Source organism: Vibrio tritonius, from assembly GCF_001547935.1.
GTDB classification, from domain to species: Bacteria; Pseudomonadota; Gammaproteobacteria; order Enterobacterales; family Vibrionaceae; genus Vibrio; species Vibrio tritonius.
In genome coordinates, this window is sequence record NZ_AP014635.1 from 1,095,761 (window position 1) to 1,211,103 (window position 115,343).

Consider the following 115,343-nt stretch of genomic DNA (forward strand, 5'->3'; position numbering starts at 1 on the left):
TTTGTCGATGAGATTGATAGCGCTGAGGCGATTACGTCGTTATCGTCCGGCGAATTGGATCTGGCGTTTGTGAGAGTGGAAGGTGATATTGGCATGGGATTAAGTTCTCTTCCCTTAACCGAAGATAAGCTCGGTGTTGCGTTACCAGCCAATCATGCCTTAGGAGAAGTCAGCTCTATTTCTCTTCGTGAATTAAAAAACGACGCCTTTGTTATGTCGTCACGTCGGGTCAATCCCACCTATTTTGACTTGTTGACTTCCGCATGTCGAAATCACGGTTTCAACCCTCGCATTCTTTATGAAGTGCGCTCTATCACCGCTCAAATTGCCTATGTGAGTTGTGGTCAAGGCGTAGCTTTAGTTCCTATGAGCATGGTTAATGTAATACCGAATAATGTCAAAATCGTACCCCTTGAAGAGGCCATATCTATTGTAACGGCGGCGTTGGTATGGGATTCTGAGCGCACTCATCCATTGGTTGAGTATGGTGTTAAGTGGTTGAAAGAGCATGTCGCTGATAATAAAACCGTATCAATCTGTTAGTTAAATAGTATTTTTTTCCAATTTCAGAACGATTGACAATAGAGCCTACTTCTTTTTTCTATTGAGCGTCATTTTGGAAACCTATTTCAGCTTTGCTGCTATCGCATTAGCAGTGGTGTACATGCCAGGCCCTGGCACCTTAAAATCGATCACAAATGCCATTAATTTTGGTTTAAGAGGGTCAATCGTTGGTATATCCGGTTTAACATTGGGCGTATGTGCCGTGGCGGTTTTTTCCGCTACCAGTTTAGGTATTTTGCTAGTATCTTCTCCAAAGGCTTTTAACATTGTCTCTTACTGTGGTGCAGCGTATTTATTGTATTTAGGGATAAAATTGTGGTTTACACGCCGTCAAGATCAGGCAATATCGGTTGAATTGACATTCAAAAAGCGGCGAGTATTTGGCGAAGGTATCTTGCTGCAATTTAGCAATCCCAATGCCATTTTATTTTTCTTTTCTATTTTCCCTCATTTTATTAAACCAGAAGAAAACTATGTTATGCAGTTTTCAGTCTTGGTTGGCATTTTTAGTTTGGCGTTTATTTGTGCCCATTCGACTTATGCGTTCTTGGCCTATAAGGCAAAAAATCTCTTTTTGGGTCATCACCGCCATTGGTTGGATAAGATCAATGCCATCTTGTTTGTCCTTTTGGCGATTTACTTAGCTTGGAGTACGTCTGTATAAGTAACTTGGGCGTTTCACTTTGCAATTTTTATCGGCGATTCATGTCATTTGTAAGTTTGTCTACTGGGATTAAGAAATAAAATAGATAAGTGCTTGCGGAAATTGCTAGCTAATCAACGAGAATGAATCTGGTTATAGTGATGTCAATTTAACCACCTTTGCTAGCGAATAGTGAGGTGGATGTTTGCGAATTGACCAAGGATTTATTATGACCAGTATCAAGTTGAACAATGGTGTCGATATGCCAATGTTAGGTTTCGGCGTTTATCAGGTAACAGACCCACAAGAGTGTGAGCGTGTTGTCGCCGATGCGATTGACGTTGGTTACCGTCATATTGATACCGCGGCTTCTTATCAAAATGAAACTCAGGTGGGTAACGCCATTAAACATGTTGGGATCAAGCGTGAAGATCTGTTTGTAACTACGAAACTGTGGCTACAGGATACAAATTATGCCGGCGCAAAAGCGCAATTTGAACGTTCCTTAAATCGCTTACAAATGGACTACGTGGATCTGTATTTAATTCACCAACCTTATGGTGATGTTCACGGTGCATGGCGTGCTATGGAAGAGTTGTACGAAGCTGGTAAAATTCGTGCAATTGGCGTGAGTAATTTTACTCCCGATCGCCTTGCTGATCTCATCGCATTCAACACGATTATTCCTGCCGTAAACCAAGTCGAAGTAAACCCGTTTAATCAACAGCTTCATGCTGTACCTTGGATGAAAACCAAAGGGATTCAGCCAGAGGCTTGGGCGCCCTTTGCCGAAGGGCGAAATAATCTATTTTCTCACCCGGTATTGGCTCAAATTGGTGCCAAATATGGCAAGTCGATTGGTCAGGTTGTTCTGCGTTGGATTCTGCACAGAGACATCGTTGTGTTAGCGAAAACAGTGAGCAAAGAACGCATGCGAGAAAACCTCGCTGTCATGGATTTTGAACTAAGCAGTGATGACATCGACCTAATTGCTGCCCTTGATACCAATACCAGTGCATTCTTCTCACATCGAGATCCTACCATGGTTGAGTGGTTAACCGGCCGTAAACTCAACGTTTGATTTTTCTTAGCCGAGGCACGCTCTAAGTGCCTCGGTTTTTTTATCTATTCGGGGTTTATCGAGTATGTAAGATTATAAATTTTATGACGAAAGCGTAAGAGCTAGGTAAACGTTAAAAACATTTATTAGGGAAAGCAAACATGAGTAGGAAACGTAATGGTGAGGCAGGAGACAATAGTGCGACATCTATGGGGCGCCGTAAATTTATTGTTGCGGGGGCAAGTGTAGCAGCTACCTCAATGTTGTCTTTCGCTACGGCAACACAAGCTATTGCTGGGCAGAGCTCCTCTGGTTATGCAGATTCAAAAAAGTTACAGCCCTCTTTGGGTATTGGAAAGCGCAAATTAGGCTCTCTTGAAGTATCTGGCGTAGGTATAGGTGTTCAAAACATGCACCGTAAATACGACACAACAGTACCGTATCGACCAGAAATGATTAAGATCCTGCATGAGGCGTACGACCGTGGTATCACCTTCTTTGATACAGCTGAGGCGTATGGCCCTTTCGAGAATGAGCGAATCCTGGGTGAAGCGATCAGTTCTTTTCGTGACAACATTAAGATCACCTCAAAATTTGGTTGGAATATAGACCTTAAAACGGGCAAGCGTGGTCCTGGGTTAAATAGCCGACCAGAGCATATTAAGCGAGCAGTTGAAGGCTCTCTTAAACGTCTAGGTACTGACCATATCGACCTTCTTTATCAGCACCGTGTTGACCCTCAAGTACCGATTGAAGATGTCGCTGGAGCTGTAAAAGATCTTGTGGACCAAGGAAAAGTTTTGCATTGGGGACTGTCGGAGCCCGGTATTCAGACGATTCGTCGGGCGCACGCTGAATTACCGTTGACCGCTATTCAAAATGAATATTCGATGGCTACCCGTGATCCTGAAAAGGAAGTGATACCACTTTGTGAAGAGCTGGGAATAGGTTTTGTGTCCTGGTGGCCTTTAAATTGTCAGCTACTGACAGGGTGTATTGATAGTGGAACCACTTTTGCTTCTGGAGATTTTCGTTCTATTACTCCCCGTTTTTCACCAGAGAATCTTGCTCATAATATGTTGTTAATTGACCTTATTAAGCGTTGGGCTGAGCGTAAGAATACAACTCCTGCTCAGATTCCTCTAGCTTGGCTTATGGCGCAAAAGCCTTGGATAGTACCTATCCCTGGAACAACCGTCATGGCACATATGATCGAAAACATTGGTGCAGCTGAGGTTCAATTTACACCGAGTGAGATAGCAGAACTGAATACTGAATTAAAAGCCATTGAAGTACGTGGGCAACGTCTTCCAGATGGGGTTTTGGCTTTCTCTGGGGTAGAGGCTATTCGCAAAAGCTAATCCTATAGTGTGGATATGTGATCATCGAGAGGGGCACTTAATAAGTGCCCCATTTAAATTATTGTAAAGGTTTTCCGTTGAGGGTTGCCTGGCCTTCGGTGAGTTTAAATGTCCCTGTATATTTATCTTCAGGGCTTAGGTCAAAGTAGCGTTCTACTACTGGTGAAATTTTAGGCATGCTTTCGACAAGCGATTTTTCTAAATCAAAATCGACCTGTGCAGATAGGTTTGAGATGAGTTGAGTTCGTTTCTGATATGGTTGCATCTCAGAATAATTTGCAGGAGCAAGAGCTATGAAGCCTTTAGCTGAAGAGTTGTTGATTCTCAGAGTAATACTATTGCCATTAATTCCATTGTTAAGAAGTTCATTAAGGATTTTTTTGACGCGTTCCTGAGCTATGTTGCCATGATGGATACTATCGGCAGCCTCTTGGAGTCGTGAAGCGGGGATTCCCGGTACATTTATATTAAGAGTGATATCGAAATTATCTTTAGGTGCATTATCAAGATTGAAATTCAGTTTATTTACTTCAATGTCTGTCGTTAAAGTTGCGGAAGGTTCATTAGTAAGTGCGGTATTCCACTTCAGTCCAGCAACTTGAATGCTTTGATTGAAACGCTTTTCTAGAACATTTATTTTACCTGTTGTTATATCAAAAGTGTTCTTGGGTAAGTTATCACCGCCAACTGATTTCATGGTGATATCAGTTAAGGAGAACTGTTCGTTTCGTTTGTTATATACAAAGCTTGGTAGATGCATTGTAGAGGTAATTTGATTTGAGGAACCAATAGTACTAAATGTCAATTTCCCAAGCTCTAACGAGCTAAGGCCATCTTGAATTTTTCCAATCTGAATTTCACCATTTAAATCTAATTTCTCATTAGCAGTCGAAAAGGAATAGTGAATATTGTCATTAATCGTAGCTACATTTTCAATAAATGTTTTTGCTAAACCTTTGTCTTTAACAATAGTGACATGACCACTGACTGATGATGCAAATAGACCAATGTTGGCTGTATGGTTTATGAAAATAGGGGCCTTATCGACACGTTTTCCGTTGAAAACGGGATAAATGACATATTGCTCGTCAATCTTGGAACCGTTAACGTTGGATGTTAACCTTTGAACCTGAATTGCATTGCTATCAAGCTTTTGTAAAGCGCGAAGGATCTGTTGGGGAACTTCTTGACTTGCTTTGTTAATCATTATGTTATTTGCAGCAAAACCTGATCCTACTGCCACTAAAAATATACCACTAGCAACTAACTTTTTTTTCATTATTAGTGTTTCCTAAAATCAATTAAATAGACATAAACGGTCTTATCTCATTCTAAAAGTACCTAAGTGACTTAGTATTGAGATGAGTAAGATGTGATATTACCATCAAAATAACTATCCGTATAAAAATACCCAATAAAATTCCCGCTGAAACAGAATCTTAAGATTACTTTGGGTATATCATCGTTCAATTCTTTGAAGGTTGTTTTTGACGAATACAGACAAAAAAATAGCCCATCACAGGTAAATGGGCTAAAAGGTATTCCAATCACAACTTAGGAGTTTGCCATCAGGCAGTTGGTCTATTCTCTTTAACTATAGAACAGATTTTTAAGATTGGCCTATATAAATTGTTCCTTTATTTTGTAACGCAGCAGGGTACTTTGACATTATCTATTAATGCCAATAGCCCACTTTGTCATAAATGGCAAAGTGGGCCGAACTGACTGGGCAATGCGAGCCTACGTTAAGTATTTACCTAAACATCGAATGTTTAGGTACAGTTATTGAGTTGCACCGTGACGGTAAAACAGCGGTCACTGCTTTGTGCGAAACTCAGCGTATAGTGACACTGCTGACAGAGGTTACTCACAATAGATAAACCAAGCCCAAAGCGTTGGTTACTGGTTCGAGAACTATCCACCTGATAAAGCGGTTGAGTAATATTGCCTAACTGCTCGTCGGTTAACTTATTCACATATGAGTTGCTGATAGTCAAAAAGGTTTGTTGGTTTTCTTGATACCAAAGCACATCTACAACACTGTCTTCTGGACTGTAGAACAGGGCATTATCCAGTAAATTAGTAAGGATGGTCTCCATGACAAAGGTATCGGCCACGATGCGTTCGATAGTTTGATAGCGAACCTTTACCCGCTGTGGTAACTGTGGGTATTTAAATTCTAGCGCTGACTGAACACGGTTGGTTAGAGTAGCAAGCGTAATCTTCTCTTGTGAGACGATGAGAGAAGGCGATGAGGCGCGTTGCAACAACATTAAGTTCTCAACAATGGCTTTCATTCGTTGTGCTATATGCAAAATATCATCGGGATATGTTTTGCTGATTCGTTCATCATCTGGGTAACGTAGGTGAATTTCACTCAGTGCCAGAATCTCTGCAATGGGCGTTTTGAGTTCGTGGGCAATGTCGCTGGTAATGCGTTTTTCATTGGCAACTAACTGACTATTGGCATCAATGAACGCGTTTAATTCGTTACGAATCGGTTCTATCTCTTTCACCGGATTCGTTGGTTTTACAAAATGAGAGACCCGCTCACCACGTTGTTTGAGGTCACTAAACTGCTTGAGTTCATCGTTCAATTTTACCAGCGGAGCAAGTCCCTTCAATATCAGCAGGTTGGTAATATATCGCACCAATGTCATGGCAAGTAAGAAGCTTGTGATCAAGAGAATGTCTACAATCCACAATACATCGAGTGAATGGGCCGATTCATAGACCGTGAGATGCAGTGGCTCAGTCCCGGCTGGCGCATTTTTAGGGATAAAGGTGGAAATAAGCGCTCGACCTTCTTCGCCATTGGGCATCATAAGCGGAAAAATACGATCTTTGCCAACGGGCAGAGTGGAGCGAATAAGGTTGCTGTGGGGAAAGTGATCTAGGCTAGCAGAACGAGCAAGCGAAGTGTCATTTTGCCACAGTTGGAAAAATTGCGGATGTTTCTCTTTTTGATATTGCGGCATGACCTGCTTATCAAAGCTCATCACTAACGCACCATTCTCAATACTGACTTGAGATTTTAGGTAGTTAGCGCGGTTTATCATGGCTGCATCAAATTGCTCTTCTACCCAGTGGTCCATTCCGGTATCAACAGAAAGAAAAACCACGAGTAAAATTGCCCCAAATATCAAAGAAACTGAGTTCACCAAGTTACTTTGGATAGAGGCCATAGAATGTTGGTAGCGTTTACCAATAAAAGGTAAGTAGCTGATGAATCGTCGCACAATGGCTCCCCTAAGCTGGTGGTTTGGGTTTATTGAGAAATGGTATAACCGAATCCGCGTTTATTTTTTATTGGTAATTGGCCATTTGCAGCACGCACTTTACGTCTAATGGCACTAATGTGAACCTCAATGGCGTTTTTCGACAAGTAATCATAGTGGCCTACGACCGCCTCGCTGATTTTTTCTAAACTGACCACACGATTCGGTTTGCTAAACAAACATTCTAATATTTTGAACTCATTTGGAGTAAGTTCTATCGAGCGGTCAAGATAGGTAAAGGTTCGTGACGCTAGGTTAAGACGAAAATCGCCGACGGTTAGGCTGTTATCACTGTGTTCCAATCCACCGCGGCGCATTAGGGTAAGAATGCGAGCATGCAGTTCGTCAAATGAAAAAGGTTTGGTGAGATAGTCGTCTGCTCCCTTTAAAAGGCCGTCGACCCGGTCTTGCGTTTGGTTTTTGGCGGAAAGAATCAACACTCGCGCAGGGCTATTTTTGTTGCGCAGAGTTTGCAATAGGGCCATTCCGTCTAAATTAGGCAACATGAGATCGAGTATGATCACATCGTAGGTGTTTTGCAGCGCCATTTTTAAGCCAATTGCGCCATCGCCGGTTTCATCTGTTGCGCAACCGAGGTGATTTAACCCCACCACCAAACTACGGCGTAATATTTCTGAATCTTCAATGATTAATATCTTCATGATTTAATTATTTGGTTTCGAAGTTATAAACGCTGTTTACCATTTTAGTCATTGCAGAGCATGCAATAAAGTGTCGCTTAAATAATGGTTATTCAGACAAGAGGCTCCCTTAGCGAACATTGGTTGCTAAGGGAGCGTAATGGATTATGTGTCACTGAAAGTCAGCAGACGACCTAACCGTGATATTAAGAAGCTTGTTTACAGCCATGAGTGATGTCCAATTTTGTATCATCCACCTGAGTTGAAATTCCGTATAAACCCAGCAGGCTATGGAACAAGTTGTCATGAGACAGTGATGCCTGTTTTGCCACATTCTGTAAGCATTGAATGTTTAGGTGCTTTTGTTCTGCGTACTGTTTTGGCATCCACAATAACCAAGGAACATGGGTTTGTTCTTTAGGCGCAATTGAGTATGGCGTTCCGTGCAAATACAGCCCGTTTTCTCCCAACGATTCACCATGATCTGAGATGTAGGTCATCATGACGTTGTATTGTGAAGAAAGCCCTTTTAGCTCTTGAATCACTTGGGATAACACAAAGTCGGTGTAGACCAAGGTGTTGTCATAGACATTTTTGATTTCTTGGTCGCTGCAATTTTCAATATCGCTACGGTTACACGCCGGCTGGAACGGTGCATAAGCGGTGGGGTAACGTTGGAAGTAGGTTGGCCCATGACTACCGATAGTGTGCAGTACGAGAACTTTATTTTGCTTATCTTGATGGATGAATGTTTGCGCTTTTTTCAGCATGATTTCATCGAAACAAGTGCTGCCATTACAGTCTTGGTCTTTCAACGAGGTATCGATGGATTGATTCGGTAGGTTGTTAGCAACCCCTTTTGACCCACCATCGTTATCTATCCAAAGTACTTTTACACCAGCATGTTGCATGACATTGAGCACGTTATCTTGTGTCATTGCTCGCTCTTTGTTGTAGTCGGTGCGATTCATGTTGGAGAACATACATGGCACGGAAAGCGCGGTGTAAGTGCCACATGAGGAAACATGCTCAAACGAAATTAAGCCCAGTGATTGTGTATAGGGTTGGGTATTACGACCGTAACCATTATCAATAAAGTTCATAGCACGAGCGGTTTCACCAAGGACAATGACCATTAGCGTGGGTTTGCCATTTTGCGTGGCTTCTAGGGTCGCATCTGTGCCTTGGGACTTATATGGCAGGGTGGTAGTGAAGTAGAGCTTATTCAAATAACGAACGCCGCTATAGATGTGCCCTGGAATGATCATGCGATTAAGGTACTTATTGTTACGACCCACCGAGGCGTAGTTTTTATATTGAGTCGCCGCAACAGCCGATACACCACATGCCCCAATAACCACAATGCACAAGCGAGAGGCCAATGCTATTTTCCATGAACGCTGTGGTTTAATTTTAACCATCATAAGTAATAGAGATGGAATCAGGCCAAACCCCAGTAGGTAAAGGGTAGAGGTCATGTTGGTGTAGAAAGAAATTTCAGAGCTGTTGGTCTCAAAAACACTTTCCATCATGGTCATATCAAAGAGCGTATGAAAATTCACTTCCGCATAGAGCGCAGCTGCGGAAGTGAGCAAGACAAACACCATGAAGGGTTTGAATACATAACGCCATGCGAACAACGAAAAAATAATCAGGAACGCACTTATCAGCAGCAGTGGTGCTGAGTAAAAAAACAGTAAGTCTTGAACGTTTTGGCTCAAGCCAAACAATGCTTTCAGTACAGGGTAATTCATCACTGTACCGAAATAGACAGCAGACACTAGGATTAGCGTCGGCATAGTTAGAGAGATTCGGGGTAAATTCAGTTTCATATGTGTCAAAGCCCTACAACGAATATGCACACATAATGAAGTGAAATACTTAAGGTTTACTTAGGATGAAAATAAGAAATAGCGAGCAGAGTTCTCAGCACAAATATGAGAAGGCCACATAAAATGTGGCCTTTTTAGTGGTGCTAAATGTTATCGCTCGATGATGAGTTGATTACAGAGCAAGGTGGGCATCTTCTACCGATGGAGAGTTATCGCGGCTGACTGTTTTAGCGCGCTTGATACGTTCTAGACGTAATGTTCCCCTTTGCGAAGATGGACCGTTGGCGAGCAACGTTTGCCATATCTGCTTTGCATTGAAGTTATTTGGGTTGGTAATGTACTGAACATTGTCACCTAACATGCCATACACGGTAGGGTCGGTGTGGGTGAATAGGCCAATACATGGCGTATTGACTGCATCAGCCAAATGCAACGGCCCTGTATCACAGCTAATAAAACCATCGAAATGACGTAATAACCCAGCCAGTTCTCTTAAATCGGAACAGTGACAACTTAAATGGTTTGGGTCAAACCCTTGCTTTGCATCTGGCCCTAATATTTCAATCCAAACGACAGGTTTAGGACTCGTTTCGCTCAGCGCTTGTAGTGCTTGATGCCACATATCATCACTTAGCTGTTTTGCGCCACGAGCTTCACGAAAGTAGGCCATAACTAGGGTTTGTTCATCAGCAAGTGCTTGTCGAGCTGCTTTACCTTGGGTAAGTTCCTGCTCAGAAAGACGCAGCTGGTGGCAGGTTTTTGCTAAAGAGATAGGGGTAATTTGTGGGATGAGCGTTAAACTGCGTAGCGCCGCATGACGATAAAATGAGGTGTTATTTAACGCATGAGTAAGCGCTTTGTGGTAGCGTTCATGGTCGAAACCGATTTTGTTGCGTGCATTTAACGCACTGCAAATGAGAGCATCTTGCGCGGAGCCACAAGGCATAAAACAGATATCAAAAGACGTTTTACGTAACCTTATGATAGTGAGCAATAATTTCAGTAGGCTTCGAAAACCAAAGTGGCTAACCACAAAGTGATTAATCCCTAGCCCTTGTAACAGCGACCCTTGCCATTTTGCACTGCCGACCAATGTGATCTCAGCATGGGGATAGGCTTGTTTTACTTGATTAAGGAAAGGAATTAAAAATAGCGTATTGCCTACTCTTGCATTGTTCCGCACAATCACAATACGCTGGATTTCTTCAGGTTTGACTAACGTTTTTTCCGTACGAGAAAAGTGGTTAAGCACTGCCAAAGGCAACCCTAACCAGCGGGACATAACTTTTTTGCGTTGCTTATCAAATTGGCGCAAGCGATTTTTCAACCTTAGATGAGTCTCTTTAGACATCCACATTATCGACAACCTCAAACATCTTCTGTGATTCTGGCGTTGAGACTACAAGCCAAAATTGAGGATTTACTTAAGGTGGTATACTGAGTCAAAAGAGTTTAGTCAGTCCTATGGACTGTCCTATGAAAATTATTTGCTCTTCTTTTGTTCTGAGCTTATCTCGATACCCCATTCCAAATGCTAAAACAGCATCTAGAACTTACTTGGACACAATAATAAATATCACTTATTTGTCATATTATCAATATGTTGAGATTGGATAGATGTATTTGTAAGTTGATGAGTCCCCAAAGGGGGAGTTGTATTCGCGCCTATGCAGCGTTACCGATTTGCTACGTAGTATGACTAGGTATTCAAATCGGTGTTTTGCCTATGAGCGAATACATTCTCGCTAAAACAGCATCTTGCGGTGACTTAGGTCTATGGGTCAATGGACTTCAGCAGTGGTGAGGTCGACAACTTTTGCTGTTGAAGCATTATCTTTAATTAAGTTGATACGGTTTTCTACTGCCTGTTTGGTTGGGTACATCACGCTACGTGCAAAAACATCGCCATTTTTGGATACAATGACGAAGTAATACAAAGGCTCTGTAGGGCTTGGCTCCACTCGAATTTCAAATCGTTGCATGATAATCATTCCTCTTTTTAGGGCCGAGATAAGACAGATAATTAATATTCAAACCATAGCATATGTGGCAATGATTGCTGTTAAATGAGCAAAATTTATTGTTAGGATGCGATCCTAAGGAAACGCTCTTGCAGCTCCGTTGTGTATACCCAAATGACCTCAAGATGCGGAATCGTTAAAAAGATCTTAAGTATCTGAGTAAAGTGCCGATAATTTTAAATAGTGGCAGCAGTTAAATGCAGTTGATGGCGAGGTGTTAAGATGAAATTGTGGACCAAAGTACTATTGAGTGTAGGGATAGTCTATAGCGGTGCCGGAGTGGCGGCGAGTGCATCTAACGGTATGTCTTTGGCCGATATGATCAATCAGCTACCAAGTAAAACATTAGGTTCCGTTTGCGGAGCAGGACAAGATGCTAGTGCGGTCAGCGACTTGTGTTCGGCACAGCTTGAAGCCGTGCGGGATCAAGCTCTAAAACAGCATCCAGAATTAAATGTGGAAAATATCCACAATCAAGCGCAAACCGTGTTTGAAAATACCTTGCAACCACTTATCAATGCGCTTAATACCGGTAATCAGTAAGCTCTACAGATCCTTTGTAATGTAAACGATCGAATTGTGCATTCGTTAAATAAACCTGTGATAGGTATATATCATCAAGGGCCATTAAGGCCCTTGATCTGTTTTTAACGATGAGTGATTCTGTCGAGTTTTGTTGCCGACTGGATTCTATCCAACGTGTTTCTTCTGCCGAGGTTCACTCATTAGTCCTTTAATGAGAGAAACAGTTGCTACTAATAGCACGATAGTGAATGGGAATCCTGTCGCTACCGCCATTGCTTGCGCCGCCGCCAAGCCTCCGCCCAACATTAAGGCAATAGCAACCAAGCCCTCAAAGGTGCACCAGAACACGCGTTGTGGTGTCGGAGCATCCACTTTGCCGCCTGCAGCTATGGTATCGATGACCAGTGAGCCTGAATCGGACGAGGTAATAAAAAATACCACCACCAAGACAATACCCACGAAAGAGGTAATAGCATGCCATGGCATCACTTCAAGCATGGCAAATAACTTGAGTGAGAGTTCAGCGTTCATGACTGCTTGATAACCGTCATTAACGTATTGGTCTACTGCAGTGCCACCGAAGGCTGTCATCCAAAACACGCAAACAGTCGATGGTATTAGCAATACACAGACGATGAATTCTCTTACGGTGCGTCCCCGAGATACACGTGCGATAAACATGCCGACAAATGGGGACCATGATATCCACCATGCCCAGTAAAACGCCGTCCAACCCTGTGAAAAGTTAACGTCTTCACGGTCAAATGGCATTGAAAGCGCTGGTAAGTATTCCACATAATTTTTGATGTTACTAAAAAAGCCGCTGAGAATGGCAATGGTTGGGCCGGTAATTACGATAAATAGTAATAAGATGGCTGCGAGTATCATGTTAATTTCAGATAATCGTTTGACGCCGCTGTCTAAACCAGCCAATACCGACATCAGTGCCATGGCTGAAATGATAAGTATCAGAACGACTTTCGTCATGTCGGTCAATGGAATGCCGAACAGAAAGTTAAGCCCAGTTGCGGCTTGAGAGGCGCCATATCCTAGTGATGTCGCCAGTCCAAATACGGTGGCTACGACCGCTAAAATATCAATGATGTGTCCTATCCATCCCCAAACACGTTCGCCGAAAAGGGGATAAAACACCGAGCGCATAGTTAATGGCAGGCCTTTATTGAAAGAGAATATCGCCAAACCTAAAGCAAGTAAGGCGTAAATTGCCCATGGGTGCAGTGCCCAGTGATAAATGGTTGCCGCCATACCCAGAGCTTCAGCTGCTTTAGTGTCTCCTATGGCACCACCCAGAGGAGCCCAATCGGTTCGTACGCCATTTTCAATGGTGGTTCCCGCTAGGGATGAACTGAAGTGCGACATTGGCTCAGACACCCCAAAGAAAACCAATCCAATACCCATACCTGCAGCAAACAGCATTGCCAACCAACCTGCATAAGAGTAATCAGGCGTCGCTTCTGTGCCGCCAATTCGTACTCGTCCGAGTGGGGAGAATATGAGTCCAAGGCAGACGATGACAAATAGATCACCAGAAAGGAGGAAAAACCAGTCCAAATTCGTGACTAACCATGATTTTAATGTTGTGAAAACGGGTTCCACATGCTCTCGAAACAGTAATGTGGCAAAAACGAAAGCCACGATCGCTAGGCCAGATATTGCAAAAACACGGTTGTGAATATCGAGGCCAAAAGGACCAAGAGAGACCACAACATTGTCTTGGCCTACGGTGTAGTCAGTATCTATGGGAGTTGCTTTTCCGCTCGGTGTTGGAATACCGCCATTGTCGAGCTCTTTGTCGTCTTGACTCATCTGTTTCTCTCTTAATTTAGAAATGACGCTGCAATTAAGAGTAGAATAGAAAACCAAATAGTGGGATAAGAGACGATACAAAATTAGTAGATTGAGTAGGTTAGTGTGGCAGGTATTCATATACTCAAGTGATCTCAAGCTCTAAATTTTGCATCTTGAAGTCATTTGGGTATACAAAAGTGCATTAACAATTAGTTCGCCTATACTAACTTTGTTTTGTGCGGCTTTTTATGTTGAGCTCCTAGGAACCTATGTTGCAAAAATCCCAGTATGAGTATTCTCGTTATTTTAGAGCTCGACTCTACTCCTTTTTTGTCTATTTATTCATCCTAATTAGCGGTGGATTGATGGCATACCATACGATCACTCAAGATGTTGAACGTCAAGCTCGGCAGAGCATTAGTAATATCATCGAACATATGGACGAGATATTCTTCGAAGTGGATGAGACGGCAATATTTATAAAACACTATGTTCATTTACCGTGTGATGCATTGCGTAGAATAATGACGGTTCGTGCACTCACGATCCCTAGTGGGCTTTCTATGGAGCTTGAACTGCCAACGGGTTATTGCAGTTCCATCGATGGTTTTTCTCTCACTCCCATTCACCCCACGTCTGACGCAAGTCTGTTTTTAGCCAAGGGTTATATTCAATTAAATGCCTTGATGTACGTAACAAATGGCATTAGTACGGAATTAAGTAAAAAGTACTTTCTCGATCAAATTGATATTCGTCCTTACTCTTTTCGTTTCCAAATGCATGTCGGGCAGCTAGCGATTTCTATGCCAATCGAACATACCAATTTAATTCCCGGTATGGTGGTACATTCGGACAATTACCCTTATTCAATCTCGGTCGATTACGACCTTAATCTAATGGTCGACGATTTGCATGACGAGTTGCTAATTACACTGCTGTTTTTACTCTTTTTCCCCGCTGTGCTCAGCTATCAATGTTATAAATTTTTAACGTTACCCCGCTTTTTAGCCCGAGAAATTCGTAAGGGCATCCGAGCTGGGCAATTTCGAGCTTATGTTCAGCCAATTTTAACTAAAGATGGCTCCATGGCGGGTGGAGAAGTACTAGTACGTTGGCATCATCCAAAAAAAGGCATCATTTCCCCTTACGAATTTATTGATTTGGTAGAAAAAGGCCAGTTGGCTGCTCGTCTTTCTACAACGTTATTTTCTCAGGTAGCGAAGCAACTAAAGCCCCACGCTCATAACATCTCTACTAAGATGCATTTGTCGTTTAATTTAAGTGCGCAACAGTTATTGGATCGCACCATCGTTTATGATTGTGTGCGGTTTATCTCGGTTATGAATAACGAAAAAATCAAGTTGGTTTTAGAGCTAACAGAGCGCGAACAAGTCACGAAAGAGGAACGTATTTTTGAAATGTACAACGAGCTGTATGCTGCAGGTGTACGTTTTTCTATTGATGATTTTGGTACAGGGCATTCGAGTTTAATCTATCTGCAGATGTTTGAAGTGGATTACATCAAAATCGACAAGCAATTTATTGATCTTATTGGACAGGATGCAATATCCAATAATATCGTTAATAACTTACTGGACTTATCGCAGCGTCTTGAAATACCAACAGTAGCTGAAGGAATAGAGCAGGTGGCTCAAATGAACTATTTGCAAAGTCATGGTGTTGATTACTTTCAAGGTTATTTGTTTAGTAAGCCCATACCGTTAGAACAATTCATCACTGAGTGGCTTCTAAATACAACCCGCCCTTTAGAGGCTCATCAATAACCCCATGTCAGCGCCCATAAATATGGGTACTGAACCCATAGCAGGGAAAGCAAAAGCCTCAGATAACATCAATAACTTAGCCATGTTTTTTCTTTACCGTCTACACTGAAAGTTACTAAGCTTTTTTTAAAGGTCGCTTGGGAGTGATATGGATATTTCATCAGCTGACTTTCGCACCACGAAAACTACTTTCTTTAGCACACATCGGTATGCTGTTGCGCTGTTTTTAATTGGAATGTTGGTCACTATCGGTATTCGTTTCATCACACTCAACACGAATGCTGAGCGAATTGACGGGGCCATCAATGAAAAATTCAATCAACTGTATGAAAAGGTAAATGAACGATTTTCACTCTATCAATATGGCATTCGGGAAGCGCGCACTGCGATATTGTCGGGTGGTGGAGAAAATGTAACCCGGCAAGAAATGAACCAGTTTGGTTCCACTCTTGACCTTAAACAGTATTTTCCCGGTGCCAGAGGCTTTGGTTTTGTGCGATGGGTAAAACGCGAAGCAATAGACGCTTTTCTTAAGCAAGCTAAAGCTGATGGTGCCCCTAATTTTTCCGTTAGCCAATATTCTCCCAATTTCGGTGACTATTATATTGTTCAATATATCGAACCTGAATTCTATTTAATGAATGAAAAGGCGATAGGGTTTGACATTGCGTCAGAGCCTCGACGGCGAAAAACCGCCGATGCGGCGATGCGCAGTGGAAAAGCCCAGATGACGCCTCCAATACAGTTAGTGACCAATGATGGTGGTTTAAGTGATTCATTACTCGTTCTTTTGCCGCTATATCGAGGTGGCAGTGTCCCTGATACAGAAGAAAAACGTTTAAAAGCGGGCTTTGGTTGGATTAATGCCCCACTAAGCCTGTCTGATGTTCTTAAGGATATTGTTTCTGAACCTGATAAGCTCATTTTAACCATCACGGATATCACCGATAACAGTCAAGCTAGCCCCTTCTATACCAACAGCCTTGAGCGGGGACTCTATCCTCATGAACGACCTTTTAATTTGCTGGGTCGAGAGTGGAAGTTTTCACTGACGGTTACACCAAAATTTTTGTCAACGCTACATTTACATTCAGCCTTTGAGGTGTTTTCTACAGGGGTTTCCGTGAGTTTGTTGCTCTCTCTTTTGGTCGGTATGTTCAATGTGCAGCGTAGAAATCGATTCCGTCTGATTCATGAGCAGACAAAATTGCATGCTATCGTTGAAAGTTCAGTGGATGGCATCATCGGTAAAAATCTGGATGGCGTTGTTATTAGTTGGAACACTGGTGCCGAAACGATATTTGGTTATACCCGAGAAGAAGCAATTGGAAAGCCATTGAAAGAGTTGTTGATTCCGGAGCGCTTATGGTACGAGGAGAGTGATATTCTAGCCAAAATAGCACGGGGAGAAACCATCTCTGGGTTTGAAACGATTCGCCATCGTAAAGATGGTACTGAATTTCCTGTATCCGCTACGGTGTCGCCAATATTGTCTTCTTCTGGTGAAGTTCTAGGGGCGGCAAAAACGGTGCGAGATATTTCGGCTCAAAAAGCGGCAGAAGCAAAAATCCATGAGCTTAATGCTAATTTGGAACAACAAGTTGAGCTGCGCACTGAGCAATTAAATGACTTGAATATTTTGTTTTCCAATGTGCTTAGTGCTGCGTCCGAGGTGGCTATTATTGCTGTGGAGCCTAATGGATTAATTAAGGTGTTTAACACGGGGGCCGAAAATATGCTTGGTTACCGAAGTGACGAGATGGTCGATAAGCAACTGCCAACGGTTTTTCACGACGAAGAGGAGATTAAGGAACGCAGTTTAGAGCTGTCAAAAGAGTATGGACAGGCGGTAAATGGTATGGATGTTTTTACTCTAAAAGCTCGATTAAATATGTATGAATCACTGGAATGGACTTACATCCGTAAGAATGGTTCACGAATCCCAGTGAACTTAGTGGTCACGGTGATCCGAGGTAATCACGACGAAATTACAGGATATTTGGGGATTGCTCGTGATATTTCGGAACAGAAGAGTGCTGAAAAAGAGTTACGTGATGCTAAGGTAGCTGCCGATGAAGCAAACGCGGCTAAATCGATGTTCTTGGCAAATATGAGTCATGAAATTAGAACTCCGATGAATGCTGTATTGGGTATGTTGCAACTATTGTTGAAAACGACGTTAAATCAGAAGCAGCACGAATTTGCGTCTAAGGCCCGTATCGCCGCCACGTCGTTACTTACGTTGCTTAATGATATTTTGGACTACTCCAAAATTGAGTCTGGAAAGTTAGATATTGACCCGCATCCTTTTGATCTGGAAGGGATGATGGAGCACTTGGCGGTGGTGATGTCAGGGAATATACAGGACAAAAATATCGAACTGTTGTTTGATTTGGATGAGCAGGTCCCGAGTTTTCTGATTGGTGATGAATTACGTATCCAACAAGTGCTGTTAAACCTTATTAGTAATGCAATTAAATTTACTGAAGAAGGTGAAGTGGTCGTTCGATCACGGCTTCTTTCCCTTCGTGATAACCAAGTTCGTATCGTGATTCAGGTCGTTGATACCGGTATTGGTATTAGTCCTGAGCAGCAAAAGCGTATTTTTGATGGTTTTACCCAAGCAGAGGCGTCGATTACACGTCGATATGGTGGTACGGGGTTAGGCTTAGTGATTTCGCGTCATTTGATCGAGTTAATGGGCGGGGAGCTTTTAGTAGAGAGTGAGTTGGAGAAAGGCAGTAGCTTCTTCTTCGAATTGACTTTCCCAATCGATACTTCTCAGCCATGGCAACCGCAGTACTTTGAGAATCAGCCTCGTATTCTCGTTGTGGATGATAATGATGTTGCACTTACGATGGTAGAGGATAATTTAACTCGATTGCATGCACGAGTAACCACTGCGATGTCAGGAGTTGAGGCCATTCGAAGTATCGAACAGGCAGACCAAGAAGGTGATCCTTATGAGTGTTTAGTTCTTGATTGGTTAATGCCGCATATGGATGGCGTTGAACTGGCTTATCATATTCGAGATAAATTGGAGTTGACGAAGCAACCGAAGATCGTGCTAATTAGTGCAGCAAATCACGGTGATATTCCTATCGTAGATGAAAGTTCTCCTTTTGAGGTTACGTTGTCTAAGCCGGTGACCTCAATTCAACTGTTCACTGCGGTTAATAATGCAATGCGCAATCGACGCAGTAACAATACGGATCTCATTGCTCCACAACAAGATGCAGCCTCTCCACTTAGAGGTGTGAATGTGTTATTGGTGGAAGATAATATATTCAACCAAGACGTCGCTCTTGAGTTACTTAATAGTGTCGGGGCTAATGTGACTCTGGCTCAAGATGGTTTACAAGGTGTTAATGCAGTATTGATGTCAGAAAGCGATTTCGACGTAGTGTTGATGGATATGCAAATGCCTAACATGGATGGATTAACCGCCACTCGCAAAATACGTGAACATGATAAGTTCGCAGAACTGCCGATTATCGCTATGACTGCTAATGTCAGTGATGAAGATAAAGCGGCGTGTTTACAAGCAGGTATGAACGCCCATTTAGGAAAACCTCTTGATTTTCAATTAGTAGTAGAAACTATTTTAACTTGGATAGGGCATCAGCCTCGCATGACCACACAGGTCGAAAATACGCCATCACCTCAAGGTAAATTGCAGCGAGTTTTACAACGTTTTGGCGGCAATGAGCTGTTATATCGCAAGTTGTTACATTCGTTTCTGCCTTCTTTCTCGGAATTGAATAAAGGTCTCAGTGAGGCGATAAACAGCCATCAATGGTCGGAAGTTATCGCTATACTTCATACAATGAAAGGTTCAGCAGGAACGGCTGGTTTAGACGAACTCTATCATTGGTTGAAAGATAAAGAGGCTGAGTTGAAAAATAGCGATTCTGCTCGCCAAGGTTCTGAAATCATGAAGAACTGTGTTGAGACCATCGCGCTGAAAATGAACACAGAGTACCAAGCTATGCTTGAAAGCCTTGGAAGTAGTGACCAAGAGGATATACAAGCAGTTGCTTCATCCGATATTAATGAAAAAGAAGTGTGGTTCGAGCTTGAAAATTGCTTAGCTACAGGGAACATGAAAGCATTAGAGCTCGCGGAATCTTTACAAGCTAACCATCCGAATAGCCAATCACATCAAGCTTTATTGCAGGCGGTCGAAAATCTTGAGTTTGAATCTGCACGTCAGTGGTTAACACAAATAAGGGAAGAACATGTTACGTGATCATTTGTTACAGCAGTTCATTCAAGAAGGGCGCAAGCCAGTATTGTTGGTTGTTGATGACCAGCCAATCAATATTCGGGCGATCAATGAAGTGTTTAAAGATGAATGTGATGTTTTGATGGCAACGAATGGACGTAGTGCCTTGCAAATAGCCAGAGAGCAGCGTCCCGACCTTATTTTACTTGATATTATTATGCCTGAGATGGATGGGTATCAAGTGTGTCAACAATTGTCTTTGGATTCGATCACTGCTGACATTCCAGTTATTTTTGTTACCGCGGAAACTGAAGTTAACGTGGAAGCCAGAGGGTTTGAAGTGGGCGCTGTCGATTTTATTACAAAGCCCTTTAATCCTTTGATTGTCAGAGCTCGTGTTATGAACCATCTCATTTTGAAGATACAAATGGATATCATGAAAGACATGGCGCTGATTGATGGTTTGACAGGGTTACCGAATCGTCGACGGTTTGATCAGGCTCTTTTGGGAGACTGGAACTTATGTCAAAGGGAGCAAAAAAATGTTGCACTATTGATGATCGATGTGGACTATTTTAAACGCTACAATGACAGCTATGGTCATTTAGCCGGTGACGAATGCTTAAAAAGTATTGCTCGAGCGCTGCAAGCTTCTGTGCGCCGAACCTCGGATAGCAGTTGTCGTTATGGTGGTGAAGAGTTTGCTTGTTTACTGCCGTTTACCGATCAAGAGGGCGCGGTTTTATGTGCTGAAAATATTATTAATGAAGTGAAGAACCTGAATATTGAGCACAAAACGTCAGATGTTAGCTCGTTTGTGACCGTTAGCATTGGTATCGCTGTAAGAACTCCAACCCTCGATGTTCAGGTAGAACAACTGGTGAAAGAAGCTGATGAAGCGCTTTATACGAGTAAACAAACTGGCCGAAATAAATTTACAGTGTATGCGTTATAACGCCATATGACACATTAGGTTTAGCCTCCGTTATCGTCCTACAATGACTCATAGACCTATAATCATTGGGCGATAGGGATGAGTTTGCTTTCCTCTGTCATAATCTTAAACGTAATTTTTCCTAAACTTTCTTTAAAGCTTTACCATATTGACTACATTTATGTGAGTACCATTTCATAGGACATTGTGGTGAAAGTTTTAATCCTCATCGCCAGTATGCTATTGGCCTTTACGGCGCGCGCATCTGACGTCCCCATAGAAGAGCTGCGGTTTCCCGACCAGCAACTGCAAAAATGTGTGTTGGCGATGGCGCAACAACAACACATTCATTCTTCACGCGACATGGAATATTTGCAGTGTGCGTTTGAAGGAAATGTGTCATTGGCAGGTATTAAACAGTTACCAGAACTGAAGTCGCTTGTGTTGAGTGGCGGTGAAATAAATGACCTGCCAGCTCTTAATCATATTCCAGCCTTACGTGACATATTACTTAGCCGTGTTAATTTAAATAAAGTAGATAAGTTGAATAAGCCGGATTTGGATGTGGTGTTTAGTCGCGTTACGTTGAATGATTGGAGAGATTTAGCGAAAGTGCATGTCAGTACCATAGCGATAAAAAGTCCTGGTTCATGCTCTCAATATCGTCCATTAATGAGGGACAAACGTGTTGCCTTAGTGATTAAAGGCGCTAGCGATAAACAAATTTCACAAGGAATGCTGCAAGTTTATAACGGAGATAAGAACGTTTTTGTATCTCTTGATTGTGAGAGAGCAGATATATTGACACCTCTTTAATAGATACAGATGGAAGATGAGGTAACACCATGGATAAAAAGGTATTACTGGCAGGGGCCACCGGGTATTTGGGCAGTTTTGTTGCTACGGAATTGTTGAAGCGAGATTACACAGTACGCACTATAGTACGAGATTCCGAAAAATTATACGAGAAGGGGATTGTTCCGCACGAGTTACTTGAAGCAGAAGTGACAGAGTCACATACCCTTAGTGGGTGTTGCGATGGTATTGATACGGTGATCTCTACGGTCGGTATCACTCGTCAAAAAGACGGTTTGAGCTATATGGATGTAGACTATCAAGCCAACCTCAATCTTCTGGAACAAGCGAAAGCCAGTGGTGTACGTAAATTTATTTATGTCTCTATTTTGGATGGAGAGAAGTTACGTAAGGTGTCTCTCTGCGCCGCCAAGGAGCGATTTGTTGAAGCGCTCAAAACCTCAGGTCTAGAGTATACCGTGGTTCGACCTAATGGTTTTTTTTCCGACATGGATGAGTTTTACCACATGGCGGAAACGGGGCGTATTTTTCTGTTTGCTGGTGGGCAGTATAAGTCGAACCCAATCCATGGAGCCGATCTCGCTAGTTTGGTTGTTGATGCGATAGATATACCTAAACGTGAGGTCGCAGCCGGAGGCCCTGACGTCTTAACCCACAAGCAAATTGCAGAAATGGCGTTTAAGTGTGCTGGTAAGAAACCAGCCATTATTTATATCCCAAGTTGGGCGCGTGTATTGGCTATGGGGGCAAGCCGTTTTTTTACTAGTCGCCACCAATATGGCCCTATCGAATTCTTCATTACAGTGATGTCTCGAGATATGCTAGCTCCCCCCAAAGGGCATTTGCATTTAGAGGAGCATTACCGTGAGTTACATGGTCACTCGGCCAGTAAATAAAGCCTCAATAAGCCAGACAGAATTTGCTCATATTCCTGCCTTAGCTGAGGCAGGAATTCATTTGTCTGTTACATCACTATTGATGTCGATGATAAACCCACTCTAGTACTTTGTGATTCTTCGCTGCCGGAGCCATTTTTGCGTCTGGATACCAAGAAAAATGTTCCGTTGGAATAGAGAAAGTAATGATAGTTTTATCGTTATGGCACGCAGGTCTGATATTTCGCAAAACCATATGCAACCAGATAACAGTTTTCATAAAATTGACATGTTTTTAGTAGTAGAATTTATGCTACTTAATATCATTTTTAATGATAATTTACGTTAATAGATGGAAGAAGTGTCAATAAAATGGTGTTCGATATTAACAACTTGCATAAATACTGTGCAAATTTTAAAAAAGGCTTATGTAAAACTAGCGTTCTATCACAGAGTTGCTCATTGCAATTTGTCTTGATGTCTGCGCAGTCTATTCTATTAACAAAGTAGTCCTGATAATTGAGTGGATATTTTATGGTAATGAGCATTCTTTTAGCGTTAGGGAACAAGCGTTGGTTTGCGAGCAAACCATGCACTGCGGGCATTTTTGCGGTTGAATCTCTACGTAATAAAGTTCAGAGCAGTTTAACATCGGGGCACTTTGATTGTTTGGAAAATCGTCTTACTCTGCAAGAGATGCAGTCGATTGAAGAACATTATAGATTTAAAGATTATAAAGCGATTCAAGAGCTATTCGAACAATACGTGGTATTGATGCGCTTGGTTAAGCAAGAAAAAAATAGTGCTAAGGTCAATTGTTTGACTGGAGAGCTTGGGGTGGTGTTAAGCCATCTTGAAAAGCGACTTTAAGTCCATTTGATTAACAACGCAAAGTCGGAATTATGGGAAAGGGAACTGGTTTTCAGTTCCCTTTTTCTATTCTAACGGAGTGGTTCTGCCTTAGGCTGGCTTAAACAAATCCTTTAATCCGTGAGGTTGGCACCGCAAATATTGGGGTGATACCGCCATTGTGTCACCTAGCTCAGCAGCGGCATGCCATGGCCAACGGGGGTTATACAAGATGCCACGAGCTAAGCCTATCGCATCGGCTTGCTGTTTCTGTAAAATATCTTCCGCTTGATGCGGATCGGTAATCAAACCCACAGCAATAACAGGCATGTCCACTTGGCCTTTTATTTGCTCTGCAAATGGTACTTGATAGTTAGGTTCGACTTTTAGTTGCTGTTTTGCCGTTAAACCACCGCTCGATACGTGAATGTAGTGACAACCTTTCTTGTCTAATATTCTTGCCAACTCAATACTTTGTTGTTCATCCCAGCCGCCTTCAGCCCAATCGGTAGCGCTGATTCTTATTCCGACAATGAATGATGCTGGCATAGCCGCCTTTATGGCGTCAAATACCTGCACTACTAACCGCATGCGATTTTCTAAACTACCTCCAAATTCATCTTGGCGCTGATTACTGATTGGTGATAAAAATTGGTGGAGTAAATAACCATGCGCTGCGTGGATTTCCACGCCCTGGAAGCCGGCTGCATGGGCCCGTTTAGCTCCTGCTACAAATGCATTTATAATGCGTTGAATACCCTCATCATTTAAAGCCTCTGGCGTAGGATCGCTTTCTGAAAACGTTGTTGGACTTGGTGCGACTGTTTGCCATCCATTAGGTTGGTCGGCTGCTATTGGTTGTCCCCCTTCCCAGGGTTTGCTGGTTGAGGCTTTACGACCTGCGTGACCTAATTGCATAACCATTGGGGTTTTGCTGTAACGGGTAACGCGCTGGACAACTTGTTGCCAAGCATCTTGGCATTCTTGGTCCCAAATTCCTGCGTCGGCGTAGCTAATTCTTCCTTCTGGCGCAATAGCGCTTGCTTCAACAATCAGTAAACCAGCACCGGATTGAGCTAAGGTTGCATAGTGCTGTTCATGCCAAGGTTGTACCACTCCGTTTTCTGCTGAATACATACACATTGGCGCGACAATAATGCGATTACTCAGTGTGGTTTGACCGAGAGTCATGGGAGTAAATAGGGCTGACACACGCTTCTCCTTAGGTATAACTTGTTTTTGAGAAAGGGTATTGTTACCCCAGACAATCGGAGAAGACAAGAACCTTGATACGGTGAATTTTTACCGAAGTCATTGATTGATTCACTCTATAGAAGAGCATCGTCGGAGAAGGCTAGGTAACATAAAAAACCTCCCATGGAGGGAGGTTTGGATGGTTAATTCAGTGATTCATATTGCTTTTCAGTATTGGCTTGTGGCACCGCTTGTGGTTCTTCAATCCAATCATCTAGATGGTGTTCTAAGCCAAGGACTTTACTTGTTTCAAGCAACACTTTTTGGTTAAGTGTTGGCTGTTCGTGCAGTGATTGACCGTAAGATGGTACCATGGCTTTGATTTTCTCTTGCCACTCTTTGGTGGTCATCTTTTCTGCAAAACAGTTGCTTAATAGTTCAAGCATAATGGCTGCAGAGGTTGATGCACCTGGCGAGGCTCCTAATAGCGCTGTGAGGCTTTTATCTGCTGAGTTCACCAACTCAGTTCCAAGCTGCAATTGGCCGCCTTTCCCTGGAACATTCTTGATGATTTGTACTCGTTGACCAGCCTGCCATAAACGCCAATCTTCTTTTTTCGCATTCGGGAAAAAGGTTTGTAGAGCGGCAAAGCGATCATCGTCCGTTTGACGTAATTGATTTATTAAATAGGTAACGAGGTTAAAATTCGTCACTCCAACTTTTGCCATCGGTAATACATTGGCTGGCGTCAAAGAACTGAAGAGATCCCACAGAGACCCCTCTTTTAGAAATTTGCTCGAGAAGCTCGCAAACGGTCCAAACAACAGGAGACGTTTACCATCAATAACTCGGGTATCTAGGTGAGGTACAGACATAGGTGGCGCACCAACGGAAGCTTTACCATACACTTTAGCGAGGTGTTCAGTGACGAGATCCTGATTCTCGGTTACTAGGAACTGACCTCCAACAGGGAACCCTGCATAGGCTCGTGCTTCAGGAATGCCAGATTTTTGTAGCAAGCGAAGAGAGGCCCCTCCCGCACCAATGAAGACATATTTAGCGTGAACATGACGAACTGGAGTATTGGCTTGAGTATCTTGTACTGATACGTTCCAACCACCGTCTGGATGACGTGTTAGATGCGTGACTTGATGATTGAGATGCAGTGAAAAATGATCGCTAGACTTAAGTTGTTCAACCAACTGCTGAGTGAGAGCGCCGAAGTTAACATCGGTACCGAGACGGGTACGAGTTGCCGCGATAGGTTGATTTTCATCGCGACCTTTCATGATCAAAGGTATCCAAGATTTGATCTGTTCAGCGTCTTCAGAGTAAGCCATACCATCAAAAAGGGGACTGCGCTGCATCGACTGAAAACGTTTGCGCAGATAGGCAACATTATCCTCTCCCCAGACAAAACTCATATGAGGGACACTGTTAATAAAGGTGCTTGGATCTTTGATTAGCCCCTGTTGTACAAGGTAGGCCCAGAATTGACGAGACAACTGAAATTGCTCATAAATCTTAATGGCTTTAGTGATATCAATTTGACCATCACTTTTTTGTGGAGTGTAGTTCATTTCAGCTAATGCTGAATGTCCTGTGCCAGCATTATTCCAACCATAAGAGCTTTCTTGAGCAACATCGCCCAAGCGTTCAAACATCTCAATGGTCCAGTTAGGCTCTAACTGTTGTAAGAAAGTTCCTAAAGTGGCACTCATTACACCACCACCAATTAGAACCACGTCCACCAGCTGTTTCGTTGTATCAGAATGATGCTGGTGCAATCCATTATGACCAGTTACTTTTTTCATTGGGCGTTACATCTCTTTTCACTTGCTAACAATTACGATCACATCTGTCCGCCATGGTTTTTATGATTTAAATCCACAAAAGACGCGATACTTTATCACTGTCGCACGACAATTGATCAACAAAATTGGGATTTTTATGCAGCGGCAAGGTTTCTTTTTGTGTGTACAGCCTTCAACTTAAGTATTAGGAACCTTGGGTGAATATACCATCATTGAGGTGTGTAACAAGTGGTTAGCAATTGATTAATGCTGTTTACATAAACTTATGTCGTAAATATGTCATTTGTCACATTTTGTTACCACTATGAAAAAAGGCACGCTCGGTGCCTTTTTATGCATAAGAAGTTTTGTTGAGTTACCGCACAGGCTCAAGTGTTGCGGGCTTATACCAACGCCATCGGAGTACATCGACAGCGATAAATGCGACCAAACTGACCCCCATTACAGGCAATGACCACCCTAAAACAGTTGCGACAATAAATACCACTATTTGTCCCAGTTTGGATAATTTGAGCCATGCGCCAGTGAGGGGTTCCATCATGTCACCCGCTTTAGGGCGACGTATCCACCACATGCGATAGCCCCAAACGATCATGATGCACAATGCCAGCCCAAACAGCGCCAAGACTATCTGGTTGGGTAAACCAAACAGCACCCCCATATGGGCATCAATGCCCCAGCGAATTAACTTTGCAACGAGTGGATAATCGGCAAAATAGACATGACTAACCACTTTATTGCTGATGGGATCGATAGAGACGGCATCAACTTGAGTTGGCCAAGCTCGATCAATTTCATGCACCATCCAAGCTTTACCTGCTTGGTAGGCCGGTACTATTTCAATTTTACCAGCGCTCAATCCGAAGGTGCGCGCAGAGGCAAGCACGCCATCAAATTGTTTATCTTGATAGAGATAATGCGGATTGTTAGAGGGCAAGTGACGAGATACAGATGGAGTTACCCACCCAATCGTTTGGCGCCACTGTGCAATGTTGCTCCCTGCCCATTTCGACCAAGTTAAGCCTGTTGCAGAGAAAAACAAGAGGCCGACTGCAATCCATACGCCCACTTGACTGTGACGTGAGCGATGATATGCCCATGATCCTTTTTTGCTCTCTCGACGCATGGCACGGCGTTGATTCCACCATAAATAAAGACCGCCTAATGCCGCCACCCACATCCAAGAAGCGGCGAGTTCACTGTAGTTACGTCCGACAGGGCCTAGCAGTAAATCGGTATGCATAAAGTCGATGGCGATACGCAGTGGCAAAATACCGCTGGTGCCATAACTGGCAAGATCGCCGTGAATGGCTAACGTGACTGGATCAACAAATAGTGTGCGCACTTGGTAGTGATGAAGCGTGGGATCGCGAAACAGTACGCGCGTGGTTTGTCCCGGCGTTGGAGCAGGGCGTACGGATTTAATCACTAATGGCTTGGTGAGCGCTTGACGCGCCGCTGCGATTTGTAAACTTAATGGCTGCGGTTGCCCTTGGTTCGTGGTGGTCAGTTCATCGTGATACACCCACTGTTCTAGTTGTGGTGTCATCACATAAAGGGTGCCCGTTAAAGCGGCCATAAAAATGAAGGGGCCGACAAACAGGCCAATATAAAAGTGTAACCGGCGTACAAAACTGGTAACACCTTGGTTTAAATGTGAATTTTTCTTCATTGTCGCAGGTTGAGTTGATGATGCTTCTTCAGAAGGCATGATTCTTCTCTTATCAATAGATGTGAAAGAGCGGCCACACCTAAGTCAGTAATGCTTTATGTGGGCGGCATGTGTTTCATTTTATTTTGTAAATAGACAAGGACAAAAAAGAGGCGGAGCTCGTGGGTGATAGCGTGAAAAGAGAAGTGAAATATGGAATTGATAATGTGCCGAGGTCACTCGGTATATTAGTAAAAAGGTACCTGTAAAGAGAGACAGTATAAGGCTAAATACACCATGTAACGTTGGCAAAAGGTCACAATAAGCACACCAACTCATGTGCGTGGTCGTGTGTTGATGTTTCGTTGTGGCTACATGCTGATGTTGTGTTACAGACATCGTTGGCATGTCGTTGCCTAAGGGCATCGATATGCTCATAGAAATCAGTGGCGCTATGTACAGCACAAGCATGGTAAACAGCGAGAGCCATGCAGGGCTGCGCTTTACTGGTGTGAGTAACATATGCTTGTTTTACAATCGTTTCATCTATGGGTAACAAGTAGGGCGGTAATATAACATGCCCATTACATTAAAAGATAGAATGAGGGGAAAGTACCATAAAAAAATCCCTACCCGGGCGAGTAGGGATAATAGGGGGAAGAGCGTGAACAGCTTCCCTGTTAAAGGACTCTCTTAAAGAGTTAAAGCCTTAACTACTGACGTGTTAATGTGAACATTTGGTTTTCTGAGCCGGCAGTACACTTGTACTGAACGATGTTGGCGCCATCCGCTGTTGAGCCGTCTACAACGTTTAGGCACAGCTCGCTATTGCGGTTGATGATACGCCATTTATCTTTACCAGCGGATTGAAAACGGAACTGTTGGTTAGTTGCATCGCGATAGTCGTATAGCATGATGTTGGTACCACTGGTGCGGTAACCGTTATACACATCGAAGGCTTTATCTGATGCCACAACCGGTGAGATACGGTGCCAAATGCCATCAACATTTGAAATGACGAATTTTTGGCAATCGTTATCCAGCCAGCTCCATTGCTGAACATTCGCACCGTTTTCTGAATCGCAATTAGCGATATCAATCGCTTTTGAGCTGTGCAGCGGTGTAATGCGGTAAGTACCATTTACGGTGCCGTTAGTGGTACCTGAATCATCTGAGCTATCACCACCAGAGCTGCTGCCGCAGCTGCCATCAGATACAGCAAGTCCGGTATTGGCACCAGCACTGGCTTTAATGATGTTCGGAACACAACTTGCGTCATCTAAAGAGTAGCTATAAGGAATACTGATTGATGTGGTAGAGGTTGGATTCGGCCCTGCTGGGTAGTTTTTATTCTCTTCATCGGTCCAAGTTACATTATCCCAAATATTGCCACTCACATCCCAATAACCCATATCATTGGTGTAGAAAGTGCCCAATGGATTTTGCGAATCTTTTACGTAGTTATTTTCTACTTTGATTTTACCGCCAATTCTAGGGTTCATACCTGATTTATTGAGGTTTTCATAGTAGTTGTTATAGGAGTGTGCTGTTGCGTGACGTAACAGTGGAGTACGGGAGTCGATGTTTTGATAATAGTTGTGGTGGTAGGTTACCGGACCATTTTCAGAGTCGCTATCACTGGAACCGACCAGACCGCCGCGTCCAGAATTGCGCAAAATACTGTAGGAAAGAGTGATGTATTTAGAGTTGTTCTTAATATCAAATAGGGCGTCGTAACCATCGCTTTCACCGCCGCTGGCTTCTAATGTTACGTGGTCGACCCAAACGTTACGTACGTCTTTCTCAATCCCAATCGCATCACCACCGTTTGACGTTGGCGATCCTGATTTCTTCACGTTTTTCACGTGAACATTCTGAATAATGATGTTGGATGAATCTCGAATGTGAATACCCAACTGATCAAAGGTTGCACCGCTACCGACACCCACAATAGTAACGTTACTGATCTGTTTTAACTCAATTTTATCCGCTGCGGTATTGCAGCTATCACCGCTAACTTTCGTTGTGTTGCCGTGGTTTATGGTTCCTTCAACTTGAATGATGATAGGGGTATCGCTGCTTGCGCGTTCACATAGTGCTTTGTGAATGGCTGTACCTGTAGTCGCTTTTACAACAGAACCACCCGCACCGCCAGTAGTTCCGCCATTTTGTGTGGCGTAACCTGAAGCAGCAAAAGCTGAAGCGGAACTAACAGCGAGGGCAAGAACTGAGCATTTTAGGGCTGTGGTTAATGGAGCACGTCGTTTTTTCATGGTGGCTTCCTATTAAAATATAATACGTCGTAGTTGTGGAGGTAAGGGTTATTTAGGAGAAGTATTTCTCTTTACGTTGCATCTTTTTTGGTAAAATATAACGTAATAAATAAACCTCGGTTTCATTTTTAAATTTGACATTTATTGACGATGTTAAATAGGTGTTCCTTGTCTCTTTACGCTAACGATCACATAAATTAGTGTAATTGCTCAATATCAATAATTCTCATTTTAATAACTGATATATCAAAACAGTTTGTTGATATTAAATCATTATTAACTATTAATTATTTTCTGATAATTAAGACAAATAAAATATCAACGACGATGAATAGCACTCATTTGTCTGAAAAACAGACAGGCGTTAGATTCGGTGGGGTTGGTTTCTTTACGTATTTTGACATTAATAAGAATGATATTCTGTATATTTTTTATTCTGTTTTTTTACCTTTGTCTCAATTTTTTAGCGCGCGAATTTTGTGCGCAGATGTACCTCAAGTATACAGTATCTTATGCTGAAGATACCTCAGTTTGGGTAGGCTCACTCCCTTGCTAAACCATGATGTAACGCTACTTTTATAGATACGTAGGGAATTATTGCAGTCAGAGGATTTGTGATTGGTTAAGTGGCATTTTCAAACCATCAGTCCAGACAATTTTGTCCCGATTGACTGGCATTATAATCAACCGTTACTCATTTTATCGGTGGTGCTTGCTTTTGTTGCTGCTTTTGGGTGTTTAACGATATTAGAAGGGGCTAAGTTTTCCATTTCTGGCCATCTAGTTAAGCGCTGGCAGTTTATGGCCAGTGTTCTTTTTGGCGCAGGAGCGTGGTCGACCTTTTATACCGGGGTACTATCACTGGATTTGCCCTTTGCGTTGAAAGTGAACCCGTGGGAATCCTTACTCTCGATGCTGGCTATTATAACGGGAGCTTGGCTGGCCTTTTCTTTGTTGCAAAGAGAAAACTTTACCAGAGGAAAGATGGCACTTAGTGCTATTTGTTTTACCGCTGGAATGCTTTTTATGGTCATCATCGGTACGAAAGCCATCGATATTCCTGGGTATTTGGTCTATGAGCCTAGTTTTATGGCGATCGGAATTACACTTTCACTCTTTCTCAGCTGTTTAGCGTTGTTTTTTATTAAGCTGCATTTGAGAAAAAATGATAAATCTGTCATTCACCAGCTTGGGATAGCCTTGGTTCTTGGGTTAGCCATGTTCATCCTGCACGCCTCTGTTACTTACTCCTCCACGCTATTTGCAGAATTACACAGAGTAGAAATGTCGCGCTCAAATGTTCATTCGGGTGTGCTCGCGATGCAGGGGATTGTATTCTGTCTGTTTATTCTGGTGAGTTTGTTTAGCTCTACGGCACTAAACCAACTACGTGAGGCGAAAGAGGATGTGCGTCAGTCAAAAACACGTGAGCAGGACATCGTCGACAGTTTAACGGACGGTTTAGTGATTGTGGATAGCCAAGCTCGGGTACTCAGTATGAATCCTGTGGGGTTAAACTTATTTGATTATACACAAGATGAACTGGAGAAATTGAGTGTTTCTAAGTTGTTACCCTCGGTCGATTTTCTAACTATTCTTGACGTACAGCAAGCTGGGCTAAGCGATTTAAGCCATATTCGAGCTCAAGCAACACGTAAAGACGGGTCAGCTTTTCCCTGTGATTTTACGCTGTCGCGGATGTCTGGCGTTCATAACGAGCGTGCTCTCTATACGCTTCTCGTGCGTGATATATCGCAAATATTGATGTTGGAGCAGGAAGCGCGTCAAGCAAACCGGATGGAATCAATAGGCCAATTGGCTTCTGGCATTGCTCATGAAATTAATACTCCGGCGCAATATTTAACCAACAATCTCACTTTTCTGCGGGATGGTTATGAGCGTTTGATGGAGATGTGTCGTCAGCTCAAACCAAAAGAAGGGGATGAGGTAGAGGACAGTCGCCTTTATCAAGCGAGAGCGACTGCTCTGTTTGCTGATCCCGAGTTAGAATTTGTTCGAGATGAAATCCCTCTAGCGATTGATCAATCCCTCGAAGGAATTGAGCAAATTAGCCACATTGTGAAAGCGATGAAATCTTTTACTAACGTTAGCGAGCACAAACGCCAATATATAGATTTAAATGAAGCAATTCAGGTGACAGTGACCATTGCAGCCAATCAATGGGGGAAAATTGCCCATTTTGAAGGACGGTATGATGATCATATGGGGCCAATTCCATGTATACGAGATCCATTTAACCAAGTGATGCTAAGTCTGTTAGTCAATGCAGTGCAGGCCATAGAGGAGAAAAAACAGCATGAGCGAGACCACGTGGGACAAATCTGTGTGGCGACGTTTGCTGAGCATGACCACGCGGTTATACGTATTACTGATAATGGGGTTGGTATTGATGAGAGCATTATCGAACGGATTTTTGATCCTTTCTTTACCACGAAAGATGTGGGAAAAGGGTCTGGGCAAGGTTTGAGTCATGCTTATAGTGTCATTGTTGACCAGCACAATGGTGAATTGTCAGTTGAGTCCTCTTTGGGTGAAGGAGCGACTTTTGTGATTAAATTACCCAATAAAATAGAAAATGACAGCCGGATAATGGAAGAGGCAGATGAGAATCTTATTAGTGGATGATGACCAACTGGTACTTAATGGGCTGCGTAGAGCGCTGTTTAGCAGTGATAACCAAGTCATTATTGCTACCGGCGGGCAACAGGCCTTGGATATTCTTTCACATGAAGAGTGTGATTTGATCATATCTGACATGATGATGCCCAACATGAATGGGTCGGAATTATTGGAAATTGTGAGCAAAAAATACCCGTGGATTATCCGTGCCTCTCTTTCTGGACATGCTGACCCTATGATTACGGTAAAAGGGGGATTTTATGCTCATCAAGCCTTTATGAAACCTTGTGATACCGCTGTGCTCAAAGCTGAAATTGGACGTATTAGCGATATGCTTAACCAGTTTCCCGACCGCTTGATTCAAAATGCAATCGGCACGATTACCTCTTTGCCTGTCGCTCCAAAAGTGTATTTTAGAATCAAAGAGATGATCCAGAGTAATACTGCCTCTTTATCTGATATTGCTAGTATTATTGAGCAAGACCCTGCCATCAGCGCTAAGATGATTCAAATGGCCAATAATGCAATTTTTCGCGGTAAAAGTGCTGTGAAAAGTGTTGATGCAGCGGTATCGCGTTTGGGATTACAAATATTGGTTAATGTAGTCGCCATGCTCGAGCTTTATGTGTGTCAGCAAGATAAGCCAAGTAATGCGTTAGATAGTTTATGGAAACAGAGCCTGGACGTTGCTTTAGTGATGGGGAAGTTGGCTCCTGAGAAACAGCGTTTGGAGGCCATGTCAATCGGCATTTTGCATCAAATTGGCGAGTTCGTCCGCACAATGATTTTGCCGGATTTAATGAAAGCCTATTTGCGTGATAAAGAGCAGGATGGTGACAAAAAGTATCTAGAAAAACACCTATTTCACACTAAATCTGAGCAGTTAGGTGCTTATTTGCTGCATTTGTGGGGTTTCCCTCTACAAGTTATTGAAAGTATTCTTAACCAAAATGACTACGATAAAATCATGCTGCAGCCTTATTCGTTAATGACGATGCTATTTGTGGCGAAAAAAGTTGTCAGTAGTGAAGAGATCCCACAAGAAATGGTAGAACAGTTTAATCTTGGGCCACAGTTGGCAGCGATTGCCTAATTGATTTTGCGCGTGAAGCTTGCCTGTGCTCGTTGATGAAGTACTGAATTCTGCATCTAAAGGTTATTTGGGTATAATGACTCCGCGCTAATGGTCGGCGCTGCATTATCTAGCCAAGGAAAAGATGAAATCACAACACTCTGTCCGCGAGCAATTTCCTTTGCCTCAGGATTTAAATGTTCTCATTACGGTGGTACGCCAAGAGAGTTTTGTTTTGGCCGCCGAAGAGTTGGGGGTCTCGCCAGCTTATATCAGTAAACGAATTCAGATACTTGAAAAGACGGTTAATACTCGTTTGTTACATCGTACAACCCGTCGCGTGGTTTTAACCGAAGATGGTTTGCGGGTGTTTAATCAAGCGATTCGCATTTTGGACAGCATGGACGAAATGCTTGACGATCTATCGCAAGCAAAATATGAACCGCGAGGTCAACTCTCGATCTGCACCAGTTTTGGTTTTGGTCGTGCCAAAGTGGCGCCGATCGTTTCTCAATTAGCTACATCTTACCCTCAATTGGATATTCGCCTCGATGTAAGCGATAAAAACATCGATTTGGTGAAATCGGGTTACGATTTGGAAATCCGGGTCGGAGGGGTTTTACCGGAACATCACATCTGCAAATTGCTGGCAAAAAACCGTCGAGTGTTGTGTGCTAGCCCTACTTACTTAGCCAAGCATGGTACGCCTCATACACTCGAGGAACTGAAAAAACACTCTTGTTTGGTGCTCAAAGAGAAGATCAGTACGACGGGTATTTGGAATTTGGCGAATGTGAAGGGAGAGGAGGTTGCACTTAGGATCAACAGTGCTCTTTCGTCTAATGATGGCGGCATTGTGAAACAGTGGGCGATTCACGATCAAGGTATTATTTTACGTTCATTTTGGGATATTGAGGACGATCTCAAGCAAGGTCGCCTTATCCAATTGTTACCAGACTATTTTCAAACAGCAGATATCTGGGCCATCTATCCAACGCGTATGACGGAGTCGGCAAAACTTCGTGTTTGTATTGAGTTCCTGCAAAAGAGTTTTCAAGAACTTAGCTATGATGAGCGCGCTTTTTTTAGAGATTAATCCTGTTATTAAATACGTATTGTTGTTTTTAATTTGTTAAATTAAGTTGTTAAACACACTTCGTGTATATTGGTAACACGGAACGGATTTTGTTTCAGCTACATAGTTATCTAATATGAAGCCAGTTCTCCTTGTTGGGCTTCATATCGGGACGTATAGCCGGAGCATTTGAATGGCATTATCAAACGGTCAGTCAGTAACGGTGCAGCAATGCACTCGACCATATCACCAGATCTTACCTTGGCTAAAACTAGCGAAGGACACGAACCGTCCTCGTAGCGATTCGGTTGTACGTTGTTGCTTCAGAGGAGAGCTGCCCTACGGTACGTCGTGGCAGGATCTGGTGATGGTCACCATCTCTCGTATTTCCGCGAAGGCACTACATCATTCTGTATTAGCCTTTGAAGGGGACACTCTGCAGTCGTTCTCAACGGATACGCAATTAGCTATGTGCCGAATGGCGGTTGAAAATGGTGCGTTGGGAGCGATGTGTCACAGTGGAGACGTTGCGTTTCATTGCAAAGCTGACCTTCGTCGTCCGAGTCATATTTCCATCTCACAATACGGCGCAAGCCAATGGCGTAAACGGTATGCCGCTCAATGGATCCATGCCCAGGAGTTGCCATTAGATGCTCGTACTGTCATGCCAGTGATTTGTTCCCCAGTAAGCCAACGACTGCTTCACCCTGTTCATAGTGTCAATTATGCCATTATTGGAACGGCAATGTTTGCGCCGTTAGAGGAGTTACGTAAACTGGTCACACTTTGTGAAGGTCGAAGCATTGCACATGGTGTTGCGGGTATTATTGTTTTTCAGTCCCGTTTGCTCATGGAACAAGCTCAAAATGAAGGATTGATAAAACGGTTTGAACTCGCTGGATTTCAATGGTGTATGCGTGATGAGTTACCGCTCTACTTTTATCAAGATTTGGCGTTTGGCTTTTGTGCGGCAAGTTTTGATATGGCAAGTGATGCGCTCTACACTGAGCAGACTTTCCTAATGAGTTCCACTCAAGTGATGCTTACAGCACTTAACGGAGATTTGTAAGCGTCTATCTCTATTGGATTATTTATAGGCCAGCCATACTCGCGCCCACAATCCAAGGGGGGACAAAATTCCAGACGATGCAAAGCGAATTTTATTTTTATAGACAATTAAGATACTTGGTGGCGAGGTAACTCGCCATTTATGGCTAATCTCATTGTTTTTATCGTTCACAATCCAATAGTGGAAAGGATGCTCGTCAAGGTAGCGACGCATCTCCTCATCATTGCCTGACATCATCGCAATACCGATAGTTGGGTAACTGTGGCTTAACCACTCAACCGATGGCGTTAGTAGCTTGCAGCTGTTACACCACGAGCCCCAAAAATAGAGAATCACCGGCTTTTGTTGGCTCAGCGCCGCGATATCTATGGTGGTTCCTTCCATATTTTTCATCACAATCGCATCGTTGTAATCGACTGGAATGGTTTTGTCATGCCATGTATCACAAAGCATAGTGATCAACATGATGCAGCACACGACGAGAAACCACTTACAGATTTTTTTCAAGAAGGAGTGGTGCTGAAGAAGTAGTCCTTTGATGATAAATATAATGAGTAGCAGGCAGATAGCGATGGCAGAAACCAACAGGCTGTTATGGTGAATGGTACTCAAAAAGGACATGGGGTTCTCTACTTCTTTTGGGGGCTGCATTGTACAAACTTGTGCGGCCAATGATCAATTCATTTGTCAGGCCATCTTTTTCGAGCTGAGTTAGATTGAAACATGTGAAAAAAATATGCGGTACGCTGACTGCACTATGACATGCATTGTTTTAGTGGCAGCTAGGCTAACCTTTTAAGTATAAAAAGAGGTCGTAACGCATGAAAGTAACGGTTTTGACATCCGCTCTCGGATTGTTACTTGTCGCTAGCCAAACCATAGCAGCAGAGACAAAAGATAAGGATGAATCAAAAAATGACCTAACAGGAAGTGCAAAGCTTGGTTTTATCTATTCCAAAACCACCTCTTCAAGTACGTCGCTCAATTCCGGAATAGGTCTCAAATACAATACCAAGCCCTATACTCACGAATTTAAAGGCAACACCTATTACACCAACGCCAAAGACGACGATGATGGTGTGAACAAATACTCATTAAACTACAAGTTTTCTTATGCCTTAGAGGGGAGTTATCAAGCCTATATTGATAACGAGTATAAACATGACCAGTATGAAACATATCGGCATGTTTATGACGTGACTGTCGGTATTGAGAAGGCGTTAATCGACACTAAAACCAGTGAGTTGAACATTGGTGGCGGTCCGGGTTATCGATACACCAAGCGTCAAGGTAGTGACGAAGACCACCCAAACAAAGTTGAAGAAGATGTAATTGTCAACGCGTTTATTAATGGTAAAACGACGCTATCGGAAAGCCTTTCTGTTGGAGGTAGCGCTGATGTTGATTATGGTGAATCGAATACAACCTATACTTTAGGCGGTAACTTAACTAATAAGTTGATTGATAACGTCGCACTCGTGTTAGATAGCCAATATATATACAACACTGAGGTGGCTGCGAGTAAGTCTCATGATGAAATCTATAGTACTGTGAGTATTACTTACGATTTTTAACTTTCTGCCAACATCGGCACTCGTTTTTAAGGTCGATTAATCACCACGTGATGCTCAGATGCTGAACAACTAATCCCTTTGCATCGGGTTATCAGCATCTTCACAACACTTGCCGCGACAGTTTGTTTAAGTGTTTCATGATTTATCTTGTCATCTTGCCACTCCAATTGGGCTAGTACATTGCTTGCGGGGGAAAATGTAGCGCTATCTGCACAATGATTTTGTTTGGATGGGCATAGTAATTCATCATTAACGCCAGCCGACAGAGTGTAAAATCTCACCCCTGAGTGATTTTGGGGCATTGAGCGTAAACTTTTGACCCCAGTGTCACTGGTCCATTCATTGTAGCCATCGAGACTCGCTTCACTAGGAAATAACCCAAAGTGGAATGCATTGTCCAAACTTTGCGCGCTACATAAGCTGGTCTTCTCTGCGTTATTTTTTGTGTTTATACAATTTGGTAAGCCTCGTAGTGGGCCAGCAATATTGATGACTTTACGTACTTGATTCCAGCTACCGCTCTGAACGAGGGTAGCGAGTGCCGCGACGACACCAACATCATAGCCAACAATGTCGACTTGTCTGGAATGAGTAAAGCGTTGAACACGTGTAATAAACTGATGAAGAAGCGTAAAGGTGTGCGGTTGCAAAGGGTTATAAGTGCTAGATGTGCGGCCTGAACGTGGAATGTAGGTGATGCCAAATAGCTCACAGGAATTGTAGCCAGCTGAAATAAGTAATTGATAAATCGATGGGGTATTGCTTTCTCCTATTAACCAATCATTAGCAGTGTCTTGACGTCCATGAATAAATATCACGGGAGTATGAGTGACCTTACAATCACCGCCACCAAAGCCGCCGAAGGTTACACCAGGATGAAAGGGCGCTTGGAAATGATCAACAGTACTGCTGTCTGTTTTTGCATGGGCTGTAACACCCAATAGACACAGCATTAAAAGAGGCCAACACCAAGAGGGTCTGCAATAAGAGTTACCGCGATGTTTCGGAGTCATATCTTTCTCTACTTAACGTATCATCCTGAAGCGATTAGCTTAGAGCATAATCCCTTTAACCGAATAAAACGTGTTGGTAGGTCAAAGTTGTACTCCCCACCACAAAAATCAGCGGCCTAGACGTAATGTCGTGGTCTATGAATGCTTATTTTTCGTGGTGCGTGTTTACTGCACTTTCTTTCACTATCGTTTTTACTCCATAGGCTCATTAGAAAGGTACTGTGCCTTATAATGACGAATGCTGGCTATGATTTGCCGAACTTGATGATTTAAATTATTTGGTTCCCAAGCCACCACGACTTGACTAATCAGGGGCATATCTTGAATCGAAGCGACGGTGGTTGAGTTATCTAAATGCTCCGCCAATGAACGCGGCACAATCGCAATACCAAAGCCGGCTTGCGCCATCGCGACGGCTGACCGTAACTGAGGAGCTGAATAAAGCGGATCACATACAATGCCTTTGTCACTAAAGATTGAGGTCATTTCATCATATAAGGCCGGGCCCGTTTCTCGAGGAAACTGCAAAATACGTTCACTACGTAATTGACTAAAGGTAAGAGTAGACTGGCTAGCAAGGGGAGTATTGGAAGGAATCACGGCGATAAAGGGTTCTTCAAACAACATGATTCTCTCCAGTTGCTCACAAGCGTAGCAGGGGAGGCGTTTGAAGGCGAGGTCGAGCTGTTTCTCCTTCAACTGTTCCACTAATTTATGCATGGGCAACTCAACACCAATAAAATTGACTTTGGGGAAGGTATCCCGAAGATGGCGCATAATCGCTAGCACTTCTTTACATATTGCAGTTGATGTCGCGAATCCAATTCTCACCTCGATGTTTTCGCCACGAGCCATTTGTTGAGCTCGCGCCTTAGCTTGCTCAACACTTTTGAGGATGTTCAACGCATCAACGTAGAGGGTTTCTCCCACTTTGGTCAGTTCCACTTTACGTGACGAACGATCAAATAGCGGGACGCCAATTTCTTGCTCCAACTTCTTGATTTGTTGGCTTAAAGGCGGCTGAGCGATCCCTAATTGTTCTGCTGCTCGCGTAAAGTGTTGCGTTTGCGCAACCATTACGAAATATTTTAGATACCGTAGTTCCATATTTTTTACATATCGAAATAAATGTTTTTTGTATTAGATTTTACGTGTTACACGACCCATGCTAATAGCATTCGTTCAGAACCGTAATGGTGTTTATATGTGTGAAATCTACAACTCTCTTTGTTCTTGTTCATTTGATGTAGCCAAAGAATTCGCTGAATATCACAAATTAACAGGTCAAGGAGAAATTTATCAGACTTCATTAATGAGCGCATTAATTGCTGGAGTCTATGATGGATCTACTACAGTTAAACAATTATTAGATCACGGTGATTTTGGGTTAGGTACCTTTGATCATCTTGATGGTGAATTAATTGCGTTTGATAAAGATGTATTTCAACTAAAAGAAGATGGTTCGGCAAATCAAGCAAAAATGGATCAAAAAACGCCATTTGCAGTGATGACCTACTTTAAACCACAAATCGAATTGCCTATTACCGAATCTATGGGGCGCGAACAAGTACACAAACTCATCGATCAACTGGTGCCATCCGATAACCTATTCTGTGCGGTAAGAATTGATGGGACTTACGAGTATGTACGTACTCGCACAGTGCCACGTCAAGACCCGCCGTATCGCCCAATGCTGGATGTTGTGAAAGAGCAACCTACTTTTAGTTTCCGCCAGATGCAAGGGGTTATTGCTGGGTTTAGAAGTCCACAGTACACCACTGGTATTAATGTGCCTGGATACCATGAGCATTTTATTAACAATGAAAGAACTGGAGGTGGTCATATTCAAGATTACCGTATCTCATCTGGTTTTTTGCAAATAGGTGTGGTGTCAAAACTTATTATTGATTTACCAACAACAGAACAATTTTTAGATGCAGATCTTGCTCGAAAAGATATTCGTCAGGCGATAGAAAAAACAGAAAAATAATATTTATTTCATATATTCCTGACCGTTAAAAGGACAACATGATGAAAACAGAATCTTCAAGATGTGGTGCGGATTTAATTTCTCAACAACTAGAACAATTGGGTACACAATATATTTTTGGTATTCCTGGAGCTAAAATTGACCGTTTATTTGATGCGATCAATGATACCCATATTCAGATGATCCCAGTGCGCCATGAAGCCAACGCGGCATTTATGGCTGGTGCTATGGGGCGCTTAACAGGAAGAGCGGGTGTCACTATGGCGACTTCCGGTCCTGGCTGTGGCAATTTGGTCACTGGGGTGGCGACTGCAAACTCTGAAGGTGACCCTATGTTAGCTTTGGGTGGTGCCGTAAAACGCACTGACCAACAGAGGGAAACGCACCAAAGTTTAGATACAGTGGGGATATTTCGTCCAATAACCAAGTACTGTGCTGAAATACAACATGTTGATGCCACGGCAGAAATAATCGCTAATGCAGTGCGATCTGCCGAAACTGGGCGCCCAGGAGCAAGCTTTGTCAGTTTACCCCAAGACGTATTAAACGATATGACGGAAAAGCCGCTGATTTTGCCTCAGCGCTACATTGCTCAGGGTACAGCAGATGTTACAGCTATTGAAGAAGCGGTCGCGCGAATCGAAAAAGCGCACAATGTGGTGGTTTTGGCTGGATTACATGCCAGTAAAGAAGAAAATGCATTGGCTATCACTCGCTTTTTACAAAAAACGCAATTGCCTGTTGTAGGTACTTATCAAGCCGCTGGAACGTTGGACATCAACCACTATAACCGCTTTGCTGGACGTGTTGGCCTATTCAATAACCAACCCGGTGATGTGCTGTTGCGTGAAGCGGATTTGATCCTCACCATCGGTTTTAACGTTATTGAATATGACCCTGACCTATGGAATCAAAAAGATTGCCCAGTGATTCATCTCGATATTGAACCTGCAGAATATCAACAGCACTATCAACCGGATATCGAATTGGTAGGCAACATTGCGACTACGGTTGAACAGATGACCAATCGCATGTCGTCTTACTCACGCTTGTCGCCTTTAAGCTTGTCAATTTTGGAAGAGGTCGCTCATCGTCGTCAGCTGATCAAAGCTTACCCAGCAGTTTGGAATAAAGGGGGCTTTCATCCACTGAGCATTATTAAAGCGATGCAATCTTTGATTACGCCGGATATGACCATGTGTTTGGATATGGGGAGTTTTCATATTTGGCTTGCTCGATACATGGGCTGTTTTCGTGCGCGTCAAATGATGATTTCAAATGGTCAGCAAACGATGGGCGTTGCACTGCCTTGGGCTATTAGTGCAAGTCTTTTAAACCCTGGCAGTAAAGTGATTTCTGTTTCTGGGGACGGTGGTTTTATGCAATCGAGTATGGAGTTGGAAACGGCGGTACGATTGGGATGTAATATTGTTCACATTATTTGGGTCGATAATGCGTACAACATGGTAGAGATTCAAGAAGTGAACAAGTATGGACGTCCTGCTGCCGTGAAATTTGGCCCTATCGACTTCAAAGCTTATGCCGAATCATTTGGTGCAAAAGCATTTGCGGTGAACGACCCGAAAGGATTGTCTAGTACCCTAAAACAAGCAATGGATACCCAAGGTCCAGCGGTGGTTGCAATCCCTGTTGATTACAGTGATAACTACAAATTGTTGCAAGCGCGCGGAGCGGATAACAAAGACCCTGTTTTTGTTGGCAATCAAACGGTATTGGCATAAATCACTCTGCCACAAAATAAAATGAAAGCGCCAATCGGCGCTTTCATTTTATTGATGGCGGTCCATCTAGCGAGGGATTTCGCCGATTTTTCCCCAATGAACTTTGTGCGCCATCCACATAAAGGCAGCGCTGGAAATTAAAGATATCACCACTACACAGAGCCAAGTAGCGGTGTAACCAATGCCTTCGACTAATAAGCCCATCACGACATAAGCTGGCACCATTCCGACATTTTTTAACGTATTCATCACGCTGCTAATTCTGCCACGATGGCTACGAGGTGATTGGTTAGCGATATAGACATTTTCGTTCGTAACTAACAGAACTTCAGCGGCTGCCAACACAAAAAAGGCGACAAAGAAAGCCGGTACCCATTGCGAAGCGATCATGATGACATAACCGAGCGCGAGTAAAGAGCCACACCACATCAGGCCTTTTAGCTCTCCATGACCGTGTGTTGCTTTCACCAAGATTGGGGTGAGAATTACCACGGCAATACAAGCTAATGTCATTAATTGACCGTAGAGCTCAGGTCCTTGTTTATCGAAAATATGTGTCACGTAAAGTGGTGACAGTACGGTCATTTGTGTCATGGAAACATAGAGTAAGGTACATGATAAGCCAAATGCGATAAGTTGCGGGCGCGCTTTGAGAACCTGCCAAACAGAACCTGTCATGTCTTCTTCTAAACCAGAAGCGCTTTCATCCTCTTCTTGGTGCTCTTGATGTTGCGCTGTTAGGTCGTTGTGAGGTTTTGGTTCTCGTACGTAATAAGCGACTAAGCTAATACCAACAATGACGGCAATACCGTTACACCAGTAGATAATTGAGCTATCAAACCAGAACAGATAGCCAGCGAGAAGAGATCCAATTCCCGAACCAATATTGTATGCGAGATAACTCATCGACATGACTGCAGAACGGTTTTTTGGGGTGGATAAATTGGCCGCTAACGCATTACCGCCCGGTACTGAGGTGCCTACCATCACATAAGCAATAATAATAAGAGCAGGAGCGATATAGTGATGATTGGCAAAAAAACCACAGATAATTAGGATGATACCGGCTAGCAATTCGCCACCGACCATCATGTTTTTGTGGCCTAAACTATCGGCGAGCTTGCCACCGAGCATACCGCCAACCATAAAAGCACACATGACGATCATCACCACTGTACTAGCGATAGCTTCCGAGTAGCCAAGTTTTTGAGTCAGTAACAGTACCAAAAATGGCATGATGAAGTTACCAAGACCAAGAATAAAGCGGGAGAGGGCGATAAAGTAAATATCTCGCGGAAGCCCCTGATAAATAGCAAGAGATTCCCTTACTCGTTTAAACATATTGCACATCCTTGAAACACGTTCATCAAGAGGCTGAATAGAAAATAGGGACATAATCTGTCCCTTGATGAGCGATAATGACGGTAAAAGGTACAGATTATTGGTGGAAATTAGTGAATTTCACACAAATTTAGTACATTGTTGCATAAGAACTATTGGTATACCGAATCATTATGAAAATTGCTAGCGCTAATTGTTTACTCCTTAAACATTCTTTCTTCTTACCGGGACACACACCTTAGTTTCTTCTCCTATTTTCCTTATGGAGGACACACACCCTTGAGTAAGGGACAAACACCCTTGAGTAGAGTGAGACTTAACGGTCTTGCGGTGTAACTTATTTATTTCACGGGAAAGTTCTGTTTTCGGTTAAGCATGAGCAAGGATAAATGAGGAGCGGTCGGGGAAATAGGAGTGTTAATGAAATGATTGAGGAGTTTGTTGGCAGTTAAATCTTAGGAAATATGCAGTGCGACCATTCTTTTTTTACCGAGTTTGTTCTTGGCGCGGTTAAGTTCTTCGGTTGAACCTATCCACACTCGGGGCTTTTTTTCTAACTCGGTACAAAGGGTTAAGCATTCTTGCTGCGACAGGGATAGTCGGTCGAGAATGGCAGGTATACGGCTATCAATGTGTCCTCGTTTATCGTTTCTTATTTGCTTTCCGCTCCAATCAACCAATTCAAGATAATCCATCAAGCGAAAAGGTATGGCAAAGTGTTTTTGTTGGTAGTCGTAACCGCTGAAATTGGCTAGCAATGGGGGAGATGTTTCGCCACGATTGAGACTATCTAAACGAGTTTTTATCGAGGTATGGTCTGATTGCTCTGGTGAGTCTGCTATTTTGGCTCTAATAGGATTGAGATCTACGTAAACCATGGCGGCAATCAGTGCTTTTTCATCCAGTAATGCTTGGGATTTGAATCGTCCTTCCCAAAAGCGTCCTGTGCATTGATCTTCTTTGTTGGCTTGAACTGCGATGCCATGATTTAGCTCTTTCATAAACCAACTTAAGGAATACAAACGCTGCCGCAATAGTTCAATAAGTCGGTGACAGGTATTTAATTCTGCTTTTGATGAGAGTTGTCCCGCTAGCCAACGTTGAATGATCGGCGGTGTTTTATGTTGAGAACACCAGCGTTCAACAACTTCACTATCTGTGAGTGACAGTGCTGCCTCTTTATCGATATAAGCCACAAGATGATAGTGATTACTCATAATGGCATAAGAGCATATCCGAATGCAGTACATCGATGCTAGTGACAACATGCGTTGTTCAACCCAAGTTCGGCGATGTTCATAAGATTTTCCTGTCATGGTGTCCTGACCACAGAGAAAAGAACGTCGAACACAACGAGAGACGCAGTGATAATAAGGTGTCACTTCTGGGCGGATTAGTTGGGTTCTCGCTGTGGCCATAACGCTATCTTATCGTGTGTTGATGATTAACGCAGCATGGTCAATTTATCGTTTGGGGGGAATGGCGGGGGCAATTATTTACGAGTCAGATCATGTAAATCTAACGTAAGTAGCACTCTTTGTTGGATGAAATAATGGTGTGTGTCCCGGTTATTCATGGTTTAATTCAAATTACTAAAGATCCAGCATTTGATGGTGAGGTTTGTTCAATGGAAGGAAATTTTAATTGAGTAAGAAAGTTGTTTATATTGGTCTAATTGTCATTTTAGTTGGGGTGGCCATCTACCATTGGAATCGTTCTTCCCAAAATGATACTCGAATCGTTATACCTAAAAGTAATAGTGCTACCAAAGCGGTTGTAAATAGTGATCTGGTGACGAAAGCCGATGTGGTTCTAAATGACTTTGATGATACGAATCATTCTGCGAATCTTGAAGTAAATAGTGATATTGCCAGCGTTGATACTTCTCATGCACGACAAAAAAGCAACAGTGAAGAATACAAGACTAACTTACACTATGCGCTAGAGCATGGTTGGAATGATTGGCTGGAGGCTGTTTCACAGCAGAAAATTCAAGTTTCTAGTCAGGCCCAGATGCAACGATTATTAAAGTTAGGAATTAGATTCTCTGGTGCTGATTTTATTCAAAATATTACTAACTATGGATTTACTATTCCTGACAATGCCTTTACAGCTGTGCTCAGTTCAGATTTTAGTGATGAAGATAATAATCTTAAGCTGGATGCTTTGATTCAATCTGGTTATGAAATGTCAGATGTGCGGTGGTATTATTTGTTTCAGGCATCACTTGCTTTTGGTCTTGATACTGTTGCTCAGCGTTCTATCAATCGTATCTCTGATTTTTCTAAATTAAATATCGACCGTGCCTCTTTAGAGAGTTTGGTTGATAATGGTTTTGCCAAAGATAATGAGAATTTAAAACGGTATATAGATGACCTGTCATCGAATAACACTAATTAAAATTAGCGACCGAAATAAAAAAGCTGTGAACACGGTTCACAGCTTTACCAATTCTTGCAGGTGGTAATTAAAGTAAATCGTTCATTAATGCTTCGTACTCTTCAGAGGCTTCAACCAAAAGCATGTTGAGATCGGTTGCATCCCGTTTGTGCAGTGCTAACCGTGTACAGTTGTCACCTTCGCAGTCTGACACTGTTTCTTCGATCATGCATACCAAGCATGGTCGACCACCGCTAAGTTGCACTTCTACACAGTCCAGCTCAGTGACGAAGTGTTCGTCTGTTTCCGGTATATCAATTGCGATAGTACCGCAACGGGTGACTTCTATCTGGGCATGAAAATGGTTGTTGTCCTGTAAAATGTACTCTTTCCGGGTAGACATCATAGTCGCCATCCTCCGACTGTCAGCAGGTTTCGACTATTAGTCTAGGAGAGATACAAGGAAAAAAATGGTCAATAAATCACGTAAAAAATTAACTGACTGAATGCTCGATAGTTATTTTTTACCCCTAAAGTGGCAGAATTGTCAGGTTGGATGCGCGATCACTAATATTAAGAAAAAACGCTGTTTTATTGCGTATTTTCTGTCGAGTGTCCTGCTTCTTATGTTGAGTGTCCCGCTTCTTGCCAGCGTAAACTGTACATTCGACACTCAGCAATCAAGGCTCGAATAGCTGGGTTGTGCTCACTTGCGCGGTTCATTAAGAGATAAATACCATGGGTTTCTCTCAGCTCTGGTGCCAGCGGGTAGGACTTTAAACCGATTTGTTCTGATATTTCAGATAAGCGCAAAGGCAAAAGTGCCGCATAAGCACCGGATTTAAGCGCAAAACTTAAACCAAAGATACTCGAAAATTCGGAGTGAATATCGACTTTACCATCTAATTTTGCCATCACTTTATCGAAGGTTTCCCGTAGGCCAAACCCTTGAGTTAGTGTCATGTAGGATTGCTGTTTTAAATAGTCGGCCTGAATAGGTATTTGATCTTCATTAGGTTGTTCACTGCTCTGTGCGACAGTGTAGCTCAGTTCATCGTCGAAGAGTTTCATGGCTGTGTGGTGAGTATTGGTTTCCAAATGATGGTCGCCGTAAATCATCAACACATCGAGTTCGGATCGTTTGAGTTTTTCCACCAATTCACAATTGGAACCTGAATGGAATTCAAGTTGCACGTCAGGCCGACGATCTTTATACGCTTTTAATAGATGGGGAACCAAGTCGATGGTCAAAGAGTTAACCGAGCCAACGCGAATTTTTTTAGGCGTGATGCCCGCGGAGATTTGGGTATTGTCGATAGCACGCGATAGGTCACTCAGTGCTGTTACACACTGTTGATAGAGAATTTGTGCCGCTTGCAGTGGCACTAGGCTGCGTCCGCGTTTTTCAAACAGCACACAGCCCAAGTCTTCTTCTAGAGCATGAATAGAGCGATATACCGAGAGGGTATTGATATTCATCGCTTCGGCTACTTGGTTCATGTTGGTCTGTTCCATGTAGTTGATGAAAATCTCTAACCGTTTGATAGTAGTAGGTATACGTCTATTCATAATGTCTCATTGATGTTTTTGGATGTTTAACCGTATCTCTGCTGCAGCGCAACGAGGTTATCGAGGCTTTCCGATTCCATTGCCACCGCGATAGTATCCGGCATACTTGCTTTACACAAGCCAGTGAGTACGCTGCCCGGCTTCATTTCGATCTCTAAGGTCACGCCCCGTTCTTTGAGCATAGCGACCGTTTCCCACCAATGCACTTGTCTAGCCATATTATGGGTTAAATCATCGCAAATTCGGTCAGTTGGATAGAGTACTCGTGCCGCATTGGCGCTCACAAAGGTCACTTTAGGTCGTGATAATTCAATGCCATCAAAAGCATGGCTAAACGTTTCTGCTTGAGGTGCAAGTAGTTCACAGTGAGAGGGTACATTCACTTTAAGCCGTTTCGCGCTGGTGGCTTGCTTAGCTAACGCCAGTTCACATACGTAATCCAGTGCCTCGATGCTGCCGGAGATCACCACTTGGGATTCGGTATTGATATTGGCAATAAATACTGGATAACCTTGTTGTTGAGCTTCCGTTAACAGTGTCTGTAATACCGTTAAATTTAAGCCAATTACGGCAGCCATGCCGTAGCCTTGTGGATAGGCTCCTGCCATTAACTCGCCACGACGTGCGACCAAATCAAGCCCTTGTTCAAAGGTGATAATGCCAGCGGTAATTGCTGCTGGAAATGCGCCGATGGATAAACCCAGTACGTAATCAGGTTTGATCGCTAACGACTGTAAAATTTGCGCGTAGGCATAGCTGCATACGGTTAGCGCCACTTGGGTATTACGGTTGTTCAATAGCGCCTCTTCGTTGTCGAGGCTCAGAATATCTTGGTTTAGGTGCTCACTGGCTTGTTGCAATATTTGTTGACCAATAGAGAAATTATTCAGTTCAGAGAGCATGCCTGCTTTTTGCGTTCCTTGGCCGGGGAAGGTAAATAGAGTTGCCATAAATTGCTCCTTAATCAGAGTCTGTTTGCCAAGGACTTACGCTTAAAAAAGGGCCTTGATTACTTTTGATCATCACGCTGCCAGAGGTGTGTGTCCACTCTGAGAGTGCAAAGGCGCCAAGCGGCGTTTCAATTTGCACATCGGGTCTTTGTTGGAGAGCTGCCAGCTCTTTAGCCAATTCACAGGCAGTCGTTTTATCGATTGGCGTTGGCGCTAAGACTCTAAGGTCGATGTCACTTTGTTGGTTCGCGGTTTCAACCGAGGTGGCCAGTTCAAAGGCCAAACTGCCGGTAATGCCCCAAGAAAGATCAAACGATCGGAAAATGCGATCGATTTGAGTGAGCGTTTGCCAATGTGGCAGTGGATGGGTTTGTTGCTGTGTATGCCAGCCTTGTTTTGCCACCAATTGTTCTGGAGTGATATGGCGAAAAACAGCGTGGGAATTAACAAAGCTCCCATGGCGTTGTGACCGATTAAAACCGCGAATGCCGACCGCAATGCGGTCGGCTTCGTATGGCGCTCGTCTCACCACCACTGGGCGGGTTATGAGATCTTTAAGATGAAACCAAGCGGGCGTTTGTTGATTATCTGCCAGTTGGTTCACCCAGAGTAAATCGTGGGGATGATAGGCGAGTTCCATAGTCACCTCTTACAGTAAGAAGTACATAAACAGTGGCATGGTCAGTGCGAATAGAATGGTCGACAGAAGCAGTGTACCTTCTGAATCTTCGTCTTGCACACCAAAGCCATTACCAAACATCACGCCAAAGAAACCTGTTGCCAATGCGATAAGGAATACCGATGCAGCCAGAAGTGTTGCAGGTAGGCCAAAGGCAACGGCAATCACGTAAGCAATCGCTGGTTGAACCAAGTTTTTCAGAATGAAACCAAAGATAACTGCGCCGTTGATTTTTAGTTTACGAGCTGAAACGATAAGGCCAGTTAAGAATAGCGCACCGCCGCCAGCGGCTCCTGCTAGTGGTTTTAATGCGTGAGTCAGAAGTTCAGGCATTGTGGTACCAAAGCAAGAGAAAATCGTACCCAAAATTGGCCACAGCACAATTGGGTTTTTCAGTGCTTTAATCAATAGAGGCACGATCAATGAACTCATCGGTGCATCTTTAAATTCAGCTTTGGTCTCTTTTTCCAATACCATCAGAGTCAGGGGAGAAAGGAAGATGGAACCACAGGCAATCGCGATGGCAACATTAAGTGCAATGTCACTACTGGTTGCGCCATTGATGGTTTCGCTCAAAATTGGCACACCGAGCGCTGCATAGTTAGGTAAGGAAATGGTGAGTGCGTACACCGCGGCTTGTGCGGGTTCTTTGTTAAACACTTTTCGTGCGATGTAGTAAGTGAATGCCCACAGGATCCACATCGCTAACACCAAAATAGCAATCAGTGGCAATTTGGCAATGAAGCCGGCAACCGGAGTGTGCCAAGTTGCGGTAAATAGGGCTGTTGGCAGCGCAAAGCGCATAACGAATACGTTGAGAACCGCTACGTTCTTGTTATCCGCAATTTTGCGGTAGCCACAAAAATAACCCAAACCTAAAACCACAAAGATAGGGGCGATGGCGTTAAGTACTGCGTGAAACATAATAATTATACCTTTTAGGGCAGCATAGCCCACAGTGGAGCTGGCAAGCTATGCTGTGTTTTAGACAATTACCAGGCTTTCGCCATTTGCTGACGAACTTCTAGTGATGCGCTGCGGTTATCGCTATTCAAACGACCAGAAAGATCACGCTTGGTGTCTGTTGCAATGTCGTTCAAAGCTTCTGCTAGAAGGGTCGTAATGCCATCGATATCCTGTGCTGTTGGCGCTTCTGCGTTGGTTACAGAAGCTTTCTTCCAAAGCAGACCTAACGTACTGTAGTTCTGAATATCGTAGGCCATCGGTGGGATGGTCGAGGCCAGTTTTTCTAGTTCTGCTACAGAGCGCAGAGTGATACGCGCAGCTGATGCTTTACCCATGGCGTGTACCATACAACCCTCATCATCTAGCGCGATAAGGCGGTTAGCTTGATAGCCGTGAGCGAGGAAACCACCTGACATTGCTTTACCGACGATAAGACCAATCACAGGGTGACCAGCGTTACGAGCGGTTGCGTAGGCATTTGCTGCCGCTGCAAGTGCTTGGTGAATACCGTAGGCCTCTTCACGACGACCATACGCTTGGGAAGGAACATCAATCACCGCTATGATAGCGGTTTTGGTGTCGCTCTCTTTGTCTTGAGCCACGATGTCGCTGATCGCTTTGGCAAGGTTCCAACCTTCAAGCAGGCCTACTTCGCCATTGCGAGCGCGAGGAAAAGCGTTGTTTTCATCGGTGACGACAGCGATAAAGCGCGCTTTTTGGTCGCCAATAGTGCCATCAACCACTTTGACTGATGGAGTAAAACCGTCGGCTGCAGTGCCGTTAGCGGTTAAGGCATTAAGCCAAGTCAGACCACGATTACTCATTGGATTCTCCTTTGGCAAAGTAGTGACGAACAAGTTCTGGAGTGGCTTGTTCTTGTTTGTCCATTGCGGCAAACACAGAAAGGAAGTGTTCTACCTGTTCACAACGTGCCGTTTCTGGCAGTGGTTGATTAATGATGTTGGTCACTTCACCGCGGATTTGCTCTGCGTCGTCTTCAACGAACACGTCAGCAAAATCTGTAGCAAAGCGAGGTGCACCGCCCGTAAATGACCAAATGAATGGGCGGTTACGTGAGTCGTACTCAGCAATGCCTGCTTCTTGTTCAATGACTTGAGGACCGTTTAGACCTAAACGTGCTTCTTGAGTCAAAATCAGTTTGCTACACAGACCTGCTGCTATAGACATACCGCCGAAACAGCCTACGGTGCCTGCAATCACACAAGTGACTGGCACGTATTGACGTAGAGCTATGATGCCTGCGTGAATATCAGCGATAGCTGCAAGACCTAAGTTGGCTTCTTGTAGACGTACACCACCGGTTTCTAGCAGTAGGACCACTTGAGTTGGGTGGCCAGCTTTGGCGTCTTCTAGCGCAAGCTCTAGCGCTGCTGCCATTTTCGCACCGGATATTTCACCGATAGCGCCGCCTTGGAATGTACCGTCGATGCCAATAACCACACTTAGTTTGCCATCGATAGTCCCTTTCGCTACCACACAACCATCATCGGTTTGAGGTACAACGCCTTGAGGAACGAGCCATGGCGAGAAAGAGTGGTATTCGTTACCCATTATTTCGCGGAACGTGCCGTTATCCAAGATGAATTTGGCACGGTCACGGGCGCCCATTTCGATAAAGGAAATATTGCCCAGTGGTGTGGCAGTTGCGGGTGTTGGTTCACTATTGAGTTGCTCTAACGCTTGGATAAGACGTAGACCAATCACCCCAGCTGTGGCACCAAAATCGTTGATGGTGACTTTCATTGCAGCGCTTTGCTCGTCGAATTGACGTTCAAAAATCGCTTGCCATAGTGCTTTACGGTTATCGACAGAGGTAATCAAGTCGATAGTGATGTCGTTATTGTCTGTTGGTTCAAGCAAGATCTCTAAATCGCCAGAACCGACGTTACCTACACGGACCATCTTGTTGATAGATTGTTGTCCCTGATAGGAAAAATGTAGTTGTTCCATAAGTGGAACCTCCCAGTTATTTGGATAGTTCTGAGTGTTCAACCCAGTCGACAAACAGAGTGGCTGCCAGTAAGTCGGCCGCGCCACCGGGTGAAGCATTGAGGGCAATCATCTCGCCATCTAGCTGCTCCAGTAGGGCGTAACCTTGCGGGTTACTGACGCCGCCGAGTGCCAAAATGTCGTTACTGCGTTGGTGCAGTAAGCTTTGTCCCTCAAGTCCCGCACGACTCAACACGCAGGTGTCGGTAAGGTGCGCGGTGAGAGAAAGCAAGGCATTTAGGCGAGCATCTGTTTCCGAATGGCCAAGTAAACGACTAAGACGCAAAGTTGGCAGAGCGTGTTCAGTAATGGCTGGAAAGCCGAGCTGAGCTTGTTGTTTCGCGCCATTCACCTGATAGTGATTGCTCGCTAACTTACCCTTACTAAAGGTGTTAGGAGCATGGCGATCCTCAAGACTTGCGATCTGTCCTGCGAGGACACACACCCTTTCGGCGGTGCGTTCTTCACTGTCCGCGACCATGGTTGCGGTACTGAGTAACCCCAATGCCCAGATGGCACCGCGATGGGTATTGACCCCTTGGGTCTCTGCCATCATCGCCACTTCGGCATTACGTCCAATTTCGCCAATCTGTTCGCGCAGCCAAACCGATATTGGTTGGCCGTGCGCCACTTGTGCCATGTCGACGAAAAAGGGCGCTAAACAGCTGGCAGAACGCAGCATTAGGTTCAAGGTCAGATCAGAGTGTGAGCCGTTATTACGACTATCGACTAACCCCGGTTTGGGCGTTAGGGTCACTTCCGCAATTAAGGCTTGTTTAGCGAGATCACCAATAACGGCACACTCGGTTAGAGATAAACGTTCTCTCTGACAACTTTGCATAGTGATCACCAGCTACGGTATTTTGCTGGTGGCTGATACAAGCCGTCTGACCATTTCACTAAGTCGGCAACACTTTTTGCAGCCAATAGTGAACGGTTTGCATCACTGCGTTTAATACCAAGATCTTCTGGTGTGGCAACTTTGCCTGCTGCACGCAGCTCTTTAACACATTCTTTTGTCACGCGTTTGCCAAATTCAGACACACCGGCAACCGCGGCAATCATCTCTTTACGCTCTTCGAGGTCTTTTGCCATGTAGAGGTAAGCGATGCCTTCTTCGGTCAGAAGGTGAGTGACGTCGTCACCGTAGATCATGATTGGTGCGATCGGCATACCGGCTTTTTTCGCAACGTCAACAGCATCTAGGCGGTCTACGAAAGTCGATTTTGAGCCATCTTGGTAAGTTTCAACCGATTGAACGACCAGTTTTTTACCTTTCACTACGTCGTGTTGTTTCTCTTCGTCGGTGATCATGTTAAGCCATGCGTCAGTCGCATGACGACGACCACGAGGATCATGACCCATGTTTGGCGCGCCACCAAAACCAGCGAGACGACCATGAGTTACGGTTGAAGAGTTACCTTCAGGGTCCATTTGCAGGGTTGAACCGATGAACATGTCAGCAGCGTATTGACCTGCCAATTGACACATGGTGCGGTTGGAACGCATTGAACCATCGGGACCAGTAAAGAACACATCAGAACGAGCACGAGCGTACTCTTCCATACCCAGTTCGCCACCGAAGGAGTGCACGGTTTCTACCCAGCCAGATTCAATCGCAGGTATGAGTGTCGGGTGTGGGTTCAGGGTCCAGTGTTTACAGATTTTGCCTTTCAGGCCAAGCTGTTCACCGTAGGTTGGTAGTAGCAATTCAATCGCGGCGGTATTAAAACCGATACCGTGGTTTAGGGTTTGTACGCCGTGTTTTGCGTAAATACCTTTGATGGCCATCATCGCCATTAAGATGTGAGTGTCCTTGATAAGACGAGGGTCACGAGTAAATAGCGGTTCGATATAGAAAGGTTTGTCCGCTTGCACAATGAAATCGACCCAGTCACCCGGGATATCAACACGTTCAAGGTCTTCAGTGTTGTCGACGATTTCGTTGACCTGAGCGATCACCAAACCATCTTTAAAGGCAGGAGCTTCAACCAATCCAGGAGTATCTTCGGTTGATGCACCGGTGTAGAGGTTACCTTTACGGTCGGCTTTGTAGCCAGCAACCATCGCGACGTTTGGAATAAGGTCTGCGTAGAGACGGGCATAAAGTTCGATGTACGTATGGATCGCACCGATTTCTAAAATGCCGTCTTCCAACATTTGCGCGACGCGCACACTCTGTGGGCCGGCAAAGGCGAAGTCCAATTTGCTGGCGATGCCTTTTTCAAAGATGTTCATATGCGATGGCAAGCTTACACTTGGCATGATCATATGAAGATGATGAATTTTATCCGGATTTACCTGCTCAAGAACGCGAGCAAGGAAGTCTGCTTGTTTTTGGTTATTGCCTTCAAGAACAACTCGGTCATTCGGCTTAATCAGCAGTTCCAGCGCTTCAACCATTTTATCGGTTGGTAGTACTTTCCCATCAGCCAAAGACGCTACCGCTTCAATACGCGCTAGCTTTTCTGTTCTCTTGGTTGTCCATTGTTTTGTAGACATTGAGACACCTTCTCTTTGAGATATGAATACACGTTACTGATCACAATGAACGTTTTGTCCAGCCTCAGTAACTCTGTATATCCATCATACGAGTATGGAAATTTAGAAAAATCAGCACGAATGAATGTTCTATATACAAAAAGTGATAATGTTGAACGATATGCGTCACATTTAATTGTCTATTTTAGAAAGTTATTGCACAAATATTGTGCGAACTATATCTTGAGCGGAGATTAAATAGGCGTTGGCGATATGAATCACTACATATGTGATATATGTAGCAAATAATTCTGTTGAAAGAGGGATAAAGGCACAATGCCAAAGAGAAACTGTTTGTGGGATCCTATCTATTACTGTAAATAACGCTATAACTGGCGGAAGAAATTGTAAGACACCGTGAGCCTCAAGGCTCACAGTGACACAGAGTGGGGGATTACAGATCGTTCATTAAGTTCTCATAATCCTCAGTTATGTCATCCACATCATGGTGGAGTTGTTTGGCGTCTTCTGGGCTCAATATTAGTTGCCATTCTTTTGTTTCATTGGTTTTGTCATCCTCTTGAATTCCAATGACTTTGATTTTATTTCCCACTTTCTCAAAGGCCACATGATCAAGGTCTGTGGTGAGATGAGTCTGAGTTTCGGTGATGTCGACCTCGATGGTTCCACACACTTTCACTTCAATGTGAGCGTGATTGTGTTCCTTATCCTCAAGTGTATAGTCACGTTGAACGGCTATCATCGTTAGTCCTCCTTGCGCGTCATCGACAAATACTATGTCAGTGTAGAGGAGCATTTTGAACTTGCTATACGGAAAAGTGTGTGCATTTATTAACTAATTGATAGTTTTGATAACAGAACTCATCGGATCAGTTTGCTGAGTATCTTTTAAATTAAGTGCTCTCTAGATTGGTCAAAAAGGCTAACCAGCCACTCAATAAATACACTCACACGTCGCGGTTGCTGACGACGAGATTCATACAGCACCGACATAGGCATGTTGGCGCAGTTAAAGCTTGGTAATACTTCAATTAATTCGCCCCGTTTAAGGTGATGTACCACGCCTTGACGGGGAACCTGAATGATCCCAAGTCCATTAAGACACGCCGCCAAATAGGCATCGGTGGTGCTCACCGAAATCAAACTGGGCATGGCGATATAACGTGGTGTCGCCCCCTCTTGATACTCGAACCCAAGCTGGGTTTGGCGCTCGTCGGGTGAGTAATCGACGACAAAATGACGATTAAGATCCGTGAGTGATGTTGGTGTACCATAGTTTGCGATGTAACTTGGACTTACACAGTTCACCATATCCAGTTGGCCTAATCCTTTGGCAATCAAGTTGCTATCGTTTAATTTCCCTCCGCGAATCACACAATCGACTCGTTCCTTGATTGGGTCAATCCTATGGTCGGCGCCAATCAGGCGAATTTGCGTTTGAGGATGCAAGGCAAACCAATCGGGCAAATTGGGCGCAATTAAGGTCGAAAAAAGTCGACTAGGCATATCGACTTTTATCAGTCCTGAGAGTTCTTGGCTTTCTTGCTGAAATTGCCTTTCTAACTCTTCGAACTCTTCAAGTAATTCACGACTTTGCAGCAAAAAGCGTTCGCCAGCTTCGGTTAAGGTTACCTGACGAGTACTGCGATGTAGCAAACGAGTCTTAAGATACTGTTCTAACTGACTTATCGAAGTTGATATAGCTGATTTCGGAAGGTTCAGTTGATCAGAGGCTTTGGTAAAGCTTCCAGCTTGCGACACCGCGATAAAGCGTCTGATGGTCTCGATTTTGTCCATGTGCTTATCCTCAGCGCAGCTTATGATGTTGAGTGATCTATTGTTCATATAATATGAACAGTGTCGTCATATTATGCCTATTTTTCATCCCAGTCATCTTGCTTAGGATGGTTATTACATTAACCAGAGGAGTTCGAGATGAATAAGATTGCATTAATAACCGGTGGAAGTCGTGGGCTTGGTCGAGCTGGTGCGATAGCGCTTGCTAAGCAAGGCGTAGATGTCATTTTTACCTATCAATCTAACCAACTGGCGGCGCAGCATGTGGTGCAAACCATTGAGGCGCTTGGGCAAAAAGCAGTGGCTTTGGCTTGTGACACACGCGATGTGGAGTCGTTTGCTTCATTTGCCCAAACGCTAAGTGAGGTGTTAACCAAGCAATTTGGTCGAGATAGCTTTGACTATTTACTGAACAACGCTGGCACTGGCCTGCATGGCAGTTTTGAACAAACAACCTTAGCCGAACTCGATGAGATGTTGACTATCCATATTAAAGGGCCGTTTTTTCTTACTCAAACCCTGCTGCCGATGATTGCAGCGGGTGGTCACATAGTGAATGTTTCAACCGGATTAACCCGATTTACCTTTCCTGGTTCGGCAGCGTATGCCATTGCAAAAGGGGCGGTGGAAGTGATGACGCGCTATATGGCAAAAGAACTCGCCGAGCGCCAAATTCGAGTTAACACCTTAGCACCAGGCGCCATCTTGACCGATTTTCGCCAAGGCGCGATTCGAAATAGTGAACAGGCTCAAGCAGGCGTTGCCTCCGTTACTGCGTTAGGGCGAGTTGGCGAAGCAGAGGACATTGGCAAAATTATTGCGGCGATGTTTAGCGATGGTTTTACATGGGTCACAGGACAACGAATTGAAGCTTCAGGTGGCATGATGTTGTAAGTGGGCTAAATCACTCAGAAGCTCTGCTCTTTGCTGCTTCTGAGTGAACAACGGTAGCTAATTCTCAGCGTTTTGTTACCAGCTAAATGACGTTGGAAAGGATAGATTACTGAATTATCAGTAAAACCTTGCTAATTTAAATTTATGTAATGATAATGATTCGTGTTTATTGTTGTGCTATGGTGTTGCGCATTATTCCTCACATGTAGAAAACATCATGCTAAAAACAGCTCCTAAACGCTCTTTAGCAGCGTTAGCCATCATGGCACTTTTTGCAGTTTCTTCTTCTGTCAGCGCAACTGAATTGGTTGACCAACAATCGCCGGTGAGTGCAGGTAAAAACGTGTATCAAACGGTTTATGGTCCTAAAAGTGATAGCGTTTATGTAGCAGCCGCTGGCGGCGAGCAGGGTGAAATTCATGTATTCCAAGGCCATTCGTTAACCGCTAAACCTATCATCACAATGCAAGATAAACCGTTAGGTTTGGCTATCGATGAGCAAGACAACATCTTGTTTACGGGAAATACGTTTAATGGTTCAGTCACTAAAATTGACCTGAACAGTGGTAAGGTTTTGGCCAATCTTGTGGTAAGTAAACCAGCCCCTAAAGGTACGCCTCGTGATCAAATGCCACCTATGGTGCATGGTGTTCTTTTCCAAGCAAAAGGGGATGTTATTTACGTCACCGGAGCGGCTAAAAATGGTGTGGTTTGGAAAGTGGATGCGAAGTCATTCAAAGTGGTCGATACCATTAAAGGCGTTGGTGCTGTACCTACAGGCATGGCGTTAGACGAATCGACAGGTTTATTGTATGTAACGGCTCACAGCTCAAATCAACTTACTGTGATTGATACCAACACGGATAAGATCGTGAAGACCATTTCTGTTGGTCAACATCCGCTTTCTATTGCCATCAATAGCCAGTCACATCAGGCTTATGTTGCGAACAGTAAAGACAATACCGTTTCGGTTATCAACCTAAGTAATGGCGACACGGTTCAGGTGATTTCTGTTGGTGAATTCCCTGTCGATGTGAACGTTGATCCTGCGATGAATCGTCTCTTTGTTGCCAACCGCAGCTCGGGTACGGTGCAAGTATTTAATACTAAGAATTTTGCCCTAGAAGAGACATTGCACCCGGGTCTACACCCCAATACTCTAGCGATTGATACCGTGCATCACCAAGCTTATGTCACCAGTAAAGGTTTAAGCCGTCATGAAAAAACCATGCCGGAAGGTATCGTAAATAATGCAGCGGATGTCATCACTCCACTGACCAAATAGGTGTGATTTAGCCATACACGAATGGGTGACACCGAACAAAAATGGGTTCTGCGTTAGACGCTAGAACCCATTTTTTATTTCCACTATCCACTTATCTGTTTATCCAATGATGACCTGACATTGCTGCTCGGCAAAATAGCGGGCGATAGAAGAATCACTATCAGTGCAAACCAAATAATCCAAATCTTGTGACTCCAAAAATGGATAGGAGGCGAGTGCTTCGATTTTATCTTCGGTACACAACACGGCGATCGCACCAGAACGTGCGCAAACAAGATGTTTGAAGTCACCGTCTTGATAGTGCAGAGCACTGAAACCCACCTCGGAAGACCATGCACAAACACCAACAAAGCAGAGGTCGAAGCGAAATTTACTGACCGCTTGAGCAGCTGTGATATCAATTGCACCACCCACGGCATAGTCCAGCACGCCACCGATTAAGATAGTTTTGATGGTTTGTCGTTCCAATAAGCGTGTTGCAATCGCAGGGCTGTTGGTGACAACCGTTAAATCAAGGTTGGTCGGTAACATACTTGCGAGCAACATGTTGGTACTACTTGCATCAAGAAAGATCAACTGCTTAGGTTTGATTAAACTCAATGCAGCAATCGCTAAGGCTTGTTTCTCACTGTTGCGATTGTTTAAGCGTTCTTCTGGCGTACCCGTTGGTGGAGCAAGAGACAGCGCACCGCCATGGATGCGTTTACACAGCCCTTCATCTGCTAGGTAACGAAGATCGCGGCGGATCGTCGCTTCGGTTGTGCAAAGTTGGCTGGCAAGATCGACCGCCATCACTTTTTGGTGTGATTGCAGCAGTTGAATAATCAACTGATGTCGTTCTTCTGGAGAGTACTTATCCATGGCGTGTTTCTCTATGGGTTCGTTTTGTGTTGAGCGATGAGCTACATGCGCTTCATTCTACTTGGATTTTTCCTGAAGTTGTAACATTTGTAGAATAGTGGTCATCACAGCTTCTTGGTCATTGGAGCCAGTGATGTATTTGGCGATGGCTTGCGTCTCTGGAAAAGCGTTACGCATGGCAAAACTAAAAGCACCTCGTTCCAATAGTTCAATATCATTAAAGCCATCCCCAAACACCATGGTCTCTTGTTCGGTCACGCCAAGCATCTCTTGCAATCGGGCCACGGTTGTTCCTTTATGCACACCTTGGTTAGCAATATCAATCCAGTTTGCTTCTGAAACGACGATATAGGCTTGCTCATCAAAATCCGTTAAATGAGTGCGCAGCTCTGGACATCCACCTCTGGGATCAAAGACCGTAATTTTGACAAAGTCCCCGTCTATTTGCTGATAGTTACGCACTTCAGTTAGCTTGGTGTAGGAGCGACGCATCAGCGCTTTTAATGGTTCTGCGGTGCTGTCTAGGAGGTATGCTCCATCCGGAGTACAGGCGACGATAATGTGTTCACCTTGCTCTGATTGCAATCTGTCGATGATCGCTTGCCCAAGAGAGTTAGGTAGCAATGACTGATAAACATACTCGCCTTGATGTTTAATCCGCGTAGCGCTGTCGCCTAAGATCCAAAAATCGCGACTGATATCGCCAAACAGCTCTTCCACACGTTCTACTTGCTTGCCTGTACAAGGGGAAAAATGCACCCCAGCTTGCTGCATTTTCTGGTTCACTTCTTGAAATAAGGTGCGATTGTAATCGCCAGCAGAATTTAAAAAAGTGCCGTCCATATCGGTAATGATCAGTTTAATCATGGTGTGTTCCATCTTGTATGTTGATGATGCAAACACGCTATCATGAGTTTTAAATGAACACAAATGAATATTTTAATGTTTATATTTGTTTTTATATGTTCATTTTGTGTTTGTTTGTGTATGCTTTGACTCATGTTGTCACCCTCTGTTTGATGATGAAACGAGTGACAATATGCTTGCTGATTAACCCCCAATCATGGCAAAGGGATGGCAACATCCCTTTTATTCGATGACTCGCTATTGAAAACAAAGCAGGTGGCAGATGGTCAAAATGGAAGATGTTGCAAGGTGCGCTGGTGTATCAAAATCGACCGTATCACGGGTGATTAATAACAAAACTGTGTCGAGGAATAACTACAACCGGATTATTGAGGCGATTGAGCAACTTGATTATCAGCCCAATAAATTGGCGCAATCTTTGGCGTCGCGCTCAACGGGGTTGATTGGAATGTTGCTTTATCGTCCATTAAGGTTTGACGTGGCAAAAACTGTGCAACAATTCGAACAAGCTGGGCTGTTAAGTGTGCTGGTTGTGGTCGAGAAAGACCGAGCAAGTTTGCATCAAGCAAGCAAAAAATTGCGCCACTATGGGTGTGATCTGATTGCGATTCAGTCACTGTTCCATAACGGGCTGTTTATTCATGGGCAAAAAAACAAGCTGAGCGAACTCACCAATCTATTGAGCTGCTCTGCTGTAAGATTACGTACTCACTATCTCTATTTGCCGTTTAATGAGAGGTTTAACGACTGAAACTAATCGAGTTTAGAACGCTTTAATTTTTAGGCGGTTTTTATTATCACGACTGGAAATAATCGTCTGATCATCATCGATAATTTGTGCCGATTTAGCTAATCTGTCATAGAGCAGCACGTTAACGGTGGCGGCTAAATTCATACAGCCGACTGTTGGTACATACACTACGTGATGCGCCTTATCGACTTCCTCTTGCGGGAGAGAGCCGTCTTCTGGGCCGAAAAGATAGATGGCCTTTTTCGGGTGAACGAAGCTTGGTAACGCGGTCGCGCCAATGGCAAATTCCACACACACGATTTCGACATCGTCTTCCAATTCTGCCGTTAAGTCTGGCATATCCACCAATTGAATACGTTCATGAACGTTCTTGGTGTCGGTCTGAAATTTCATTGCTCGGTTGTAACGAGTGCCGTTATAGCGCACTTGTGTTGCTTCATAACATCCTGCGGCACGCATCACTGCTCCAACGTTGGTTGGATTCTTCGGGTTATAAAGGCCGATAATGACCGTAGATTGGGTAGACATATTCACTCTTCGACAAAAAATTTGCGCAGAGTATATACCCAAACTCTTAGCGAATGCAGCATTGTGATGGTTTGTCGTGGTCAAACGATGAAGGAGCAAGGAGATAGCGCAGCCGATCAGAATGTTCAGGCTGTTGAGAAAAATCTTTATCCCAAACGCCTTGTGCGCGTTCGATGACTTTTCGCGAGGCGATATTATGTTGATCGCAAATCAAATAAGCGGGCGTATCGATCACGTGTGTTTTCACAAAATCTAATAAACTGCTGGCAACCCCTTTGCCTCGGGCGCTGGGCTTGGTGTCGTAACCAATATGACCAATGTCATTGACGATCACATCATTGGTGCCGTGACGAACACGAATCGATCCTAGAATCTCCCCATCTTGAATGGCAAAGTAGGTTGAGCAAGGTACCCAGCCTTCGGGTAATTGTTGCCCTTGGGCGTTCGCTACCAATTGCGCTAAAAAACGCTTGGGATTGCCTTCGGCCAATTCGTAGTAATCCAACTTCGCTGCCAAACAAATCTGCATGTAGCGAGTGAACATTTCTTGATGAGATGAATGAGCAAGTTGAATTTCCATGTTTGATATTCCAAATCGATATACCCAAATGACCTCAAGATGCAGACTTCAGAGCTTCATCAACGAGCACAGGTCAAGCTCAATGACGGCAGGAATGGTCATTCCCTTTCAACGTCATTGGGCGCAGAAATGGGCTTGTTGATGAGCTCCCAAAGGGCGAGTTGTATTCGCTTCTATGCTGCGTTACCGATTTTATACGTAGAATAACTATGTATTCAAATCGGTGCCTTGCCTATAAGCGAATACATTCTCGCTGAAACCGCATCTTGAGGTTACTTGGGTATACAATAACTTAGATGACATTATCAAAATAATGACGTATACCAAAACAAAAATTTGAGCATCCGTTAGGGTGGATAGAGCAAAGCGAAAAAAGAGTAGATGGAACCCCAGCATGAATCAATCGATTGAGAGTTTAGAACAAGAATTATTGGCGCAATTTGAGCAAGCACAACACTGGCGACGCGACCTGCATCGCCACCCACAACCAGGGTGGCTTGAGTTTTATGCCACGGCATTTGTGGCAGAAAAACTCGATCAATGGGGATACGAGATAGCGCAAGGGGCGGACATTATTGAGCCTTCAGCCCGTCTTTTTGTGCCAGATGACACCGAGCTACAGCAAGAGTATGACGCGGCGTTAACCTATGGTGCCAACCCGCGTTATCTTGAACCTGCACAGCATGGATTAACTGGGGTAGTGGCGACTCTTCGCGGTAAGCAAGACGGCCCAACCATCGCTTATCGTTTTGACCTCGATTGTTTGCGGATGCAAGAGAGCTTAGACAGTTCGCGCCGTGCGGTGATAGAAGAGTATGTTTCTTGTCATGCCGGTTTTGCCCATATGTGTGGTCATGATATCAATACCGTCACCGGTTTACTGTTAGCACGCTATTTTGCTAAGCATAGAGATGAGTTAAAGGGCACGATTAAGTTGATTTTTCAGCCCGATGAAGAAGGGCTTTCTGGTGCGAGAGCGATGATTCCCAAAGGTGTGGTTGACCAGGTTGATTATTTAATTGGTGGTCATTTAGCCTCGAACTTACCGACGCTCGGGCAGTTTGCTGCCAAGTCGACTCATATTTTGGCGGTGAAACGCTGGAAATTTCGTTTACTTGGTCAGGCTGCGCACTCAACAGGACAGCCGCATCTAGGCAAAAACGCGCTGCTGGGAGCGGCTGTCGCGACAGTTAATTTGCATGCGATTGCGCCGCACAGTAGCGGCGTGGGGCGAATTAATGTCGGACGAATAGAAGGCGGTGACAGCTGGAACATCATTGCTCCGAGCGCTGAACTGTGGGTAGAAATTCGCGCGTCAACGGATGAGGCTTTTGACTACCTAACTGAACGAGTCATCGCTATCATGCAAGCAGCAGCCGACATGTACGGTTTGGGGTTAGAAACCGAGCTGATGGTTGAGGCTTTGGCGGGGCGCAATTCACCAGATCTAGAAGCGTTAGCCGCTGATGTTGGGCAAGAGCTATCGCTTATCAAAGAGGTAGTGGCAGAACATGCGGTCAACGCTTCAGAAGATTTCACGTTATTGGCCGAGCACGTTCAATCACAGGGTGGTCAGTCGGTCTATGTGATTCACGGTACGCCCATTGCGGGCGGGTTACACAGCCACTCGCTTGAGGTGGATGAGCCGGTGATGATTAACGCCGCAGCGATTTATGCGCGAATGCAGCAAAAACTAACCCAAGATTAATCGCTTAAAGCACTCAGAGAGTATTGGAGCTACGCCAATACTCTTTTCTTTAAAATACCTCTTTATTTCCTCGCCGCTCTCTGTTCAATAGGCAACTCTGTGTCTATATTTTCTATTTATTATTTTATCTGATTTTATTTGCAACCAATTACATATATCTACCTGATGATTCGGAATAATAAAATCAGAATGGTGTTTGTAAAGTGGCCTTAAATTAAAATTACCCATATTTTTATGCAGTTATTTTGTCTATTTAATATTTTTTAAGTTGATTGTTGTTTTGTTATGCCAATAATTAGCCTGCTCAATTTATATCGTTATGCTTAATTAGAGATCGTGAGTCTATATGCAACTTAATTTAAATAAAAAATCATATGCTATTAAGTTAATAAGTGTTATTTCACTTACTGCCGTTAGCGGTTTGGTTCAAGCCAATGAGCCAGTTGATTGGAGTGGCCAGTATGCAGGTGTTGCGCTGGGTGTTGTTGCTGGCAAAGTAAACCCTGATGTTGAGGCGACCGATGGGAACTATTTCAATACGGAAAATTTAACTGATTTAAAGAGTACCTTTAGCCAAGGTTTTTCTGCTAATGATATGTCAGCTACCTTTATCTATGGTTATCAATGGCAGCAAGAAAATTGGGTCTATGGTGTGGAAACAAACCTGTTCGTTAGCAATTTTTCGTCCAAGAAGGGCGAAAATGCACATGTATACGAGAATACACCGACCATTAGTTACGGTTACAGTGAACGTGTAGAAAATAAATTTGGCATTAGTATTAAACCCAAAGTAGGTTATGCATTCGATAATATGCTAATTAACTTTTCTGTAGGGCCTGTACTCTCTAAGTTCAAATACACATTTAATTTCGATGATACGAATAGTAGTTATGATATCACTGGAAAACATACTGATTCTAAGTGGGCGTTAGGTGTCGCCACTGGATTAGATTTTAACTACAAAATGGATAACGATTACGTACTCTACGCAAGCTACCTATATACCTATTACCCTGATGTCGTTGATGGTAAAAGTGGATTGGATGAGCCTAACTCCTCTTGGACCGATGAGGTCAAACACGACGCAAGCTTCTCATCTCACACATTCTCCGTGGGCTTAGTGAAGTACTTCTAACTGCTGTGATTTAAGAGTGTGCTTAACGAGCGCAAGTGATAAAAAAGGACAGGGCGACCTGTCCTTTTTTACGTTGTTAACTTGTTATCGAGGCTTATTCTAAACGGCGATAATCTTGTGTATCTAAGTGACCCATTTGCACTAACACCCATTGCACCCGTTCTTGCACATAATCTGTCATCGGTGTGGGATGAATTTTATATGGGTTAGGTAGTACAACAGCCAATTGCGCCGCTTGATGACGAGTCACGCGATTGGCTGGAACGCCAAAGTAAGCTTCACTGGCTGCTTGAACACCATAAATCCCCGGACCAAACTCCACGATATTGATGTACATCTCCATAATGCGCTCTTTGCCCCAAATCAGCTCAAGTAACAGCGCGATATAAAGCTCATAGGCTTTACGAATATAGGTTTCACTAGGAAAGAGAAAGACGTTTTTGGCGGTTTGCTGCGTAATCGTACTTGCGCCCCGTTCCGGGCCATTAACTCCACTGGCTTCGATTACCGAAACTAACGCATCAATATCGATTCCCCAATGAAATGGAAAGCGTTGGTCTTCTGATGCCATTATCGCCAAAGGAATCGCAGGAGAAACCGTCGCAAGCGGAACCCATTGATGTTGGGCATGTTTGGGGTAACCTTCGGGTGGAAAAAGAGTGCGGTTTATTTCCCATGCCCAAAATGGCGGATTAATAAATTTAAGCAAAATGACCAGCACGAGAGGCAATCCCATGAGTAATGCCAGCGTGGCAATCAGCGCGCGTTTTATGCGGCGCTTGATTCGTCTCGTCAACAATTTCACATCATTTCCTTAGTAATGAACTGCCAACACTGTAGAGAGTCGTTTTATATAAATCAACTAAATGGAATTTGTGGCTGATAAGTGATTAAAACAAATCGCTGTGTGAGCCGATACGAGCAAGTTGTAGTTGTTGATTATAAATACGGTAAATAAGCACTAAATCGGGTTTGACGTGACAATCTCTAAAACCCACCCAATTGCCTGTGAGTGGATGGTCTACATTTTGTGGGGCAAGAGTTTCCCCTCGCTGAAGTTTGGATATGATATTGCCGACCTCAATAATATCGGGAATCGGCATTTTAGTTATCTTCTTAAAGTCTTTCTTAAATTGAGTTGAATACTCGAGACTATACATTTTTGACCTTACCATCAGTCAACTCATCGAACATGGCATCAAGCGATTCTGCTTGGTGACCCTTGCCCTCAACTAGCTCTTTTATTGCGGCAGCTGTGATTTCATTCGGTTGCGCGACGCGCAGTTCGAATGGAATACCGCCGTGATTGATGACTGCTTTGGCAAACAATTTAATGGCTTGTGAAGTACTTAAACCCATCCCATCACATATGCTAGTGAAAGCCACTTTCGTTTCATGATCAATACGAGTGCTCAACATTTCTGTTCTCATAATTACACCTTTTTGCGCACAATGTAATACATAGTTATACAGTAGTATATGGTTAGATGACAAAGTGTTCAACAAATCATCGACACGGAATACAATTATTGATTGTCTGTTTAGTCGCTATTGGCGCTGGTGGCTTATTGGCGCAGCTACCCAGTTGGTTTTTGGTGATGAAGTGCGTTGGGGGAGCTTACTTAATTTATCTTGGCATCAAGAGTCTTCGTTCAAAACCGAAAAACAGTATGACGTTACCCAACGGTGCGGATAGAGAAGAGCAAAAAGGACTGCTATCGTTATATCTCCAAGCGTTTTTGGTTTCGGCCAGTAATCCTAAGACATTGATTTTTCTATCCGCTTTCTTACCGCAATTTTTAGATGTGAACCACTCCCACTTTGAGCAGTTTTCTATCATGTACTTAACCATCGCCATGATTGTTACTTTAGTACATCTAAGTTATGCCATGATTGTTAGTCGCTTGGGGAAAATGCAGCGCACCCATCATGTTGAGCGCAAATTGGCTAAAGTCATCGGGGGGCTTTTTATCACTATGGGCGGTGGGGTGCTACTCAGTTCAAGGCCTTGATTCGTTTTATGGTTTAGAGGTTGGTGATAGGTTTTATTAGCCCATCAACCATGCAGTCAATAACTAAAAATTCACTTACCCCAAGCAATAGTAACAGGCCAACGGAAACGTTGGCTTTTTGTCGTTGGTAGTGATGCGATATGAACATTTTTAGGGAAAAGGCGCATTTGAACGCTGAAATGCCTGAAATGAATAAAAACTTATTTATATAGAACATCGCGTAATAATAATGTAAGGAATATAACAGTATTTCATTATTTTTTGATATGTAACAAAAGTTTTCCGTTGTGAATGATAATAGTTTGCGATAGCATTCGCGTGTTCAGGTTATTACAGGGATTTCACCATGTTAAAGCTCGCGAAGCTTTTCATCGTCATGTTATGTGCATTTGTGGCCGTTACTTCTCAAGCGGCAATTATTGATTATCAAGCAGCAGCAGACGACATCAACCAACGTCTCGATAAAACCGCAGAGCTTTATCAGTCTGGTCAAACCGCCGAAGCAAAAACAACCGTGCAAATGGCGTACTTTGAGGTATTTGAAGGCCTTGAAGGTCCAATTCGAATTAACTACTCACAAAAATACGCTTACGAGCTGGAAGCCAAATTTGGTGAAATACGCAAAATGATTGCTGCTCAAGGCGATGTAGAGCAGGTAACCCAACAGATTACTTGGCTTAAAACGCAAATTGCTTCCGTACCCGAAATCTTAGAATCCGGCACTCAATTGGTGGCGGAAACGACCGACGTGCACCAAGAGAGCATTCTTCCATATTGGCGTGAGCAAGTGCTCACCATTGAACGTTTGGTTAACCAAGGCTTAGCAAGTTATCGTTTATCGGCGCAAGGTACCGCAGCAGAACAGGCAGAAAAGCGCCAAGAAGCGACCCAATTAGTACAGCAAGCTCAGTTTGAAGCCTACAAAAACTCCGATTTGGAAACGGCGATTCGTTTGAATCGTTCTGGCAGTAAAGCAGCAGATTATAACGCTCGCTTCAAATCTCTTTTAGAAATCACTAAACAGCCATTCACCATGCCACATTTGGTTGACTTTGGTTATCAGGTATCGACCTTAACGCAAGATCTTAAAGACGATTTACCTGGGCTACCAGCAACGCGTGATTCACAAAAACAGACTCAAGATGACGCGCAAGCAGTAGTAAAACAAGATTGGCAAGCGGTGATTACTGGTATTGATGCTGCGATTACTCAAGCCATTGATACGTATCAAAAAGGCAATGTGTCTGACGCTATGATGGCCGTGCAAGATGCGTACTTTGATCGCTTCGAAGCCACCGGTATGGAAAATGCCATCGGCGCCCGTGATACTGCATTCAAGTCCGAGTTAGAAGGCTATTTCACTCGCATCGTCAGTATGGTGAAAGCCGGTTCGAAACTTGCTGATATCCAAGCACAGCAACAAGCACTAAGCCAAGCGCTAGATAAAGGTGCTGATATGCTGGGTGACGCTAACCAAGGTTTTTGGGCGATTTTCATTGCTAGTTTAACCATCATTTTGCGTGAAGGGTTGGAAGCGTTGCTGATAGTAGCGGCCATTACTGCTTACCTTGTGAAAAATGAGCATACCGACAAACTGCATATCATTAAAAACTCTGTGATTGTGGGCTTGATTTGTAGCTTGATTACTGCCGCACTGTTCCAGTGGTTATTTACCAATGCTGGCGCGAGCCGTGAAATGCTTGAAGGCATCACCATGCTGGTGGCGGTTGTCGTGCTGTTTATGATGAGTTACTGGTTGCTCTCCAAAGTCGAAGCGACTCAGTGGAAAAAATACTTGGAAAGCAAGTTGTCTCGCTCATTAACGGCGGGGTCAGTTGCTGGGCTTTGGTTTGCAAGCTTCCTTGCTGTTTACCGTGAGGGCGCTGAAACCGTGTTGTTCTACTACGCACTTGGTGCGGATGGTTCAGCCAGTTCACTAGGCGGTATTTTTGGCGGCTTAGCGCTAGGTATTGTCATTCTTGCGGTTGTTTTCGTCATCATGCGCTACAGCGTGGTGAAATTGCCGCTAAAACCTTTCTTTATGTTTACCGGTGGATTTATGTATCTGATGGCCTTTGTCTTTGCTGGCAAAGGGGTGTTGGAACTGATTGAAGCCAAATTGTTTAATCCAACACTGATGGACGCCGTTCCGCAAATCGGTTTGTTGGGTATTTACCCTTACGTCGAAACCTTGATTCCGCAAATCGTGTTGCTTGCCGCTGCCGTACTTGCGTTGGTTGTGATTCGTCGTCAGGGACAAAAATCAGCATAGCGACATTTTTATATTTATAACTGCGTGACTTTAGCGCGACAAACTCTTGTTAAAAGGAATAACGATAATGGCTAACAAAATTTTGGTTCCAGCTGCAATGGCAGCAATGCTGTTCTCAGCAACAACGATGGCTGGTGAACACCCAGCGGGCGAAACCATCGAAATGAATGGTATGGAATTGGCTGCGGTTTACCTAGAGCCAGTAACTATGGAACCTCAAGGTATGATGATGGCGGCTTCAAAAGCTGACGTTCACCTTGAAGCGGACATTCATGCCCTAAAAGGCAACAAAAACGGCTTTGCTGCAGGTGAGTGGATCCCTTACCTAACCATCAGCTACAAAATGAAAAACCTAGACACAGGCAAAACTCAAGAAGGCACTTTCATGCCAATGATTGCGTCTGATGGCCCTCACTACGGTTCAAACGTAAAAATGTTGGGTGTTGGTAACTACGAGCTGACTTTCCACATCGAATCTCCTGCTAAAGCTGGCCTACTACGTCATACCGACAAAGAAACAGGTGTTGGTCGTTGGTACAAACCTTTCGATGCAACTTACAACTTTAAATACGTTGGTTTGAACTAAGCCAATCAGCTGTTAGCAGTGATTTTGCACTGCTAGCACAAAAGGTGGCCGGTTCGTCATCGGCGAAACGGCCGCCTTCCATAATAATATGATGTGAGCAATATGAGTTTTTATCTCTCTCAGGTACTTTCTTATTTCCTCCTTCCCGCCGTCATGTTCGGACTGCTTTGGTCCGGTGCAACCTCTTCATTCTACAAACAGCGTTTTTGGTGGTCTGTACTGGCAAGCGTTGCTGGTGTTGCTGCGTATGCACTATTGCCTTACAGCCAAACATCACTGTTGATTATCGGCGCAGGAGATATGGCACTAACGGTATTGCTGTTGGTGTATGTCCTATGGGTAACCAAACCCAATCGATTTTTGCTGCTGTGGCAGTTTGTTATTGTCTCGCTGACCGCTTTTATGTGGGCGCGCGTGGCGAAACTCGATATGGTGACCGCCACCAGTGTGATTAATACGGAACTGATTTTGAACGTTGCAGCATTGCTGCTAGGTTGGATTTTGATCGGCTCAGTACACTATTTCACGGCACAAGTGATGGTGCAGCGCAGTGTGCTATTCAAGCGAGTGTTCTTTTTCGTCTTAATCTTACTGGCGTTACTTCCTCTCTCTGGAGAGGTGTTGTTGTCGGCAATGAAACTCCAGATCCTCGATCTCTATCAAGAGTTATTGAGTTATGTATCCCGAGTAACCAACTTCTTCTGGACATATGCCTACGTGGTGATGGCGATGTGTTTGCTGCCGGCTTTGGTCAAATACCGCCACGATATTGTGCCGATTAAAACTGCGATTAAGGGTGAACAAAACGCAATTTCACGCCGTAAATGGCAAGCCAAATTGATTGGCCAGCAGCGTATTGTGCGCGGGTTCTTAGGCTCTTTAGTGCTAATTTTTGCAGCGCTGCTTTACTGGGATGCTGTGGCTTCTCAGCCACCAACGCGCTCCCCGGCACAAAGCATCGAATTAAGCGCAGACGAGTCCGTGCATATTGCGATTACCGATGAGCTAAAAGATGGCAAGTTGCATCGTTATCAATGGATTGCCAGCGACGGTAAAGTAGTGCGCTTCTTTGTGATTGACCGCTACCCAGGTGAAATGAAATTTGGTGTGGTGTTTGACGCTTGTATGCTTTGTGGTGATGCTGGGTATATTCAAGATGGCGACCAAGTGATCTGTTTGGCTTGCGGCGTGCACATCTTCATTCCTTCGATTGGTAACCCGGGCGGCTGTAACCCGATACCGATCAAAGAGTGGTCATTGAAAAACAACGAAATCGTCATTAGCCAAGCGATGTTGGAATCGGGTTTACAGTACTTTAGTGATGTGGTGCAAATCACGGTGAAAGATCCGGTTAACGGCGATGCCTTAACCAATATCGACGCTCCGTTTAGCTATCAATTTGGCGGTAAGACCTATTTCTTCTCGAAACAAGCTTCTTACGATGCCTTCCGTGATAACCCTTGGCAGTACGTAAATAGCAGCTCAGCGTTGGGAGGTGACCAATAATGTTATGGACTATGTTGCGCCAATCTTGGCGTCATGACAGTGGTCGTAAATGGCTTGCGACTACGACTATCTTTTTGGCCGCGGGGTTAATTTCAGCGCTACTCGCCATCTCTATCACGATCGGTGACAAGATGTCAGTAGAAATGAAACGCTACGGGGCGAACATTGAAATTACTCCTGAAGGTCAGGTTCAATTACCTTATGCCTTGAAAAATGCCTTGGCATCGATGGACAAAGAGGACTTGATCCTTGAGTCAGAGCTGCCGAACATCAAGAACATTTTTTGGCGCAATAACATCATCGGTTTTGCTCCGTTTGTTCGTGGTTCGGTTGTGGTGCGCAATCATGAAAAACCGGCGGGCAGTGAATCACACAAGGTCGCGCTGGTTGGGACTTTCTTTGACCAGTCGTTAGCTGTTCCTGATGAGCCGGATTATCACACCGGCAACAAGATTATTGCCCAGTATTGGAAAGTGAATGGCCAGTGGCCAGACGATAGCCAAGCTCAAGCGTTGGTGGGGCAATCCATCGCAGCGCATATGGGCTGGAAAGTGGGAGACGCATTGACGCTAACCCACGGTGAGCAAACCTTCACTGTGCACGTGACGGGGATTTTAACCAATGGTGGCGCAGAAGAAGATGCGATTGTGGTACCGCTGCATATCGGGCAGGCGTTACTTAATCTGCAAGGTCGTGTAGAGAGTGTGAATGTCTCTGCGTTAACGGTACCGGAAAATGCGTTGTCGAAGAAAGCAAGAGAAAACTTGGAGTCGTTAGATTCCGATGAATATGATCTGTGGTTTTGTACGGCGTTTGTCTCTTCCATTTCGTTCCAGCTAGAAAAAGCATTAAGCAATGCGAGTGTTCACCCTGTGTGGCAAGTGGCCGCTTCGGAAGGCATTGTGATCGCCAAGATTCAGAGCTTACTGTTTATGGTGACCTTGGCCGCCTTTATTGCTGCTTCAATGGGGATAGCATCATTGATGACCAACGCGATATTGCAGCGCTCTAAAGAGATAGGTTTGATGAAATCGCTCGGCGCGCATAACTGGCAGGTTTACTTACTGTTTTATGCGGAATCTATGATTTGTGGTTTAGTGGGCGGTTCGCTAGGATGCCTTGCTGGCTGGGGGCTTGCTAAAGTAATGGGCTATGCACTGTTCGGTTCGAGCATTACGTTCCACTGGATTATCATCCCACTTATTTTAGTGATTTCTGTTGTGATGACGGTGTGTGGAACCTATTTCCCTTCACGTCGCATTGCTGCGCTTTACCCAATCGAGGTGTTGTATGGCCGTCAATAATCGTTCGATGAATACACTGCTGGTGGTTCGCTCTTTAAAATTGCGCCTGCGTCGAGTGTTTGTCGTATTGGCTGCGCTCACCATGGGGGCAGCAATAGTGACCGCTATGGCTGGTGTTTATTTCGATATCAACCAAAAAATGAGCCATGAGTTACGTAACTATGGCGCGAACTTCTATGTTGGTCCGGGCGCGAAAGAAAGCACTTTATCGACAGCGGATTATCGCACCATGGTGAACATGGCACCTCACGGTAAATTGGTCGCATCAAGTCCTTATCTGTATGGCATGGTGCAATCCGATCTAGAAAAAGTGGTCGCGATGGGCGTCGATTTCGCTCAACTGAAAAAGCTGGTGCCTTATTGGCAAGTTCAAGGTGAGTGGATTGGTGTTTCGTTTGATAAACGCAACGCCATGATCGGAGCAAGCCTTGCGAAGAAGCTTGAGCTGAAAGTTGGCTCGGATATCAGCATCATCAAGGGGCAAGAACGTCATACCTTTACTATTAAAGGGATTATTGATTCTGGTGCTGAAGAAGATAACTATCTCATTGTTAATTTGAGTATTTTACAAGAGTGGTTAGGGCAGGGCGACCAAGCAAATTATGCCATGTTCAGTATCGATAATGATAAAGATCAGGTTGATCAATTTGCCAAGCAACTGCAAGCAAAATTCCCTGAGCTAACCATTCGCCCGATCCTTAAAGTCTCCTCATCTGAGGGGAAAGTGCTCGATAAAATCAAGCTTTTGATGGGCGTGGTGGCTTTTGTCATTTTGGTTCTGTCCACTTTGTGTGTGAACACTACCTTAACGGCGATGATTGGCGAACGCCGCCATGAGTTTGCGCTGCAAAAAGCCTTAGGTGCTTCCCACAAAGCCATCACCAGACAAATCTTGGCAGAAACCCTAGTGATGACGGTGGCCTCAATCGTATTGGGATTGGGCATTGGTTATGTATTGGCGCAAATTTTAGGGCAAACCGTGTTTAGCTCTGCGATCGATTTACGTGCCCCTGTATTTGCCATTACGGCGGTTTTATCTATCGGTGCAGCGTTAGTGGCTGCAACGATTCCAACTTTGCGCGCGATGAATGTTGATCCCGCTAAAGTGTTGAAAGGAGAATAAGATGACTGCATTAGCTATGAAGAACGAATTAGCTATTGAAAGTGAATTTGCCATTGAAACGAAAGGTCTATGCAAACGCTTTGACCAAGTCAGCGCCCTCGACAACATCAATATTTCCATTCGCAAAGGGGAATTTGTGGCAATCATGGGGGCGTCCGGCTCTGGCAAAACCACGTTAATGAACATCCTTAGCTGTTTGGACACGGCAACAGAAGGGCAAGTGATTCTGGACGGCCAAGATGCGGCGGGTCTTGATGAAGACGCTCGTCGAGCTTTTCGTGCCGAAAAGATAGGCCTACTGTTTCAACAGTTCCACTTGATTCCATACCTTACTGCGCTGGAAAACGTGATGTTGGCGCAGCACTATCACAGCGTGACGGATAAAGAAGCGGCGGTAAAAGTATTGGAAGAAGTTGGGTTAGGTCATCGGATTGATCACTTGCCAAGTCAGCTCTCTGGTGGTGAGCAGCAGCGCGTTTGTATTGCGCGTGCCTTGGTCAACGAATGCCCGATTCTGTTTGCCGATGAACCGACCGGTAACCTTGATGAAGCGAATGAGCAGATTGTACTGGATATTTTTAAGCGGCTACATGAGCAAAATCGTACCATCATCATGGTGACCCATAACCCTGATTTGGGGCGCTACACCGATCGTATTATCCGTTTGCAGCATGGCAAATACATCGGTGAGGAGCGGATGAATGACGCTTAAGCGGCTGGGGTGGGCAAGCTTACTGGTCGCGATGTTAGCGATCAGTGGCTGCAAAGAACAAACGTTAGCGATTGGTCAACCTGCGCCAGATTTAGCCGTGCTGGATAACCAAAAAAACAAGATGACCTTGGACGAAGCTCAAGGTCAGCCGGTGGTGGTTGAGTTTTGGTCATCGACCTGTGGTGCTTGCTTGGTGATGATGAAGGCGTGGCAAGATTACGTGACAGCGCATCCAGGTAAGATTCGCTTTATTGGCGTAGGAATTCCCCCTTTTCCTGAAGACTTACCCGCATTTGCCGACAAGCTAGGCGTCTCTTTACCGTTAGGTTTAGATCAATTGGGGATTACTCAAGAGCGTTATCAAGTGGTAGCAACGCCCACCACCTTTTTTATTGATCGCCATGGTGTGTTACAAGCACAGCATCTCGGTTATTCGCCGGGAATGGATTTCGATCGTTATGTTAATGCGATTTTAAAGTAGGGGATAAAGAGTGCGAAGTGTGTTGTATCGCTTAGTGATTATGCTAATGATGATGGTGGCGCCGAATGTGGTGTTGGCACAAAGTATCCATGTAGAAGTTGGGCAAGCTGAGATTTTCATGCCGCAAAATGGTGCTTCTGCCACAGGCTCGAAAATGACCATTTATAACCGGACAGACAAACCTTTGATCATAACTAAGGTGGTGGGCAAATTGTTCAAGCACACCATGCTCCATGAAACGGTATTTGAAGGTGGTCAGCGTGTTATGCGTCCTATCGCTGAGTTGACCGTTAAGCCTCATCAGCAACTCGTATTAACGCCGAACACGGCGCATATCATGTTGATGGGCTTGCTCCGACCATTAAAACGAGGTGAGTTGGTGCCACTGACGTTGGTAACCAACCAAGGTCCAGTGAACGCTATTGCGCGCGTTGTCCCAATGCATCTTCACTAATTTGAAAAACCTTAGACGATTGTTTGAGAAGGGTTATGAAAAAAACGTATCTACTTGTGGCTCTGCTTTTGCCAAGTTCATTATTACTCAGTGGTTGTTTTGATAAAGAGATCCATTCGAGTCCCGCTGCACCCGATGCGAGTACAGCAATAAAACGTGTTGATGGAGATAACGCCGAAAACCACGTAGTGCTGAAAGATAAGAACCGCACCTTGCTTGAGGTCGCTGGATTAGATCAAATTCATGATAGCGCGAGCAAAATTATTGCATCGAATCTTGAGCCTATGCTGGTAGATTTTACGCAAGGTTCGGTGACTAATTCAGTCAGTGCGATCAGTCAATATCAGCAAGCATTGCAACAACACAAAGCAGAAACCACGCCGCTGAATGAAGCAAATAATTTGGCTGGGCTAACCAGTAAACCGAATCAAACACTGATTTATCGCGTACGCAACAGTGATGTCGTGGTTTTACCTATTGAAGGTAAAGGTTACCTTTCGTATCTAAAAGGGTATCTTGCGCTGCATTTGGTGACTGGGCAGCTTGAGAAAGTACGCTTTTATCAGCAAGGTGAAACTCCGGCGCTCGGCGGTCATATCATGACCGATATGAACTGGTTAAAGCAGTTTGAGGGTAAAGCGGTTGTGGTTAATGGGCAGCCTAGCTTGCAAATTATACAACCCAATAAAGCACAGCCAAATGTGCTAGATCAGCACACAATTGATGGCATTTCGGGTGCGACCAACACTAGTCAACGTGTGGAACATATTATTAATTACTGGTTAGGTGATCATGGCTATGGTCCGATACTAAAAGAGCTCACGGCTGTGAAATCTTAAGTCGAATTAGCAAAAGATAAAAAGGCAGCTTAGCTGCCTTTTTTGATGCGGTATTGTGTTTATATCGCAAGTGAATGATTTAGCACTGCTTAGCGGTTTTGAAACTCTGGCAATAGTGGTGGAATACTTGGTACGACTGGCGCGTTATCAATATCTTCCTGAGTGATTTTGAACTCTTCAGGATAGTGTTCACGACTGGTGCGACGCAAAGGTTCAGTTGAACGCCAAGTATAAAGACAGTGTTGGCATTGATACACTTCCCAAACATTCGCAACCGGTGAAGTGGCAAGTACTTCAATGTGGTCTTCTGCGCAACGTGGACAAATCATTATTTATTCTCCTGTTTTTGTTTGGCGATCATCTCAGTCAGTTTGCTGACCCAAGCTTTGGTTTCTGGCAAATCTTTCACCGGCTGGCTGTAATGGCCGCGGTTATCTGGAGCAACCGGTGTGGTTGCATCAATGATCAATTTATCCGTGATGCCTGCTGGTGATGAGCCGGGATCCAGTTCAAGAACCGACATATTAGGCAGCTGAACTAAGTCACCGGCTGGGTTCACTTTGGATGACATTGCCCACATCACCTGTTGCAAATCGAATGGGTCGACATCTTCATCCACCATGATAACCATTTTCACATAACCTAAGCCGTGTGGTGTGGTCATCGCGCGCATGCCGACTGCACGCGCAAAGCCGCCAAAGCGTTTTTTAGTTGAGATAATAGCTAGCAGGCCGTGGGTGTACATAGCGTTAACCGCTTGTACTTCTGGGAATTCTGCTTTGAGCTGTTGGTATAGAGGCACACAAGTGACCGGACCAATCAAGTAGTCAATTTCCGTCCAAGGCATACCTAAATAAAGCGATTCAAAAATCGGGTTAGTGCGGTAAGAGATTTTATCGATGCGCACTACGGTCATGTTACGACCACCAGAGTAGTGCCCAGTAAACTCACCAAATGGACCTTCGATTTCACGCACGCGACCTTCGATAACCCCTTCAAGAATCACTTCCGATCCCCATGGCACGTCAAAACCGGTGAGTGGTGCTTTTGCGATAGGATAGGCTTTTTGGCGCAGCGCGCCTGCCATCTCATATTCAGATTGGTCGTATTTTAAAGGCGTCGCTCCCATTAGGGTAATCATGGGTTCGTTACCCAGTGAGATCGCAATTGGTAAATCTTCACCACGCTCTTCCGCTTTGTTGAGGTGAATGGCGATGTCGTGCATCGGTATCGGTTGCAGCGCCAATTTGCGTTTGCCTTTCACTTCCATTCGGTAAATACCGACGTTTTGTTTACCAAAGTTATCTGGATCGGATGGATCGCGCGAAATCGTACACGCTTTATCTAGATAGAAGCCGCCATCGCCGTCGTTGAGGCGAAATAGAGGCAATACGTCAAACAGGTTAACATCGTCACCTTCTTGGGTGTTTTCCGCCCAAGGTGGGTTATCGCGATGCTCAGGGGCGATAGGAAACTTGTCCCAGCGACGAATCAGTTCAGCAATTTGCTCTTTCACGGGGGTATTGGGTGCCAAGCCTAGAGAAATCGCATGGTTTTGCCACGAGCCAATGGTGTTCATCGCCACTTGAGCGTTGTTGAACCCTTCAATGTTGTTGAACATTAATGCGGGAGCGCCATCGCCAATGCGCCCAGTCGCGTTGGCTGCTGCGGCGATATCAGGTTCTGCTTTCACTTGCTCAGTGATAGGTAACAGCTGACCGTGCTCATTCAGAGCGTGCAGAAAACTGCGTAAATCATCATATGCCATCGTTATTCTCCTTGGATGGTTAATCTAAATTATTGCCGTCGGATAGACCTTGCCAGCGTTTGGCTTTGGGAAAGTCCAAATGAAATTGGTCTAGCACGCGGGCAACAATATGGTTTTTGATGTCGTCAATGGTTTCAGGATGGTTGTACCAAGCGGGCATGGGAGGAATCATGGTGATGCCCTTTTGGGCTAATGCGAGCATGTTTTCAAGATGGATGGTGCTGAGAGGAGTTTCGCGAGGAACGAGGACTAATTTGCGATTTTCTTTGATAATGACATCGGCGGCTCTTCCTACTAATCCATCGGCGTATCCGGCCCTTATTCCCGCTAAGGTTTTCATACTGCAGGGGATGATGATCATCCCATCGGTGCGAAATGAACCTGAAGAGATGGCTGCGGCTTGGTCAGCTGAGCTGTAAGTCACATCCGCGAGGGCGGCAACATCTTTCGCCGTGTACGGAGTTTCTAGTTCAATCGTGGTTTTTGCCCAACGTGACATCACCAAATGGGTTTCGACATCCGGGATCGCCCGCAGCGCTTCAAGTAAAGCAACGCCCAATGGGGCACCGGTGGCGCCAGTCATTCCGACAATTAGTTTCATATTACCTCTCGCTAATTTAAAGTTCGTACACGAACGTTATAGATAAATGTACGCCGATTGAAACAAATGTTCAATGGTTCATAAAAGTTAAAGATCGTGCACGAATTATAATTTCAACTCATGTTTTCGTATTTGGTAACAAAATTTAATTACAACTTATGGTAAAGTGTCGAAAGTTATCAATCACGTATGAGTAGTAAGCGGATATGTATTCCAAATTAGATCATGTTGCATTTCACTTGATGCGTAAGCTGATGCAAGAGCACACAGCGACATGGCAGAGCGAAATGCCTAATTTGACTAAGCCTCAATACTCTGTACTGCGCGCTATCGCTTATCAACCGGGTATCGAGCAAGTGGAGTTAATGGGGGCTTCTGTTACCACTAAAGCGACGTTGGCGGAAATGCTTGGTCGTATGGAAAAGCGTGGATTGATCTATCGCGAGCAGGGGGAGGCGGATAAACGTCGTCGTTTTGTTTATCTAACAGAAGAGGGGCAAGCTTTATTAGATGCATCCATTTCGTTAGCCGATAAAGTGGACGATGTTTTCCTTGAGCGTATCGAGCCAGAGGAGCGCGAAATCTTTATTCGAATCCTTAAGGCAATGATTTACGGTCCTAAACAAGAAGATTAATGCTGTTTCAATTTAAGGATAAATTGGTCAAGTAGTTCTGTCACAAGGGATTGAATATTTTTGATTTGTTGCGCATCTGCATCATCCATGTGGATGCCGCAACTTACACTCACCACACAGTTGAGATGCGACGCGAGTGTTTGAGCCAAATGGTGCGCTAACATGTCTTCTTTATGGCCCAAAACACAGATCACCGACGTCGACGCACTGATCTTTTCTGGGTTTTGCAAACTTGGTCTGGGTTGAGCTACTGCTGTCGCACCAATGTGGGCTTTATCGCCGCCAGAGACGATGGTGACCAAGTCATTTCCCACCCAAATACCTTGAAAACGTACGCTAAACCCCGTACTTTCCCCTGATAACTCAATCATGCCTTTTGGTAACATGACATGTTCTCCTTAGTCGTATGCGAACAAATATATGCTATCACGTAACGAATTGAGCCGACTATCGATTTTTTGAGTGTCGGTGAACAGCAAACTAACCTAACCTTGGTGTGCATTGCGGTAGGCGAGTGGCGTACGATTTAGCGCCGTTTTAAAAAAGCGAGAAAAAACAGCTTGAGAGGAAAAACCAAGTTGATCGCTTATGTCTAATAGCGACAAATGCGTTTGGGTAAGCAGTTCACAAGCTTTGTTCACCCGCACCTTTTTCACCAATTCTGTAAAGCAAGTATGTTCTTCTTTTAAGCGTAAATTCAGAGTCCAACGACTTACCTTTAAATCAAAACAGACCTGATGCAGCAAATGGGTATCTTGGGTAGTAGTTTGTCGACTAAATTGTTTTTCTATTTGCTCTAACACGTTTTGTCGCCAAGATGTTTGTTCATCTAACGACGTATTAAGCTGTGCTACCCGCTCAAGTTGAAGTTCATATAGAGTGGCGTTCCAATACGGGTGTTTTGTCGCTAATGTGTTGCGTTCAATCACCATTTTGGTTGGACCTGCATGATAAACACATTGATCATCAAACGCTGTGGCGAGCTTGTTTTGATAGGTCGAACTGCTTAAAGGTAGAAAAATGGTGACTTGAGGTGTGGGTGTGTAGTTGCGTAATAGCTCATAAAGCATGATAAAGTAACCAATCGCCGCCAGCGTATTGCTCTCATCGCCGCGGTTGTTTGGCATCATGGCCAAATGCCATTCTTGAGGATAACAGCCAAGCTCAACTTGATTGGCGTTTTCAATCAGACTACGGTGGGCAAAAAAGTGGTGCAAGCAGTGCTCTACATCTGGACTATTTAAACACAGCCCGAGTAAATCGGGTGATTGGCTATAAATAAACTGAAGATATTCAGACCGCTGCTGCTTTACGACAAGGTAATCATAATACTGCGGAGTATAGCGCGATAAGGATGTGAGTAGTTTGGCGTATTGCTCTTGTGTGAGGCGACCATCGGGGCGGTCTAGTTCGCAGCGCACGATACCGGAATGGTGCAAAATAGGTTCTATCGCGATGCCTTTTTCATCGAAAAAACACAAAATGTCTCTCGCAATCCAATTGTTGCAACTTCCCACGATTCCCCCCCATTTCGCTGTAATCCATGCCCATAATCTACGATTGTTTGCCAGAAGGAACAATTGGATAACCGTGAAAGCTTGACTGAATCCACAAAATGCAACCGGTTTCACCTGGCTGATGTTATCGTGGTTATGTGATGAAAAAAGTGGGGACGTAAATCACCAAGATACAAAAGAACGAAAATCGACTCGATCTTCGTTCTTTATAAACTTATTTACCTATCACGTTATTTGGTGTGGTACATATCCTGATGTCGTGTTTGCGGATCCGACCAAAAGTTAATATTGAACAGCGCATCATCACTCATTTCAATACGATGCCAGTAACGGGGTGGACTGGTGGCAAAACTTCCCGCCGAAATGACGACCTTTACCTCAGGCTCAGTCGCATGTTCATCCGCGAAACCATAGTAGATAACGACGCCTTCCATCACACACAATTGTCCAAAAACACCTGCGGCTGTGTTGTGATGGGAAAGTAATGCGGCCGGAACGTTGTCTTTACTGAAAAAGGGCGTTGAACGTTGGATAGTCCAGTTTTGGGGTATTCTTTTGTGAGTCATGGTCACTCTCCTGATGTGGACTGTTGATTTGGTGTATTGAGCTGCACCTCTTTTAACAAGGCAAACGCCTGATTAACATGTTCTTTTGTCACCACGAAGCCTGTCATGTTTTGCTGGTTATCAAACGCCTTTGCCATTATCCCTTGGGTCGAAAAGTCGACTTGCCAGTGAGAATCGACCGTATGGTTTCCCCCTATTTGTATCGGGTACTGTGGGGTTTTTACTTTAACCATCATGGCAGGAAGCGAAAGCACTGATGGGGTAGACATTAATGCATTCGCCAATGTGTTTGCACTTAGGATGATAGGTTGCAAAAACGGCATGACTTTCCCGTAGACTTCCGCACAGTCACCTAAAGCATACACATTGTTAAGTGATGTTTTTAATTGATTATCAACGATAATTCCTCGATTTATCATCGCCCCCGCAGCCTTTGCCAACTCGGTATTGGGCACGATTCCCGCTGCGGCAATAATGCAATCGGCGTTGAAGGTGTTGCCTTTTCGGCTCGTTATCATCAATTCATTGTTGCGATGATTTACGGATGTTATCGCGTCGCGACATTCAATATTTACCCCAAGGTGGCGCAATTGGTGCTCTAAGGCATCAGCAATAAAATTAGGTATCAGATTAGCCATTAAATGGTCGCTTGGCTCCACTATTTGTACCTGTTTCCCACTGGTGGAGAGGTCCATCGCCAGCTCGGTGCCAATAATGCCACCACCCATAATCAAGATACGCTGTGCAGTGTGTATGCGTTGCTCAGACTTACGGTATTCCTGCAAGCTATTAAGAGTGACGATTTGGTGTGTGGCATCACCAGTTAGGTTTGGCAAAAATGGATGAGCGCCAGTCGCTAGCACCAGTTTAGAATAGGGAAAACTCCCATCCTTCGTCATGATGATTTGAGCTTCGGGGTCTATTCGCTCCACTGCCGTATTTGTGAAAAGATCAACATCATAGCGTTTGATGAATTCGTCTGCGGTTGTTGCTATGAGATCATCCGCCATTTGTTGCCTGGTAAATACATGACTCAAATCGGGTTTGTTATAATCTTCACCCTCATCCAAGGTAAACAATTGAATGCGAATATCGCTATTTTTTCGACGCAATGTTTTGACCAGTTGGTAGGCAGCAAAGCCGCTACCAATGATAATTAAAGGTGCACTCATCAATCACCCCTCTTAATTGTTGTATTCGATAAAGACATCTTTACCAAGATTACAATCTGGGCATAAGAAATCGTCCGGGACGTCATCCCAAGCTGTGCCGGGCATTACATCCTGATTCGGCTCTCCAATTGCGGGGTCATACACCCAATTGCAGACGGTACAGATCATGGATTGGGTATCTATTGTCTTCTCAGAGGAGCCACTGACTGAGGTAGTTTGAATGCTCACGGGACTCACACTTTCTTGGACAGGGGCGGTGTTCTCAACTGGCTGGGTCTGATGGTTTAACTGCCACTGTTTGGCAATTGTACGTCCATAATCTTGGCATTCTGCCAGCGCTTTATGATCTGGGCGCCATTTGGTTTTCAAGCTCAAACTGGTATCAAAACCGGCATCAGTCAAACGTGCGTGGATACGATCAACGGCTCCACCATTCCAGCCATAGCTACCAAATGCCGCTGCACTTTTGTTTTTAAATCGGAGTCCTGCAATTTCTTCCAGCATACCTGCGATTTTTGGCATCATGACGTTATTCATGGTTGATGAGCCAACCAAAATTGCTTTAGAGCGAAAGACGCTGGATAGAATCTCGTTTTTGTCGTGTTTGGCGACATTGAAGACTTTAACCGCAACGTTTGCATCTACATCATGTATTCCTTGTGCAATGGCATCAGCCATCATTCGGGTATTGTTTGACATAGAATCGTAGAAAATAGTGATTCTATTTTCTTGATAGTGATTTGCCCATTCAAGGTATTGATGAATGATTTGAGTGGGATTGTCCCGCCACACGATCCCATGGGACGTCGCGATCATATCGACAGGAAGATTGAAGCTCAGTACTTCATTAATCTTGGCGGTAACCAAGTTACTAAACGGGGTTAAAATATTAGCGTAGTAACGCAAACACTGTTCATACAGTTCGTGTTGGTCAACTTCATCATTGAACAATCTTTCATCGCAGTAGTGTTGACCAAAAGCATCGTTGCTGAATAAAACAGCATCTCCAGTTAGGTATGTCATCATGCTGTCGGGCCAGTGCAACATTGGCGCCTCAACAAAAACAAGCTGCTTACCATGACCAATATCAAGCGTATCGCCGGTCTTAACGGTATTGAAATTCCATTCTGGGTGATGGTGATGACCGACGATCGAATCGATAGCCGCTTCTGTGCAGTAAATCGGCGTTTGTGGAATTTTATCCATCAATGCGGAGAGTGCACCTGAATGGTCCTCTTCTGCATGGTTGATGACGATAAAATCAATGTCGTTTAGATTGATTTCTTTTTCGAGGTTTTGCAGAAATTGGTAGCAAAAACGATGATCAACGGTATCGATAAGCACGACTTTTTCTTCACGAATGAGGTAGCTGTTATAGCTAGTGCCTTTGGTGATTTTGTACTCGGTGCCATGAAAGTCTTGTACTTCCCAGTCTCGCTGCCCCACCCAGTGAATGTTATTTTTTACATGAATCGTCATTTTCTCTTACCTTGTTAGTATTTATTTCTAAGAGTAAGAGCAGTATCCGTGCCAATAAAAATAAATGTTTATTTTCAATGTCTTATAAAGAAAATTTACTTGTTTATTATCAAAATGACAATGGCTTAATATTTTCATATTGATAATGTATTGTCATTTTGAGTATGATTCTCTCTTTAGCGATAACAACGAATGATTGGTGATGAGTTGCACGCTTGAGTGGTTGAAAATGAGGTCGCTTTCGCGACCCAAGCCACGCATCAAATCGTCGTTATAATAGTATGCGTCGCGAATCGAGATGCTGATGAGGAAAACATGGTAAAGCAGCAAGTAGGTAAGGCTTGGGTTCAAGTTGCACTTGATATTACGTCGGGTATTTCTGCTCAAGATCGATTTGAGCGGTTACTTTCGGCAATACGAGAAACGTTAAAATGCGACGCCTCAGCGTTACTGCTTTTTCGTCATCAGCAATTCGTTCCCTTGGCGACAAATGGGTTGAGTAATGATGTGCTTGGGCGACGATTCGATATTGCGCAGCACCCTAGATTAGAGGCAATCGCTCGTGCTGGAGATATTGTACGATTTCCCTCGGATAGTGACTTACCCGATCCCTATGATGGGTTAATCCCTAATCATGCAGATGAGCTGAAAGTGCATTCGTGCATCGGGTTGCCACTGCTTTTTGATGATCGCTTAATGGGCGCCGTCACCATTGATGCATTTGATCCTACTCAGTTTGATGATTTTAAAGATGAAGATCTAAGAATCATTTGTGCATTGGCAGCAAGTAGCCTTAACACTGCGTTAATGATGGAACAGTTGGAAAAAAATGCGGGTGTAGCAACCGTTGCTCCTAGACATTCAGGGCAATTGTATCAAGTGGGAGAGATTATTGGTCAATCATCCCCCATGCTAGATTTAAAATCGCAAATCGAAGCTGTGGCTGACACGGATTTATCTGTATTAATCATGGGAGAAACCGGGGTTGGTAAAGAGTTGGTCGCAAATGCTCTTCATGTTCAATCAAAACGTGCGAAGAACGCGTTGGTTTATTTGAATTGCGCGGCCTTACCTGAATCTGTCGCGGAAAGTGAATTATTTGGGCATGTAAAAGGGGCGTTTACTGGTGCGATTAGCCATCGAAAAGGCAAGTTTGAATTGGCTGATAAAGGCACGCTCTTTTTAGATGAGATAGGCGAGTTGTCGTTATCATTGCAAGCGAAGCTGCTTAGAGCGCTTCAATATGGTGACATACAACGGGTAGGGGATGACAAAAATATAAGGGTAAATGTACGTATTGTTGCTGCAACAAACAGAGTGATGCACGAAGAGGTAAAAAAAGGCAATTTCCGCGCAGATTTATATCATAGATTAAGTGTCTTTCCCGTTTTTGTCCCGCCACTAAGGGAAAGAGATAATGATGTTATTTTGTTATCAGGGTTCTTTGCTGAGCGATGTGCTCATCAGCTTGGAGTCACTAATATTCGCTTAGGTGCTGAGACATTAATTATGTTGCAACACTATCATTGGCCAGGCAATGTTAGGGAGTTAGAGCATGCAATCAATCGGGCATCGGTATTAGCGAAGTCAACCAGTAAATCAGAACAAATTACATTACTTCCACAGCATTTTAATTTGGTTACAGACGAAAATAATAATGAGATTTTTTTTGATACTCAGGAAACTATGTCTGATTCAATCTTTTCAGAATGTAAGAAATTAAGTCTAAAAGAAGCTGTGGATCTTTTTCAAACCCATTTCATACAAAATTGCTTTGCAGAAAATGGTGAAAATCTGACGGCAACTGCCAGACAATTAAATGTGAACCCTCCCAACTTACACCGACTGATGAAACGCCTCAATTTAAAATAGACTCAATGTCATAATGACAATAATATTGTCATTATGACACTATTATTGCTTGTTATTTTGATAATAAAGAAAAAGCGCCTTATTTAAAATCAATATAAATCATAATGTTAAATATTGGCACTGTTCCTGCAAAAGGCATACTGACATCGAGATGTGGTTCGTTTTCTATAACGAGACGGTTGGTGAGCTATTTTTAGTCACGCCATATTGTAATGAATAACACGACACTCTATACACGCTATAGGTGTGCGCTTTTTGGCTAATCTCAAGCAACCAATACAGCGTAAAGCGAGAGTCTTTATCGTATATTTTAAGGGGGCGGCGTCGCGAGTCTCACCGGAGCAAGCTTTAAGTGACGTGATTCATTCTGGCTTTGAGGTGCTCTCCTTTGATCGTAACAGCTGTCCTGATCACTACATTTGCTCTTTTAGATTAAGTGAACGCGCAGTAGACCAATAAAGACATGACTACCTGTGTTTTGGGTTAGCGTTATATCCCGCACGCATCCGCGTGCGGGATAGTCTATCTATCAAATAGACTAATTTAGTTCCACTCCACCTGTTGAATCCACTTCAAAGCCTTCAGGTAGCGCTAATGCGTTCGGAGTGGTGTGGGCCACAACAACCGTTTTTTTCACGGTGAACTTCACCGGTTCGATACCGGTAATGTCAGATGAAGGTGCGATATACGCTTGATATTGTCCCGGCTCGATAATCCATTGATTGGCTTTTGCATCAAAGCTAGCAAGCCATTTGGCTGGAATATCAAAAGAGAGAGACTCTTTTTCGCCCGGCTGCAAAGCGGTTGTTTTGGCAAAGGCTTTCAGCTCAATCGCAGGTTTTACCAATTTGCCTTGGGGCGCGCTGATATAAACCTCGGCGACCTCTTTCCCTGTCAATTTCCCGGTGTTCGCTATGGTGGTTTTCAGCGATACTTGGCCGTTTGCTCCTAATTTATCCAGCGTATTCAATGTGATCTGAGAATTATCGTATTGGAAGTTGGTGTAGGAAAGTCCATAACCGAAGGGGTAGGCAACGGGTTTGTTTTCCGTTGTGTAATAACGATAGCCGACCATGATTCCTTCGTTGTAATAGTTGGTGTCTATTTCACCATCACCATTGGTGTCACTACCAAAGAAGGATTGAGATGATGGCACATCGTTATAGTGGTTAGGGAAAGTTTGCGTCAGTTTGCCGCTTGGATTGGTTTTGCCAGAGAGAATATTTGCGACAGCATAACCTGCTTCCTCCCCAGGCATATACGCTAGCAGGATGCTGTCGACTTTTTCAGACCATGAGGTATCGATTACCCCTGGGATATTCAGTACTACAATGACTTTTTTACCCACTGCGTGGAAGGCGTTAGAGACATTGTTAATCAGCGCCGTTTCATCATCGGTAAGTAGATAGTCACCTTTCGTTACCGTACGGTCGCTGCCTTCACCAGCCATACGCGATAGGGTGACTACCGCAGCATCATTAGTTTTTGCCGCTTGAGCATATTGGGCAGCTGTAAGTGTAGGCTCTTCACAGGTGTAGGTTTTACTAATGCCAAATTGGTCGGTGTGTTCTACACGATGTGTGTTAAACCATGTTTGATAGGTGTTTCGCAGTGTTGCATCCACCTTAAATTGTTGAGAAAGCCCTTCAGTAATCGTTACTAAGTGATCAGGGTGAACGTCACCACTGCCGGTTCCCCCTTTTTGGGTGAGTTGCTGGGCAATACCAAACATCGCTACTGCTTGGTTGGCTTGGAGTGGTAATGCTTGCTGGTGGTTTTTCAGTAGGATCATACCTTGCTCTGCCGCATACCGCGATACGTTGGCGTTGGTGGACAAGTTGGGATGGTTAGTTAAAGGCTGATTTTGTGCCGCAGGAGTTTTGAGCATTTGCGTCACAATGCGCTCAGTGCTGAGGTTAATCTCTGCGTCTTTAAGTTTGCCATCTTTATAGCCTTGTTGCAGAGCTTGCAGCTGTTTCTCCTTGGTGACCATGTTGACGCCGCCCGGTTGAATGCTGTCATTCCCGGCATTGATCATTTCAACGGAATTATCACCAGCGAACCAGTCACTCATCACCAAGCCGTTAAAGCCCCATTCATTGCGTAGCACATCGGTCAACAAGTCATAGCGTTGCGCAGTGTACGTCCCATTAACCTTGTTGTAAGACGACATAATTGCCCATGGTTGCGCTGTTTCAACGGTATCTTCAAAACCACGCAGATAGATTTCACGCAGTGCACGAGGTGAGATAATGTTATTTACGGTACGACGGTTGGTTTCAGAGTTATTGGCAATAAAGTGCTTGATAGTGACACCAATACCTTCTTCTTGGACACCTTGTGTAATGGCTTCGGCGATTTTTGCGGTGACAAATGGATCTTCTGAATAGTATTCAAAGTTGCGACCATTGAGCGGGTTACGTTGAATGTTCATCCCTGGAGCAAGCCAAAAATCAACGCCGTAGGCCCGCGCTTCTTGACCAATGCTTTCGGCAACGGTTTGTGCCAGGTTGGTGTCCCAGCTAGACGCCAGCAATACGCCAATTGGAAAAGCAGTGGCATGGTAGGTATTAGGATCATTTTTACGGGTGGCATCTAAACGCACACCGGCCGGGCCGTCAGCTAATACGACTGCAGGAAGGTCGATGCCTTCTTCGGCGTTGTTCACCCCATTGATGTAACCAGCGGTTCCTTTTACGCTGTTTTTGGCATTGGTGCCATCATTGCCGTAGCCCGGGCCAACTAATATGTTGAGCTTCTCATCAACACTCATTTTACTGACCATTTCATGAGCGGCAGCTCGAGCAGCTTGGTCTGTCTCATCTTGGGTTGTACTGCAACCGACCAAACCCAGTCCAAGCGTTAGTGAGATAGCCACTGCAACTGTACTTAACCGATAGTGTTCACCGTATTTCATTCTAATGTCCTTTTGCTTTGCAACGTGACGCCAAAATGTGCGTACACAAATCCTCAGCACACCTACGAGTGCTGATTAACAGCGACTATGAAAACCTATTGTGGAACCGCTTTCTTTGCTTGGGGGAGTAATTTTTATCGTTTGGGTGAAAATTGAAAAAATGAGAATTGAGGCATGTTGATATACCCAAGTAACCTCAAGATGCTGTTTTAGTGAGAACGGATTCGCTCTTAGGTAAGGCGCCGATGTATTCTGCGTAGAAAATAAAGGCGCACACTGTGGAGTGTGCGCCTTTTCTGGGGTGAGGCGGGGGTTATTTGATAACGATTCCGCCAGCGTTATCTTCTTTGTAGCCTTTAGGCAGTGCCAAGGCATTTGGTGTCGTGTTTGCCACAATCACAGTTTTTTTCACGCTAAAGTTAAGCGGTTTGATTCCTGTAATATCAGAGGAAGGGGCGATATAGGCTTGATATTGTCCCGGTTCAATGACCCATTGATTGGCTTTGTCATCAAAGCTTGCTAGCCATTTGGCTGGAATAGTAAAAGAGAGTGTCTCTTTTTGTCCTGGTTCGAGTGCTTCCGTTTTGGCAAAGGCTTTGAGTTCAATCGCAGGTTTCACCAACTTGCCTTGTGGCGCTTTGATGTAAACTTCAGCGACTTCTTTACCTGTACTCCTCCCAGTGTTCTCGATGGTGGCAGAAAGCGATACAGTTCCACTGGCTCCCACATTATTTAAGGTATTGCTTTTAACGTGGGCGTTGTCGTAGTGGAATTGAGTGTAGGACAGTCCATATCCAAACGGATAAGCGACTGGTTTATTGGCGGTTGTGTAATAGCGATAGCCTACCATGATCCCTTCGTTATAGTAGTTGGTGTCAACTTCCTTATCGTTGTCAGTATCTTGGCCAAAGAAACTCTGAGCAGAAGGAACATCGCTGTAGTTAAGTGGGAAGGTTTGCGTTAGCTTGCCGCTTGGGTTGGTTTTGCCTGACAATACGTTGGCTACCGCGTAACCTGCTTCTTCGCCTGGCATGTAAGCCAGCACGATTCCATCGACATGTTTGCTCCAAGAGGTATCAATCACGCCTGGAATGTTGAGCACGACAATGACCTTTTTCCCAACTGCGTGGAATGCTTGAGAGACATTTTTAATTAAGCGGGTTTCATCATGAGTTAACAGGTAATCGGCTCTTCTTACCTGACGATCTGTTCCTTCTCCCGCCATACGAGAAATGGTAACGACCGCGCTCTGATTGTCTTTGGCGGCTTGGGTAAATTGTGCTGAGGTGAGCCGTGGTTCGTTACAGCTATATGTTGTACTGATACCAAATTTGCCAGTGTGTTTCACCCGTTTCTTCAGATACCAAGATTGGTATTCTTTCATTAAGTCCTGATCAAGATTAAATTCAGCCGACATTCCCTGGGTGATGGTGATCAAATGATCTGGGTGAACATCACCGCTACCCGTACCGCCTTTTTGAGTGAGTTGCTGAGCAATGCCAAACATAGCGACACTTTGTTTGGTTTGTAGAGGTAGCGCATTGTCTTGGTTTTTAAGCAGAATCATGCCTTCTTCTGCAGCCATACGAGAAATAATCGCGTGTTTGTCCAAGTTTGGTTGATTGGTTAAAGGCTGTTGTTCCGCGGCTGGGACTTTGAGCATTTGGGTTACGATGCGTTCAACACTTAAATTGATGTCTGATTCATTTAATGAGCCGTCTTTAACGCCTTTTTCTAGCGCAGCGCGGTGATCTTCTTTAGTGATGAGGTTGACGCCACCCGGTTGAATCGCATCGTTACCGGCATTGATCATATCGACGGAGTTGTCGCCAGCAAACCAATCACTCATGACCAAACCTCTAAAGCCCCACTCATTACGTAATACGTCGGTGAGTAGGTCGCGGCGTTGCGAGGTGAACTCTCCGTTTACCTTGTTATACGAAGACATGATCGCCCAAGGTTGAGCCGTTTCTACTGTATCTTCGAAACCACGTAGATAAATTTCGCGCAGTGCGCGTGGGGAAATAATGTTGTCTACGTTAAAACGGTTGGTTTCAGAGTTGTTGGCAACCAAGTGTTTGATCGTGACGCCAACGCCTTCTTTTTGTACTCCATCGGTAATGGCTTCAGCGATTTTCGCGGTCACTAGGGGATCTTCAGAATAGTATTCGAAGTTGCGACCATTTAGCGGGTTACGTTGAATGTTCATTCCCGGAGCAAGCCAAAAATCGACCCCATAGGCTTTGGCTTCTTGACCTACACTTTCCGCCACTTTCTCGGCGAGCTTGGTATCCCAAGTGGATGCAAGCAGTACCCCGACCGGAAATGCTGTCGCGTGGTAGGTGTTAGGGTCGTCTTTACGATTCGCATCAATTCGAATACCGGCAGGGCCATCTGCCAAGACGACCGCTGGCAAATCGATTTCTTCTGCTGGATTATTAACGCCATTAATGTAGCCAGCTGTACCTTGTACTTTATTTTTGGCGTTGATGCCATCTGCATGGTAGCCCGGACCAACGAGAATATTGAGTTTCTCATCCATGGTCATATTGCTCACCATTTTTTGGGCTGCTTCTCGTGCGGCTTGATCGGTTTCTGCTGGAGTTGAGCTGCAGCCACTCAATCCCATGACCAAGCCTAAACCGACCGCTAAAGCGACTGAATTCAGACGATAGTTATTGCGACATTCCATTCTAATATCCTTTCATTTTAATAGTATTTATACCTCCAGATGCGGTTTCAGCGAGAATGTACTCTGCATCTTTCGGTCATTTAGTTAGGGGCAAGATGATCACCAAAGCATCACCCATAGGAGGTGAGAACAGCTATTATCAAAACGGATTGTTGAACCTATTTCTTTGCATTTGGGGGCAATTTTTTGCGTTTGGGGGAATATGTAGGAAATGCGGAAAGGGTCATCTTTCCTTATCAAAAAAATGACCCAATTTATCAGTAAGTTAGTGTGATCTAACTCAGGTAATGTCCCATATTTATGGCACTAGAATACCACCTGTTGCATTGGTTTGAATGTCTGCTGGTAGATCTAAAGCCCCTTCGGTTGCTGGAATGATCACCGCTTTTTTAACGCGGAATGTCAGCGGTGCAATATCAGAGACATCGGACGATGGGCTGATATACGCCTTGTACATACCTGAGGCGACTACCCACTGGTGATTCGCCGCATCAAAGCTTGCTAACCAACGAGTTGGTATTGTGAAGTGCAAGGTTTGTTTGCCACCAGGACGCAAAGTGTGAGTTTTGGCGAACGCTTTAAGTTCATAGCGTGGTTTGGTGAGGCCATTTTGTGGTGCAGAAATGTAGACTTGCGCTACTTCTTGACCTGCGGTGTCGCCAGTGTTTGCTACGGTCACTTTCAGTTTTAGATGGCCTTTCTTACCCTTATCACCAACGCTATTGAGTTGAACCACTGGGTGACTGTAGGCAAATTTGGTGTAAGACAAGCCATAGCCAAATGGATAAGCGACTTCCACATCGTTGGTGGTGTAGTAGCGATAGCCGACTAAAATACCATCATCATAGTAGTTGGTATCGATAGTACCGTCACCATCGGTATCCACACCGGCAAATGAGCTGGCTGATGGGACATCTTGGTAATCCATAGGGAAGGTTTGAGCTAATTTACCGCTTGGATTGGTTTCGCCACTTAGGATATCGGCAATCGCATAACCTGCTTCTTGTCCAGGCATATAAGCCAACAAGATAGCATCCACATTGTCACGCCAAGACGCAGTATCAATGACACCCGGAATATTCAGAACCACCACCACTTTTTTGTCTTTTTCGTGGAAAGCAGTAGAGACTTGGCTGATCAAATTGGATTCATCTTCTGAGAGTAAGTAGTCACCTTCGGTGACCGTGCGGTCATTACCTTCACCTGCGACACGGGAAATACTGATAACGGCGATATCATCATCTTCAGCTGCTTGTGATATTTGCGCATCGGTTAAGCTCAATTCATCACAATAGTAGGTAGTGCTGACGCCAAGTGAGTCGCTTTCTGTTGTTCGATTGTTGGTGTACCAAGTGCTGTAGAGACTCTGCAACGTGCTGTCAACGGTGAATTGAGATGCTAAGCCGTCGGCGATATCAATCACATGAGCACTGTTGACATCGCCACTACCTGTACCGCCTTTACGTGTGGTGTATTGAGCAATACCGAATGAAGCAACGTTAGTACCGCTGGCAATCGGTAGGGCAGAACCGTTGTTTTTCAGCAGCACCATACCGGCTTCAGCCACTTCTTTAGACAGTGTTGCATGCGCATCTAAGTCAGGTGTGTTGCTTGGCGTAACGCGTGCGTAAGATGGGGTTTTGATCATTTGGGTGACAATGTGAATGGCGTTAGCCGTGATCACTTTTTCATCCAATTCCCCAGCTTCATAGGCGGCCTCTAGGGCACTAAGCTGAGCTTCACCACTAACTAAATTTGTCCCTCCGGGTTGAATCAAGTCATTGCCCGCTTTAGTTTGAGCAACGGCGCTATCGCCTGCATACCAGTCACTCATGACTAAACCACTAAAGCCCCATTCGCCACGCAGAATTTGTGTTATCAAATCATAACGTTGCGAAGTGTATGTGCCATTAACCTTGTTGTAACTGGTCATTAATGCCCAAGGGTCGGCATTTTCAACCACATCTTCAAAGCCACGCAGATAAATTTCGCGTAGTGCGCGTGGAGAAATAATGTTATCCACGTTCATACGATTGGTTTCGGAGTTATTAGCAACAAAGTGTTTAATGGTGACGCCCACTCCTTGTGATTGCACCCCGTCGATTTCCGCTTCCGCTATTTTGGCTGTCACTAGAGGATCTTCGGAGAAATATTCAAAATTACGTCCGTTAAGCGGGTCGCGTTGGATATTCATCCCCGGAGCAAGCCAAAAATCGACGCCATACGCGTAAGCCTCTTGACCCACGGCTTTACCAATTTTTTTAACTAATTTGGGATCCCAAGTGGAGGCGAGGAGCGTACCGACAGGAAAACCCGTTGCGTAATAGGTTGCAGAGTCGTCGTCGCGAGTTGGGTCGATACGAATCCCTGCAGGGCCATCGGACAGTACGGCAGCAGGTAAATCGATACCACTGTCGCTATTTAGCACCCCGTTGATGTACCCAGCGGTACCAGAGACACTTTTTAACGCGTTGGTCCCATCTACGCCATAACCGGGACCCACCAGCAGACTCAAACGTTCGTTGATGGTCATCTCTTTAACCAACTTTGTTGCCAGTTTTTCCGCGGTCATTTTGCTGTGCTGATTATGATGAGCCGTTTCTTTAGCGGTAACGTTGGTTGCCAAAGACAAGGCAGCAGCTATCGCACTCAACGTAAAAAGAGAATGAGTAACTTTCATGTTTTCTATCCTTCAGTTGCATTTTTATAATTGATTTAATTAGGTTTGATGAATGTTAAGAAGCACTAAAGATGCGGTAGGGAGAAGCATCAATACGTGTGAAAAAACGCACTTCTTAACGCAAATGTAGATGAGTCATTAACAAAAAATTTTGCTTTACGGAGTGGATTTTTTGCTTTTCGGGGAAATCGCAATATTTGGAATCAAGGGCAAATATTCCCTGTGATCTGGGTGGCATTCGCTGGCGTCGTCAGTCGTTGTTGGTGCGGCTGTAGCACATTAGCAAGTTATCAAGTAAAAACTTAATTGATAAAAGTTATCATTTCGATTGGGAAAAACGATTGGATTTTAAGCGCTGTTTTAACCGAAGATAAGGATGTTAACCAAGGTTAACTTATGTGAGGTGAGTTTAATGCTGCAATCTATTTCAAATTCTTCTATCCAATTTCAAGCAAGTCACGTATTGCAAGGTAAAGCTGCGCGCTTTAGTTGGCTCGTTATGTTTGGGCCAGCCTTGATTGCAGCGGTTGCGTATGTTGACCCAGGCAATTTTGCCACCAACATTGAAGCAGGTGCTCGTTATGGTTACGCCCTGCTGTGGGTGGTGTTAGCGGCGAACCTGATGGCGATGTTGATTCAAGGTATGTCGGCCCGTTTGGGTTTAGCAACTGGGCAGAACCTTGCGCAAGTGATTCGCGATCGGTATCCACGCCCAGTGGTTTGGTTTTACTGGGTTCAAGCTGAGATCGTTGCTATAGCGACCGATTTGGCTGAATTCTTAGGCGCGGCATTGGCGTTTCAATTGCTGTTTGATATCCCGATGATGTATGGAGCACTGCTCACCGGGCTAATCACCTATGCTGCGTTGCTGCTGCAAAAATACGGCTTCCGATTAATGGAAATCTTAATTGGTGCCATGATCATGGCAATCGCTTTGGGGTTTGGGGTAGAGCTGTTACTTAGTCGCCCAGATATGGCCGCATTAACACAAGGTTTGCTTATTCCTTCATTTCCTGATAGCTATGCCATTTATCTTGCTTCAGGTATTTTGGGCGCAACCATAATGCCGCACGTGATTTACCTTCATTCAGCGTTGGCGCAAAACCGAATCAAAGTACGTAATCAGTCTGAGAAAAATACTGTCGCTCGCTACTATCGTTGGGATGTGATCATCGGCATGGCGCTGGCAGGTTTAGTGAATATGGCACTGTTGGCGTTAGCAGCGTCTACATTCCATAACAGTGGTCATCAAGATGTGGCAACCATTTCTGAAAGTTACCAACTGTTATCTCCGCTTATGGGAGGGCAAGCGGCCAGTATTATCTTTGGTGTTGGTTTGTTATTGGCGGGGTTATCTTCATCGATTGTTGGCACGCTTTCTGGTCAGGTACTGATGCAAGGGTTTGTGCGCTTTACCATTCCGGTTGGGGTACGTCGCTTGATCACCATGATTCCTGCGTTAGCCGTGATTATGCTGGGGGTATCAGAGCAAAAAGCCTTGGTCGCAAGTCAAGTGGTACTGAGTTTTGGTATCCCATTTGCGCTGATTCCACTGCTGACCTTTACCTCGAAACGCTCTGTGATGGGCGAGATGGTCAATAAAAAATGGATTACTGCGCTTGGAGGCTTGATTTGTAGTTTAATCATAGGCTTAAATGTGTATGTCATTTTCTACACTGTAGCTTAATTATCATGCCGAAATCACAACAGAGCGCCTATTTTAATAAGACCAAAGAAGACCACCAAAGTGAGCTGGTGGAGGACTATGTTGAAGAAATTGCGGACCTTTTCCAAACCCATGGTGAGGTTCGCAGTGCCGATCTTGCCGCCCGTTTTGGTGTCAGTGCTGCCGCGGTATCTAAATTCATCACTCGCCTGAAAAAAGAAGGCTTAGTTGAGTCCATGCCATACCGCGGTGTGTTTCTCACCGACAAGGGGCGCGAACTCGCCGAGAAAGTTGCGCACCGCCATAACGTGGTGTTCGAAACCTTAATTGCTTTAGGCGTACCAGAGGCGAATGCCCGTGCCGATGCAGAAGGTATTGAGCACCATTGTAGCCAAGAAACCGTGGTAGCCATGGAAGCGTTTTTGAGTGCCCAAAAGAGCAACTAACTCATATGGCTAAATCGTTAATGATTCCCTGAAAGAGTAAGTTGACTGATTGACGTTTATGCTCTGCTATTGGCGAATGCAGCTCAGGTGCTGACAGGGCAGAGTAGTTCCTTTTCTTTCATGACTTGATGATCGCTTATGCGAGTGATGATATCGTTAAAATGTTAACGTTTTACCCATTATTCTCCTAACCCCTTTATCCATGATGAATATTGCACGGTTCGATTGTGATATTGATCGCGGTTCTTTTCTTTAAATCCATATTTTTTCTAATAAATACAGCGAGTAGAGTGAAAAAGTGTGAGCTGTTCCTCTTTCTGAGTACCTTGTGGAAACGTTTCCATTTGCTGGCGTTGGGATCACAGAATTTGCCTTGAGAGTTAAACATAATGTTTACATCATAAAAACATATAAAGGCTCTTACTCTATGAAACCTACCCATATCACTCTAAAAACTAAGGCGTCCTACGGCCTTGGTGCATTAGGTAAGGATCTTGCCTGTGCGCCTATCTACATTTTCTTGATGTTTTATTTTACCGATGTGGTCGGTCTTTCGGCTGCCTTTGTCGGTACAGTGTTCCTCGCTGCACGTATTGTTGATGCGATTACCGACCCGATGATGGGGATTGTGGTCGACAACACCCGTTCACGTTTTGGTAAGTTCCGTCCTTGGATTGTCATTGGTACGGTGATTAACGCATTTGTGCTGATCGCACTGTTTAGCACACATATGTTTACCGGTACGAGTGCCTATGTGTATGCCGCAGCCATTTATATTTTGTGGGGCTTGACTTACACCATCATGGATATTCCTTTCTGGTCAATGATTCCTGCGATCTCCGATTCTCGTCGTGAACGTGAAAAGCTGGTGGTATGGCCGCGTCTATTTGCCAGTATCGCGTGGTTTATTGTCGGTAGTTACGGCTTGCTGATCGTCAAAGATTTAGGTAACGGGGACCAAGGTCAAGGCTTCTTCAATGTCGCTTGTATCATTGCGGTATTGTTTATCTTGAGCGCATTACTCACCTTTAAAAACGTGAAAGAAAAAGTGGTGGTATCGACTAAAGCTGAAAAATTCAGCTTGAAAGATACGCTGCATATTATTGGTGGTAACGATCAGCTAAAAGCATTGATCGCGACCGTACTGAGCTTCCAAATTGCCAACTTGCTGGTGGGTGGTTTTGCGATTTACTACTTCACTTACGCCATGGGCAATGCCGAGTTGTTCCCAGTGTATATGATGATTGCCGGCGGCGCCGAAGTTGCTGGGGTATTCCTCTTCCCTCGTCTGGCTGCGATCTTGCCACGTAAGAACCTGTGGGTGGTTGCTTGTGGCTTACCTGTGGTTTCCTGTTTGTTGCTACTTGCAATGAGCTTACTTGCTCCGGGTAATACTCTGTTGATTGGTCTAGCTGGGGCGGCAATCAAGTTTGGGGTTGGGATTGCGAACGCATTGCAAACCGTTATGTTGGCCGATGTGGTGGACTATGGCGAATACAAAATTGGTCGTCGTACCGAAAGCGTTATTTTCTCAGTTCAAACCATGTTGGTGAAATTTGCTGGTGCAGCAGGTGCATTCATTGTAGGTGTAGGGCTATCTGCCATCGGTTATGTACCGAATGTCGCCCAAAGTGATAGCACAGTGTTTGGCTTAAACATGATGATGATTGGTTTGCCAACCATCATGATGGTGCTCAGTGCCATTATCTATAAACGCTACTACAAACTGCATGAAGGTTTTACTCGTCCAGAAGGTGAAGCAGAGGCTGAGTCTTCACTTCATCCCGCAACAGAAAAAACCGCGTAATCAGTGGCTAGGGATAAGCCTTAGTTAACATCATGATTATGCGAAAAGAGTTATACAAATTCCAAGTTATAAAAATAGTAAAAGGGGGAGGCGGTTCGTCCCCCCTTTATTCGTCGTTATGAGGTCTTCTACTATGCGAAATTTTCACGATATTATCGCAAGCCAAGAGTGGCAAAATCCATCCGTGGTGAAGTTGGGTACACTAGCCCCTCATGCACCGCTGCACAGTTATCGCAGTGCGGACGATGCGCTAAATAAAAGGCACTCTTCTCGTCATTACCTCAATGGAAAGTGGCAATTTAAACTCTACTCTGCTCCGGAGAAGGTGGAAGCAGCGTTTATTGAACCTGATACTGATCTCAGCGCATGGGATGCGATTAAGGTGCCGGGTAACTGGCAAATGCAAGGGTTTGATAAGCCGATTTACACCAACGTTAAATACCCGTTTCCAGATAAAGCGCCTTATGTCCCAGAGGAAAACCCAACGGGCTGCTACGCATGTGACTTCGAGGTCGATTCTCTTGGTGTAGAGCAAAGCCGCTTAGTGTTTGAAGGGGTCAATTCAGCGTTTCACCTATGGTGTAACGGAAAGTGGGTCGGCTACTCTCAAGACAGTCGTTTACCCGCAGAATTTGATGTGTCACAACATCTGCAATTGGGTCGCAACCGAATTGCCGTAATGGTGCTGCGTTGGTCCGACGGTTCTTATCTTGAAGACCAAGACATGTGGTGGCTTAGTGGGATTTTCCGTGACGTTTTTTGGTATCAAAAACCGCAACTCGCCATCAAGGATGTGTTTATTCGCCCCAGCCTAAGTCCAGAATATCGCGATGGCATATTGGACATTACCACCACCTTAACCGCTGCAACCAGTGACCATTGTGTTGAGGTTGCCCTATATGATGCACAAGGGGAACAAGTCACCCTGCAAGGGGCTAACCTTACGGGGACACACACCTTTGATGTGGATGAAAAAGGTGGTTGGCACGATAAGGTTGAGCAGCACTTTATTGTCGAAGCTCCGGCTAAGTGGACAGCGGAAACGCCCAATTTGTATCGCTGTGTCGTGAGCCTATTAGACAAACAAGGCGAACCTGTTGAAAGTGAGGTGTTTACCATCGGTTTTCGCTCAGTATGCATTGAAGATGGCTTGCTCAAAGTGAACGGTCAGCCTTTGCTGATTCGTGGGGTAAACCGCCATGAACATCATCCAGAAACCGGTCATTTCGTTGATGAAGAGACCATGATTCAAGACATTGTGCTGATGAAACAGCACAACTTTAATGCGGTGCGTACTTCCCATTACCCAAATCATCCCCGTTGGTATGAGTTGTGTGACCAATATGGTTTGTATGTCGTGGACGAAGCCAACGTGGAAACCCATGGGCAATTCCCAATGTGTCGTTTGTCGAACGATGTTCAGTGGAACCACGCTTATATGCAGCGCATGATGGGCATGATTGAACGAGACAAAAACCATCCGTCCATCATCATTTGGTCGCTAGGCAATGAATCGGGGATTGGTTTTAACCACCACGCTATGTATCAGTGGACAAAACAGCGCGATCCTTCACGTCCTATTCAATATGAAGGTGGTGGTGCGAACAGTGCTGCGACCGATATCATCTGTCCGATGTACGCGCGAGTAAATCAACACCAAGGAGGGGTCAACCCGAAATACGCCATAAAAGATTGGATTGGTCATCCCGGTGAGCAGCGTCCTTTGATTTTGTGTGAATACGCTCACGCGATGGGTAACAGTCTTGGCAGTTACAGTGATTACTGGCAAGCATTTCGCGATTTCCCACGCCTACAAGGCGGATTCATTTGGGATTGGGTTGACCAAGGCATTTCAAAATGGGATGACCAAGGGAAACACTACTGGGCTTATGGTGGCGATTTTGGCGACGAAATTAATGACCGTCAATTCTGCATCAATGGCTTGATTTGGCCTGATAGAACACCGCATCCAACTTTGCTCGAAGCGAAACGCGCTCAGCAGTTTTACCAAATGGCCTACGATGGGCAAAAAGCGTTGAAGATAACCAGTGAGCATCTCTTTGCCAGCGAAGCCTTGCTGTGCCGTTGGTCATTGTTAGAAGATGGCGTAGAGATTGGGTTTGGTGAGTCACCACTTGAGATTGCACCGCAAAGCTCAGTGGAAATTCCATTGACGTTTGATAAAACAGGGTGGAAAGAGGCAAGTGCTTATCATCTGAATGTCGACATTATGTTGGCACGTGAAACGGCCTGGGCGAGTGCTGGCCACAGTGTGGCTGAGTTCCAACAGTGTGTGAAAGTTGCCTATCCTAAAACACGAATTCCATGTATTGATGGGCAGTTGAATGTGACCGAAAGTGAGCAATCACTTCTTATTAGCACTTTGCAAAATCAATGGCATTTCGACCGTCACTCCGGTTATTTGACCCAATGGATGGCCCATGACCAAGCCCTTTTAGTTGCGCCATTAACCGATAGTTTTTATCGTGCGCCGTTGGATAATGATATCGGCACAAGTGAAGTAGATAGGCCCGATCCTAATAGCTGGATGGCGCGCTGGAAAAAGGCCGGGCTTGATCACCTTGAAGCGCACTGCAGCGAGTTTACTTATCAAACACTGGCTCATGAAGTGCAAGTGGTGGCTAAGTTTGACCACTACGCCATTGGACATAAGGTATTGGGTAGCGTGTGGCAATACACCATCGATGCACAAGGGGTTATGACGGTAGATGTGAACGTTACCCGTTATGCTGATTTGCCAAGTTTAGCGAGAGTCGGTATGACTTGCGCCATTCCTTTAACTGACCATGTTAGTTGGTTTGGCCGTGGGCCGCACGAAAACTACCCAGACCGCCAACTAGCGGCGCGAGTAGGTCGCTACCATCGTCCATTAGCAGAGCTTCACACTGACTATATCTTCCCAAGTGACAATGGGTTACGCTGCGATACTAAAGAGCTGACGATTGGTGCATTAACCATGAAAGGCCATTTTCATTTTGCTGCCAGTCGTTACAGTATGGCGAATTTGGAACAAGCAAAACACACCAATGAACTTCATGCTGAGCCACATATTTATCTTTCTTTGGATGGCTTCCATATGGGCATCGGCGGGGATGATTCATGGACACCGAGTGTCCACCAAGCATTTTTACTTGAAGCACCGCACTACCATTACCAAGTGAGCTTTGTTGCCGAGCCTAACGCAGGAGAAAAATAATGAGTCAAGAAGTGTATCAACTGTGTGGTACTCGCAGTCAGTTGATCGTGCAAGTGAGTGATGTCGCGGAGATTGTTTATTATGGTAAGCGTCTGCAACACAAAGTATCACTGACCGAATTAGCAGCCATTGCTCGGGCGATTCCTTATGGTCGTTTGGACGTCGATGTGCCAGTCTCCCTTAACCCGCAGCTGGCGAGAGGGGCATTTGGCTCTCCAGGATTAGAAGGGCATCGAAACGGGCTGGCGTGGGCGCCAGCGTTTACTCTGCAAGAGGTAAAGCAAGAAGACACTAAGCTGATCTTGGCCAGTCGTGACGAAACCGCCCAGTTAAGTCTGGTGGTTGAACTTGAACTTGATAGTGATGATGTGTTGCAGATGCGTCAAACGCTCACCAATGACGGTGAGCAAGGTTACAGTGTGACACGGTTAACCAATACTCTGCCGCTACCTGCCAGAGCCAATGAAGTGCTCTCTTACTTTGGTCGTTGGGTAAAAGAGTTTCAACAAACTCGCACCTTGATTGAGGCGGGCGGGTATATCCAAGAAAACCGCCGCGGTCGTACTTCTCATGAGCATTACCCTGCCTTAATGGTGGGGCCGCAAGGCTTTGGCGAGCAAAATGGGGAAGTGTGGGGCGCTCATTTAGCATGGAGTGGTAACCACCGCATGCGGGTTGACGTGAAAGCGGATGGGCGACGTGTGCTGCAAGCAGAAGCGCTGTATCTGCCGGGGGAAATTTACCTTCAGCCGGCTCAAAGCATCAGCACGCCGACCTTATATGTCAGTTACAGCGCTGGTGGCTTAAATGGTATGAGCCAGCAATTTCACGAGCATGTACGTCACGCTATTTTGGGCGAACGCCTTACTAAGCCGCGCCCAGTTCATCTTAATACATGGGAAGGGATCTACTTTAAACATGATCCTGAGTACATTAAAAAGATGGCGACTGCCGCTGCTGAAATCGGAGTGGAACGATTTATTGTTGATGATGGATGGTTTAAGGGGCGCGATGATGATACGTCATCCTTAGGCGATTGGTTTATTGACAAACAAAAGTACCCTGAAGGCATCCATGGGTTAATCGAACATGTTCATGGGTTAGGAATGGAGTTTGGCTTGTGGTTTGAGCCAGAAATGATCAATAAACAGTCCGACTTATATCGCGCTCACCCCGACTGGCTGTTAGCGGTTGAAGGCTACGATGCGCCGACGGGGCGTCATCAGTATGTACTCGATTTACAGCAACAAGAGGTATTTGATTATCTCTTCGAGCGTTTGGATAGCTTTTTAACCAATTATCCGATTGATTACATTAAGTGGGATATGAACCGCGAAATCGTCCAGCCTGCACATCGAGATATGGCTTCAGGTATCGGCCAAGTGGAGCAATACTATCGTTTGGTCGATAAACTGGTAGAAAAACACCCTGATGTGGATATTGAATCGTGCGCAGCTGGTGGCGGTCGAATTGATTTTGAAGTGCTGAAACGGACCCACCGTTTTTGGGCGTCGGATAATAACGATGCACTGGAGCGGCAACAAATTCAACGTGGTATGAGCTACTTCTTCCCACCGGAAGTGATGGGGTCACATATTGGCGCAGAACACAGCCATACCACCAGACGCACTCATGCGCTTGGTATTCGCGGTTTAACGGCTATGCTCGGTCACATGGGGCTTGAGCTTGATCCTGTCACCTTAAACGATGAGCAAAAAGCCGATTATCGACGTTATGTTGAGCTACATAAAACCTGGCGTGGCTTGTTGCATTCCGGTATCACTTATCGGCTATCCCTTGAAGACGGTAAAGCGCAACAAGGCGTGATGGTACTCAGTGAAGACCAAGAGTTAGGCTTAGTTAATATCACCCAAACGGCAATGGGCACTTATTCCCTCTCTGGTGTATTGCGTCTACCGGGACTTGACCCGCAAGCAAGTTATCGAATTTGTGTGGTTGATGAGCCAGTTGGCCTTCATCAAATTGTCAATCGACAACCGACGTGGATGAAAGAATCGACAGTGCTGACGGGGGAGTGGCTAGCTGAAGTTGGGCTGGCTATGCCGTTAATGGACCCAGAAACCGCGCTGCTGTTTTCACTAGAAAAAGAGTAGTGATTGTATCTGGCTGCTTCGATTCAAAGTAAGTTAAGAGATTCATAGCAAGATAAGCGATTCAGTTCAAAATAAGTAAAGAGGACGCGATGGCGTCCTCTCTGTTTTTGCAGCTTTATCGACGCAGTGCTGATTAAATCTTATCTACCACTTGCAATATTGCCGCAAGCGTATCTGCACCAAAGGCGCTACTGCGTTCTGGTGACCAACCATACAGCTCGTCAGGGTGGTTGTCGTTATCTTTAAACGGCATTTCAATGGTATAGGAAAGCACGTTAAATTGTTCGGCAACCCATTTTGAGCCAATCAGCAGGTTTGCCTCGCCCGGCGCATTTTTCGGGTAACCGTGCTCATCTTGAAACTCTGGGGTGATTGTTAATAACGCTTGTTTAAACAGCTGCTCTAAATTGGCAATACGTTGGTTGTAGCTAGGAACACCTTCGCTTCCCGCAACGAAGTTGTAGGGAAGGGCTTCATCACCATGAATATCAAGGAACATGTCTAAGCCGGTTTGCAGCATACGTTCGCGAACGTAATAGACTTCAGGGCTTCGTTCGAGCGATGGGGTTTGCCATTCTCGGTTAAGGTTAACGCCAATCGCGTTGCAACGAAGGTGGCCACGAATACTGCCATCAGGATTCATGTTCGGCACAATATAGAACACGGCTTTGTCGAGCAGCGCTCGCGCTACGGTATCGGATTCATCTAATAAACGCTCGATTAAGCCTTCCATAAACCATTCGGCCATGGTTTCACCGGGGTGCTGGCGGGCGGTAATCCAAATACGTTTTTTATCATCATCAGGTTCACCAATGGTCAGCAGCGACATGTCATTACCTTCAAGAGTTTGTCCGAGTGTCTCTAATTGACATAGGTAGCTCATTTGGGCTTGATGAATTAAATCTAAATGGCGTGAATAACTGTAAGGCGCAAAGTAGGCAAAATAGATTGACCCAAATTCGGGGATGAAGGTGGTGGTTAGTGTATCGCCATCAAATTCACAAGGAATTCGGAACCACTCTTGACGGTCATAGGAGGCGACCATGTCGTAGTTTTCCCACCCTTCAGGATAAGCCGATTGGGACAGGTTAAGCAGTTGAATACGATGTTGGACCTGTGCCGTTGTTTCTAAACGAAAGTGAAACCATTGGGCAAATTCAGATTGATTGTCTTTGGGTATGGTGAGTTGAATATTAAGTGGTTCTTCGGCGTGTACCACCTCGATATTACCACTTTCAAAATTGCTAAATATCTTCATGGACGTGACTCAAAAATAAAAATTACCTCAAACTAACAAGATATCACGCACTTGAAAAGCGAATTCAAAGCGAAATTAGTTTGGCGTATTTTTAATCGAAAAATCTATTGTTTTCTTTGTAACCACCTCAGTACAATAGGAAATACGATTACCAATGTGGACCTTGTCTATGCCCGTTCTGGAGCTTGGAAGTTCATCACATTAAGGGGAGTGTGTGTTCAAGGAACGTATTTACTGGAAATTTATCACCAGCTTTTTTCTATTTGCTGTTTGCATTCTTTCTGTTTCTCTATATTTGCTTAGCCGACATGCAGAGTCATTTATTCAGAATTCAATAGATGAAAGTACGCAGTTCCAACAAAATCGAGTGGACATGGTGGCTCGTTATTTTATGGAAGCGGGCACCATGCCAGTACAGAGTGTTGCTGGAAGTATTGAGTTGCATCGTTATTTCATGCATCACAATAATGATGATTTGTTAACGGTCAGTCATTGGATGGCAACGTCGGTTTCTTCATCAACCAGTCAATATCGCGCTGAACTTTACGATCCAAAAGGTAATGTCTTAGTTGCTTACTATACCAACCGATTTAATCATGTTCGCCAAGATACACTTTCGGTTGGCCATTCACGTTTCGAACCAAATTCTTTGCACTGGGCAAAAGGACAGCGTGAGTATTACTCTCCAGTTACTCCGTCACAGGACTACTCGTTTCCGGATCACCCCAACAATCATGTCATGTTAGTGCTTTCTCCTGTAAAAAAGGCTGGATTTGGCGAAGTGATAGGGTATGTCGGGTTGTTTCTTGATATGGACATGTTGCTGCGAGTTATGACAACCAATAATGCGTTAGATCTTTTTGTGGTTGATAAGCAGGGTTTTTTGATTGCTTCATCTACGGGTGATAATCAACATAACTCAAAATCACTACGCTTTACTACTGCGGTTGGTTTGCCTGCATCTATCTCAAATAAACAACTACATGATATAGGATGGGCGAGTCATTCAGTTGCGGCAATTAACAACAACCAAGGAATCACGCTTTATAGTCGTGCTGCTCAGTCTTTTCTCGACGAGCGTAACGAAGAAATCCACGATTACATCATTGATATTTCTTTGGTCGTCTTGCTCTTTTCTGCGGTGTTTGGATCGTTATTGGCTATCAGTCCATCCCGCATGGTGTCGAGTTTAAAACGAGTATCAAAAGAGCGGAATCAATATTTAAAGATTATGGACCAGTATGTCCCGGTGATAGAAACCGATCTATTGGGTGTGGTTACTAATTGTAATACGGCGTTTTCTATTTTGAGCGAATACCCGCGTGAAGACTTAATTGGTCAGCGAGCAAGTATTTTGAGTTTTGGGCAGAACACTCACCAAAGTTCAGATATGTGGGATACCTTGAGTCGGCGCCTGTCGTGGCAGGGAGAGTTTCATAACGTTACTCGAAGTGGCCGTGAATTCTGGCTATTTAGCACCGTCATTCCTATTTATAAAAACGGTAAGTTAACAGGATATATGTCGGTTTCAACCGATAAAACCGAGAAAAAGCGTCTCGAACTGCTCGCAGAAATGGACTCTCTAACCGAAATTTATAATCGTGCCAAATTAGATAAATGTTTAGCTCAAGAGCAGGCTCGCTCGCGGCGCTATGGTACATTTTTTTCCGTTATCATGCTGGATGTCGACTTTTTTAAGCGTGTGAATGACACCTATGGGCATTTAACGGGGGATAAGGTATTACATCAATTGGCGATTATGCTTAACAACAGCACGAGAGTGGTTGATGAAGTCGGGCGTTGGGGTGGCGAGGAGTTTATGATCGTATGCCCTGAAACTACACTGCAAGATGCTGAAATTTTAGCGGAGAAAGTGCGAGCATCGGTTGAAAGCTTTACCTTCCCCGAAGTAGGAAGAATTACCGTAAGCCTTGGAGTGGCAATGTATGAAGCGCCTCTTGAGTTAGAGAGAACCATCGCTGAAGCGGACTTCTATCTTTATGAAGCTAAAAAGCTTGGGCGCAATCGTGTCGCTAGCCGGTTATCAAAAATAACTTCACTTAAAACTGTAGGAAACGTAATACAAAAGTAAGACTATTTTCCTATAAAAATGGCAGTGGTAATCACTGCCTCATTTCTTATTACATGTTAACGCATTTGCAGTCGACCACCACGAGCGTTAGAGGGCATCGGAAATGCCTCTTCTAAGAGCTGAAGGTCTTGGTGAGAAAGGGTCAAATTGGCTGCATCTAAATTCGCTTTCACTCTTTCTTCATGAGTTGATTTCGGAATAGCAATCACGCCTTGTTGAGCCAGTAACCAAGCTAATGCTATTTGAGCCGTTGTGGCATTATGGCGTTCAGCTAGCTGGCTTAGTACCGGATGTTGTAGCAAGTGGCCTTGGTCGAGTGGGCAATAGGCCATCAACGAAATGTGTTTACTCTCCATAAAAGGCTTCAGTGCATAATCTGCTTCGCGACGTTTCAGGTTATAAAGAACTTGGTTGGTTGCTGTCATTCCAAGGTGGTCTTCATCACACCACTCTTGCATGTCGTCAAGGTCAAGGTTGCTGACACCATAATCGATGATTTTGCCCTGTTCTCGCAGTTGATAGAGCGCTTCTAAGGTTTCGGTAAAAGGCACCGAGCCGCGCCAGTGCAACAGATACAAATCCAAGTGATCGGTGTTTAAGCGGCGTAGTGAGCGTTCACAAGCTGCAATCACCTGTTTGCGACCGGCATGATGAGGATAGAACTTGCTGACCAGATAAATGTTGTCACGATAACCACGCATGGCTTCACCGGTAATCAGTTCGGCTTCGCCTTCACCATACATTTCCGCAGTATCAATAAGCTTGGCGCCGTACTCAATGCCAAAACGTAATGCGGCGACTTCTTGCTGGCGTTGGGATTTGTTTTCACCCATATACCAAGTGCCTAGCCCTAAGCTTGGAATCCGTTTTTGTGAGGGGAGTTGAATGTCTGCCATGGGATCTCCTGTGTCGTAACGTTCGATATCTACGTCCGCGATGTGCGTAACCGTGTCAATAAGACGCGATGGTCCTATTGTATCGGTTACTGTTTCTATTTTGCTATGGGGCTTGCAACAATTCGTACTTCTTTCAACCTAGGCATTTTTGTGCTGATGAACAAATAGCCCTAGTAAACAAATAGCGCTGGTTCACGTTTGGTGCAGATTGACAAATAGGTGACTAACCAGACTTTGCACATGTCTCTTGCGTTTTAGGGGAGCGACTCAATAAAAAAAGCACCGCTGTGTGCGGTGCCTTTCTTGTTGAACCAACGGTAGTCTTTATTGAGATTAACCGAAATGACCACCTACGTAATCGGCTGTCATGGTTTGATCTGGTGAGTTAAAGATCTTCTCTGTAGGAGCAAACTCAATCAACTTACCAAGATGCATAAACGCAGTGTAGTCTGAGATACGTTTTGCTTGTTGCATGTTGTGCGTCACGATAACAATGGTGAAGTCACGACGTAGCTTAGTAATCAGCTCTTCAATACCTTGCGTGGCAATCGGGTCAAGAGCGGAAGTGGGTTCATCCATCAGTAATACTTCTGGTTTCAGTGCGATAGCACGCGCGATACACAGACGTTGTTGCTGACCGCCAGAAAGACCCGCCGCATCAGTGTGCAACTTGTCTTTTACCTCTTTCCACAAACGACCTTGCTCTAACGCTTGTTGCACGCGTTCGTCCATTTCTTTCTTCGATAAGCTCTCTTTTAGACGCAAACCAAAGGCGATGTTTTCATAGATGCTCATCGGAAATGGGGTCGGTTTTTGGAAAATCATACCGACTTCGCCGCGTAGCTGGTTAAGGTCGTAGTTACCATCAAGAATGTTAGTGTCATCTAACATGATGGTGCCCTTAGCAGACTGTTTCGGGTAGAGCTTATAAATACGGTTTAGTGTGCGAAGCAAGGTCGATTTACCACAACCAGACGGACCAATAATAGCGGTAACGCGGTTTTTATAAATCGGCATATTGATGTCGAACAAGGCTTGTTTGCCTTCACCGTAGAAGAAGTTCAGACCTTCAACACTCATACGTTTTTCTGATGCAACAGTGCTGTTTGTTTCTGCTGCATTTTCACGAATTGCTTGAGGTTCAATAAACGAGGTCATCATAGTTACCGCCTGTTAATTAATGCTGGGATGGAACGTGAAAGAATGTTGAGCGCTAGGATTGTCGTTGTAATGATCAGTGCACCTGTCCACGCCAAGTTATTCCACGTTTCATATGGGCTCATCGCCAAGTTGTAAATCGTTACTGGTAGGTTTGCCATTGGGCCAGCCATATCCAGAGACATAAATGAGTTACTTAATGAGGTAAACAGCAAAGGTGCTGTTTCACCCGAGATACGCGCAAAAGAGAGCAGAATACCGGTCACGATACCTGCGCCCACGCTGCGATAGCTCAGTGCTGTGGTCACTTTCCACATCGGAGCACCGATACCTGCGCCAGCTTCGCGTAAGCTAGGTGGCACCAATTTCAGCATCTCTTCTGTGGTTGAAATGATCATTGGCAAAGCAATGATCGCGAGTGCAATTGCACCTGCCCAACCAGAGAAGTGATGAAATGGCGCTACAAACAATAAGTAAACAAACAGACCAATCAGAATCGATGGTGATGACATCAACATGCCGTTCATAAAACGAATGGTGTCAGCAACTTTAGATTCTTTACCGAATTCCGCTAACCATGTACCGGCAAGAACACCGATTGGTATCGCGATAAGGATGCCAAGCACGCTGATCATCAAAGAGCCAACAATCGCATTCGCTAGGCCACCATCGGTATCGCCTGGAGCAGGCAGGGACTTAGTGAAGACGTCTAGGTTAAGTGCGGCGGTGCCTTTACTGATCAAGCTGTACATGATGGCAGCAAGAATAAATAGGCCGATTGTGGTTGCGGCAAAACATGCAGCTTTGAATAGCCAGTTTTTGAATTTACGTGCTTTCATTATGCCACCTTACTTTTGCGTAATTGCAAACGGGCATAGCCCATCACAAGGAATGTCACGATAAACAGCACAAGGCCTAGTGCCATTAGCGATGCCATTTTGATGCCATCTGCTTCGTTGAACTGGTTTGCAATGGTCGCGGAGATCGACGTTGCTGGCATAAACAGTGACGAGTTGATGTCTTGCGAGTTACCAATGACAAACGTCACTGCCATGGTTTCGCCAAGCGCACGACCAAGGGCCAGAATAAACGCACCAAAAACCGAGCTTTTGATAGATGGCAATAGAATGTGGCTAATCACTTCGTAGGTGTTTGCGCCTATGCCGTATGACGATTCACGCAGTACATTAGGTACTGTGCTCAATGCATCTTTAATTAGCGATGTCATGATTGGCAGAATCATGAACGAAAGAATAATACCTGCTGTTAATAAGCCTTGTCCGAGTGGTGCACCGCTAAACAGCGGGCCAATCACAGGAATAACACTCATGTGCTCAATCATCCACATTTGTGGACCTTCAGCAAACCAAGGTGCAAATACAAATAGGCCCCACATACCGTAGATGATACTTGGAACAGCAGAGAGCAACTCAATCGCTAAACCAACCGGATAAGAGATCCATTTTGGAAGTAGCTCAGAGAGTGTAATCGCAATCGCAATACCAATCGGTGTTGCAATAATGACTGCGATGATCGAAGAAACTAAAGTGCCATAAAGGGCGTTACCCGCGCCGAAGACAAAATTAATAGGATCCCATTCTGTACTGAAGATAAAACTAAGACCGAATTCCTGTACTGCTGGCATTGCTCCGCCTACTAACGTAGCGAAGATAGCGGCCATCATTACAGTGATCAGCAAGGCGGTACTGAAACTACCTTGTTTAAAACAACGATCATAAATAGCGTGAGAAGCATTCACAGATTCATACCGTTTAAAATAAAAAGGAAATACGACCTCTGATGTCATCACCAGAGGCCATTTAAAAATTTACTACTTTAGACTCTGGCGATTAGTAAACTGCTTTACCGTTCGCTTTGATGTCTTTTGACCACATGTCATTAACCATGCTTACTACTGATTTAGGCATTGGTACATAACCTAGGCCAGTCGCTAGTTCACCGTGTTTGTAACCCCATTCGAAGAACTTCAACACTTCTTTCGCGTTGTCAGCATTCGCTTGGTCTTTGTACATCAAGATGAAAGTAGCAGCCGTCATTGGCCATGATTTAGCGCCTGGTTGGTTGTTTAGGTCAACAGCAAAACCAGGTGCTGAGTTCCAATCTGCGTTTGCTGCAGCGGCTTGGAATGTTTCTAGGCTTGGCTCAACAAATTTACCTGCACTGTTTTTCATTGCAGTGTACACAAGTTTGTTTTGTTCAGCGTATGCGTATTCAACGTAGCCGATTGCACCAGGAGTACGTTTTACAAGGTTTGCAACGCCAGCGTTACCTTTACCACCTAGGTTAGTTGCCGCTTTTGGCCATACAACTTCTTTACCTTGACCTACTTTTTCTTTCCAGTCGGTGCTTACTTTTGCTAGGTAACCTGTGTAGTTGAATGACGTGCCTGAAGCATCAGAACGGTGAACAGTCACAATCGCTTGGTGAGGAAGAGTTAAAGATGCGTTGTCGACTTTAACTGCTTTATCGTCCCAGTATTTAACTTTGCCTAGGTAGATATCTGCTAGCAACTCGCCAGAGATTTTAAGCTCGCCTGCTTTAATTCCTTTTACGTTCACAACTGGAACGATAGAGCCCATAACGGCAGGGAATTGTACCAAGCCGATTTTCTTCAGTTGCGTTTCGCTTAGCGGAGCATCAGAAGCACCAAAATCAACAGTTTTTGCAGAGATTTGTTTGATACCACCGCCAGAACCGATTGCTTGATAGTTCAGTTTCACACCAGTTGCTGATTGGTATTCTTTCGCCCATTTCATGTAAACAGGGTATGGGAATGTTGCGCCTGCACCGTTGATAGTTGTATCTGCAAATGCACCTGCAGATAACATGGTTAGTGAAGCAGCTAATACCGCAAGTTTTTTCATTTTTTGAATCCCTAAAAGATGACTTGTTGGTTCGGGAATGGATGTTAGGGCCATATTTTTAAGAGATAAAGTTTCATTTTTAAAAATAACTTTCCGTATATGAGGGGCTAAAAAAGTCATTTTGAAATATTACTGACACAATTCTGAGGTAATACGAAAGTGGTATTGATAGGTAAAATCTTGCAAAGTTATGCGATTAATAGATAGGTGGCTATTCGTGTAATCTTTCTGTCACATTGGTGACATTTAAAGTTCTTATTTAAATTGGGGATAAAAACACCAAGTGCCGAGGGTATATAGTCATCGGTGATTAACCGCTTATTTTATATGCTTAGGAGCTATATTAGTCGTTTGTAGTCGCTTGAGCAGGGCACAAGTTTTGACAGTGAACCGATAGCAATGATGAATAGTCAAGATGACCTTATCGGTTTTGTCAATAAAGAATAAGGTGAGTTTAGATATGGGTTCCGCTACAAGCGTCAATGGCGTGCTTGTAGCGGAAATATTACGAAGAGTGGTGGTTAGTGAATGTCGTATGTCACGACAATATTAAATTCTCGCTGCCGCCAGTCGACGTTCCCCGGCGCGGCTGGAAATGGACTGGCTTTGGCCAGCATTTTCACCGCCGCCTTATTGAATGCGCGAATGCGTGATGCGTTAGCAATTTCCGCTTTAAGTATCTTGCCTTGCCTGTCTAACGTAAACACTAAGGTGACTTCTCCCCGCACACGACTGGAACTTAACAGGTTTGGTGCCATTTTTTTCGCTAAAAGATGTTGGCGTACTAAATAGTCATATTGTTCATTGGCACTTGCCGCCGTTTGATTCGCTACGCCAGTCTCCGTTTTTTGTTGAGTATTTTGGGTTGAACCATTGACACCTTGTTCCCCAGCATTGCTATCAATCGACTGAGCTTGAGCAATAGTCGCTTTACTGACTTTTTGCGGTTGCTCTTTCTTTTCTCGCTTCGGTTCTGGTTCCTTTTTTGCCACTTTTTTAGGTGGTGTGTCCTTAGGCTCAACAACCTTAGGTTTCGGCGCCGCTTTAGCGATTGCCTTGGGTGGTTCGATTGGTGGTGTCTTTTTAACTGGCTCTGGCTTCTCTTCTGGTTCGGTACGAGCTTGAATCTCTTTCGCTTGGTTTTGTGCCTGTTTTGCCTTACTTGTTGCCGCCCCAGCCAAAGCTGCTTGCAGACCAACGGATATAGCCTGTTTATCGTTACTTTTCACTGGCGCTGGTGGTAACTGTTTTAACTGCCAAAAGACCACCGCCACCAGCACAATATGCACAGCGACAGATACCACCAGACTCAGGGAAAAGCGAGATTGAGTCGGGATGTTCATTTAATGCCCCGTTTCTTTCAGCGCCAGTTGAGTAACATCCAGAGGTACCGATTGTAACAAGGTAAATAGTTGCACCATGCGCTCCATTGGTACTTGCTTGTCACTATTGACGATGACCTGTAGATCGGGATGGGCGAGTTTGCGCTGTTTTAATGTGGTTACGAGCGTTTCGCTGTTCATCGGCTGATCATCGACATACCAGTTGTCATCTTGATTGATGATCGACAAGGTTAAGCTCTCTTTTTTTACTGTCACTGTCTGTGAGTTGGCCTCGGTCGTTGGTAAAGTGACTTCCATAGTCGACAAAGGCGTATTGATCATCAGCATCATAAACGCGATCAGCGTGAAGATAACGTCGATCATCGCCGTCAACGGTTCAGATGCTCCTTGTTCTTCTTCTAAGGCACTATTGTTAATCATGTTTAGCCTCTGCAACTAAGTGAGTTAAGCAGCAGCGGTTAAGAAGGTCAGTCACATCGCTTAAGTGGTAACGAATACGGGACTGAAACAGTGCATGGCACATAACACATAGGACAGCGATAATCATCCCAGCGGCGGTGGTCGATAGGGCTTGCCATAGACCGTCTGCGACTAACGCAGGTTCAACAGGGCCATTACTTAAACCGATATTGTGAAAGGAACGCATTAGGCCGACGATAGTACCGAGTAATCCCAGCATTGGCGCTAAAGTGGCGATGGTGGTTAGGGCAGATAAACGACGACGCAAGGTTTTGGTGTAACGCGCTAACCAAAGACCTAGCGCTTCTTCGCGCAGTTCTTTGTCCAAAGAAGTTGTGTTGGCGAATTCGCTCATTGCGGCTTGGTAGCCAGCACCCGAAGAAGCGATAGCGTTGCTTACTTCATTCCAGCTTCCTTGGTTAAGCAAGGTACTAATGTCTTGTTGCTGCTTGTGGGTTAACACCTTGCAGCGCAATGCAGCAAGGCTGCGATCGAGAATCAGCGCTATTGCAATTAAGGAACACAATAGTAGTGGAATAGCGGTGGCTATAGACCAGATATCTTGATTTAAAATGACATTGCTCATCGATTGTTGCCTCTATTATTTAAGGTCATTTAGGTATATTTTTAATTGGTCGTGTTTTCTAGCGGTAGGTCAATTTGAGTTTGGCTTACCGGTTGCGGAAAAATCTTATTTGCCCATTGAGTGAGTGAAGCTGCGCTGATATTGCTATCTAGCGTCAGCATGTTCGTCAGATACTCAGGAGACTGATAGCGTTCAAAACTCAACTGCAGGCGACGCAGCCATGTATTTGGGCTTTGCAAACGGACTTGTTCGGCAAAGGCGATATCGTTTTTGATTAGTTCAATATTCTCTCGGGCAATTTGCTTATCAAGATGGTTAAGTACCTTTTTGGCTTCGGCTAAAAGTTCATCGACACGCAGCGGATCAGAAGTGAAGCTCAGTGTGGATTCCACCTGGTTGTCTTTATTCAAGTTCATCTCAAAATTCATGCGGTAAACCCCACCTAGCTGGTGACGTAGGCGATTTTTTAGCGCACGTTGTGCAATAGGGTTAAGCGCAGATATCTCGAAACTTGCTTCCGGTGACCAAGTCATCGGTGTTTGTGATTTGACGGTTACCGTGGCTTTGTTGTCGTGGTAAATGTGCTTCACCGTTTTGGTGGAACTATCGTGCTTAAGGTGTGTGTCCTGCTTAGCCGCGTCATTTATAACGCGACTGTCCCGCTTAATGCCAGCAAGATAGGGCAGTACATTCTCTTCAATGGTTTGGTTTGATAGTTTACCCACGATATAGAGGTCAATTGGTTGACGAGAAAACACGCTAACGGTCTGCTCCAATTGTGATTGGCTAAACTGTTCAATTTGTGCCTGAGCGGTTTTATCGGTTAGTTGTGCAGCCAGATCCTTTTTTAAATCTGAAATAGACAGATCGTGCCACTCTGGTGTTTGTTGCATCACAGCGTAACTTTGTAGCGCTTGCTTAAGGTGTGTGTCCTCTTTAGCGCTTATCATCAGGCCAAGGTCAAGCTGTTGTTGGTGGGGGGCCCATTGCCAATCAACGTTGTTGGCTTTGCGCCAGTCTTTAAAGTCAGTTTGAGTTGCAAAGGCGTAATCGGCTTGCTCCCAAAGTTGATATGCCGTTTGGTTTAACCAATCCGGTTGAT

The 115,343-nt window shown here is 44.5% G+C and carries 100 protein-coding genes (2 of these 100 running past the window's edge); 43 read left to right on the forward strand and 57 right to left on the reverse strand.

Annotation, left to right across the window (positions count from 1 at the left end):
- From JCM16456_RS05015 to JCM16456_RS05030, 4 genes are all read left to right on the forward strand, one after another.
- Window positions 1-543, forward strand: the 3' portion of a protein-coding gene (locus tag JCM16456_RS05015) for a LysR family transcriptional regulator (protein ID WP_068712937.1). 384 nt of this gene lie to the left of the window's left edge; the window shows 543 of its 927 coding nt (coding positions 385-927); its start codon lies beyond the left edge, outside the window; the stop codon is at window positions 541-543.
- A 73-nt stretch (window positions 544-616) separates the two neighbouring features.
- Window positions 617-1,228, forward strand: coding sequence for a LysE family translocator (locus JCM16456_RS05020; RefSeq protein ID WP_068712939.1), 612 nt, complete (start codon window positions 617-619; stop codon window positions 1,226-1,228).
- 208 nt (window positions 1,229-1,436) lie between these two features.
- Complete coding sequence (locus JCM16456_RS05025; protein WP_068712941.1) at window positions 1,437-2,288, forward strand: aldo/keto reductase; 852 nt, start codon at window positions 1,437-1,439, stop codon at window positions 2,286-2,288.
- A 140-nt stretch (window positions 2,289-2,428) separates the two neighbouring features.
- Window positions 2,429-3,628, forward strand: coding sequence for an aldo/keto reductase (locus JCM16456_RS05030; RefSeq protein WP_068712943.1), 1,200 nt, complete (start codon window positions 2,429-2,431; stop codon window positions 3,626-3,628).
- A gap of 58 nt (window positions 3,629-3,686) precedes the next feature.
- Here the strand turns inward: JCM16456_RS05030 and JCM16456_RS05035 are convergent, their stop codons facing one another.
- The 6 genes from JCM16456_RS05035 to JCM16456_RS05060 form a co-directional block, all read right to left on the reverse strand.
- Window positions 3,687-4,907, reverse strand: coding sequence for a YdgA family protein (locus JCM16456_RS05035; protein ID WP_068712945.1), 1,221 nt, complete (start codon window positions 4,905-4,907; stop codon window positions 3,687-3,689).
- A gap of 493 nt (window positions 4,908-5,400) precedes the next feature.
- Window positions 5,401-6,867 carry a sensor histidine kinase gene (locus JCM16456_RS05040; RefSeq protein WP_156430447.1) on the reverse strand — a complete coding sequence of 489 codons (1,467 nt, stop codon included), beginning with the start codon at window positions 6,865-6,867 and terminating at the stop codon, window positions 5,401-5,403.
- Between the two features lie 29 nt (window positions 6,868-6,896).
- Window positions 6,897-7,568, reverse strand: coding sequence for a response regulator transcription factor (locus JCM16456_RS05045; protein WP_068712947.1), 672 nt, complete (start codon window positions 7,566-7,568; stop codon window positions 6,897-6,899).
- Window positions 7,569-7,753: 185 nt separating this feature from the next.
- A complete protein-coding gene (locus tag JCM16456_RS05050; protein ID WP_068712949.1) occupies window positions 7,754-9,346 on the reverse strand; it encodes a phosphoethanolamine transferase in 1,593 nt (530 codons plus the stop codon).
- A 205-nt stretch (window positions 9,347-9,551) separates the two neighbouring features.
- A complete protein-coding gene (locus JCM16456_RS05055; protein ID WP_162266526.1) occupies window positions 9,552-10,730 on the reverse strand; it encodes a glycosyltransferase family 9 protein in 1,179 nt (392 codons plus the stop codon).
- A 430-nt stretch (window positions 10,731-11,160) separates the two neighbouring features.
- Window positions 11,161-11,361: a YegP family protein gene (locus JCM16456_RS05060; protein WP_156430448.1), complete on the reverse strand. Its 201-nt coding sequence runs from the start codon at window positions 11,359-11,361 to the stop codon at window positions 11,161-11,163.
- 261 nt (window positions 11,362-11,622) lie between these two features.
- On the opposite strand from JCM16456_RS05060, the gene JCM16456_RS05065 reads away from it, so the two are divergent.
- Window positions 11,623-11,943, forward strand: coding sequence for a hypothetical protein (locus JCM16456_RS05065; RefSeq protein WP_068712956.1), 321 nt, complete (start codon window positions 11,623-11,625; stop codon window positions 11,941-11,943).
- Between the two features lie 147 nt (window positions 11,944-12,090).
- Here the strand turns inward: JCM16456_RS05065 and JCM16456_RS05070 are convergent, their stop codons facing one another.
- Window positions 12,091-13,752, reverse strand: coding sequence for a BCCT family transporter (locus tag JCM16456_RS05070; protein ID WP_068712958.1), 1,662 nt, complete (start codon window positions 13,750-13,752; stop codon window positions 12,091-12,093).
- A 251-nt stretch (window positions 13,753-14,003) separates the two neighbouring features.
- Between JCM16456_RS05070 and JCM16456_RS05075 the strand changes: the two genes are divergently transcribed.
- The 5 genes from JCM16456_RS05075 to JCM16456_RS05095 all read left to right on the forward strand — a co-directional run bounded on the left by JCM16456_RS05075 (window position 14,004) and on the right by JCM16456_RS05095 (window position 22,389).
- On the forward strand, window positions 14,004-15,518 hold the full coding sequence (locus JCM16456_RS05075; RefSeq protein WP_068712960.1) for an EAL domain-containing protein: 1,515 nt from the start codon (window positions 14,004-14,006) through the stop codon (window positions 15,516-15,518).
- Between the two features lie 148 nt (window positions 15,519-15,666).
- Complete coding sequence (locus JCM16456_RS05080; RefSeq protein ID WP_068712962.1) at window positions 15,667-19,767, forward strand: CHASE domain-containing hybrid sensor histidine kinase/response regulator; 4,101 nt, start codon at window positions 15,667-15,669, stop codon at window positions 19,765-19,767.
- A complete protein-coding gene (locus tag JCM16456_RS05085; protein ID WP_068712964.1) occupies window positions 19,757-20,698 on the forward strand; it encodes a diguanylate cyclase in 942 nt (313 codons plus the stop codon). Before JCM16456_RS05080 ends, JCM16456_RS05085 begins: the two co-directional genes overlap by 11 nt.
- A 189-nt stretch (window positions 20,699-20,887) precedes the next feature.
- Complete coding sequence (locus JCM16456_RS05090) at window positions 20,888-21,493, forward strand: hypothetical protein (protein ID WP_068712966.1); 606 nt, start codon at window positions 20,888-20,890, stop codon at window positions 21,491-21,493.
- Between the two features lie 29 nt (window positions 21,494-21,522).
- On the forward strand, window positions 21,523-22,389 hold the full coding sequence (locus JCM16456_RS05095) for an SDR family oxidoreductase (RefSeq protein ID WP_068712968.1): 867 nt from the start codon (window positions 21,523-21,525) through the stop codon (window positions 22,387-22,389).
- Window positions 22,390-22,465: 76 nt separating this feature from the next.
- Here JCM16456_RS05095 and JCM16456_RS23570 read toward each other — a convergent pair whose 3' ends face one another.
- Window positions 22,466-22,648, reverse strand: a complete 183-nt coding sequence (locus tag JCM16456_RS23570) for a hypothetical protein (RefSeq protein ID WP_156430449.1) — start codon at window positions 22,646-22,648, stop codon at window positions 22,466-22,468.
- Window positions 22,649-22,908: 260 nt separating this feature from the next.
- Between JCM16456_RS23570 and JCM16456_RS05100 the strand changes: the two genes are divergently transcribed.
- On the forward strand, window positions 22,909-23,238 hold the full coding sequence (locus JCM16456_RS05100) for a hypothetical protein (protein ID WP_156430450.1): 330 nt from the start codon (window positions 22,909-22,911) through the stop codon (window positions 23,236-23,238).
- 90 nt (window positions 23,239-23,328) lie between these two features.
- On the opposite strand, the gene JCM16456_RS05105 is transcribed toward JCM16456_RS05100, so the two are convergent.
- From JCM16456_RS05105 to JCM16456_RS05120, 5 genes are all read right to left on the reverse strand, one after another.
- A complete protein-coding gene (locus tag JCM16456_RS05105; protein WP_197655210.1) occupies window positions 23,329-24,429 on the reverse strand; it encodes an NADH:flavin oxidoreductase/NADH oxidase in 1,101 nt (366 codons plus the stop codon).
- Between the two features lie 185 nt (window positions 24,430-24,614).
- Window positions 24,615-26,225: a malate dehydrogenase (quinone) gene (gene mqo / locus JCM16456_RS05110; RefSeq protein WP_068712974.1), complete on the reverse strand. Its 1,611-nt coding sequence runs from the start codon at window positions 26,223-26,225 to the stop codon at window positions 24,615-24,617.
- 355 nt (window positions 26,226-26,580) lie between these two features.
- Window positions 26,581-27,936, reverse strand: a complete 1,356-nt coding sequence (locus JCM16456_RS05115) for a PepSY-associated TM helix domain-containing protein (protein WP_082712214.1) — start codon at window positions 27,934-27,936, stop codon at window positions 26,581-26,583.
- A gap of 81 nt (window positions 27,937-28,017) precedes the next feature.
- Complete coding sequence (locus JCM16456_RS24435; RefSeq protein ID WP_082712215.1) at window positions 28,018-28,398, reverse strand: DUF2946 family protein; 381 nt, start codon at window positions 28,396-28,398, stop codon at window positions 28,018-28,020.
- Window positions 28,399-28,589: 191 nt separating this feature from the next.
- Window positions 28,590-30,149, reverse strand: a complete 1,560-nt coding sequence (locus JCM16456_RS05120) for a pectate lyase family protein (RefSeq protein WP_068712976.1) — start codon at window positions 30,147-30,149, stop codon at window positions 28,590-28,592.
- 618 nt (window positions 30,150-30,767) lie between these two features.
- Between JCM16456_RS05120 and JCM16456_RS05125 the strand changes: the two genes are divergently transcribed.
- The 4 genes from JCM16456_RS05125 to JCM16456_RS05140 all read left to right on the forward strand — a co-directional run bounded on the left by JCM16456_RS05125 (window position 30,768) and on the right by JCM16456_RS05140 (window position 36,005).
- Entirely contained in the window at window positions 30,768-32,795 is a 2,028-nt protein-coding gene (locus JCM16456_RS05125; protein WP_068712978.1) for an ATP-binding protein, read from the forward strand.
- Complete coding sequence (locus tag JCM16456_RS05130) at window positions 32,773-33,882, forward strand: HDOD domain-containing protein (protein WP_068712980.1); 1,110 nt, start codon at window positions 32,773-32,775, stop codon at window positions 33,880-33,882. Before JCM16456_RS05125 ends, JCM16456_RS05130 begins: the two co-directional genes overlap by 23 nt.
- Before the next feature lie 124 nt (window positions 33,883-34,006).
- Window positions 34,007-34,957 (forward strand): LysR substrate-binding domain-containing protein, encoded by a 951-nt coding sequence (locus JCM16456_RS05135; RefSeq protein ID WP_068712982.1) that lies wholly within the window; start codon window positions 34,007-34,009, stop codon window positions 34,955-34,957.
- A gap of 172 nt (window positions 34,958-35,129) precedes the next feature.
- On the forward strand, window positions 35,130-36,005 hold the full coding sequence (locus JCM16456_RS05140; RefSeq protein ID WP_082712216.1) for an aconitase family protein: 876 nt from the start codon (window positions 35,130-35,132) through the stop codon (window positions 36,003-36,005).
- Window positions 36,006-36,023: 18 nt separating this feature from the next.
- On the opposite strand, the gene JCM16456_RS05145 is transcribed toward JCM16456_RS05140, so the two are convergent.
- Complete coding sequence (locus JCM16456_RS05145; RefSeq protein ID WP_162266527.1) at window positions 36,024-36,626, reverse strand: protein disulfide oxidoreductase; 603 nt, start codon at window positions 36,624-36,626, stop codon at window positions 36,024-36,026.
- A 200-nt stretch (window positions 36,627-36,826) separates the two neighbouring features.
- Between JCM16456_RS05145 and JCM16456_RS05150 the strand changes: the two genes are divergently transcribed.
- Window positions 36,827-37,579, forward strand: coding sequence for a DUF481 domain-containing protein (locus tag JCM16456_RS05150; protein ID WP_068712988.1), 753 nt, complete (start codon window positions 36,827-36,829; stop codon window positions 37,577-37,579).
- A gap of 26 nt (window positions 37,580-37,605) precedes the next feature.
- On the opposite strand, the gene JCM16456_RS05155 is transcribed toward JCM16456_RS05150, so the two are convergent.
- Complete coding sequence (locus JCM16456_RS05155; protein WP_082712217.1) at window positions 37,606-38,592, reverse strand: alpha/beta hydrolase family protein; 987 nt, start codon at window positions 38,590-38,592, stop codon at window positions 37,606-37,608.
- Between the two features lie 192 nt (window positions 38,593-38,784).
- Window positions 38,785-39,699, reverse strand: coding sequence for a LysR family transcriptional regulator (locus tag JCM16456_RS05160; RefSeq protein WP_068712992.1), 915 nt, complete (start codon window positions 39,697-39,699; stop codon window positions 38,785-38,787).
- Window positions 39,700-39,796: 97 nt separating this feature from the next.
- Between JCM16456_RS05160 and budA the strand changes: the two genes are divergently transcribed.
- Both budA and alsS read left to right on the forward strand, forming a co-directional pair.
- Window positions 39,797-40,582, forward strand: coding sequence for an acetolactate decarboxylase (budA, locus tag JCM16456_RS05165; protein WP_068712994.1), 786 nt, complete (start codon window positions 39,797-39,799; stop codon window positions 40,580-40,582).
- Between the two features lie 38 nt (window positions 40,583-40,620).
- Complete coding sequence (gene alsS / locus JCM16456_RS05170; protein ID WP_068712995.1) at window positions 40,621-42,324, forward strand: acetolactate synthase AlsS; 1,704 nt, start codon at window positions 40,621-40,623, stop codon at window positions 42,322-42,324.
- 66 nt (window positions 42,325-42,390) lie between these two features.
- Here the strand turns inward: alsS and JCM16456_RS05175 are convergent, their stop codons facing one another.
- On the reverse strand, window positions 42,391-43,665 hold the full coding sequence (locus tag JCM16456_RS05175; RefSeq protein WP_068712997.1) for an MFS transporter: 1,275 nt from the start codon (window positions 43,663-43,665) through the stop codon (window positions 42,391-42,393).
- 455 nt (window positions 43,666-44,120) lie between these two features.
- Window positions 44,121-45,083 (reverse strand): transposase, encoded by a 963-nt coding sequence (locus tag JCM16456_RS05180; RefSeq protein WP_068713000.1) that lies wholly within the window; start codon window positions 45,081-45,083, stop codon window positions 44,121-44,123.
- Window positions 45,084-45,309: 226 nt separating this feature from the next.
- Here JCM16456_RS05180 and JCM16456_RS05185 point away from each other — a divergent pair, with 226 nt between their 5' ends.
- Window positions 45,310-46,065 carry a hypothetical protein gene (locus tag JCM16456_RS05185; protein WP_068713002.1) on the forward strand — a complete coding sequence of 252 codons (756 nt, stop codon included), beginning with the start codon at window positions 45,310-45,312 and terminating at the stop codon, window positions 46,063-46,065.
- Between the two features lie 67 nt (window positions 46,066-46,132).
- Here the strand turns inward: JCM16456_RS05185 and JCM16456_RS05190 are convergent, their stop codons facing one another.
- The 11 genes from JCM16456_RS05190 to JCM16456_RS05240 form a co-directional block, all read right to left on the reverse strand.
- Window positions 46,133-46,450 carry a hypothetical protein gene (locus tag JCM16456_RS05190; protein ID WP_068713004.1) on the reverse strand — a complete coding sequence of 106 codons (318 nt, stop codon included), beginning with the start codon at window positions 46,448-46,450 and terminating at the stop codon, window positions 46,133-46,135.
- A 218-nt stretch (window positions 46,451-46,668) separates the two neighbouring features.
- Window positions 46,669-47,613 (reverse strand): LysR family transcriptional regulator, encoded by a 945-nt coding sequence (locus tag JCM16456_RS05195; protein WP_082712219.1) that lies wholly within the window; start codon window positions 47,611-47,613, stop codon window positions 46,669-46,671.
- A 26-nt stretch (window positions 47,614-47,639) separates the two neighbouring features.
- A complete protein-coding gene (locus tag JCM16456_RS05200; RefSeq protein WP_068713008.1) occupies window positions 47,640-48,563 on the reverse strand; it encodes an ACP S-malonyltransferase in 924 nt (307 codons plus the stop codon).
- A gap of 10 nt (window positions 48,564-48,573) precedes the next feature.
- A complete protein-coding gene (locus JCM16456_RS05205) occupies window positions 48,574-49,203 on the reverse strand; it encodes a malonate decarboxylase holo-ACP synthase (RefSeq protein ID WP_068713010.1) in 630 nt (209 codons plus the stop codon).
- A gap of 9 nt (window positions 49,204-49,212) precedes the next feature.
- Window positions 49,213-50,166, reverse strand: a complete 954-nt coding sequence (locus JCM16456_RS05210) for an AEC family transporter (protein WP_068713012.1) — start codon at window positions 50,164-50,166, stop codon at window positions 49,213-49,215.
- Window positions 50,167-50,234: 68 nt separating this feature from the next.
- The gene (mdcE, locus tag JCM16456_RS05215; RefSeq protein ID WP_068713014.1) at window positions 50,235-51,032 is read right to left on the reverse strand and encodes a biotin-independent malonate decarboxylase subunit gamma; all 798 of its coding nucleotides are present in this window, start codon (window positions 51,030-51,032) and stop codon (window positions 50,235-50,237) included.
- Entirely contained in the window at window positions 51,025-52,179 is a 1,155-nt protein-coding gene (locus JCM16456_RS05220; RefSeq protein ID WP_082712220.1) for a biotin-independent malonate decarboxylase subunit beta, read from the reverse strand. The genes mdcE and JCM16456_RS05220 overlap by 8 nt, the downstream gene beginning before the upstream one ends.
- Window positions 52,180-52,195: 16 nt before the next feature.
- The gene (locus tag JCM16456_RS05225; RefSeq protein WP_068713016.1) at window positions 52,196-53,059 is read right to left on the reverse strand and encodes a triphosphoribosyl-dephospho-CoA synthase; all 864 of its coding nucleotides are present in this window, start codon (window positions 53,057-53,059) and stop codon (window positions 52,196-52,198) included.
- Window positions 53,060-53,064: 5 nt separating this feature from the next.
- Window positions 53,065-54,720, reverse strand: a complete 1,656-nt coding sequence (gene mdcA / locus JCM16456_RS05230; RefSeq protein WP_068713018.1) for a malonate decarboxylase subunit alpha — start codon at window positions 54,718-54,720, stop codon at window positions 53,065-53,067.
- Window positions 54,721-55,153: 433 nt separating this feature from the next.
- Complete coding sequence (locus tag JCM16456_RS05235) at window positions 55,154-55,462, reverse strand: hypothetical protein (RefSeq protein ID WP_068713020.1); 309 nt, start codon at window positions 55,460-55,462, stop codon at window positions 55,154-55,156.
- Window positions 55,463-55,608: 146 nt separating this feature from the next.
- Window positions 55,609-56,517, reverse strand: a complete 909-nt coding sequence (locus JCM16456_RS05240) for a LysR family transcriptional regulator (protein ID WP_068713022.1) — start codon at window positions 56,515-56,517, stop codon at window positions 55,609-55,611.
- A gap of 138 nt (window positions 56,518-56,655) precedes the next feature.
- Between JCM16456_RS05240 and JCM16456_RS05245 the strand changes: the two genes are divergently transcribed.
- Window positions 56,656-57,411, forward strand: a complete 756-nt coding sequence (locus JCM16456_RS05245) for an SDR family NAD(P)-dependent oxidoreductase (RefSeq protein WP_068713024.1) — start codon at window positions 56,656-56,658, stop codon at window positions 57,409-57,411.
- 217 nt (window positions 57,412-57,628) lie between these two features.
- The gene (locus tag JCM16456_RS05250) at window positions 57,629-58,696 is read left to right on the forward strand and encodes a YncE family protein (protein WP_068713026.1); all 1,068 of its coding nucleotides are present in this window, start codon (window positions 57,629-57,631) and stop codon (window positions 58,694-58,696) included.
- A 99-nt stretch (window positions 58,697-58,795) separates the two neighbouring features.
- Here the strand turns inward: JCM16456_RS05250 and JCM16456_RS05255 are convergent, their stop codons facing one another.
- A complete protein-coding gene (locus tag JCM16456_RS05255) occupies window positions 58,796-59,557 on the reverse strand; it encodes a DeoR/GlpR family DNA-binding transcription regulator (protein WP_068713028.1) in 762 nt (253 codons plus the stop codon).
- A gap of 57 nt (window positions 59,558-59,614) precedes the next feature.
- On the reverse strand, window positions 59,615-60,424 hold the full coding sequence (locus tag JCM16456_RS05260; RefSeq protein WP_068713030.1) for a Cof-type HAD-IIB family hydrolase: 810 nt from the start codon (window positions 60,422-60,424) through the stop codon (window positions 59,615-59,617).
- 262 nt (window positions 60,425-60,686) lie between these two features.
- Between JCM16456_RS05260 and JCM16456_RS05265 the strand changes: the two genes are divergently transcribed.
- Entirely contained in the window at window positions 60,687-61,175 is a 489-nt protein-coding gene (locus tag JCM16456_RS05265) for a LacI family DNA-binding transcriptional regulator (protein WP_068713033.1), read from the forward strand.
- 12 nt (window positions 61,176-61,187) lie between these two features.
- On the opposite strand, the gene JCM16456_RS05270 is transcribed toward JCM16456_RS05265, so the two are convergent.
- Both JCM16456_RS05270 and JCM16456_RS05275 read right to left on the reverse strand, forming a co-directional pair.
- Window positions 61,188-61,703 carry an RNA methyltransferase gene (locus tag JCM16456_RS05270; RefSeq protein ID WP_068713035.1) on the reverse strand — a complete coding sequence of 172 codons (516 nt, stop codon included), beginning with the start codon at window positions 61,701-61,703 and terminating at the stop codon, window positions 61,188-61,190.
- A 46-nt stretch (window positions 61,704-61,749) separates the two neighbouring features.
- Window positions 61,750-62,283, reverse strand: coding sequence for a GNAT family N-acetyltransferase (locus JCM16456_RS05275; RefSeq protein ID WP_068713038.1), 534 nt, complete (start codon window positions 62,281-62,283; stop codon window positions 61,750-61,752).
- A gap of 39 nt (window positions 62,284-62,322) precedes the next feature.
- On the opposite strand from JCM16456_RS05275, the gene JCM16456_RS23575 reads away from it, so the two are divergent.
- From JCM16456_RS23575 to JCM16456_RS05285, 3 genes are all read left to right on the forward strand, one after another.
- Window positions 62,323-62,490, forward strand: a complete 168-nt coding sequence (locus JCM16456_RS23575; protein ID WP_156430451.1) for a hypothetical protein — start codon at window positions 62,323-62,325, stop codon at window positions 62,488-62,490.
- 187 nt (window positions 62,491-62,677) lie between these two features.
- Window positions 62,678-63,991, forward strand: coding sequence for an amidohydrolase (locus tag JCM16456_RS05280; RefSeq protein WP_068713040.1), 1,314 nt, complete (start codon window positions 62,678-62,680; stop codon window positions 63,989-63,991).
- Between the two features lie 346 nt (window positions 63,992-64,337).
- On the forward strand, window positions 64,338-65,126 hold the full coding sequence (locus JCM16456_RS05285) for an outer membrane protein (protein WP_068713042.1): 789 nt from the start codon (window positions 64,338-64,340) through the stop codon (window positions 65,124-65,126).
- A 94-nt stretch (window positions 65,127-65,220) separates the two neighbouring features.
- On the opposite strand, the gene mtgA is transcribed toward JCM16456_RS05285, so the two are convergent.
- The 3 genes from mtgA to JCM16456_RS05300 all read right to left on the reverse strand — a co-directional run bounded on the left by mtgA (window position 65,221) and on the right by JCM16456_RS05300 (window position 66,557).
- Window positions 65,221-65,910, reverse strand: coding sequence for a monofunctional biosynthetic peptidoglycan transglycosylase (gene mtgA, locus JCM16456_RS05290; protein WP_082712318.1), 690 nt, complete (start codon window positions 65,908-65,910; stop codon window positions 65,221-65,223).
- Window positions 65,911-66,016: 106 nt separating this feature from the next.
- Window positions 66,017-66,286 carry a type II toxin-antitoxin system RelE/ParE family toxin gene (locus tag JCM16456_RS05295; RefSeq protein ID WP_068713044.1) on the reverse strand — a complete coding sequence of 90 codons (270 nt, stop codon included), beginning with the start codon at window positions 66,284-66,286 and terminating at the stop codon, window positions 66,017-66,019.
- A complete protein-coding gene (locus JCM16456_RS05300; RefSeq protein ID WP_068713046.1) occupies window positions 66,279-66,557 on the reverse strand; it encodes a type II toxin-antitoxin system RelB/DinJ family antitoxin in 279 nt (92 codons plus the stop codon). Before JCM16456_RS05300 ends, JCM16456_RS05295 begins: the two co-directional genes overlap by 8 nt.
- 56 nt (window positions 66,558-66,613) lie before the next feature.
- Between JCM16456_RS05300 and JCM16456_RS05305 the strand changes: the two genes are divergently transcribed.
- The 10 genes from JCM16456_RS05305 (at window position 66,614) to JCM16456_RS05350 (ending at window position 76,415) form a co-directional block, all read left to right on the forward strand.
- Window positions 66,614-67,138 carry a LysE family translocator gene (locus JCM16456_RS05305; RefSeq protein WP_082712221.1) on the forward strand — a complete coding sequence of 175 codons (525 nt, stop codon included), beginning with the start codon at window positions 66,614-66,616 and terminating at the stop codon, window positions 67,136-67,138.
- A 346-nt stretch (window positions 67,139-67,484) separates the two neighbouring features.
- Window positions 67,485-69,410 (forward strand): FTR1 family iron permease, encoded by a 1,926-nt coding sequence (locus JCM16456_RS05310; RefSeq protein WP_068713050.1) that lies wholly within the window; start codon window positions 67,485-67,487, stop codon window positions 69,408-69,410.
- Window positions 69,411-69,477: 67 nt separating this feature from the next.
- Complete coding sequence (locus tag JCM16456_RS05315) at window positions 69,478-69,996, forward strand: iron transporter (RefSeq protein WP_068713052.1); 519 nt, start codon at window positions 69,478-69,480, stop codon at window positions 69,994-69,996.
- A gap of 102 nt (window positions 69,997-70,098) precedes the next feature.
- On the forward strand, window positions 70,099-71,502 hold the full coding sequence (locus tag JCM16456_RS05320; RefSeq protein WP_068713054.1) for a Fe-S-containing protein: 1,404 nt from the start codon (window positions 70,099-70,101) through the stop codon (window positions 71,500-71,502).
- Entirely contained in the window at window positions 71,502-72,806 is a 1,305-nt protein-coding gene (locus tag JCM16456_RS05325) for an ABC transporter permease (protein ID WP_068713056.1), read from the forward strand. Before JCM16456_RS05320 ends, JCM16456_RS05325 begins: the two co-directional genes overlap by 1 nt.
- Window positions 72,793-73,929, forward strand: coding sequence for an ABC transporter permease (locus JCM16456_RS05330; RefSeq protein WP_068713058.1), 1,137 nt, complete (start codon window positions 72,793-72,795; stop codon window positions 73,927-73,929). The genes JCM16456_RS05325 and JCM16456_RS05330 overlap by 14 nt, the downstream gene beginning before the upstream one ends.
- A 1-nt stretch (window position 73,930) precedes the next feature.
- Entirely contained in the window at window positions 73,931-74,641 is a 711-nt protein-coding gene (locus JCM16456_RS05335; RefSeq protein ID WP_068713060.1) for an ABC transporter ATP-binding protein, read from the forward strand.
- Window positions 74,631-75,122: a TlpA family protein disulfide reductase gene (locus JCM16456_RS05340; protein WP_068713062.1), complete on the forward strand. Its 492-nt coding sequence runs from the start codon at window positions 74,631-74,633 to the stop codon at window positions 75,120-75,122. The genes JCM16456_RS05335 and JCM16456_RS05340 overlap by 11 nt, the downstream gene beginning before the upstream one ends.
- A gap of 10 nt (window positions 75,123-75,132) precedes the next feature.
- On the forward strand, window positions 75,133-75,576 hold the full coding sequence (locus JCM16456_RS05345; protein ID WP_156430452.1) for a copper chaperone PCu(A)C: 444 nt from the start codon (window positions 75,133-75,135) through the stop codon (window positions 75,574-75,576).
- 35 nt (window positions 75,577-75,611) lie between these two features.
- A complete protein-coding gene (locus JCM16456_RS05350; RefSeq protein WP_068713065.1) occupies window positions 75,612-76,415 on the forward strand; it encodes an FMN-binding protein in 804 nt (267 codons plus the stop codon).
- Between the two features lie 89 nt (window positions 76,416-76,504).
- Here JCM16456_RS05350 and JCM16456_RS05355 read toward each other — a convergent pair whose 3' ends face one another.
- From JCM16456_RS05355 to JCM16456_RS05365, 3 genes are read right to left on the reverse strand one after another with little or no spacing between them, the layout of a single operon-like run.
- Window positions 76,505-76,744, reverse strand: coding sequence for a non-oxidative hydroxyarylic acid decarboxylases subunit D (locus tag JCM16456_RS05355; RefSeq protein WP_068713066.1), 240 nt, complete (start codon window positions 76,742-76,744; stop codon window positions 76,505-76,507).
- Window positions 76,744-78,183 (reverse strand): non-oxidative hydroxyarylic acid decarboxylases subunit C, encoded by a 1,440-nt coding sequence (locus JCM16456_RS05360; protein WP_068713068.1) that lies wholly within the window; start codon window positions 78,181-78,183, stop codon window positions 76,744-76,746. Before JCM16456_RS05360 ends, JCM16456_RS05355 begins: the two co-directional genes overlap by 1 nt.
- Window positions 78,184-78,202: 19 nt before the next feature.
- The gene (locus tag JCM16456_RS05365; protein ID WP_068713069.1) at window positions 78,203-78,784 is read right to left on the reverse strand and encodes a non-oxidative hydroxyarylic acid decarboxylases subunit B; all 582 of its coding nucleotides are present in this window, start codon (window positions 78,782-78,784) and stop codon (window positions 78,203-78,205) included.
- A gap of 206 nt (window positions 78,785-78,990) precedes the next feature.
- Between JCM16456_RS05365 and JCM16456_RS05370 the strand changes: the two genes are divergently transcribed.
- Window positions 78,991-79,419 (forward strand): MarR family winged helix-turn-helix transcriptional regulator, encoded by a 429-nt coding sequence (locus tag JCM16456_RS05370; protein WP_068713071.1) that lies wholly within the window; start codon window positions 78,991-78,993, stop codon window positions 79,417-79,419.
- On the opposite strand, the gene lpdD is transcribed toward JCM16456_RS05370, so the two are convergent.
- From lpdD to norV, 5 genes are all read right to left on the reverse strand, one after another.
- Window positions 79,416-79,805, reverse strand: a complete 390-nt coding sequence (gene lpdD / locus JCM16456_RS05375; protein WP_068713073.1) for a prenylated flavin chaperone LpdD — start codon at window positions 79,803-79,805, stop codon at window positions 79,416-79,418. The two genes, JCM16456_RS05370 and lpdD, sit on opposite strands and share 4 nt — an antisense overlap.
- A 99-nt stretch (window positions 79,806-79,904) precedes the next feature.
- Window positions 79,905-80,936 (reverse strand): helix-turn-helix transcriptional regulator, encoded by a 1,032-nt coding sequence (locus JCM16456_RS05380; protein ID WP_068713075.1) that lies wholly within the window; start codon window positions 80,934-80,936, stop codon window positions 79,905-79,907.
- Between the two features lie 230 nt (window positions 80,937-81,166).
- The gene (locus JCM16456_RS05385) at window positions 81,167-81,502 is read right to left on the reverse strand and encodes a DUF1971 domain-containing protein (RefSeq protein WP_068713077.1); all 336 of its coding nucleotides are present in this window, start codon (window positions 81,500-81,502) and stop codon (window positions 81,167-81,169) included.
- Window positions 81,503-81,504: 2 nt separating this feature from the next.
- On the reverse strand, window positions 81,505-82,674 hold the full coding sequence (norW, locus tag JCM16456_RS05390) for an NADH:flavorubredoxin reductase NorW (RefSeq protein ID WP_068713079.1): 1,170 nt from the start codon (window positions 82,672-82,674) through the stop codon (window positions 81,505-81,507).
- Window positions 82,675-82,686: 12 nt separating this feature from the next.
- A complete protein-coding gene (gene norV, locus JCM16456_RS05395) occupies window positions 82,687-84,153 on the reverse strand; it encodes an anaerobic nitric oxide reductase flavorubredoxin (protein ID WP_068713081.1) in 1,467 nt (488 codons plus the stop codon).
- Between the two features lie 315 nt (window positions 84,154-84,468).
- On the opposite strand from norV, the gene norR reads away from it, so the two are divergent.
- Complete coding sequence (gene norR, locus JCM16456_RS05400) at window positions 84,469-86,025, forward strand: nitric oxide reductase transcriptional regulator NorR (protein ID WP_068713083.1); 1,557 nt, start codon at window positions 84,469-84,471, stop codon at window positions 86,023-86,025.
- A gap of 538 nt (window positions 86,026-86,563) precedes the next feature.
- Here the strand turns inward: norR and JCM16456_RS05405 are convergent.
- From JCM16456_RS05405 to JCM16456_RS05415, 3 genes are all read right to left on the reverse strand, one after another.
- The gene (locus tag JCM16456_RS05405; protein ID WP_068713085.1) at window positions 86,564-88,942 is read right to left on the reverse strand and encodes a glycoside hydrolase family 3 C-terminal domain-containing protein; all 2,379 of its coding nucleotides are present in this window, start codon (window positions 88,940-88,942) and stop codon (window positions 86,564-86,566) included.
- Window positions 88,943-89,255: 313 nt separating this feature from the next.
- On the reverse strand, window positions 89,256-91,634 hold the full coding sequence (locus JCM16456_RS05410) for a glycoside hydrolase family 3 C-terminal domain-containing protein (RefSeq protein ID WP_068713087.1): 2,379 nt from the start codon (window positions 91,632-91,634) through the stop codon (window positions 89,256-89,258).
- Window positions 91,635-91,932: 298 nt separating this feature from the next.
- Window positions 91,933-94,314, reverse strand: coding sequence for a beta-glucosidase (locus JCM16456_RS05415; RefSeq protein ID WP_068713089.1), 2,382 nt, complete (start codon window positions 94,312-94,314; stop codon window positions 91,933-91,935).
- 412 nt (window positions 94,315-94,726) lie between these two features.
- Between JCM16456_RS05415 and JCM16456_RS05420 the strand changes: the two genes are divergently transcribed.
- The 5 genes from JCM16456_RS05420 (at window position 94,727) to JCM16456_RS05440 (ending at window position 103,564) form a co-directional block, all read left to right on the forward strand.
- Window positions 94,727-96,001, forward strand: coding sequence for an Nramp family divalent metal transporter (locus JCM16456_RS05420; protein WP_068713092.1), 1,275 nt, complete (start codon window positions 94,727-94,729; stop codon window positions 95,999-96,001).
- A gap of 5 nt (window positions 96,002-96,006) precedes the next feature.
- Window positions 96,007-96,426 carry a manganese-binding transcriptional regulator MntR gene (mntR, locus tag JCM16456_RS05425; RefSeq protein WP_068713094.1) on the forward strand — a complete coding sequence of 140 codons (420 nt, stop codon included), beginning with the start codon at window positions 96,007-96,009 and terminating at the stop codon, window positions 96,424-96,426.
- A gap of 427 nt (window positions 96,427-96,853) precedes the next feature.
- The gene (gene melB / locus JCM16456_RS05430) at window positions 96,854-98,233 is read left to right on the forward strand and encodes a melibiose:sodium transporter MelB (RefSeq protein ID WP_068715903.1); all 1,380 of its coding nucleotides are present in this window, start codon (window positions 96,854-96,856) and stop codon (window positions 98,231-98,233) included.
- Between the two features lie 133 nt (window positions 98,234-98,366).
- Entirely contained in the window at window positions 98,367-101,450 is a 3,084-nt protein-coding gene (locus JCM16456_RS05435) for a beta-galactosidase (protein WP_068713096.1), read from the forward strand.
- Complete coding sequence (locus tag JCM16456_RS05440) at window positions 101,450-103,564, forward strand: alpha-galactosidase (RefSeq protein ID WP_068713098.1); 2,115 nt, start codon at window positions 101,450-101,452, stop codon at window positions 103,562-103,564. Before JCM16456_RS05435 ends, JCM16456_RS05440 begins: the two co-directional genes overlap by 1 nt.
- A gap of 133 nt (window positions 103,565-103,697) precedes the next feature.
- On the opposite strand, the gene JCM16456_RS05445 is transcribed toward JCM16456_RS05440, so the two are convergent.
- Window positions 103,698-104,822, reverse strand: coding sequence for a M14 family metallopeptidase (locus tag JCM16456_RS05445; protein WP_068713100.1), 1,125 nt, complete (start codon window positions 104,820-104,822; stop codon window positions 103,698-103,700).
- A 214-nt stretch (window positions 104,823-105,036) separates the two neighbouring features.
- On the opposite strand from JCM16456_RS05445, the gene JCM16456_RS05450 reads away from it, so the two are divergent.
- Window positions 105,037-106,914 (forward strand): sensor domain-containing diguanylate cyclase, encoded by a 1,878-nt coding sequence (locus JCM16456_RS05450; protein WP_068713102.1) that lies wholly within the window; start codon window positions 105,037-105,039, stop codon window positions 106,912-106,914.
- Window positions 106,915-106,970: 56 nt separating this feature from the next.
- On the opposite strand, the gene JCM16456_RS05455 is transcribed toward JCM16456_RS05450, so the two are convergent.
- The 9 genes from JCM16456_RS05455 to JCM16456_RS05495 form a co-directional block, all read right to left on the reverse strand.
- Complete coding sequence (locus tag JCM16456_RS05455; RefSeq protein WP_068713104.1) at window positions 106,971-107,810, reverse strand: aldo/keto reductase; 840 nt, start codon at window positions 107,808-107,810, stop codon at window positions 106,971-106,973.
- Between the two features lie 333 nt (window positions 107,811-108,143).
- On the reverse strand, window positions 108,144-108,971 hold the full coding sequence (pstB, locus tag JCM16456_RS05460) for a phosphate ABC transporter ATP-binding protein PstB (protein WP_082712222.1): 828 nt from the start codon (window positions 108,969-108,971) through the stop codon (window positions 108,144-108,146).
- 2 nt (window positions 108,972-108,973) lie between these two features.
- Window positions 108,974-109,807 (reverse strand): phosphate ABC transporter permease PstA, encoded by an 834-nt coding sequence (gene pstA, locus JCM16456_RS05465; RefSeq protein ID WP_068713106.1) that lies wholly within the window; start codon window positions 109,805-109,807, stop codon window positions 108,974-108,976.
- Window positions 109,807-110,775, reverse strand: a complete 969-nt coding sequence (gene pstC / locus JCM16456_RS05470) for a phosphate ABC transporter permease subunit PstC (protein ID WP_082712223.1) — start codon at window positions 110,773-110,775, stop codon at window positions 109,807-109,809. Before pstC ends, pstA begins: the two co-directional genes overlap by 1 nt.
- 43 nt (window positions 110,776-110,818) lie before the next feature.
- Window positions 110,819-111,853 (reverse strand): phosphate ABC transporter substrate-binding protein PstS, encoded by a 1,035-nt coding sequence (pstS, locus tag JCM16456_RS05475; protein WP_068713110.1) that lies wholly within the window; start codon window positions 111,851-111,853, stop codon window positions 110,819-110,821.
- Between the two features lie 521 nt (window positions 111,854-112,374).
- Complete coding sequence (locus tag JCM16456_RS05480; RefSeq protein ID WP_068713112.1) at window positions 112,375-113,196, reverse strand: TonB family protein; 822 nt, start codon at window positions 113,194-113,196, stop codon at window positions 112,375-112,377.
- Window positions 113,197-113,616, reverse strand: coding sequence for an ExbD/TolR family protein (locus JCM16456_RS05485; RefSeq protein ID WP_068713114.1), 420 nt, complete (start codon window positions 113,614-113,616; stop codon window positions 113,197-113,199).
- Window positions 113,609-114,241, reverse strand: a complete 633-nt coding sequence (locus tag JCM16456_RS05490; RefSeq protein WP_068713116.1) for a MotA/TolQ/ExbB proton channel family protein — start codon at window positions 114,239-114,241, stop codon at window positions 113,609-113,611. Before JCM16456_RS05490 ends, JCM16456_RS05485 begins: the two co-directional genes overlap by 8 nt.
- A gap of 41 nt (window positions 114,242-114,282) precedes the next feature.
- Window positions 114,283-115,343, reverse strand: partial view of a M16 family metallopeptidase gene (locus JCM16456_RS05495; protein WP_068713117.1) — the final stretch only. 1,675 nt of this gene lie beyond the right edge of the window; only the last 1,061 of its 2,736 coding nucleotides appear in the window; its start codon lies beyond the right edge, outside the window; the stop codon is at window positions 114,283-114,285.

Excerpts from the sequence above, each read along its gene's own strand:
- melB (WP_068715903.1), top strand. The coding sequence starts at position 96,854 with ATGAAACCTACCCATATCACTCTAAAAACTAAGGCGTCCTACGGCCTT.
- JCM16456_RS05050 (WP_068712949.1), bottom strand. The coding sequence starts at position 9,346 with ATGCCGACGCTAATCCTAGTGTCTGCTGTCTATTTCGGTACAGTGATG.
- mdcA (WP_068713018.1), bottom strand. The coding sequence starts at position 54,720 with ATGTCTACAAAACAATGGACAACCAAGAGAACAGAAAAGCTAGCGCGT.
- JCM16456_RS05295 (WP_068713044.1), bottom strand. The coding sequence starts at position 66,286 with ATGTATAGTCTCGAGTATTCAACTCAATTTAAGAAAGACTTTAAGAAG.
- JCM16456_RS05260 (WP_068713030.1), bottom strand. The coding sequence starts at position 60,424 with ATGATTAAACTGATCATTACCGATATGGACGGCACTTTTTTAAATTCT.
- JCM16456_RS05140 (WP_082712216.1), top strand. The coding sequence starts at position 35,130 with ATGGCATTATCAAACGGTCAGTCAGTAACGGTGCAGCAATGCACTCGA.
- JCM16456_RS05150 (WP_068712988.1), top strand. The coding sequence starts at position 36,827 with ATGAAAGTAACGGTTTTGACATCCGCTCTCGGATTGTTACTTGTCGCT.
- mdcE (WP_068713014.1), bottom strand. The coding sequence starts at position 51,032 with ATGAGTAATCGTGGTCTGACTTGGCTTAATGCCTTAACCGCTAACGGC.
- JCM16456_RS05440 (WP_068713098.1), top strand. The coding sequence starts at position 101,450 with ATGAGTCAAGAAGTGTATCAACTGTGTGGTACTCGCAGTCAGTTGATC.
- JCM16456_RS05250 (WP_068713026.1), top strand. The coding sequence starts at position 57,629 with ATGCTAAAAACAGCTCCTAAACGCTCTTTAGCAGCGTTAGCCATCATG.
- JCM16456_RS05350 (WP_068713065.1), top strand. The coding sequence starts at position 75,612 with ATGAAAAAAACGTATCTACTTGTGGCTCTGCTTTTGCCAAGTTCATTA.
- JCM16456_RS05035 (WP_068712945.1), bottom strand. The coding sequence starts at position 4,907 with ATGAAAAAAAAGTTAGTTGCTAGTGGTATATTTTTAGTGGCAGTAGGA.
- JCM16456_RS05025 (WP_068712941.1), top strand. The coding sequence starts at position 1,437 with ATGACCAGTATCAAGTTGAACAATGGTGTCGATATGCCAATGTTAGGT.
- JCM16456_RS05135 (WP_068712982.1), top strand. The coding sequence starts at position 34,007 with ATGAAATCACAACACTCTGTCCGCGAGCAATTTCCTTTGCCTCAGGAT.
- JCM16456_RS05485 (WP_068713114.1), bottom strand. The coding sequence starts at position 113,616 with ATGATTAACAATAGTGCCTTAGAAGAAGAACAAGGAGCATCTGAACCG.
- JCM16456_RS05370 (WP_068713071.1), top strand. The coding sequence starts at position 78,991 with ATGTATTCCAAATTAGATCATGTTGCATTTCACTTGATGCGTAAGCTG.
- pstB (WP_082712222.1), bottom strand. The coding sequence starts at position 108,971 with ATGATGACCTCGTTTATTGAACCTCAAGCAATTCGTGAAAATGCAGCA.
- alsS (WP_068712995.1), top strand. The coding sequence starts at position 40,621 with ATGATGAAAACAGAATCTTCAAGATGTGGTGCGGATTTAATTTCTCAA.
- JCM16456_RS05325 (WP_068713056.1), top strand. The coding sequence starts at position 71,502 with ATGTTATGGACTATGTTGCGCCAATCTTGGCGTCATGACAGTGGTCGT.
- JCM16456_RS05195 (WP_082712219.1), bottom strand. The coding sequence starts at position 47,613 with ATGAATAGACGTATACCTACTACTATCAAACGGTTAGAGATTTTCATC.
- JCM16456_RS05220 (WP_082712220.1), bottom strand. The coding sequence starts at position 52,179 with ATGGAACAACTACATTTTTCCTATCAGGGACAACAATCTATCAACAAG.
- JCM16456_RS05310 (WP_068713050.1), top strand. The coding sequence starts at position 67,485 with ATGTTAAAGCTCGCGAAGCTTTTCATCGTCATGTTATGTGCATTTGTG.
- JCM16456_RS05130 (WP_068712980.1), top strand. The coding sequence starts at position 32,773 with ATGAGAATCTTATTAGTGGATGATGACCAACTGGTACTTAATGGGCTG.
- JCM16456_RS05115 (WP_082712214.1), bottom strand. The coding sequence starts at position 27,936 with ATGCCTTCTGAAGAAGCATCATCAACTCAACCTGCGACAATGAAGAAA.
- JCM16456_RS05245 (WP_068713024.1), top strand. The coding sequence starts at position 56,656 with ATGAATAAGATTGCATTAATAACCGGTGGAAGTCGTGGGCTTGGTCGA.
- JCM16456_RS05200 (WP_068713008.1), bottom strand. The coding sequence starts at position 48,563 with ATGGCAACTCTATTTACCTTCCCCGGCCAAGGAACGCAAAAAGCAGGC.
- budA (WP_068712994.1), top strand. The coding sequence starts at position 39,797 with ATGTGTGAAATCTACAACTCTCTTTGTTCTTGTTCATTTGATGTAGCC.
- lpdD (WP_068713073.1), bottom strand. The coding sequence starts at position 79,805 with ATGTTACCAAAAGGCATGATTGAGTTATCAGGGGAAAGTACGGGGTTT.
- JCM16456_RS05240 (WP_068713022.1), bottom strand. The coding sequence starts at position 56,517 with ATGGACAAAATCGAGACCATCAGACGCTTTATCGCGGTGTCGCAAGCT.
- JCM16456_RS05085 (WP_068712964.1), top strand. The coding sequence starts at position 19,757 with ATGTTACGTGATCATTTGTTACAGCAGTTCATTCAAGAAGGGCGCAAG.
- mqo (WP_068712974.1), bottom strand. The coding sequence starts at position 26,225 with ATGAAAAAAGTAACTGGTCATAATGGATTGCACCAGCATCATTCTGAT.
- JCM16456_RS05410 (WP_068713087.1), bottom strand. The coding sequence starts at position 91,634 with ATGGAATGTCGCAATAACTATCGTCTGAATTCAGTCGCTTTAGCGGTC.
- JCM16456_RS05355 (WP_068713066.1), bottom strand. The coding sequence starts at position 76,744 with ATGATTTGTCCACGTTGCGCAGAAGACCACATTGAAGTACTTGCCACT.
- JCM16456_RS05060 (WP_156430448.1), bottom strand. The coding sequence starts at position 11,361 with ATGCAACGATTTGAAATTCGAGTGGAGCCAAGCCCTACAGAGCCTTTG.
- JCM16456_RS05415 (WP_068713089.1), bottom strand. The coding sequence starts at position 94,314 with ATGAAAGTTACTCATTCTCTTTTTACGTTGAGTGCGATAGCTGCTGCC.
- JCM16456_RS05255 (WP_068713028.1), bottom strand. The coding sequence starts at position 59,557 with ATGGATAAGTACTCTCCAGAAGAACGACATCAGTTGATTATTCAACTG.
- JCM16456_RS05280 (WP_068713040.1), top strand. The coding sequence starts at position 62,678 with ATGAATCAATCGATTGAGAGTTTAGAACAAGAATTATTGGCGCAATTT.
- JCM16456_RS05095 (WP_068712968.1), top strand. The coding sequence starts at position 21,523 with ATGGATAAAAAGGTATTACTGGCAGGGGCCACCGGGTATTTGGGCAGT.
- JCM16456_RS05270 (WP_068713035.1), bottom strand. The coding sequence starts at position 61,703 with ATGTCTACCCAATCTACGGTCATTATCGGCCTTTATAACCCGAAGAAT.
- JCM16456_RS05155 (WP_082712217.1), bottom strand. The coding sequence starts at position 38,592 with ATGACTCCGAAACATCGCGGTAACTCTTATTGCAGACCCTCTTGGTGT.
- JCM16456_RS05190 (WP_068713004.1), bottom strand. The coding sequence starts at position 46,450 with ATGATGTCTACCCGGAAAGAGTACATTTTACAGGACAACAACCATTTT.
- JCM16456_RS05320 (WP_068713054.1), top strand. The coding sequence starts at position 70,099 with ATGAGTTTTTATCTCTCTCAGGTACTTTCTTATTTCCTCCTTCCCGCC.
- JCM16456_RS05120 (WP_068712976.1), bottom strand. The coding sequence starts at position 30,149 with ATGAAAAAACGACGTGCTCCATTAACCACAGCCCTAAAATGCTCAGTT.
- JCM16456_RS05070 (WP_068712958.1), bottom strand. The coding sequence starts at position 13,752 with ATGAGTCAAGACGACAAAGAGCTCGACAATGGCGGTATTCCAACACCG.
- JCM16456_RS05405 (WP_068713085.1), bottom strand. The coding sequence starts at position 88,942 with ATGAAATACGGTGAACACTATCGGTTAAGTACAGTTGCAGTGGCTATC.
- JCM16456_RS05315 (WP_068713052.1), top strand. The coding sequence starts at position 69,478 with ATGGCTAACAAAATTTTGGTTCCAGCTGCAATGGCAGCAATGCTGTTC.
- pstC (WP_082712223.1), bottom strand. The coding sequence starts at position 110,775 with ATGACATCAGAGGTCGTATTTCCTTTTTATTTTAAACGGTATGAATCT.
- JCM16456_RS05275 (WP_068713038.1), bottom strand. The coding sequence starts at position 62,283 with ATGGAAATTCAACTTGCTCATTCATCTCATCAAGAAATGTTCACTCGC.
- JCM16456_RS05335 (WP_068713060.1), top strand. The coding sequence starts at position 73,931 with ATGACTGCATTAGCTATGAAGAACGAATTAGCTATTGAAAGTGAATTT.
- JCM16456_RS05490 (WP_068713116.1), bottom strand. The coding sequence starts at position 114,241 with ATGAGCAATGTCATTTTAAATCAAGATATCTGGTCTATAGCCACCGCT.
- pstA (WP_068713106.1), bottom strand. The coding sequence starts at position 109,807 with ATGAAAGCACGTAAATTCAAAAACTGGCTATTCAAAGCTGCATGTTTT.
- JCM16456_RS05420 (WP_068713092.1), top strand. The coding sequence starts at position 94,727 with ATGCTGCAATCTATTTCAAATTCTTCTATCCAATTTCAAGCAAGTCAC.
- JCM16456_RS05055 (WP_162266526.1), bottom strand. The coding sequence starts at position 10,730 with ATGTCTAAAGAGACTCATCTAAGGTTGAAAAATCGCTTGCGCCAATTT.
- JCM16456_RS05210 (WP_068713012.1), bottom strand. The coding sequence starts at position 50,166 with ATGTTTCACGCAGTACTTAACGCCATCGCCCCTATCTTTGTGGTTTTA.
- JCM16456_RS24435 (WP_082712215.1), bottom strand. The coding sequence starts at position 28,398 with ATGTTACTCACACCAGTAAAGCGCAGCCCTGCATGGCTCTCGCTGTTT.
- JCM16456_RS23570 (WP_156430449.1), bottom strand. The coding sequence starts at position 22,648 with ATGAAAACTGTTATCTGGTTGCATATGGTTTTGCGAAATATCAGACCT.
- JCM16456_RS05235 (WP_068713020.1), bottom strand. The coding sequence starts at position 55,462 with ATGATAGCCGTTCAACGTGACTATACACTTGAGGATAAGGAACACAAT.
- norV (WP_068713081.1), bottom strand. The coding sequence starts at position 84,153 with ATGACGATTCATGTAAAAAATAACATTCACTGGGTGGGGCAGCGAGAC.
- JCM16456_RS05360 (WP_068713068.1), bottom strand. The coding sequence starts at position 78,183 with ATGGCATATGATGATTTACGCAGTTTTCTGCACGCTCTGAATGAGCAC.
- JCM16456_RS23575 (WP_156430451.1), top strand. The coding sequence starts at position 62,323 with ATGCAGACTTCAGAGCTTCATCAACGAGCACAGGTCAAGCTCAATGAC.
- norR (WP_068713083.1), top strand. The coding sequence starts at position 84,469 with ATGGTAAAGCAGCAAGTAGGTAAGGCTTGGGTTCAAGTTGCACTTGAT.
- JCM16456_RS05030 (WP_068712943.1), top strand. The coding sequence starts at position 2,429 with ATGAGTAGGAAACGTAATGGTGAGGCAGGAGACAATAGTGCGACATCT.
- JCM16456_RS05480 (WP_068713112.1), bottom strand. The coding sequence starts at position 113,196 with ATGAACATCCCGACTCAATCTCGCTTTTCCCTGAGTCTGGTGGTATCT.
- JCM16456_RS05300 (WP_068713046.1), bottom strand. The coding sequence starts at position 66,557 with ATGAGAACAGAAATGTTGAGCACTCGTATTGATCATGAAACGAAAGTG.
- JCM16456_RS05225 (WP_068713016.1), bottom strand. The coding sequence starts at position 53,059 with ATGCAAAGTTGTCAGAGAGAACGTTTATCTCTAACCGAGTGTGCCGTT.
- JCM16456_RS05175 (WP_068712997.1), bottom strand. The coding sequence starts at position 43,665 with ATGTTTAAACGAGTAAGGGAATCTCTTGCTATTTATCAGGGGCTTCCG.
- JCM16456_RS05205 (WP_068713010.1), bottom strand. The coding sequence starts at position 49,203 with ATGGAACTCGCCTATCATCCCCACGATTTACTCTGGGTGAACCAACTG.
- JCM16456_RS05455 (WP_068713104.1), bottom strand. The coding sequence starts at position 107,810 with ATGGCAGACATTCAACTCCCCTCACAAAAACGGATTCCAAGCTTAGGG.
- JCM16456_RS05305 (WP_082712221.1), top strand. The coding sequence starts at position 66,614 with ATGACAAAGTGTTCAACAAATCATCGACACGGAATACAATTATTGATT.
- JCM16456_RS05385 (WP_068713077.1), bottom strand. The coding sequence starts at position 81,502 with ATGACTCACAAAAGAATACCCCAAAACTGGACTATCCAACGTTCAACG.
- JCM16456_RS05065 (WP_068712956.1), top strand. The coding sequence starts at position 11,623 with ATGAAATTGTGGACCAAAGTACTATTGAGTGTAGGGATAGTCTATAGC.
- JCM16456_RS05100 (WP_156430450.1), top strand. The coding sequence starts at position 22,909 with ATGAGCATTCTTTTAGCGTTAGGGAACAAGCGTTGGTTTGCGAGCAAA.
- JCM16456_RS05045 (WP_068712947.1), bottom strand. The coding sequence starts at position 7,568 with ATGAAGATATTAATCATTGAAGATTCAGAAATATTACGCCGTAGTTTG.
- JCM16456_RS05285 (WP_068713042.1), top strand. The coding sequence starts at position 64,338 with ATGCAACTTAATTTAAATAAAAAATCATATGCTATTAAGTTAATAAGT.
- mntR (WP_068713094.1), top strand. The coding sequence starts at position 96,007 with ATGCCGAAATCACAACAGAGCGCCTATTTTAATAAGACCAAAGAAGAC.
- norW (WP_068713079.1), bottom strand. The coding sequence starts at position 82,674 with ATGAGTGCACCTTTAATTATCATTGGTAGCGGCTTTGCTGCCTACCAA.
- JCM16456_RS05180 (WP_068713000.1), bottom strand. The coding sequence starts at position 45,083 with ATGGCCACAGCGAGAACCCAACTAATCCGCCCAGAAGTGACACCTTAT.
- JCM16456_RS05365 (WP_068713069.1), bottom strand. The coding sequence starts at position 78,784 with ATGAAACTAATTGTCGGAATGACTGGCGCCACCGGTGCCCCATTGGGC.
- JCM16456_RS05265 (WP_068713033.1), top strand. The coding sequence starts at position 60,687 with ATGGTCAAAATGGAAGATGTTGCAAGGTGCGCTGGTGTATCAAAATCG.
- JCM16456_RS05080 (WP_068712962.1), top strand. The coding sequence starts at position 15,667 with ATGGATATTTCATCAGCTGACTTTCGCACCACGAAAACTACTTTCTTT.
- JCM16456_RS05330 (WP_068713058.1), top strand. The coding sequence starts at position 72,793 with ATGGCCGTCAATAATCGTTCGATGAATACACTGCTGGTGGTTCGCTCT.
- JCM16456_RS05435 (WP_068713096.1), top strand. The coding sequence starts at position 98,367 with ATGCGAAATTTTCACGATATTATCGCAAGCCAAGAGTGGCAAAATCCA.
- JCM16456_RS05445 (WP_068713100.1), bottom strand. The coding sequence starts at position 104,822 with ATGAAGATATTTAGCAATTTTGAAAGTGGTAATATCGAGGTGGTACAC.
- pstS (WP_068713110.1), bottom strand. The coding sequence starts at position 111,853 with ATGAAAAAACTTGCGGTATTAGCTGCTTCACTAACCATGTTATCTGCA.
- JCM16456_RS05145 (WP_162266527.1), bottom strand. The coding sequence starts at position 36,626 with ATGTCCTTTTTGAGTACCATTCACCATAACAGCCTGTTGGTTTCTGCC.
- JCM16456_RS05075 (WP_068712960.1), top strand. The coding sequence starts at position 14,004 with ATGTTGCAAAAATCCCAGTATGAGTATTCTCGTTATTTTAGAGCTCGA.
- JCM16456_RS05340 (WP_068713062.1), top strand. The coding sequence starts at position 74,631 with ATGACGCTTAAGCGGCTGGGGTGGGCAAGCTTACTGGTCGCGATGTTA.
- JCM16456_RS05160 (WP_068712992.1), bottom strand. The coding sequence starts at position 39,699 with ATGGAACTACGGTATCTAAAATATTTCGTAATGGTTGCGCAAACGCAA.